Here is a 115343-nt window from a genome sequence, read left to right on the forward strand (position 1 = left end):
ACGTACCCAGTCGACGAGCATCGCGATCTCTCCGGTCTTCACCTTGTCGACCGTTTCCTGCGGAACGCCGTTATAGGGTTTCTCGATCCCGTTGGTCTTGAACGGATAGGCGCCGCCCATGGCGAAATTGAGGATCAGGTACTTCGGATTGTCGAAGCGCCACTTGCCGTAGTGTTCGACCATCGGGCGGGTCACTCGGTAGATCGTGCGCCCGTCGACCTGGAACAGCAGCTCGTCCGTCTTCCACTCCACTGCGTAGACGTGCCAGCCGGTCACGTCCTCGCCTTCGGGGAAGAAGAACTTGTTCACCAGCGGCGTTTCGCCCGAATAGCCGGGGCCGTGGAGCGCGACACCGATCCAGTCCTTCTCGCCGACATATTCCATGATGTCGATTTCGCCCGTGTCGGGCCAGCGACCATTGCCGAGCAGCCAGAAGGCGGGCCACACGCCTTTCACGTCGGGCATCCGGATGCGGGCTTCGGCGCGGCCGTAGGTGAAGTCGAACTTGTCCCTGCTCTCGATCCGGCCCGAGAGGAAATCGGCCTTGCGGTCGGGGTGCGGGTCGACGCCGGGCTTGAACACGGGGCGCAGCAGCAGCGCGCCGCCATCGGCGCCCGAAAGTCCCTCGACGATCGACAGCACGGCAGGCGCATCGACATAGGCCTGCTGTTCATTGTTGACCCAGAAATCGGTCCCGATGACGCCCCATTTGTCCCGATCGAGCTCGGGCATATTGAATTCGTCGGCCCAGACGAGCGTGCGGGCGGATGGCTCCTCGGCTGCCAGCGGCGTCGCCAGCAGGCCGAATACACCGACGCAAAGCGAGATTGTGCTGCGGATCATGATGCGCTCCCCAAGACTGTGAACGTTCTCATTACAGGTATTCTCTCGCTTTTCCAGCCCCCGTGAGTAGCAATTGCCGCGCAGGGCTGGCGCTGATCCGCAGGATCGGCAATAGCGCGGCAGCGTTGATAAGAATCCAGCGTGCGGGCTCCAGGCCCGCCGCGAAAGACCTTCGGAGAGTTGCCCATGCGCCGCCTTGCCGTCCCGCTCGCCCTTCTGCTCGCCAGCACTGCCTGCACGACGATGGAGAGTGCCGCGCCCGTCGCTGCTGCGCCCGCGCGGATGGTTTCGCCCATCCTCACTACGCCCGACGCCGTCGACAGCGCAACCTATGCGCAGCCGCAGGTTGCGCGGGTGACGCATGTCGCGCTCGACCTCGATCTCGATTTCGATGCCAGGCGTGTCGGCGGTGTCGCCGATCTCGACGTTCTCGCCGCACCGGGTGCCAAAGCCATCGTACTCGACACCAGGGGGTTGGAGATCGCCAGCGTGACCGATGGGGCGGGCCGTGCACTGGCGTATGAAATCGGTGAAACGGTCGAGGAAGGCGGCAAGGGGGCACCGCTGACGATCACGCTCGACGGCGCGACCAAGTTGCGCATCGCCTATCGCGCACCGGCCAATGCCGAGGCACTGCAGTGGCTCAGCCCCGAACAGACCAAGGGCGGGGTGCACCCGTTCCTCTTCAGCCAGGGCCAGGCGATCCTCAACCGCAGCTGGATACCGACGCAGGACAGCCCCGGCATTCGCCAGACCTGGGAAGCGCGCATTACGGCGCCCAAGCCGCTCGACGTGGTGATGAGCGGCGTGCGCCAGGGGGAGCCCGAAGACCTCGGCAATGGCCGCCGCGCCTTCCGTTTCGTAATGGACAAGCCCGTCCCGCCCTATCTCATCGCGCTGGCGGCGGGTGACATCGATTTCGCCGAGCTCGGGCCGCGCACCGGCGTCTGGGCCGAACCCGCCACGCTGCCGCGCGCGGCCCGCGAAGTCGGCGACACCGAACAGCTCGTGTCGGCAGCCGAGAAGCTCTACGGCGAATACCGCTGGGGCCGCTACGACATGATCGTGCTGCCCCCCGCATTTCCCTACGGGGGGATGGAAAACCCGGTGATGACCTTCCTTACCCCGACCTTCATCGCGGGTGACCGCTCGAACAACGGCCTCGTCGCGCACGAGCTGGCCCACAGCTGGTCGGGCAACCTCGTCACCAATGCGGTGTGGGAGGACAGCTGGCTCAACGAGGGCGTGACCTCCTATTTCGAGAACCGCATCGTCGAGGCGGTCTATGGCAGGAAACGCGCCGAACAGGAGGCCGCGCTGGCCTTCGCCGGGATCGAGGAAACACTGGCCGAAGTCGGCATGGATGCGCCGGGCACCGCGCTGCACCACGAACCGGGCGCGAACGAACTCGGCAGCGCGATCACCTATGACAAGGGTCATTTCTTCCTGCGAACAGTCGAGCGTCTCGTCGGGCGCGAGCGCTTCGACGCCTGGCTGCGGCAATGGTTCGACAACCACGCCTTCCAGCCCGCGACGAGCCGGATGTTCTATGAGGACATGATGGCCAACCTCGTGCGGGACGAGACCGAGGCCAAGGCGCTCATGCTGCACGACTGGATTTTCGCGCCGGGCCTGCCCGCCAATGTTGCCAAGCCCGATCCCGCTGCTTTCACCGAAGTCGACAGGGCGGTCGATGCCTATGCCGAGGAGGGCACGATTCCCGCCGCCTATGCAGGCTGGACCGCCGCCGAGCAGATGCGCTTCCTCGACAACATCCCAAAGGAGCGCAGCGCCGCGCAGCTGGCCGCGCTCGACAGCGCACTTGGCCTGTCGGGGACGGGCAATAACGAGATCCTGTTCCTGTGGCTCGAACTTGCGCTGGCCAATCGCTACGAACCGGCCGTGCCGCAGGCCGAGGAATTTCTCGCCGAGGTCGGCCGCGCCAAATTCGTTCGCCCACTGTTCAAGGTGCTGTGGGACCAGGGTGACTGGGGCCGGGCGCATGCCGAACGCATCTATGCGAAAACACGGGCAGGATATCACGCAGTGACGCGTGCGGGCGTGGACCGGATCGTCAACTAGTCCCGATCCACAGCCGAAGGATGTAGGCGATCACTCCGAGCACGGCGACGCTGGCGGCCCAGATCGCCGCCAGCCACGCCAGCCGCTGCCACAGCGGCGCCTCTTCGGGCGCTTCGCTCAATGATAGCCCTCGTGGCCGGTCTTGCCGCGGAAGACCCAATAGGCCCAGCCGGTATAGGCGAGGATCAGCGGCATGGTGATCGCCACGCCGATGAGCATGAAGACCTGGCTGCGCTCGGGCGCGGCGGCGTCCCAGATGGTCAGCGAGGGCGGCACGACATTGGGCCAGATCGTCACCCCGAGCCCGGCCATGCCGAGCAGGAACAGGCCGAGCGCAAGCCAGAAGGGCCGGCTCTCGCCGCCCCGGGTGAGCGAGCGATAGAGCGCCAGCGCCAGCACGGCGGTGAGCAGCGGGACCGGCGCGGCGTAATAGAGCTCGGGCGCGCTCAGCCAGCGCTCGGCATATTCGGGGCGTAGGCCGAGATTGTAGAGGCTGACCAGAGCCATCAGCGCGCCCGTCGCCCAGAAGGCCCGCAAGGCGAGTTTGCGGGCATGGGCCTGCGCCTCGCCGTCGAGCTTCCACACCAGCCAGGTCGCGCCGAGCAGCGCATAGCCCGCCACCGTGCCGAGGCCGGTCAGCAGCGTGTAGGGCGTCAGCCAGTCCCACCAACTGCCGGCATAGGCGCGGTCGACAACGGTGATACCCTGCAGCAGCGCACCGAGTGTCATCCCCTGCGCCAGCGCGGCGACCAGCGATCCGCCGCTGAAGGCGAGATCCCAGAACTGTCTGTGCGCCGGATCGCGCCAGCGATATTCGAAGGCCACGCCGCGGAACACCAGCCCCAGCAGCATGGCGATGATCAGCGGATAGGTCGCGGGGAGAACGACCGCATAGGCCAACGGGAAAGCGGCGAACAAGCCGCCGCCGCCGAGCACCAGCCAGGTCTCGTTGCCGTCCCATACCGGGGCGATCGAATTCATCGCGCGGTCGCGTTCGGGGCCGACCTCGAAGGTCGGGAACAACACGCCAATGCCGAGGTCGAAGCCGTCCATCACGACATAGGCGAAGACCGCAAAGGCGATGACGAAGGCCCAGATCACGGTGAGGTCGATCATGGCGCGTCCTCCGGCTCGGTCTTGCTTCCCGACAGGTCGCGGCGGCTCTGGTCGGAGGGATCCTGCGTCGGGCCGGGGGTTATGCCGGCGGCGCGGATCGGTCCCTTGTCGCCGCGCTTGACTCCGTATTCGCCCGTATGCGGCGGCTTGCTCATCAGCCGCAATATGTACCACACGCCAACCGAGAAGACCGCGCTATAGACCAGCACGAAGGCGAGCAGCGATGCGGCCACCGCGGGCGCGTCGAGCGGGCTCGCTGCATCGGCAGTGCGCAGCAGGCCGTAGACGGTGAAGGGCTGGCGCCCGACTTCGGTGGTTACCCACCCGGCTATCACTGCGACGAAACCCGCCGGGCCCATCGCCACCGCGCCGCGGTGGAGCCAGCGCCAGTCGTAGAGTTTGCCGCGCATCCGCGCGAGCAGGCTCCACAGGCCGATGGCGAGCATGGCGAACCCGATCCCGACCATGATGCGGAAGGCCCAGAAGACGATCCCCACCGGCGGGCGGTCCTCCTCGGGCACGGTGTCGAGCCCGGCGAGCGGGGCATCGGGATCGTGCTTGAGGATCAGGCTCGAGGCCTTGGGTATCTCGAGAGCGTATTTCACGCGGCCTTCCTTGCTGTCGGGAATGCCGAACAGGATCAGCGGCGCGCCGTCGGGATGGCTGGTGTAATGGCCCTCCATCGCCATGACCTTCGCGGGCTGGTGCTCGAGCGTATTGAGCCCGTGCATGTCGCCGGCGAAAATCTGCACCGGCGCGACCAGCGCGGCCATCCACATCGCCATCGAGAACATGGTGCGGGCATGTTCGCTCGTCCGGTCGCGCAGCAGGTGCCAGGCGCCGACCCCGCCGACGACGAAGGCGGTGGTGAGATAAGCGGCGATCACCGTGTGGGCGAGACGATAGGGGAAGCTGGGGTTGAAGATGATCGCCAGCCAGCTGTCGCCGGGCAGGAACTGTCCGTTGGCGCCGATCTCGTAGCCTGTCGGCGTCTGCATCCAGCTGTTGACCGAGAGGATCCAGAAGGCGGACACGAAGGTGCCCAGCGCGACCATCAGCGTGGCGGCGAAATGCAGCTTGCGCCCGACCTTCTCCATCCCGAACAGCATCACCCCGAGGAAACCCGCCTCGAGAAAGAAGGCGGTCAGTACTTCATAGGCCATCAGCGGACCGATCACCGGCCCCGCCCTGTCGCTGAACACCGCCCAGTTGGTGCCGAACTGGTATGACATGACGATCCCGCTCACCACGCCCATGGCGAAGGCGATGGCGAAGATCTTGAGCCAGTATTTGAACAGGTCGAGATAGCGCTGCCGGCCCGTCTTCAGCCACAGCCCTTCGAGCACCGCGAGATAGCTCGCGAGCCCGATCGAAAAGGCGGGAAAGATGAAATGGAAGCTCACCGTGAAGGCGAACTGGATGCGGGCGAGCAGCAGGGCGTCGAAATCGGGCATGACCGAATAGGCGCTATGGCAAGCACGGCGGCATGGCTCAAGCCATCGCCTGCGCAAGTGCTGTTGCAGAAAAATGCATGGCCGGATGGTATCTGCGCAGTTTCCCCTTGCCCTGCGCGGGGCAATCCTCACATCGTGAATTGCGATGCTGCGCCAGTACGAACTCGTAGAGCGGGTCAAGGAATACGACCCCGACGCCGACGAGGCGATGCTCAACCGTGCCTATGTCTACACGGTGCAGAAGCACGGCACGCAGACACGCGCGAGCGGGGATCCCTATTTCAGCCATCCGGTCGAGGTCGCCGGGCTGATGACCGATCTGAAGCTCGACCAGGAAACGATCGCCACCGCGCTGCTGCACGATACGGTCGAGGACACGCTGGCGACCATCGACGATATCGAGGCCAATTTCGGCACCGATGTCGCGCGGCTGGTCGATGGCGTCACCAAGCTCTCCAAGATCGAGCAGATGCCCGAGAACGAGCGGGCGGCGGAAAACCTGCGCAAGTTCCTCCTCGCCATGAGCGAGGACATCCGCGTGCTGCTGGTCAAGCTGGGCGACCGGCTGCACAACATGCGCACGCTGCACTTCATCAAGAATCCCGACAAGCGCCAGCGCATCGCGCGCGAGACGATGGATATCTACGCCCCGCTGGCCGAGCGGATCGGCATGTACGAATACATGCGCGAGATGCAGATGCTCGCCTTCGAGCAACTGGAGCCCGAGGCCTTCGAAACCATCACCCAGCGGCTCGACCAGATCCGTAGCGAGGATGGCGGCCAGGTCGATGCGATCGCGCTCGACATGAAGCACGCCCTGGCCGAGGCGGGGATCGTCACCGAGGTTTCGGGGCGCGAGAAGCATCCCTATTCGATCTGGCGCAAGATGGCCGAGCGGCACGTGTCCTTCGAACAGGTCACCGACATCATGGCCTTCCGTATCATCTGCGAGGACGTGGGCGACTGCTACCGCGCTCTGGGCGTGCTGCACACGACGTGGCAGTTCCTGCCGGGCAAGTTCAAGGACTACATCTCGACGCCCAAGAACAACGGCTATCGCTCGCTCCACACCTCGCTGATCTACGGCAAGTCGATGCGGGTCGAGGTTCAGATCCGCACGCGCGAGATGCATCGCCGCAACGAGTTCGGCCTCGCCGCGCATTGGGCCTACAAGCAGGGCGACCGGCCCGACGGGCAGGTCGGCTGGCTACGCGACCTGATCGAGATCGTCGATGCCAGCCACGATCCCGACGAACTGCTCGAACACACGCGGCTGGCGATCTATCAGGATCGCATCTTCGCCTTCACCCCGAAGGGCGCGCTGTTCCAGCTGCCCAAGGGCGCAACGCCGGTCGATTTCGCTTTCGCGGTGCATACCGATCTCGGTGCGCAGACCGTGGGTGCGAAGATCAACGGGCGGCACATGCCGCTGCGCACCCAGCTCAACAACGGCGACGTGGTCGAGATCATCAAGAGCGACCATGCCGATCCGCAGCTGAGCTGGCTGGGTTTCGTCGTCACCGGCAAGGCGCGCGCCTCGATCCGCCGCGCAGTGCGACTGAAGGAACGCGCCGAAGTGGCCGAGATCGGGCAGAAGCTGTTCGACGAGATCGCGCTGCGGGTCCCCGCCAAGATCGGCAAGAAGGCGCTCCGGGAAGCGCTCAAGCGGCTCGAGATGGAGGAAGAGGAAGACCTCTATTACGCCATCGGCTCGGCCAAGATCGAGGACCGCGTTGTGATGGAGGCGCTGGTGCCGGGCTGCACCGCCGAGCTCGAGAACGAGCCTGACTGGGCCAAGAGCGGCAAGGCGCTGTCGATCCGCGGGCTGACACCGGGCGTCGGCTTCCAGCTTGCGCAGTGCTGCCACCCCGTCCCGGGCGACCGCATCGTCGGGCTGCGCAAGCCGGGCGAGGGGGTCGAAGTGCACACGATCGATTGCACCCACCTCGCCAGCGGGATCGACAGCGACTGGCTCGACCTGTCGTGGGGCAAGCGGTCGCGCGGCGCGGTCGGGCGCCTCAGGGTGACACTCTACGACCGGCCCGGCACGCTCGCCGAGATGGCCGGCATCTTCGCGCAGAATCACGTCAATGTGACCAGCCTCGAGCAGACCCAGCTCGACCATCCCTTCACCACCTACGAAATCGATCTCGAGGTGCAGGACGTGCCCCACCTCACCCGCATATTGAGTGCACTGAGGGCGAGCGATTCGGTCGCGCAGGCGGAACGCGTGTGATTACCGGCATCGACCACGTCCAGCTGGCCATGCCGCATGGTGGCGAGCCCCATGCGCGGCGCTTCTGGGTCGACCTGATGGGACTCGAGGAAGTCGCCAAACCCGCGCATCTCGCGGTCAATGGCGGCTGCTGGTTCGAAGGCGGCGGTATCGCGATCCATTGCGGGGTCGAAGAAGCCTTCCTCCCGGCGCGCCGTGCGCACCCTGCGCTGCTGGTGAGCGATCTCGCGGCCCTGGTGGCGCGGCTCGGCAAGGCGAATATCCGCTTCAAGCCGGGCAAGGATCTGGAGGGTTATGTTCGCGGCGACATCGCCGATCCATTCGGCAACCGTATCGAGCTGATGCAGAGGGTCTAGAGCAGCTCGAGCGTCACCGCGGCCTCATCGCCCGCGACGAGATCTTCAGCCTTCAACACCTTCTTGCCCACGAGCAGCCACCACTCGCCGCTCTTCGACGGAAAGACCGAGGTCTTCCAGCGCGATCCGCCGATGGTCGCCATGACCTTGACCGACCCGAAACCGCGCCTGCCGCCATATTCGAGCCGCCGCAGCCGCTCGTGCATGGTGATCTCCTCAGCCACCGCGTCGGTGATCGTCAGCACGTGATAGACCGCCTTCTCGCCGTGCCAGCGGGTTATCGGCCCGCGAAAGGCAAGCGTTTCGTTCAATCGGCAACCCGGCGCACGGGCACGGGGATGTTGCAAATGTCGGCGCCGCCTGCCGGCACGATGAAGAAGGGATCGCGGCGATTGGCGCGGGCGTCCGCGTAGCTCGCGAAGGTATCGCCTTCGGTCGAAAGGTATTCGAAGGCGGGCTGCTCGCTCTCCGGCAGATCGCTCGCAACGCGCACCGAGAGGATCGGCGTGCGCTTGCCTGCCTCCTCGGCGGTGTAGAAGCCCAGCGCGCCCGAACCGCGCGGCAGCGAAGACAGGTGCTCCATCCCCTCCACGATGCGCCCGACCAGCGCGATATTGCGGTCGAGATGGCGCGGCGCATGACCGATCACGGTGTAGAGCTCTGCGCCCGATCCAGTGTCGGGCGACATCCCGCGGCCTACACCGACCATGCCGTAGCAATGGACCGGCCAGGCGCCATTGGTGTCGCCGCCGACCGCCCAACCCTGGTGGAAGAATGTCGAATCGGCGTAGGGGTCCTCGTCGATCTCGACATCTTCCATGGCCAGAACCTGCCCGATTTCGTCGGAGATATAGTCGATCTCACTCATTTCCCGGAGCCCCTCGGGCAACGGTTTCGCTACTCCTTGGGCCTCGGGATTGGCGTAATTTGGATCACCCCACTGGACGACGTAATTGTCCTGCACGCGGTTGACCGTGACGCCGTCGTACCACTCGGCGCGCGCGAGCGTGCGGATGTTGGCCACCCACCCCTGGCTGAAGGGTGCGGGCATCAGCTGAATCACCACCTTGCGCGCGCTGCCATCGGCGGCCGGGGCGAGCGTCATCACCAGCAGGTCCTCGGATGGGATGGTGATCCATTCCTCGGCGGGCGCCTGCGCCACGATCTCGCCGGGCGAGGGCGCGGCGGCTTCTTCCTGCGCGATGGCGGGGGCGGCAAGCGCGAGCAGCGCGGCGAGCGAAATCAGCAGCTTCGTCATGGGCACGGCGTGCCACCGCGCGCGGCAAAACAAAAGCCCCCTCTCGCGCATTGTAGGGGCGAGAGGGGGCTTCGTGACGGTGTTCGCAGGGTATGCCTGATCCGCGCAGCACCGTCGCGGGGAGAGTTGTACACCTAAAAACGCCGACGGCAATCATCCGGTTCCCGCTCCGGCTTGCGGAATCGTCGCCTCGCCGCTAGACGCGCGCGTTCTTGGTTGGCCTACTGCGCTTTGCGCTACTTGAGGCCGGGCTCGTGAAAGCGAGTTCCGCGCTCAAGCAGCGAAGCGATAGCGCAAATCAGAACGCGGAGCAGTGGCCGAGTGGTCGAAGGCGCACGCCTGGAAAGTGTGTATACGGTAACCCCGTATCGAGGGTTCGAATCCCTCCTGCTCCGCCACCGACCCCTGGTACCTCGTCTTCGCTCCTCTCTTGCCGCGCAGGTGCGTAGACGGCTGTCACGCGCCTGCGTGCCCGTGCGGGGGTAGGGGGCCGCATTCGCGGCGGGCCGTCTCGCGGGCGGATTCTTTTTCGGCGACCGCCGGGATCGCCAGATCTATGCGGGTAGGCATGTCTTCGACTGCTTGGTTCTCCAGGATGTCGGGCGCGGTGCTTTTGGACGAAAGCCGTGTGCGATGGGATTGACGCGGCTGGACCGGCGCATGGAGTGGACCTAAGGCGAGGGACGCTTTCCAACCGCAGACAATGTCGGGGACATCGCCGCCAGTCATGATCGCCCGCCTGCCAAAGCACGCTGGAAACCAGTCGACTAGGTTCCTCCTGCTTTATGCCTTGGCGGCGGCGGGTGGCTCGGCGTCCTACGCGCCGTTCCTGACGCTCATCCTGCCCCTGCGCGCCACCGAACTCGCGGGCGCTGATGCCGTTCAACTGCTTTCCACCGTGGCCTTTGTCGGGGCGATTGCCGCCAGTCTCGCCAATATCGCCTTCGGCTGGGCGAGCGACAGAACCGGGAACCGACGGGGCTGGATCGTCGCCGGGCTCTTCGCTTCCAGCCTTCTGCTGTTGCTCATGGGTCAGGTCCGGTCGATCCCTCACCTGCTTGTCCTGATCGTAGCGTGGCAGGTTGCGCTCAACATGATGCTTAACCCGCTGACCGCGCTTGCCGGAGACTGTGTTCCCGATCATCAGAAGGGCACGCTCGGCGGGCTGCTTTCGTTCGCGCCCGGGCTAGGCGCGCTCGTCGGTGCCATCGTCACGATACCCGGGTTGGCCGACGGTCAGGCGCGTCTCGCGTTGATTGCGCTGATCGTGATGGCCATGGTCCTTCCAGTCGTCCTTCTCGGTTCGCCGAGACCGATGCCCCATCTGATGCAGACCGCAGCCACCCCAGCGGCACAACCTACAACAGGCGAGCCCCCCGAACCCGGCCATCGCTCCCACGAAGTCTGGCGCATGTGGCTCGCACGCCTTTTGGTGCAGGTGGCCGAATCCGCTCTGTTCGCCTTCCTGCTTCTGTGGTTGCTCGGCCTTGATGCGCGATCGAGCGACAACACTGTCGCTACGCTCTTCACCGCAGTCCTCATTCTCGCCTCGCCGCTGGCCATTGTGGTCGGCCGCTGGTCCGATCGCGCCGGGCGACCGATGCGACCGCTCGTCGTCACCGCCTTTTGCGGCATGGTCGGCCTGCTGGTCATGGCGTGGTCGGAAGACGTCCTGGGCGGCATTGCGGGCTATGTTGTTTTCGGCATCGCGGCGGGGGTGTTTCTCGCCCTCCACAGCAGCCAGACGCTGCGCGTGCTGCCGCGACCCGAAAACCGCGGACGCGATCTGGGCTTCTTCAACCTGACCAATACCGTCCCCTCGCTGATCATGCCCAGCATTGCGCTGGCGATGATCCCGCTGTTCGGTTTCCGGGCCCTGTTCCTCCTGCTCGCGGCGCTGGTGGGGATCGCTGGACTCCTCCTGGCCCTGGGGCGGGCGCGGTGAAGCGTTCGGTCGCTAGCACGGCGGCCACGGTTGGCGATCAGCCGCGGTTCGGCTACGGCACGAAGGTGGTTGGAAAATGGTAACGATCAGGGACGTTGCGAAGGCCGCCGGGGTCTCGGTTGCGACCGCTTCGCGCGCGCTCAACGGCCTGTCCAACGTGACGCGCGAAACCCGCGAAAAGATCGAGGGCGTCGCCGCCCGGCTCAACTACATTCCCCACAGCGGCGCCCGCAGCCTGACGCGGCGGACCACCGATACGATCGGCGTGATCCTGCCCGACCTGTTCGGTGAGTTCTTCTCCGAAATCATCCGCGGCATCGACCTGGTGGTGCACGGCGCGGGCAAGAACCTGCTGCTGGGCAATATGCATGGCAGCGCCGACGAGACCGGGCAGGCGATCCGCTCGATGCGCGGGAGGGTCGACGGGCTGCTGGTCATGCCGCCAAATTCGAGCGCCGATTCGATCGGCGATGCGCTGACGCAGGACATTCCCACCGTGCTTCTCAATGCGCGCGCGGTCGACGAGGCGACGCCCTTCGTCACGGTCGACAATTACGCCGGGGCACGGCTCGTCACCGAACATCTGATCGATCGCGGTGCGCGCAAGATCGTCCATATCGCCGGTCCGGCGAGCAATCGCGACGCGAGCGAACGCCTGCGCGGCTATCGCGACGTGTTGAGCGAGCGTCTCGGCGACGACAATCCGATCATCCTACCCGGGAATTTTCGCGAGGACGACGGGCGTGCGGCGGCGCGCCTGTTGTTGACCGGAGAGCAGGCTTTCGATGCGATTTTCGCGGGCAACGACCTGATGGCAGTCGATGTCATGTCCGAAATGCGCGAAGCGGGGGTCGACATCGGTCGGGAGGTTCTAGTGGCAGGGTTCGATGACATTCCGCTGGCCCGCTACGTCACTCCGCAACTGACCACGGTACATTCGGACATTACCCGGCTCGGATCGGCCGCGGCGCTCATGCTGCTGCGCATGCTCAAGGGCGAGACCATAGGAGCGGCGCACGGGCTGACGATTCCGCCGACGCTCGCCATTCGTGGCTCCACGGCCGGACAGGGCTGATCGCGCAGCATGCGATTTTTCTTTCTCGCGTGATCGTGCCAAACGGAATGCAACCGTTTGCGTCGGCGGTTGGCAGGCGAGGGGATCAGCGGTGTACAAGTACTTTTTCCGATGGTTGGCGATGGTCTTCGCGGCACTGGCGCTGCCCGCCTGCGCCTATGGCCAGGGGCTCGATGGCCCTGCGCCTATCCAGGCCGGACAGCATCCTCAAACGGCTCTCGATGCCCAGGGCTATCGCTATCAGCTGTTCCTGCCGCAAGGCGCTTGGGACGAGACGCAAGCCTGGCCGCTGATCATCTTCCTGCACGGCTCGGGCGAGCGTGGCACGGATATCGACAAGGTAAAGGTGCACGGTCCGTCCAAGCACGCCGATGCCGACCCCCACTTTCCCTTCATCGTAATTTCCCCGCTGCTCCCGGCGGAGGAGGATTGGGATCTCGCCAAGCTGAGCCGCATCCTCGACCATGCCATCGCCACATTGCCGGTCGACCCCGCCCGGATCTACCTGACCGGTCTCAGCCGCGGTGGCCATGCGACATGGCGATGGGCCGCCGCCGAACCGGATCGCTTCGCCGCCGTCGCGCCGGTCGCGGGGCGGGGCGATCCCTTCACGGCCTGCGCGCTCAAGGAGATTCCGATCTGGGCCTTCCATGGCGATCGCGACGATGTGGTACCGCCCGAGGGCAGCTTTGCCATGACGCGCGCGATCCGTGCCTGCGGGGGACGGATGAGCCGGCTGACGATCTATCCCGATCTGGGCCACAATGCCTGGGACCCGGCCTATGCGGATCCGGCCCTGTACCTCTGGCTCTTGTCGCACCGCCGGGCAGCGGGGGGCGAGTAACCGGGGGCGCCGAATTGCCGCCTTGTCGGGCCTTGCATTGGCCGTGTTTCTCGCCGGATGCGCGACCGCGTGGTTGACATCGCCGCGTTCGACGGTCGCGAGCACCTGCGCAACGAGGTCGAATGGGCCCTCGTCGCGCAGGTAGGACCCTACTCGGACGCCTCGCTTTCGAGCCAGCCTCCGGTAAATCCGAGCCGCTCGAGCCCGCGGCGGATATGCGGGTTCTTGCGCATCGTTTCCCAGACGATGCCGCTGCGATGGTTTTCCATCATCGCGAGGATCGGACCCTGGTCGATGCCGAGATGGTCCCTGGCCACCCAGCCGCGTTCGGGATCGGTGTCACCGGTGCGCGAATTCGCGTCGACGAAGGTGAAGCTGGGATTGATCGCGTCCTTGAAGCCATATTGCCCGTATATGCGCCCGCCATAGCGTTCTTTCATAGCCATCAGGGCGGCCGTGGTTGCCTGGGGCGCAAAGGGGATCGATCCGCCGGCGGCGGTCGGGACGATGGTGCCATCGTCGCGCACCCGGATCGCGCTGACGCCGCGCGCCATATAGGTGAAGAAGGTCCGCGGCTTGCCGTTTACCGTATATTCGTTCTTCGAGTATTTCGGTCCGTCGGAGGCCGTCCAGCCCCAGATGTCGGCGCTGTAGTCCTTCCAGTCGTTCGGATTGTCCGCGCCATAGGCACGCTGGCTCAGCGTCGCGCGACGGCTGTTCTCGAAATAGTCTATCCCCTTCTCGCGCATGAAGTCGTCCTGGATGCCGCGAAAGTCGATCCAGACATGGCTGTACTGGTGACCGAACAACGGTTCGAACTGGAGATGTTCGTAGCCGTAGAAGGTGCCCCAGTCGTTCTCGAGCTGGGCGGCCCAGCCCTTGTCCCAGGCGTCCTTGCCCACCGGGTGCGTGGGCGATGCGGTAGCAAGGACATAGACCAGCATGCCTTCGTTGTAGCCGATCCAGTCGGACTGCTCCCAGCCATCCTCGGGCTTCCAGCCCATCGTGATACCGTGCGAATTGTCGAGGTTGATGGCCTGCGTGCCGGTGGTGTTGCGCTGGGCCCAATCCCATTCGACACGCCGGTAGATCTTTTCCGCCAGATCGCGGATCTCCGCCTCGACCGGATCCGCGCGATCGAAATAGCTCTGCGCGAACAGCGCCCCGCCGAGGAACAGCGTGGTATCGACGGTAGAAAGTTCTACCGTCTTGAAACGGGTTCCATCCTCATATTTCAGGAAGTGGTAGAAGAAGCCCTTGTACCCCGTCACGCCGCTTTCGGCGGGGCCTTGCGGGGCGTGCCAGTAGAAGGCCAGGCAATCGCGGGTCCGTTCGGCCGCCTCTTCACGCGAGACATAGCCGCGTTCGGCACCGATCCCGTAAGCCGTCAGGGCAAACCCCGTCGCCGCGATCGAGGAGAAGGTTCGCGACGGCCAGCGATCGGGTGCCAGGCACCGTTCGGTATCGGTCGTGTCCCAGAAATAGCGAAAGGTGCGCCGCGTCAGATCTTCGGAAAACGCTTCCTGCGCCGAAGAATTTGCGACATTGAATGGAGGTTCCGCTCCATTTTCGAGAGCATTCGGCATGCAGCCCGAGATCGCCAGCCCGAGACCCAACGGCGCGAGGATGTTCGAGATCTTCATCGGATATCGGCTCTTCACATTCTAGTTTGTTGCTCGGCAGGGCGTCCCCTGCCGAGCGCGGCCCAAAGGGCAAGGATGCCCGAGGATATCAGAACCGCACTGCCGCGCGGAACTGAATACGGCGAGGAAGCGTCAGAATGCTGTTTCCTTCGATGGCCGGATCCAGAGGATCCGTGGCGTTGAAGAACCCGTCGAAACCCGAATAGTTGGTGTTGTCGAAGGCATTGAGCAGATCGACGGCAAGTTCGATCTCTCGATCTTCACCGAAATTGATGAACTTGGCGAGAGTGAGGTTCACTTCGCAGAACTGGAAGATGCCATCGACACAGGTCTTTTCGGGATAGGCGGAGGTGATCCGCAATTGCCCGTTATCGAAGCCATTGGTCGCATCGGTAACCTGGTAGGCCCGGCCGCTGCCGAAGGTGCTCAGCGTCGAGAAACGGAAACCCCACGGCAGGTCGACCAAACCTGAAAGTACCACGCGGTGACGCTCGTCGCCCGGGCGAGGACGCCAGCCGTAGGAATCGGGAACGGTGCCATCGAGGCTGAAGAGATCGTTTCCGTTCTGCTCGCCTTTCGAAAGCGTGTAGGCGATATTCAGACCCCAGCCGGATCGCACAGTGTAGTTCTTGTCGAGCGTGAAATAGAGCGCCTTGTAGCGCGTATCGAGCCCGTCGTAACCGATCAGCACGTTGGCATAGCCGAAAGGCACCACGGGGGAGGTATCGCAACAGTTCCCGAGGCCGTCGTCCCGGCGGGTGGCGAAGAGATGGGTATAGCCGTTGCGTCCACGCTGATAGGAAGCGGTCACCGAAGCTTCCCAATCGCCGAAACGATGGCGGACGCCGAGGCTAAACTGGTCGTTCACCGGCGGCTTGGCATTTTCCGGCACGGCAAAGAGTTCGGGAAGGCCGGATGTCGAGGTCTCACGCAGCGTGATGAGGCCTTCGCGCGTCAGGTAGCTCGGGTCCCAGGCGACCGTCGGCAGGCCATTGCGAGGGGAGCCGTCTTCCGAGAAGCGGAAAACGCCGACCGGATTACGCTGACGGGCAATCTCGTCCACCGTGTTGCTGAAGGTGTTGCGGTCGTAATAGCGCCCCGCACCACCGAAGATCACCCACGTCCGATCGCCAGTGAGATCGTAGGAAAAGCCGATGCGCGGAGCTATAGCGCCCGTAAATGGGTCACGCTCGGTTCCATCGGTGATGTAGTCCTCCGGGTCGAAGTAGAACGTTGATGGGAGTGCGCGCAAGGCCGCCGCCGCCGAGGCCGGCGTGACGTAGTCGTTGTTGAACCCGTTGGTCTCGTAGTCCCACCGAACCCCGAGATTGAGTTCGAGCCGGTCGGTGACTTGCCAGTCGTCCTGAATATACACGCCAAACGACGTATTGGACGCGGTAATCAGCGAGTTCCCGAGGCCCAGACGCGCTTCTCCCGGGAAGCTGAAGTCAAGGTTGTTCGTTTCGTCGACGAAGAAAGTATAGCGCGGCTGGACGAAGGCGCGATTGTCGAATTCGATATCGAGCACTTCGACGCGCGCGCCGATCTTGATCGTATGATCGTCCAACGCGGAATAGGTGAAGTCGTCCCGGATCGTATAGCTTTGCTGTTGCTCGCGCCGGGTCGAATCCTTGCCGCCGAAGGTCATCACGCCGATGTACTGAAACTGGGGAAGATCGGGGTTGATCGACGTCGGATTGAACACGTAGTCGATCATGCTGGTGCTGAATTCGTTGACGAAATCATCGCCGTTATAGGTCCACTTGAACAAGGCGGAATCGACGCGATTCTTCTTGTTTTCGGCAGATTCGAACGATGTTTGGCCGCCAAAGTTCTGGATATCGGTCTCCTCGCGGCGACTGAACGACAGATCGAACACCTGTCGATCGTCTGGCGTCAGCGTCAGCTTGCCAAAATAGAAGTCTCCCCGGAACGGGCTGACGAAAGCCCCTTCGAATTCGTCGATGGAGCGGCCCGAACTCGCTTCGAACTGGGACCGAAGCTCGGGGGAACCGCCCGCGATGACGTTGAAGGCGCGATCCTGATCATTGCCCTCATAGGCAGCGAAGAAGAACAGCCTGTCCTTGACGATCGGGCCACCGAGCGATGCGCCATACTGCTTGCGCTTGAATGGCGGCTCCGGAAGATCGTTCCGTTCGTTGATGGCGTCGATCTCGGTGAGGCTGCGGTCGGTATACTGACCGAACGCCTCGCCGTGGAATTCATTGGTGCCCGACTTGGTCACCGCGGTGACGATGGCGGACCCAGCCTCCTCGTATTCGGCCTTGTAGTTTTGCGTCAGGACGCGGAATTCCTGCACGGCCAGCTGCCCGAACGGGTTCCCGCGACTGTTCTGCTGGCCGGCGATGCCACCTTCGCGCAGCTTGTTCTTCAGGCTCACGCCATCAACGAAAACATTGACCTGGCTGCGGGTGGCAGCACCCGACTGAATGCCCTTGTCGGTCTCGCTGTCGAGATAGACCACGCCGGGCGAAAGGGCTGCGAAAGAAAGGAAATTGCGATCTGTCTGGGGAAGCGACTTGATTTGCTCCTGTGAAACGCTGGCGCTTACCTCCCCGCCCTGCGCGGATCGGATACGGCCGCCGGTCACGATGATCACGTTTTCGCCAACTGCCGCGGTGTCAGCGTCGGCCTGGCCCTCGGCCAGGTCGAAATCGAACACGGCATCCTGAGCGACGCGCACGTCGAACCGGTCAGTCCGACGTGTGCCGTCGACCGTCGTCACTTCAAGCCGGTAGGTCCCGGGCCGCAACGATGCGAAAAAGTAGCTGCCGCCCGGACCAACCGGTACGGTGCGGCTCGTTCCGGTGCCGACCTCAACAGCTGTTACGGTACTGGATTCGTCCGCCCCGGTGATCGTCCCGCGAAGCGACCCACTCGTATCCTGCGCGTGGGCGGGCGCCGCCAGGCCGACGGCCAGCGCGCCCGTTGCACAGCCAAGCACCAGCGCCGAGGCCATCCGGCCTGCAACGGACATACGATTCTTACGCGAAAAGAACATTTCCACTCCTCCCCAACAGACCCGATTCTTGGGCGTTTCCCGGGCCCGCACCCTCTTGACGGGACCGGACCATCTTTATTTTCGAAGCCTCTTGTAACCGGTTTCATTCGGCCTGTATAGCCTTCTTGCACGATCCCGGCTCGGACAGCCTAAGCGCGACAAGCAGCGGATCGATCGATAACTACGCGATGGGGAGGCATGCATGCGCAAGGGTCGAGCAATTCTGACGGTGGCAATTCCGGTTCTGGTCGGGGCCTGTGCCGCGACGACGCCACCGTTGGCCCAGGCACCGGTTCCGGTGACCGATGTCACGGCAGTCGCGGAGCGTCCCGCCAAGCCGGAATGGGCCCGCTCCGACGCCGCGATGGACGCCTTCGTCGACGACCTGATGGCGCGCATGACGCTCGACGAGAAGATCGGCCAGCTCACCTTGCTTACCAGCGATTGGGAATCGACCGGTCCCACCATGCGCGATTCCTACAAGGAGGACATCCGCGCGGGCAGGGTTGGCGCAATCTTCAATGCCTATACCGCGCAATATACCACCGAGTTGCAGCGCCTGGCGGTTGAAGAAACGCGGCTCAAGATTCCCCTGTTGTTCGGATACGACGTTATCCACGGCCATCGGACGATCTTCCCCATCTCGCTTGGCGAAGCCGCCAGCTGGGACATGCAGGCGATCGAGAAATCTGCCCGGGTTTCGGCCCAGGAGGCCGCCGCCGAGGGTATCCACTGGACCTTTTCTCCCATGGTCGACATCGCGCGCGATCCGCGATGGGGCCGCATTTCCGAAGGCGCCGGCGAGGATGTCTATCTCGGCAGCAAGATCGCCGCTGCGCGCGTTCATGGCTATCAGGGCGACGATCTGCGCGCGACCGATACCGTCCTCGCCACGGCCAAGCATTTCGCCGCCTATGGCGCTGCGCAGGCGGGACGCGACTATCACACGGTCGATATTTCGGAACGCACGCTGCGCGACGTCTATCTGCCGCCGTTCGAAGCGGCGGTGGAAGCCGGCGTGGCCAGCTTCATGACCAGCTTCAACGAATATGACGGGGTTCCGGCAAGCGGCAGCAAGTACCTATTGACCGATGTGTTGCGTGATCGCTGGGGCTTCGACGGTTTCGTGGTAACCGATTATACGTCGATCAATGAAATGGTGCCGCACGGCTATGCCAAGGACCTCGCCCAGGCTGGCGAGCAGGCGATCAACGCCGGCGTGGACATGGACATGCAAGGTGCGGTCTATATGGAAAACCTTGCCAAGTCCGTGGCCGAGGGCCGGGTCGATACGGCGGCAGTCGATCGTTCGGTGCGCCGTATCCTCGAGGCAAAATACCGCCTCGGCCTGTTCGAAGACCCTTACCGCTATGCCGATGCGGAGCGCGAAAAGGCGACGCTCTACAAGCCCGAATTTCTCGCGGCGGCACGCGATGTGGCTCGCCGTTCGATGGTCCTGCTGCGCAACGAAGGCGATGTGCTCCCGTTGGCCGCGGGCGCAGAGAAGATCGCCGTCATCGGTCCGCTTGGCGACAGCAAGCCCGACATGATCGGAAGCTGGGCGGCGGGGGGCGACCGCCAGACCCGCCCGGTCACGATCCTCGAGGGTCTGCGCGCGCGCGCAGCGCCCGGGGCCCAGGTCTCCTTTGCCAAGGGCGCCTCGTACGATTTCTCTGCCGCAGGGAGCACCGAGGGCTTTGCCGAAGCGCTCGATCTAGCGCGCAGATCGGACATCATCATCGCCGCAATGGGTGAGAAATGGGACATGACCGGCGAGGCGGCGAGCCGTACCTCGCTTGATCTCCCGGGTAACCAGGAGGCCCTGCTCGAACGTCTCGTCGCGACCGGCAAGCCCGTGATCCTCGTGATCCTCAGCGGGCGTCCCAACTCGATAGATTGGGCATCGAAGAACGTCCCGGCCATCCTCCATGCCTGGTATCCAGGTACGCAGGGCGGCCATGCCATCGCGGACGTCCTCTATGGCGACTACAATCCCTCCGGCAAGCTACCGGTCACCTTCCCGCGAACGGTCGGACAGGTCCCGATCCACTACGACATGAAGCACACCGGGCGACCGATCGAGTTGGCCGCACCGGGCGCTAAATATGTCTCGCGCTATCTCAATACACCCAACGATCCGCTCTACCGTTTCGGTTACGGCCTCAGCTACACCGACTTCGCCTATTCGCCGGTCACGCTTAGTAGCGCGAGCATGGGGCCGCGCGGATCGATTAGCGCCAGCGCCACCGTCACCAACACGGGCAAGCGGGCCGGGGAAGAGGTCGTGCAGCTCTATGTGCAGGATCTGGTCGGTTCGGTGACCCGCCCGGTGCAGCAGCTCAAGGGGTTCGAGAAGATCCGGCTCGAGCCGGGCGAAAGCCGCATTGTGACCTTCGAATTGCAACCGAGAGACCTTGCCTTTACGCGCGCCGACATGACGCATGGATGGGAGCCGGGCGAATTCCGGTTATGGATCGCACCCAGCTCGGGCGCGCAGGCGAGCACACCGGTCAGCTTTACCGTGACGGAGTAGAGGCCCTGATCCGCATCACGGCCACGATCGTCGCAGCGCTGTCGCTGTCGGGGTGCGCGACGTCATCGCTCGGGCAGAGTGCAGCCGCGCCCGCGCCCCCGCGGGCCCAGCGACCGAATATCATCTTCATCATGTCCGACGATCACGCGCAGACCGCGATCTCGGCTTATGGGACCGAGATCGGCAAGCTCGCGCCGACGCCCAATATCGACCGGATCGCCCGCAACGGCGCGCTGTTCGAGAACAGCTACGTCGGTAACTCGCTGTGCGGCCCGAGCCGGGCAACGATGCTGACCGGCCAGTTCAGCCACATGCATGGTTTTACCAAGAACGGGCAAAAGTTCGATAACGCCCGCTGGAACTGGGTGCGCGAGCTTGGGCAATCCGGTTACCAGACAGCCATGTTCGGGAAGTGGCACCTCAATTACTCGCCCGAAGGTGCCGGAATCGACGACTGGAAGGTGCTCGATGATCAGGGAGATTACTACAATCCCGATATCATCACGCCCGAAGGGAAGACGCGGGTCGAAGGCTACGCCACCGACCTCGTCACCGACTACAGCCTCGACTGGCTGAAGAACCGCGATCCGACGAAACCCTTCGCGATCCTCATCCACCACAAGGCGCCGCATCGCAATTTCATGCCGGCGATCCGCCATATCCAGCGCTACCTCGGCACCGAGTTTCCCGTGCCGACCAACTATTTCGACCATTACGACGGTCGCCCCGCCGCTGCCGCGCAGGAAATGAACATCTACCGCGACATGTACGAAGGGCACGATCTCAAGATGACAACGCGGGTCGGGACGACCGAGCTGCGCTACAATCGCTGGCCCGGCGCCTTCGACCGCATGACGCCCGAACAGCGGGCGAAGTGGGACGCGCTCCATCAGGCGGACAACGACGCGATGAACGCCGCCGATCTCGAAGGGCGCGAGATGGCGCTGTGGAAATACCAGCGCTATATGGACGAATACCTCGGTACGGTCGCCGCAGTCGACGAGAGCGTCGGGCGCGTGCTCGACTGGCTAGAGGAGTCGGGTGAGGCGGACAACACGATCGTCGTCTACACATCGGACCAGGGTTTCTATCTCGGCGAACACGGCTGGTTCGACAAGCGCTTCATGTACGAGGAATCGCTGCGCACGCCGCTGCTGATGCAGTATCCCGGACACATCGCGCCGGGCAGCCACGTGCGCGTGCCGGTCGAGAATGTCGATTATGCTCCGACTTTCCTCGATTTCGCCGGCCTTGCCCCACGCGGCACAATCCAGGGGAGGTCCTTGCGCGAGGTGGTCGAAGGCCGCCCGCCGGCGGATTGGCGCGAGGACGTATACTATCACTATTACGAGTATCCCGGATTCCACGCGGTGCGCGCGCATTACGGTGTGAAGTCGGGCCGCTACAAGCTGATGCGTTTCTATGGCGATATCAGTCAGTGGGAATTCTACGACCTCGAAAGCGATCCGACCGAGATGCACAACCGCATCGAAGACCCTGCTGTCCAGCCGATCGTGGCAGACCTCAAGCGCAAGCTGATCCGCCTCCGCGAGCAGTATCGCGACAGCGACGGACCGGCGGTCGGCGATCCTTTGACGGAGGTGGCAAAGGGCCGAGACGATGCCGAAGCGGCAGCGGGGCTAGGGCATCACGTTCATTGATGCTGAGCGCTGGTCTCGCCGGCTAGCGCTCTCCCGCACCTGGCTTTCGCGGGGGAGCCGGAGGCAGTCAGCGTCGAGCAGCGGAAGCTTCAGCGCATAGGGCGCAGCGACATCGCAAATCCGCCGCCCGCCTCCATGACGATCGTCAGCGCCTCGCCACCAGCTACGATGCGCCGTTCCCGCACCAAGGCGAAGCGATCGCCCGCGATACCGCCGCCGGACCCGTCACGCCACGTCTCGGCGATATAGCGCTTGCCCGGGGGCAAGAAGGATAGGTCGAGCATCACCTCGCGCCGTTCGCCATCGGTGACGCCACCGAGCCACCAGTCGTTACCGCCGCGACGCTGGCGCGCGACAACCGCATACTCGCCGATTTCGCCCGCGAGTACCCGGGTCTGTTCCCAATCGACGGGGACCTGTTCGATGAAGGCGAGCGCGTCGAGAGCCTGGCGATAGTTCTCGGGCAGGTCGGCTGCCATCTGGAGCGGCGAATAGAGTACCACGTAAAGAGCAAGCTGGCGCGCGAGCGTATTGGGGAGCAACCGCCCGTTGCGCCCGGCAAGACTGACGATTCCCGGCGTATAGTCGAGTGGCCCCGAGAGCATCCGTGTGAACATCAGCGTAGGCTCGTGGCTCGGCGGGTTGGGGGGATCGCCCCAGGCCATGTACTCGGTACCTCTTGCGCCCTCGCGCGTCATCAGGTTGGGATAGGTGCGCCGCATCCCCGTGTCCTTGATCGGTTCGTGAGCATTGACCGTAATGCGGTGTTCTGCCGCGCGCTGAGCGACGAGTACATGGTGGCGCGCCATGTATTGGCCGTCGTGCCATTCCCACTGTTCGGTTCCATCGGGATCCTCGCGCAGCACGCCACCTGCATCGGCGACGTAGCCGGTCTTGACCGAATGAATGCCATGCTTCCCGTAATAGGCCATCGCAGCCTCGAGATTGCGTTCATAGAGGCCGGCATTCCCCGCGGTTTCGTGATGGCCCATGATCTCGACGCCCCTCTTGCGGGCATAAGTTGTCACGCGATCGATATCGAAATCGGGATAAGGCGTGGCGAACTTGAAATTGCGACCGCTCTCGCTCCACCAGCCTTCGTTCCAGCCTTCCACCAGTACCGAGCCGAAGCCGTGCTTGGCGGCGAAATCGATGTAATCGAACGTATGCTTGGTCGTCGCACCATGCCGCGGCCCCGCATTCCAGCTCCATTTGTCGAGATGCATCGCCCACCAGATGCCGACATATTTGTGCGGCCTGATCCAGCTTGCATCGCCAAGCCGATTGGGTTCGTTGAGGTTGAGGATGATGTCGGCGGCGGCATAAAGGCCTGGCGCGTCATCGGCGATCAGGACTGTGCGCCACGGCGTATGAAATGGGGCGGCGCGCTGCACTTTCCACGGCTGGGAGGACGGCGCGAGCCGCGTGCGGAACCGTTGGCCCTCGATCCGTTGCAGCCAGTAGCCCGCATAATCCTCGAGCGCGGCTTCGTGCAGCGCGATATGCAGCCCGTCCGCGCGCCGGAAGGTGATCGGCGTGTGCGCGGTTCCGACCCTGTCTGCTGAAGTGCGGCGATAGAGATACTCATAGCGGTTCCACTCGCCTCCGGGGATCCACCAAGCTTCCGCATCCCCGGCGATCACGAACTCGGTGAGTTCCTCGTCGATCATCACGTCGGCGAGCTGGTCCTGCTGCGGAAACTCGAACCGGAAGCCCACGCCATCGTCGAATACGCGGGCGATCAGGTCGATGCGACGGCGGGTCTTGCCCTGTTCGAGGATAGGGACGCGGATCTCATTGTAGCGATCCTCTACCAGCCTGCTTTCGCCCCAGGGCTGCTGCCAGGTTTCGGCGTGGCTGCGTCGGGTCGCGGTTCCGAACTGCAGCCCGTGTTGCCACTTGCCGGCGCCGCGTAGCATGAAGCCGAGGCGAGACGGCGCGATGACATCGGCACCGTTGCGCTCGATACGATAGGTGGCATCCCCCTCGACGGTCTCAAGCACGAAACAGAGGCGTGCGTCCGGCGAGCACAGGCGCCGCTCATCGCTCGCTTGCGCTGCGAGAGTGAAGGAACTGAGTAGCGCAAGGAGTACCAGCGTCGTCCGACATGTGGCGCGCGCCAATGCTCTGGCCAAACCCCCGGATAGCCAATTCCTCATCGCACTCTCCTCACCCGTAGCGTGAGGTAGCTATGCGTGACGCCCCAGTTTCATGCAACCGGTTACATGACCTAAGGGAATGGCGTGCCGCAGGCGATCTGCCGGTTAGGAGCTTGAGATTGAGCGCAGAATCCTGCGCACCGGGGCGTGGAGCGGACGTGCGGTTCTACCTACTTCCGCAAGATGCTCGGTTTGCGCAGCTTCGGGAACCGATTTGCCAGAAGCACGAAGCCCGAACTGGCAATCAGGGTGCCTCCGACCCCGAACAGAAGAAGCCACCAGCTGTTGATCCGATCGCGCTGGGTCCAGTCCATAATGTGGAGTCCCCAGATAAAGTCGAAGATAACGCCAGGTGTCGCTGCGGGCCGCCAACACCGCTCCGGTCGACGCATCGATATAGAGACGCGTTCCGTCCGGATCCGCGAACTGGACCTGCCATGCGGGGAAGGGCCCGTGGTATTCGGTCCCGACGGGTTGTGCGACGGGCACGGCAGACTGGATCGCCGTAGGGGAGCCTGGCCAGGCAGCCATGGCGATCGCTTTGGCGTCGGAACGCGGAAGCGGCGACAAATTCCTGCCTGTAAGCGGATCATGCAGGCTGGCCGTACCATTGCTGCGGCTCATCTCGACAACCGGCCTGTCGTTCACCGTCTTGGTGGTGACAGCAACCAGATCCCCCGAGTAGGTTGCCCAAGCGGGAAGCGGCGCGTCGGGGCCGAGTGGTGGCAGTTCGCGCGAAATTACATGCTCCGACCGAACGCGCTCGATCTTGAGGAAGGACATTAGAGTGCCCGTGGCCATCCACAGGAGCGCCTGCACGCCGATGAAGACGGCCAGCCATTTGTGCATCTTGCTGCCGAAGATGTGCAGCCGAAGCTTGCGCGAACGCGGTGAGGTCATGTCTCGGAAAACCGAACTGTCAGCTGGGGCGGGGCGCACGCGAGGAAGAATGGTATTGCGCGATCTTCCATTCGCCCTCTTCCAGGATCAGCACCGAAGTCGCGACGCCGTCACGTTCGATCACGCGGCCATCGTCGAGTGCAATGCGATAGCTGTAGGTCTCGTACCCGAAGGCCACGGGGCTGACGACACGCACCTGGATGGCCGGATCGCTGAAGGTGAATGCGACGATGGCATCGAGTTCCGGGCCGAGGTGGTGTGCGAGATATTGCGCGAAGCTGCCTTCGGCTTTGCCGTTCTCGAAAACCCTCGAATCGTCGCGGAACAGCGCCTCCATCGCTGCCGCGTCGCCACCGACAAGGGCGTCGCGGTAGGCGGCAAGAACCGCCGCAACCCGCTCGGTCTCCGGATCGGTCGGGACCTCGGCGTGCGCGGCGGGCGCCACGGGAGCGGAATGATCGTGCTGCTGTGCCGCCACTGCCGATGGCGCGGCCAAGGGTACGATTGCGCCGCAGGCCAGCAAGACTACTCTATTCAAGATGATTTCCCCTCAAAACCAGAACCGGACTCCGATGACGTAGTTGGTGACGCTTGGGTCTTCGCCCGCAAGCCGGGCGAAGTCCGCGCTCTGGCCCAGTTTCCATTCCTGCTCGACCCCAATGTAGGGCGCGAATTCGCGGGCGATCTCGTAGCGGAGCCGCAGCCCCAGTTCGATCGAGTCGAACCCGGCGCCGATGCCCAGTTCGGGAATGTCCTGCGCGGCAAGGTTGAGCTCGGTGCGTGGCTGCAGGATCAGGCGTTGGGTGACGCGCTGATCGAGCTCGGCCTCGACACGGGCGGTGAGATCACCCTTGGTCGAAAGGAACGCTGCGGCATCGATCTCGAACAGGTAAGGCGCGAGCCCCTGTACGCCTACGACCGCATAGGTGCGTTCAGGGCCGGTCAGGTCCTGCCGGATGCCCGCCTGAAGGTCCCACCACGGACCGATCGCATGGCTCCACAAGCCCTGTATCTCGGCTCCCTCCGGCTGTTCACCGAAGCTGCCTTCGCCTTCGCTCTTGAACCAGAACTTGTCGATGTCCCCGCCGTAGTAGCCCTGGAGGTCCCACAGGTATCCGTCCTTGCCCTCGCGCGCACGATATTCGGCGCGGTCGGCCTGAAACCAGAAGCGGCTCATCAAGCCGCCGGCCTCCACCCGCAACGCATCGCGCGAGGCGCGCATGGCCCCGGCGCCCCAAATGGCATCGGCGGCATGCGCCGGGCCCGAGCTGGCAGCAGCCGGAGGAGGCCCCTGGGGAATCGGGGACATGTCCATCTGGGCATCGCGGGGCGACGCGTGGTTCATCGCCGAATGGTCCGTACCCCCCATTTCGCCGTGGCTCATGGAGGCGTGATCCGTGTGCGAGCGATCGGTCGCCTCAACCTGGCCATGATCCATTGCCGCGTGGCCCATTGCCGCGTGGTCCATCGTGGCATGGTCGTCGGCAGCCGGAGGCTCGGCGGGCGCTTCGCCAGTGGGCGCACACGACCCGTCCGACACGGAGTGGCCCATTGCGCGGTGACGGTCGGCCTCCTGCTGGCAGGAGTTTTCCGTTGCGGAGGCAGGGGGCATGGCATGCCCGGAATGATCCTGCGCAATTGCGGGCGTGGCGGTGCTCGCAAGGAGCATGACGGCAAACAGGCGCATCAGTCTTCCCCCACCCTCTTTACATCGGGCGCCGTTGGCGGTCTTCGCACCGTCACCACCTGAAACATGCCCGAGTGCATGTGGTAGAGAAGGTGGCAGTGGAAGGCCCAGTCTCCCTCTTCGTCGGCGGTGAGATCGAAGGTGGCGCTGCCGCCGGGTTGGACGATAACCGTGTGCTTTTGCGGCTGGCGGTCGGCGGGGGCGCCGTTCACCAGCTCGAAGAAATGGCCATGCAGGTGGATCGGGTGGGCCATCATCGTATCGTTGACCAGCTTCACCCGCACCCGCTCATTGTACGCGAAGCGGATCGGATCGTCCGAAACGGCCGCGAATTTCTTCCCGTCGAACGACCACATGTAGCGTTCCATATTGCCGGTCAGATGGATTTCCAGCTGTCGGCTCGGGCGGCGCAGGTCGTCATTGGGCTGGAGCGCGACGAGATCCTTGTAGGTCAGCACCCTGTGCCCGACGTCGTCGAGGCCGAGGCCGGGGTCGCTCATCCGGTCGACGGGGTTCATCGATACCATGTCGATGCCCGGACCGACCTTCACGTCGTCGGGCAACATCGAGGTGTCACGCATATTCATGCCGCCCATTTCCATCGCCGTGGATTCGGATTGGCCCTTGGCCGCAGGCTGCGAATGACCCATCGCCGAGTGGTCCATGCCGGCCATGTCGCCGCCACCGTGATCCATTCCGCTCATACCCATATCGGCCATGGTCAGGAGCGGCGGGTCGCGGAGCGCGGGAACGGCAGCGCGCGCGCCGGGCTTCGCTGCCAGCGTTGCCATTGCCATGCCGGAACGGTCCATGCTTTCGGCGATGATCGAATGTGCCTCGCCGGTCGGCTCGACGACGATATCGTAGGTTTCGGCCGTGCCGATCTGGAATTCCTCGACCTCGACCGGTCGAACGTTCTGCCCATCGGCGGCCACGACATGGAACTTCAGGCCGGGAATACGGATGTTGAAGAAGGTCATGGCGCTGCCGTTTATGACGCGCAGCCTTACGCGCTCGCCGGGCCTGAAGAGGTATTCCATTCCTTCCTCGGGCCCCCGGCCGTTCGCGAGGTAGGTATAGGTCGATCCGGTCACGTCCAGGATGTCGGTCGCCATCATCCGCATCTTGGCCCATGCCCGGCGATCCTTGCCCGAGAGCGGATAATCGTCGGTCCAGGTGTTCTGCTGATAATTGAAATACCCCTCGCCCTTCTTGAGCTTGTCCATGATCGTATGCGGATGGAGCGGGGTGAATTCGCTGAGCAGAAGTACATAGTCGCGATCGGCCCGAACCGGGTCGCCGCCCGCCGGGTCGATGACGATAGGACCGTAATGACCCGACTGCTCCTGCAAGCCGGAATGGCTGTGCCACCAATAGGTGCCATGCTGCCGAATCGGGGGCATGTCGTAGACGAAGGTTTCGCCGGGCTTGATACCCGGAAAGCTCACGCCGGGAACTCCGTCGAACTGGAAGGGAACCAGCAGGCCGTGCCAGTGAATCGAGCTGTCTTCTCCAAGGTTGTTGGTAACCGCCAGGCGAACGGCTTCGCCCTCGCGCAGACGCACAAGCGGCCCCGGTATGCTGCCGTTGACCGCGACCGCGTGGCCCCGGCGACCCTGCACAACGCGCGATCCCTCGCCGATGGTAAGCGCGATTTCGCGGCCAGAAACCTCGTCGAAGCCGGGCCGGATCACGCCGCCGTGAAGGTCGGCCCCGCGTGCCCATGCCGGCAAGGCGTGGCCCAGCCCGAGAAGGCCGGCGGCTGCTCCGCTTCGGGTGAGGAATTTACGGCGATCGATCGCGAGACTGTCGCTCGGGGCTGATTTGTTCATACCCCCCCTTACGCGTGGATCGCGATTACCCCTCAAACAAGATCGAGTTTTTGGCGCAGGCGCTGGCGTGCGCGATAGACGCGCGTCTCGATCGCCTTCTCGGTTACGCCGAGAAGCCGGGCAACCTCGCCCTGGCTCCGCCCTTCGATGGCGACAAGGATCAGCGCTTCGCGGAGCCGGACCGGGAGTCCGCCGATCGCCCGCGTGAGGTTCGCCAGCGCCTGCCGGTCGGCGATTTCGTTTTCGAAGTCGGGCTGGTGGGCGGCGATTGGCATGTCCGGGTCGAGCGAGACCAGCCCCAGAAAACTGGAAACCTTGCGCCGCCTCAGCCTGTCACGGCATTTATTGAGGGTTATCGTGGTCAGGTAGGCCACCACCGGTCTTCGCGGATCGAGCTTGGCACGCGCGATCCACGCCGATGCCAGCGCGTTTTGCAGGGCATCCTCTGCCTCATCCCCCGACCCGAGCATTCGCCGGGCCAGGCCCAGCAAGCGCGGAAGATGCGGCTCTACCAGCTTGCCGAATGCCGCCCTGTTTCCCGCCCTGGCCCGTTCCACCAGGTCGGAATCAACGGTGTCGACGCCCCCCTGCACCGTCGGTCATTCGCCGGTTTCGCCGGTGAGCGATGAGGCAACCTGACGGTCGAAGCGCGCCTGCTGCCCGGGATCGAGGAGCGCACGCATGGCGAAGACATGTTCGACCGTGGCCTTCTGCAGATCACCCATGCGGCCATGCACGTCGTCGATTGCCTCGGCGACTTTGGGACCATATTCGTGTTCTTCGTCCATGGCGGCGGCGAGCCGGGCATTGGCCGCCCGAAGCGAAAGGTCGAGTTCCTTTCTCTCTACCGCAAAGCGAGCCTCGAGCCGGTCGAGCTGAGCGGCCTGCCGAGCATCGAGATCGAGCTCTTCATGCACAAAGTCGTGAAGCGTCTGCCGCTGTGCCGTTTCGCGCCACTCGCTGGCGGCGAACGCCCCGATGCAGCCGGCGGCAACCGCCAGCAAAACAGCCAGGACGATCTGGATTGCGCCGATCTTCACGGTTCGACGTGCAGCAGGGATGCGGGCGACATGTCGGCGCCCTCGACGAGTTGGAAGCCTGCGGGCTCGGGCTGGGCAGGGGTCTGTGCTGTACCGAACCCTGCGCCAAGTCCGATGACGGCCATTCCGGCGAACAACAGGGACCGCGTGCGCCTGGAGGTCCTTTCCTCGAGCTGGCCGGCGCGCATCCAGACGCCATCCATGAAGCCATCGGGCAGCGCAGGATCGGGCGTGGCCGCCAATTTCTCCAGAGCAAGGTTTACGTGGTCGTCTTCGTGCATTCGGTCCGGGTCCTGTCCCTTCACTTCCTATACGCTGATTGCCGCCCCTGCCCCTCAAAACTTTTTTCGAGGGGGACGCAGTCCTGCTGCGTAAGGTTGGGCATGAGCTTCTCTCGCTTGCCCCGCTCGCCTCTGGCCGCCCTGGTGGCGGTAGCCCTCGTTCTGCCGGTCATGGCCAGTGCCCATGAAGGCCACAAGAACAATATGAGCGATGCCGAGATGGCACAGATGGAGATGCGCGATGCTCATCCGGTTGCGGATGTGGCAGCAGCGACAGCGGATGGTCCTCCCATTGCCGAAGGAGAGCGGGCCGTGGAAGCTGTCAGCCAGCCTCCGACGGCAGAGCAGGCGCTCGACGCGAAAATCGCGGAGAACCGTGTGACGTTGGTGGGGGATTTCCTGGGGCGCCTGCACCCGCTCGCCGCCCATTTCCCGGTGGCGCTGCTGCTGATGGCGGCGCTAGCGGAAATCCTGTTGCTGATGCGGCCCGCCCTTGGGTTGGAGACCACCGTGCGATTTCTGGTCGCCGGTGGCGCGGTCGGTGCAGGGATCGCTGCGCTGCTGGGCTGGTTTGCCGGAGGATGGCGCCTTGATGATCGATCCGAGACGCTTGGCCTCCACCGCTGGAACGGCACGGCCATCGCGGCTGTCGCGGGCATCGCCGCCTGGCTGGCATTCCGCTCTGCCGGGCGAACGCGGCTGCGGATCGCGCTGGCGCTTCTGGCGGCCGGTATTCTTTTCCAGGGCTACCTCGGGGGCGAAATGGTGTTCGGCCCCAATCATCTGGGTTTGGAGTGAAGCAATATGCGAAAATATTGGCAGAAGCATGGGGCGCTGGCCGGCATCTTGCCGCTGGCCGTGGTCTCGCTCGCAGCCTGCGGGGATGCCGCCGACTCTGCGTCCCGGCAGGCCTCCGCAAGCGAAGCAGCAATCGACACCCCTGCTGAAATTCCAGCCCCGCGAAACGATGCGGGACATGCGGCGACGGTGATCGACGATCCTCTCGCGACCGTGGCGCCTGAGCCGGCAGCTGGCCGGACAGCCGCGGCTCCGTCGACAAAACCGCAAGGCAGCAAAATGCCGGGCGCCCCGGCCCAGATGGCGCCGTCGCCGACGCCGTCAGCCCCCGCTTCCACCAACCCGCATGCCGGTCACGACATGACGACCATGTCGGATGAGGACATGAAAGCCATGGGACACAATTGATGATCTTTACCGCAATTCGTGAGGGCCGGAACCTGCTGCCCCTAATCGGTGCAATGCTGCTCGCGGCGTGCACGGGTGCGGCCCAGGCTGCGAGCTATACCATGTACCGCGACCCTCAGTGCGGCTGCTGTGAGACCTGGGCCGAGCATGTGCGCGAGGGGCTGTCCACCGAGGTTGCCGTGCAGGAGAGCGCCGACATGGCGGCCGTCAAGGATGGGCACGCCGTGCCCGATGATCTCCGGTCGTGCCACACGATGGTAGTCGATGGATACGTCATCGAGGGGCACGTCCCGGCGGCAGACATCGCACGCCTGCTGCGCGAGCGACCGGACGGCGTGCAAGGCCTGGCGGTCGCCGGCATGCCCCTCGGATCGCCCGGCATGGAGATGAACGGGCAAACCCAGCCCTACCAGGTGATCGCCTTCGGCAGGGCCGGGCGCACGGTGTTCAGCACCTACAACTGACACGAGGAGGAGTGACATGAAGAAGCTTTCCATTTTCGTAGCAGGCATGATGCTCGCCAGCCCGGCCTGGGCGCAGTCGAGCGCGGCCCCCGCCGATGAAGCTGCGAAGCACGCGGACAAGCCCGAGATGTGCGAAATGATGCACAATGGCATGAAAATGCAGGGCACGATGATGAAGGGCAAGGACGGCAAGATGGCTTGCTGCATGATGGATCATGCAAAGATGGACCATGGTATGATGGACCATGGTATGATGGACCATTCGGGCATGGATCACGGGGCCAAGGACGGCCACAAGCCCAACGGCCCCAAGCCCAGTGGCGAGACTTCGCCTGGCGGCGATCACGCGAAGCACGATGGGCATGGTCAGGGCTAGGCGCGCCCGACGCGCTGGCCACGACGGCCCTTCCGGCCGATGGTTCAGCGCGCCTGCTTTTCCAGCAGGGCGATAAGTTCCGCGACCTTGGCTCTCTGGTCGCCTTTCGAGCCAAGGTCGATCGCCTCTTCGAGGCAATGGCTCGCATGAATCTTGAGCACCTCCATGCGGGTCGCGCGCAAGGCTGCCTCCATCGCCGCAAACTGCTGGAGGATATCGATGCAATATCTATCCTCTTCCATCATCTTGGCGATGCCGCGCGCCTGGCCCTCGATCCTGCGCATGCGCGCGATTTCTTTTCCGAACTTGGTTGTCATGCTGCTGTCCATGCCAGCTTTGGGCGCGTGCGCCAATCGGGCCCGAAATTCCCCGCTCCTTGCAAGTGAGCGCGAAAAGTACTATACCCCCCTATAGTATAGGCAAGAGAGAGTCGAGATGTCGACGAGGCTGCCGACGCACTGCGCTTCCGGATCGATCACGAACTGGGCTGGGACGTTCGCGTACCCGAGCATCTCGAGCGGATTTCGATGGGCAATCCGCAATGAGCTGCGATGTCCATTCTATCCCGCTCGTCCCGGCGCAATACGCCTTGGTAGTTCATGCCAAGTCCGATTGCAGGAAGCTGTCGCACCAATTGGGAGCGGGCGCCAACCCGATCTCACCGCCGAGCCTCCCGAAATGATTGAAACATAGGGCGAACTGCGATGCACGAGAGCGAACACGCAGACCATCACAATCATCCCGACATGTCGCACGGGGCATGCCATCATGGTCACGATGCACGAGCACCCCTGGCGGCCGACGATGCACGCTACGACACTGTTCCGGATGGTTATTCGGGAGCCGTTTACACCTGTCCGATGCATCCCCAGGTCCGCCAGCCCGAGCCGGGCTCGTGTCCTATTTGCGGCATGGGGCTGGAGCTGGAATCGGCGACAATGGTCGGGCAGGGGCCGAATCCCGAACTGGTCGATTTCACCCGCCGGTTCTGGACCGGGGCGGCATTGACCATCCCGCTCCTGGTTCTCACGATGGGGCCCTTTCTCGGACTTGCTGGGTTCCGCGAGATACTCGGCGAGCGCGCTGCGCTGTGGCTCGAGCTGGTTCTCGGTACTCCCGTAGTCCTATGGTGCGGTTGGCCGTTTCTCATCCGGGGATGGAACTCTTTCCGGACGCTCAATCTCAACATGTTTTCGCTCATCGGAATGGGTGTGAGTGCGGCGTGGCTGTTCAGCGTGGCGGCGGTAATCGCACCCGGGATATTCCCCGACGGCTTCCGCAGCGCCGAAGGCCATGTCGGCGTCTATTTCGAGGCTGCCGCGGTCATTGTGACACTCGTCCTCCTCGGGCAGGTGATGGAACTGCGTGCCCGGGAAGGCACCGGCAAGGCGATCCTGGCGCTCCTCGACCTCGCTCCAAAGACGGCGCGCGTTATCCGTGCCGATGGCAGCGAAGAGGAAATCCCGCTGGAAGACGTGGCGGTCGGCGACCGGTTGCGGGTGCGGCCTGGCGACAAGGTGCCCGTCGACGGTATCGTCACCGACGGCAGATCTTCCGTCGACGAGAGCATGATCACCGGTGAGCCGGTCCCGGTCGAGAAGGTTGCCGGGGACCCGGTGACCGGCGCCACGATCAACGGCACCGGCAGTCTGGTTGTCGAAGCCACACGGGTTGGGGCCGACACGATGTTGTCCCAGATCGTCGAAATGGTGGCAAGCGCGCAGCGCTCGCGGGCGCCGATCCAGAAGTATGCCGACAAGGTTTCGGGCTGGTTCGTACCGATTGTCATCGGCGTTGCGATACTGGCATTCATCGGTTGGGCAATCTGGGGCCCTATGCCACCCCTTTCCTACGCATTGATCGCGGCCGTCTCGGTGCTGATCATCGCCTGTCCCTGCGCCCTGGGCCTCGCCACACCCATGTCGATCATGACGGCAACGGGTCGCGGTGCGCAAGCCGGAGTACTGATCAAGAACGCCGAGGCGCTCGAGCGGTTCGAAAAGATCGACACGCTGATCCTCGACAAGACGGGCACGCTGACCGAAGGGAAACCGCGCCTCGTGGCCGTGCTGCCCGAACCCGGCGTTGACGAAGCCGAGGTCTTGCGCCTTGCCGCGACGTTGGAGAAGGGGTCCGAACATCCGCTTGCCGACGCCATCGTGTCCGGGGCGGAGGAGCGCGGGCTCGCGCTCGGCGAGGCCAGCGATTTCGAGGCCGTCACCGGCATGGGGGTGAAAGGCGTGGTCGATGGCAAAAGCGTGGTTCTCGGCAATCTCAAGCTCGTCGAGCAGCTCGGCCTCAAGGCGGCCCAACTGAGAGTGACAGCCAATTCCCGGCGAAACCTGGGCGAAACGGTCATGTTCGTCGTGCTCGATGGCGCCCTTGCCGGGCTCGTGAGCGTGGCAGATCCGGTCAAGGAATCGACGCCCGAGGCGCTGAAGGCGCTGCACGCCTTGGGCCTGCGCATCATCATGGCGACAGGCGACAACGAGCGGACGGCGCTCGCCGTAGCCTCGCCGCTCGGGATCGACGAGATCCGTGCCGACGTCCTCCCCCAGGACAAGGCCAGGATCATCCGCGAATTGCAGGAGCAGGGCGCAAGGGTGGCCATGGCCGGTGACGGGGTGAACGACGCACCGGCACTGGCGCAGGCCGATGTCGGCATTGCCATGGGAACGGGCGCCGACGTGGCCATAGAGAGCGCCGGGATCACGCTTGTCCGGGGCAATCTCGACGGGATCGTGCGCGCGCGGCGGCTGGCGCGGGCCACGATGCGTAACATCCGCCAGAACCTGTTCTTCGCCCTGGTCTACAACGCCGCCGGTGTACCGGTTGCCGCCGGCGTGCTCTATCCCTTCGTCGGGATGCTCATCAGTCCGATGTTCGCTGCGTTCGCCATGAGCGCATCCTCGATTTCGGTGGTGCTGAATTCGCTGCGCCTGCGGACGGTGCGCCTGTGAGCAAGAGCGGCAGCGAACATTCCGCTACGCGCCACGACCATGGCGGAGACGAGCAGAAAGGCAGCATTTCGCTGAGCGGGGCGGTTGCCATGGGGACCGGCGTAATGATCGGCGCGGGTATCTTTGCCCTGACCGGCCAGATCGCCGAACTCGCCGGCCCCCTCTTTCCGCTCTCGTTCATTGCCGGCGCGCTGGTCACGGCACTTGTCGCCTACAGCTACATCAAGATGTCGAATGCATGGCCATCCTCGGGCGGCATCGCGATGATCCTGCAAAAGGCCTATGGCCCGGGAACCGTTGCCGCCTCGGCCTCGGTGCTCATGGCGCTGTCGATGGTCATCAACGAAAGCCTGGTGGCGCGCACCTTCGCGACCTACGCGCTGCGACCGTTCGGCGAGGAAACCAATGGGCTGCTGCTCTCGGCGCTGGCGCTGGGCGTGATAGTCTTTGCCTATCTCGTGAATGCAGCGGGTAACCGGTCGGTCAGCACGGCGTCGCTGATCATGTCCGCCATCAAGATCGGCGGCATCGCCATCTTCGCGGTCGCGGCGATATGGGCAAGCGGTTTCAGTGGCGGAGCTTTTGCCGAACCCGCAACAGGGTTCCAGGGTATGGGATTTGTCGCCTCGGTCGCCTTTTCGATCCTTGCCTTCAAGGGCTTCACCACCATCACCAACAGCGGAGGGGAGATCGTCGATCCGCATCGCAATGTCGGGCGAACGATCATGATCGCCATCGGCATTTGCGTCGTGACCTATTTGCTCGTCGCGGTCGCGGTCGGGTCGAGCCTCAGCATCGAACGGATTATCGAGGCGCGCGATTACTCACTGGCTGCCGCCGCCGAGCCTGCGCTCGGCCCGGCAGGCTTCTGGTTCACAGTAGTGATCGCGGTCACGGCGACGGCATCGGGCGTCGTGGCCAGCGTATTCGCGGTCTCGCGCATGCTGACGATGCTGACCGAGATGAAGCTTATTCCACACCGCCATTTCGGCATGAAGGGTAGCCTACGCAGCCATCTGCTCGTTTACACCGTTGTCATGGCCGGGGCGCTGGCAGTTCTCTTCGACCTGACCCGCATCGCGGCACTCGGCGTCTTCTTCTACCTCGTGATGGACATGCTGGTGCACTGGGGCGTGTTCCGCCACCTGCGCCGCGAAGTGGGGGCGCGGGCGACAGTTCTGCTCGCAGCCATGATGGCGGATGCCGTGGTTCTGGCGGCGTTCTCATGGGTGAAGCTGAAGAACGATCCGATGGTGGTGCTCTACGCTGCGATTGGTATCATCCTGGTGTTTGCCGGCGAACATGCTTTCCTGCGCGGGAGGGAACGGCAGGACCGCGCGGAGAGTTAGGAGCAGGACCCTACGGGTAGGAGATCGGACTATATCGCTTGCAATCGTCATAGGTATCGCACTGTTTCTCGCAGCCCTTTGGTTGCACCTCGGGATGCTCAGGCTGGCAAGGCGCGCGGCCGCGCCCGCGCCGGTCGGCTCGCTGCGACTGAGTCTCGCCTATCTCGTGGTTCTCGCCAGCCATTTGCTCGTCACGGGCCTGTTTGCGCTCGGTTTTGCGGGTGCCGCCGAAATCGGGCTCGGGGGCTTCGACAAGGAACCCGCGATGGGGGCGATGGACCTGTTCTATTTCTCGCTCATCAACATCATCACGCTCGGGCTGGGCGATATCTATCCGACCGGGCATCTGCGCGCGCTGGCGGGGATCGAATCCCTGACCGGTTTCCTGCTCATCAGCTGCACCGCGCAATTCGCTTTCTCGACCATGAAGAAGCAGGAACACTGATCGCAGCCGGAAAGCCGATGCCGAAAGTCTTTGCGGCAGTTGGCTTGGCGATCACCATTCCGGCCCCGACCGCCCGGAATAGGAGGGCAGGGTCGTTCGCTGCCTGTCGGGATGCAGGGGGTTCGTCCTCACGAAGGGCGGAAGCGGCGTTGCGAGTCCCCTCACGAATGGGCGCATGCCGATCTTCCGCCACACTTTCGCCGCGGTGAGCGAGTGTGCGCTTTCGCGCCATCTCGGTACCATCGTGACGAGCGCCAGCCACAGGCATCCCAGCATTCCCGCTTCCGCCACTGGATGCGCGGTGTGCAAGCCGGCGTACCAGTCGATCGATTTGATCAGGCCAATGAGAAAGCATAGGCCGACGAACAGGCCCAATGCGCTGTTCGAACGCAGCGGGGGGCGACCGAGCGTGATGGCCAGCGCTGCCGCTAAGGGGAGCAACAGGACCCATAGCAACCGCGCACACGCGATTCTCAGCGGCGCCGGATTACTCGAAGCAATCAAGGAACCGATCGGCTCGGTCCGCCAGACCGTATCGGTCTCCGTCGGTCCGTGATCGGCCCTGGCGATGCGCGGCAGCCGCACGTCGATCGCCTCGAAGCTCAACACTCTCCCCGCGGGCTCGATCAGCTGGCCGTGGCGCAGCTGGAGATTTGGCTCGCGCTCGCTCGACAGCGACAGGGAGCCCGAACCCGCCTGAAACACGCCATCAGCGGTTCTGACGAAGATCCCCGTCAATCGCCCGTTCTCCGGGTCGATACCGTCGAACTTCAGAACGATATTGTCGCCCATGGAGTGGAATTCGTGAGCCGAGAGATTGAAGCCGAAATCTCCCGCCGTCATCCGGCGACCGATATCTTCGATTCTTTGTTCGCCGGCGGGCATCAACCAGCCCTGGTTGACCAGGACGAAACCCGCAGCGAGCAAAGTGAGCGCAATCGGCACGCGCAGCCAGCGCCGGGGCGCGATGCCCATGGCCTCGATCACGTCGAGCTCGCCGCGCAGCGCCAGCTTCCTCACGGTCAGCGCGATCGCAAGGTACAGGCCGAAGACGGTTCCGATCCTTGCATATTCCGGTAGCAGCCCGAGGACGGTCTGACCGACGATATAGCCGCGGTGGCCCGACAGGCTGGTGATGTCGATCAGCCGCGGCAGGTGTTCCAGCACCATCAGCGACATGATGATGGCGACGACCGATCCCAAGGTCCCGCAGGACAGGCGCAGCAAATAAATGTCGAGCGTGCGGAGGAACTTCATCGTGCGCCGGTCAGGCCGCGACGGCCAGCCGCCGGGCGGCCAGGTGGCGATAATGCGCGAAGAGTTCCTCGAAATGCGCATCCATCCCCCTTGCCCCGGCGGCGCGGCCGCGGCGGGAGGGCGCACTCGAGAGCGCCAGGATCGCCCGTGCCGCATCCGCCGCGTCCGCCGGACGAAAGGACAACGCCGGGTTCTGCAGCGCAAAGTCGGCCACGCCGCCGGCTGAGGGCGCGATGATCGGCAGGCCGCTGGCGTGCGCTTCCGCTGCGACCATGCCGAAGGTTTCCGCCTCGCAACCATGCAGCAGCGCATCAGCGCTGGCGAGGATGGTAGCGAACTGGACGCGGTCCCTGACTGGTTCGAACAGCCGGATATGGGGATTTCCCGCAATCGCCCGCAGGATCTGGTCGCGACAACGTCCTTCGCCGAAGATCGCGAGGCCGAGCGGACGCGAGCGGCCGGCACACGTCGCTGCCTCGACCAGCAGGGGTATCCGCTTTTCGGTGGAAAGCCGTCCGGCGGCAATCAGGAGGGTTGCCTTGGGCCCCATGCCGCAGGCGGCCAGCAGCCTTTCGCGCACCGCCCGGTCGCGGCGAGCGGGTGAGAACAGGTCCTTTTCGATCCCCATGGGCACAGTCACCACGTTGTGCACGCCGCCGGCGACAAGGCGGGCGGCGAGATTGCCGTTCGCCGCCACGATGGCATCGAACCGCGTGCCGAAGCCCCGCAGGCGCCGCCAGAACCAGTCGAAGGCGCGGTCCACCGCCGGCGGCTCTGCCACACGCTCGAACCAGCGGTAGACATGCGCCGAGAGCGGATCCGAGTGCATGATCAGCGATCGCGGTAGGTCGCCCGGGAAGCTGGCAACGTAGTCCGCGCTGCGCCACGGGGACGAAGCTTCGATGAGATCGGGACGGAGCCGGTCGAGCATGGCGTGAACCGCTACCTCGTCGACGAAGGCGAAATACTTCCGGTCCAAGGGGAAACGGGGTGAGGCCAGAAAGGCGATCCGTGCTGCCGCAGAGATGGTGATCGTCTCGTCGCGGACGCCCGGAGCGAGGATCGTGATATCGACCCCCAGTTGCTCCGCGATGCGCAATTTCTGGTCGATGTAGGTACGGACGCCGCCGCCGAGCGGGGTATAGAAACCGCAGACATCGACGATCTTCATCGGCTCAGTCTTCCTTGGCGATCGGGCGCATCGAGAGGCCCCTGCGATAGTTCATGACGATGGTGATGCGGGTCGGTGCGGCCCCGGCGCGTGCGGAGGCGTTCGCCGCCTTGGGCTTGCTCCAGCCGAGCCGCGGATTCCCGGCAAAGCCGATTCCGTCGACCCGCCAACCGAACTTGTGGTTGCCATCGCGGTCGTGAAGCAGCGAGACGCCGTAGGTACCCGGGCCCGGCAGTCGGATGCAAAGCGAAGCGGGGCCCGATTTGGGAACCGGTACCTCGACCCGGCGAAAGGTCTTGCCGGCCGCAATCAAGATGTTGTCATCTTCGAGGAAGTCCTCGTCGGTGGCGGGATAGACCTCGAGCTTGAGATTGCCCGCCCGGTCTTTGAGCCCCTGCACCTCGACGAGGAAGGCCGGCCCGGTTTCCTGCGTCCGGCAACGCCCCTCGGCCTTTCCCAGGTTGGGCGTCGACGGAAGCGTCGCACCGGCCAACAGGGGCAAGGCGACGAGGCTAGCCGCGGCGCGCATGGGCGTCTCCGACGGCGAGGTCGCTCACCGCGAAACCGATGCCGGCGACGATATGCGTGGCGAGGATCAGCGTGGCCATCAATGCCATGAGCGAAGCGATCTCGACCTCCTGGCCGAGCGCGAGCACCGCGACGCCGGCGAAGACCAGGTCCTTGTTGGGCACGAAGGGCAGGCGGGAGATCAGCAGTCTGAGCGTCGCCAGCAACAGCCACCAAATCAAGGGCGTGGAAGGTAGGACGAGGTGCCACAGCGTGGCAGACAGCGCGGTCGTTGCAAGGATGCGGCCGGTGTGGACCGCGGCAACGAAGACCAGTTCGTGGCGGTCGAGCGAAAAGATCCGCTTGCGCCACAACATCGCCGCGAGCGATGTCCCGATGACGAAGGCGAGCGACCAGGGGATCGTCTGGCTGTGCTCGCCCAGCGGCAGCATGCGGAGCAAGGGGGCGGCAGCGGCGAGGAATGCGAGGGTCGTCACATTCCCCACCACGGCCGAAAGGACCGCGACATCCTTGACCGCACCGAAAGGGGAGGCGGTGAGAGAAAGATGGCGTCGGGCCCAAGTGTAGAAATAGACTTCGCCGAGGTAACCGACGAGCAACTCGTTGTAGATCAGCTTGCGGACCAGGGCGCCGACGGCGAGCGGTCCGACATGCCACAGGCGCCGAAAGATGATCCATTCGCTCAGCGGTCCGGCGAAATAGCTGAGCGCGAAGAGCGACCAGAAAAGCGGTGACGAGGGCAAGAGCTCGATCACTTCGGCGAAGCTGAGCCTGTGGAGTTGGTAGAGAGAGGCTCCCAGTACGCAGAGCGAAAGCACTGCCCCCGCTGCCCTCGCGGGAGACATGGCCAGGTTGCGGTCCTGCGGTTCGAGGACGATGTCGTCTGCGCATTGCAACGCGACTGCGGGCTCGGTCATGGTCAGCCTTGTCTTGCCTTTGCGGTCTAGACGCCGCGCTCGCGCCATTCCCGCACCCGGTAGCGCAGACCGGCGATGCGCTGCCGGCGTGCACGGCACGCCAGACGGGCGAGGGCATCGAGATAGGTTCGGCTCGAGCGTTCGAGAGTGAATTGTTCGGCAAAGCGTTTCATCGCCGCGCGGTCTGGTGTGAGCCGGCGTGCATCTCCGATCGCTCCGCCCAAGGCACGGGCGTCGCGTCGTGCCACGACAATGCCGAATTTGCCCTGGCCGGTGAGCCAACCCATGCTGGTACAGCAGTCGGTCGAGACTATCGGCAGCCCACCCGCGATCGCCTCGATGACCACAGCAGGCACGCCCTCGTAATCGGACGAGACAACGAGGACATCGGCTTGCTTGAGTGCGGCGCCGGGATCGTCGACATGCCCGGCAAGCTGCACCCGCGCGGCAAGGCCGAGCTCGCCGATCAGGCGCGCCAACCGGGTTCGTTCCGGTCCCTCTCCGGCGATCACCAGACTGTCTTCCGGCTGGCCACCCGCGGCGAAAGATCGCAGCAACAAAGCCTGGTTCTTCTGAGCAACCAGGCGACCCATGTTGAGGAACCGGCATCCCGCACGCGGCTTGTCCCTGCGCTCGCGCGGGCGGGAGAATCGGTCCAGTTCGGCGCGCGTGATGGCTGGGTCGGGAATGATTTCGACTCGCGCGGGATCGACCGCGAGCCGGTGTTCGATCTCGGTCCGCATCGGATCGGCAAGGCCCACGAAAAGATCGAGATAATACCCCTGAATGCGAAGCCACAGGTGATAGATCGCGCGAAAGGGCAGGTGCATGTCGCGCCGTTCGAGGTCGTTGCTGATCTTCACCAGCATCGGCGGACAGCGGCGGCCGAGTAGCAGCTTCATGGCGACGCAGACGATGGTGTAGGTATTGCCCGGGCAGAAAACCACATCGACTCGTTCGCGCAGCAGGAAGCGCAGCATCGACCAGATCATCCAGGGTGTTTCCCAGTGATCGGTCGGAAAGGGTTCGGGCCGCGTGCGATAGTCGAGCGACGGCGCAGATAGGCTGCCTCGGCCGCGGCGGCGGCCGAGCACGATCAGGACGTCATGCCCGGCGGCCTGCCATTCCTCGGCAAGTCGCAGGCCGACGCGTTCGACCCCGCCAGGTACAAAGCTGTGGATCGGTATGGCGATGCGCATACCGTAGAGACGTCATGCCATTCCCAATCCCGCACTTGCTCATGCAGGCTTCAGCAGGTCGTGATAACGGCTCACTGTCCGGCGCGTCGCGAATGTTTCGAGCGTGGCCTCGATGCTGGCGATGAGCGAGGGTTTGGATACGTCGCCCGGGTGAACGGCGACCCGCAGGTCGCGCAGCGGATGAAATGTCATCCGGGCGAGCCGTGCGACTGCAAGCGAGGAGGCGGTGCGGGCGGGCGCCCGGCTTGCCCAAGTGACGACCGGCCCGCGCGACACGGTCCTGCCGGTGGCCGGCACCCACACGCGCAGGTGGTCTTCGGCGAGCGCGAAGCCGCTGTCGCGCAGGGCCGCCATCGCGCCTTTCCCATAGAGCCAGGCAGGCGCTATGAATCCGGCCGCCTCGCGCCCGATGATGTCCTCGACCAGGGCCTTGCCGTCGCGCATTCGGCTGGCCGCCTCGCTTTGCGACAGGCCGAGGAACTCGCCTTCGGCGGCGGTCATATGGCGCGCCTTGAAAGCGGCCATGCCGGCGTGTTCCGCATGGTCTTTGTGGAACCAGCCATGGACGAACATCTCGACACCCGCATCTGCCCAGCCCCGCAGCTTGCGGGCGAAAGCGAAATTGCCCGCCAGCGGATGTGCCCCCCAATGGTCGGGGACCACCAGCATGGCAAAGTTGGCTCCATCGAGGTGCTGTTCGAATATGGCGACCAGCCGATCGACGGCCGCTTCGGACCCGGGGCCGACATCGTGAATCGAGGCGAGGAGGCGTTTGCGCTCAGAACGCCGCATCGATGCCGAGCCGAATAGTGCGCGGACGTAGCGGCGTGCGCTGGTCCTCGTCGAACAGGGTGAACGGATTACCGAACGCAAAGCGGTTCGCGCGGCTGTCGAAGAGGTTGTCGACGTCGAGGGCGATACCCCAGCTTCCAAAGTCGATCCTTCCGCCGAGGCCAGTGTCGAAGTATTTGCCCTGCTCGCGCTCGAAGGCCTGACCGATCCCCAGGAACGAAACCCCGATATAGCCGACAGTCCCGTCGAGCCGCAGTTTGGCCCCGCCGATGTCGGCACCGTAGCTGGCGGAAATCCGCCCGCCGCTGTCGGCGATGTTGGGCAGGTCGCCTTCTTCCAGATCGGCGAAGGCGGGGGCGGGCCGATTGAGCAGGCTGGTCGTGAGAAATCCGCTTGCTTCGAGCGTCAATCCGGGCAGGGGGCGTCCGCCGATCCGGGCCGAAGCGTAGCGCACGAAGCCCGAACCGAGGTTGGCGAGATAGGGAAAGCCCTCTTCCGACACGAGGTCTGCCTGTATGTCCTCCCACCGCGAGTAAGCGAACGACAGCCCGCCGTAGAACTGCGAGTGCGGAGACGTTCCGAAGCGCACGCCCACCTCCTGTGTGCGCAATTCGTCGGGTTTGAACTGTTTTGTTTCAAGGGTTTCACCCTGACCGACAACCCGCTGCGACCCCGGACGGTACCCCTCATGGTAGCGGGCAAAAGCCAGCCATCCGTCGGCGGGGTGCCACGACAGTGCCGCTGTGGGCAACAGCCGCCAGGCAATGCGCCTTGGCTCCAGATCGACCGCCGCGCCGAGGCTTTCTGCTTCCTCCACCAGCCGGTTGAACGACACGCGCGCTCCGCCCGTCAGTGTGATGCGCTGGGTCAGGTCGATGGAAGCCTCGCCGAACAGGGCAGCCTCGAAGGTCGTCGAGCGGGCTTCGGATATGATCGGCGGGTCGTCAGGGGCGCCGAGGGCGCGGGTGATGCGGTTGACATTGTTGACCACGCTCGCGCCCATAACCCAGCTCGACAGCAGCGGTCCCGAACCTGACAGGCGGCTCTCGTGCGTGATCAGCGAAACCTTGGTGTCATCCTGGAACAGCCGAGGCGACGCATCGCCCGGACGTGTCGCGTCAAAGTTCGAATCGATGGCGTGATCGACATATGAAGTGTTTGAGACGACATCCGCGTCGCCCAGCGTGGTTCGGGCAGTGAGGAAGATCATCCGGTAATCGTTGTCGAAAGGTTGTGAAATGGCCGAACTGCGAACTAGGTTGCCGAGTCCCGAATTGGTATATTGCCCGTCGCGGCTGCCGATGTTCTGCACCAGCAATCCGGCCTCGATGGAAAACCCGTCGCGCGGCTCGGCCCGCACTGTCGCCCGCAATCCCCAGACCGATGTCCGGTTGGTGTTCGGGATGCCGCGTCCCGGATCGTCAATGTAACCGGGCTGCATGATGCGATATCCAACCGCGCGCACGGCGGAGCTGTCGCCCAGTGGCAGATTGCCGACCAGAGCCGTGTCGTAGCCTATTTCGCTTCCGGTAAAGCTGATGCCCGCAGTGCCCGCGATCTCTTTCGCGTGCGTATCGGGCGGACGCGGGAGGAGGCGGATGACCCCGCCCAATGAGCCGGCACCGTAGAGCGTACCCTGAGGCCCTTCGATCACCTCGATCCGCTCGATGTCGTAGAGCGCGAGGTCGGGGTCGGGCGCGCTGTAGATCAGCCGACTTTCGCCGTAATACTGGCTGATTGTCGCCTGATTTTGGCCGTTGAAGCTGCTGTCGGCGATGCCCCGGATAAAGATCTTGTTGCGCCCCGAGCCGAGATCGGTCGAGGTGAGGTCGGGCAGTTCGCGCAAGAGCGTCTCGCTCCCGCGCGCACCGATTCTCAGGCTCTCGGCAAATTCGAGCGTCGCAACATGCGCGGACCCGGGGTACTCCGCCAGCAGCGAATCGCGCTTGCTCGCGGTGACCACGATCGGTTCGGGCGGGGGCACAGGCTCTGGCATGGGCGCTGGCGCGGGAAAGGGATCGAGCTTCTTGCCGCCGCGCCGTTGCGGCAGCGTTGCGGGCGCACGGAGGATCGTCACCGTTTCACCCGACAAGCGAAAGGTGAAGCCGGTCCCCCGCAAGAGGATCGCCAAGGCATTTTCGACCGAATGGTGGCCCTTCAGCCCGCGGGTGCGTGCCGCGGCGACGCCCGGGACGCTGGTGTTGACCGAGACGCGGGCCTGCCGTGCGAAGGTGACCAGCGCCCGGTCCAGCCTGCCGGCAGATATGTCGAATTCGGCCTCCTCGGCCCCCAGCACAGGCGCGCTTGCGACCACCAGGGGCAGCGCAAGAAGGGTCGGGGCATGCAGTCGCATCGTCAGGGTTCGAGCGTCCAGCCGTCCTGCGTCTTGGCGATGGACACTTCCAGCAGGACAGCGGCGCGTGCCGCAATAGCGCTTGCGTCGCCTGTGGTCTGGATAACACCGCTAAAGCTCCGGGCACGCAGGTCTGCCGACACCGCGATCGGCACGCCGGTTGCCCGCGAGAGGTCGGCCGCCACTTCGGCGAGCGGCGCGCCTTCGTAAACCAGTGCGCCGTCGGTCCAGCTGCCGATACTCGCGACCGAACGATTGGTCACACGTGCTCCACTGGTATCGACGACCAGCACATCGCCCGGTTTCAGGAGTACCCCGTCCCGTCCGCCCTCGAAGCGGACCGCTCCCTCGCTCACGCCGACCCGGAGCCAGGCCTTCTCGCTGGTTACATTGAAGACCGTGCCGACATCGACCAGCCGGTCCTCGCCGACGGTCAATACGAAAGGATCGGAGGCATCGTGGACGATTGTGAAAAGCGCCTCGCCCGCTACCAGCTCGGCCGCGCGCGGATCGTCACGGTCGAGCAGCAACCGGGTCGATCCGTTGAGCGCGATCTTTCCGCCATCCTCGAGAGCGATGGTGCGCGTTTCGCCCGCAGGGGTCTCGATCGCATAACTGGAATCGCGCGGCACCAGCTGGAAGGCCAGCGCCGCCGCCGCGACTATGCTTGCCGCCAACGCGCCCCACTTCCAGCGTCCCGAACGCAGGTTCGCAGTCGCAGCCTCTTCGCTCTGCGCTTCCTCCATCGGTTCGGGAAAGCGTGCGGCGGTCAGGACGACGGCCATGTCGTCCTCCTCGGCGAGGACCTGCTCATAGGCAAGATTATGCGCCGGATCGGCCTCAAGCCAGTCGGTAAAGGCCAGCCAGTCCTCTTCCGTGGCGGTCTCCAGGCGCAGGTGCCAGGCCATCGCCGTTTCGCGCAGCTCGTCGAAATTGCGCTCAGACACGGTTGTCCTCCCGAGTTGGGGTGGCGGCGTCATCGCCCAGCGTAGCCTGCACCGCGCGAAGGGCGCGGTAAGCGCGCTGGAGATGCTTTTCGACCGCGCTGAGGCTCAGCCCGAGGCGCGTGGCGATCACTTTCTGTCCGATGCCTTCCACCCGATAAAGGCGCAGGATTTCCGCCGTGCGCGGCGGCATTTCCGCCAATGACCGTTCGACTCTTTCCAGCAGATCGCGATCGAGCACACTCTTCTCGGGCGTCGGTTGGGGATCGCTCGTCAAATCCTGTCCATAGTGGCTCCGCGCCCAGCCGTCGTCACGCCCCTGCTGGCGCCGACTGCCACGCCTGAGGTCGCGAATGAGGTTGTTCGTCACCTGGAACAGATAGGCCCGGGCATTGTCGACAGGGCCGCCGCGCCTCTCGATCAGTTTGAGATAGAGTTCCTGGTAGACGTCTTCGACCTCGCCCTGGCTGCAACCGCGCGAGGCAATGAAGCGCAGCAATTGGGGGCGCATTTCGGTGACGAGCTGTCGCAGCCCGCTGTTCTTCACCTCGGGTCGCATACCCTCCATCGGGCAAGCATAGAAACCCCGGTGCGGCTCTGGCAATCGCTTTGGCGGGCAAGAGCGTGTTGCAATCGCGAGCATATCAATAATGCGCCGCCCAGGAGATCAGGGCGCGACTGTCCCAAGCGGGGTTCCCCGTGGCGGAGTGTTCGAACCTCAGGCGGAGCCCGCGCTCGCCCGTCCCCTTGCGCCGAAGCTCGAGCGCCATGCCATGCCGGGCCATGCTTTCGCCATTGGCCATGCGGTTGGCCAGTTCACCGATAGGCGCCCGTTCCCATCCTCCAAGGCGGAAGTGCGATACCGACAGCTCGACGGACGGCGACGACAGTGTGAGGCCCAGTTCGTGCGAGAGCGTTGTGGTCCGCCTTGTCAGGAGTGGGCCGATTGCGGATCCGGTTCTTGCGAAGGCGACCTTTCCTCCGAGCGAGACGGACATATCCGGCGAAAGCTCATATTCGTACCGCCCCTTCAGGTCATTCCTCCGTATCCACGGCCCGTCCGCGGCGAGCCGCTGATCGTTGGCCTTGCTGCCGACGCGACGATGATCGAGTGACAGGTACAACGCACTGCCGTCCCATTCGGCAGCGAGTCCGTGCCGCCGAACCGCGTGATTAGGCAGTGGCATGCGATAGGGCATTGCCGCCTGTCCCATCGGAGGAGGCACGGAGAAACCGTCCCTTCGTGCGGTCGCGGGAACTGCGCAACAGATCGCCGCGCCGGCGATGGGGCCTGCAAGGCATATCACTGTCAGCCGCATGGACGATGTCTCCCCGTTTCGGACGCCTTGCAGGCAAGACGGTCTCGCTGGCCCAATCCCGCATTGCGCTGCAGGGCATGCGGAATCGAGACGGTGACGGCGTCTAGCCAATGCAGGCAGCCGAGGGAGTTGGAATGTCGGTCTGGCGAGTGCTCGGATGGGTGGGTTTGGCGCTGGCCTCCATGGCCCCCCAGTTCCCCATAATCCCCGGGGCTGCTCCTACCCCGCTGCGCGGGGCAAACCAGACTGGTGACCTCTCGGTCCTGACCTACAATATCAAGGCCCAGCCATGGCCGCTCGCGATGGGTCGCGCGAGCGCGGCGGCGGCTATTGCCGACCGGCTGGCTGCGATGCGCGCCGCCGGCCGACAGCCGCATGTGGTGATGCTGCAGGAGGCATTTACCGACCAGGCCCGCAGGATCGCGCGTCAGGCCGGATATCGTTACGTCGCCCGCGGCCCGGCCCATGTATCGCCCGGGCCGCGGGCGCCGCTGGGCGGTGCCTATGCGCGCGCTCGCCGATGGGACCGTGGCGAACGGAGTGCCGCAGTGTTCGACAGCGGCCTTCTGATCCTGTCGGACTATCCGATCCTGCGGACAAGCCGGTTCGGTTTTCCTGCAGGTGCCTGTGCGGGGTTCGACTGCCTCGCATCCAAGGGCGTACTGATCGCCTGGGTAGGTGTCCCAGGTCGGGACCAGCCCCTGGCTTTCGTCGATACGCATCTCAATTCGCGCCACTCGACCCACGTGGCACCCGGCCGCGCCGATGCAGCGCAGGCATGGCAGGTCGCACAGCTGCGTAAGGCTATTGCGCAAGCCATCGATCCGCGGATGCCCGCCATCTTCGCCGGAGACACCAACGTCGGGCTCGTACCGGTCAGGATGGCCGCCTTCGCCAAGCATCCGCCGCTCGGCGATGGGTCGCGAGACACCCTGGCAGAGGCACTCGCAACATTGCATGTCGACAGGGGATCGCTGGCGGAAGCGGATGCGATCATGACCCGGCACAAGGACATGATCCTCGCCCGCGACGGGCAGACGCTGCGCTTCGATACGCTCGGAGCGACGGTACCGTTTGCAGTCGATGGGCGAGGGGCGCTATCCGATCACGCCGGTTTCCTGGTAACCCTGCGCTTGGTCGATCGTACCAGCACCTGACGTTTATTGCGGGGCACGCTCCACTGCAAGGCCAAGACCGATCTCGTCGCGGCCATCGGGGGCGATCGATGCTGCCGCGACGATCGTGGTGACAGCCTTGCCTACTCCCCGGAGGACAGGAGCAGATACCCCCAGGCGGGGAGCTCGACTGCGCTTCCCTCCACAATGGTGACCCGGTCGTCACTGGCGAAGTCGGTGTAGCTGCCGTCGGCCAGCGCGCTGGTCGGCGTCACGCTGACCGGCTGGTCCGAGAAGTTGAACAGGCCCACGACCTTGTCGTTCTCCTTCGCGCGCACCCAGGCGAGGACCTGCTGAGGCTTGTCGGTTTCGAGCTTCTGCATCACCGCGCCCCATTGCCCGTTGGCGAGCGCCGGATTGGCCTTGCGGAAGGCTATGAGCCGCTTGAGCAGCGTGCCATAGGCGCAAGTTTCACCCTGGCTCCAGTCGATCGAGTCCTTTTCGAAGAAGGCGAGCCGCCTGGCGTTGCAGGCTTCCATCCCGTTGTGGACCAGCGGCAGTCCCTCGCCGGTGAAGGAGAGCGCGGTCATCGCCTCCAGTGCGGGGCCGTAATTCTCCTCCATCGTGCCTTCCCAGGCGTTGGAATCGTGGTTCTCGATATAGGTCAGCCGCATGGCCTTGCGCGGCCACAGGCTCTCGTTTTCGGCGTAATAGCCGTAGAAGCTGGTGGCATCGCCTTCGCCATGCGCGACGCGCTTCGAGGTGTTGTGCCAGTCCCAGCCATAGGTCGCGTCGAAGGCGGCGAAATGATAGGCAGTCTGCTGCACTTCACCGAGCATGAAAACCGGCCGGATCTTCTCAAGCCTCGCGCGCGCGGTTTCCCAGAAATCTAATGGGACATAGCCGGCAACATCAGCACGGTAGCCGTCGATGCCGAACTCGCGCACCCAATATTCCATCGCTCCGCCGACATGGGCGCGCACGCCGGGCTGAGACCAGTCGAGATCGATGATGTCCGACCAGTCCCACCACGGGGTGGGGCGGAAATCGCCCTTCCAGTCCTTTTCGTACCAATCGGGATGCTGCTTCGCGAGGTCGTTGTCCCATGCGGTGTGGTTGGCGACGAGGTCGAGGATGACGTGGAACCCCTGCGCATGCGCGGCATCGACGAAGGCCCGCAGGTCCTCCTTAGTGCCGAATTCGGGGTTTACCGCGTAATAATCCTGCACAGAATAGGGGCTGCCGAGGCTGCCCTTGCGGTTTTCCCGGCCGATCGGGTGAATTGGCATCAGCCACAGGATATCGACCCCAAGCGCCTTCAGCCGAGGAAGCTGGGCCTGGGCGGCCTTGAAGGTCCCTTCGGGCGTGAACTGGCGGGTGTTGATTTGGTAGAGTACCGCGTCGCGCGACCAGTCGGGATGCTCGATCGTCACCATATCGCGCGCTTCCCAGCCTGCCGTGGCCGGTTCCCCGGCGAGGAGCGGCCGGGACTGGGTGCCTGCGACGAACAGGGTGGTGCAAGCGAGGGCGGCAAGTATCTTACGCATTGGCGGTTTCTCCCGGTACCTTCACTCGTAGCATGGCAAGCCCCGCCAGCGCCCAGCTCGCCGCTGCGAACAGCATCGTCCAGATCGGATCGGCCGGGAAGAGGGCATTCATCACGCTGCCCATGACCGTTGCCACCAGCAGCTGCGGAACCACGATGAAGATATTGAACAGGCCCATGTAGATGCCAAGCTTCGCCTGCGGCAGGCTGCTGGCGAGGATGGCGTAGGGCATGGCGAGGATGCTTGCCCAGGCGATCCCCTTGAGGACCTCGCAAAGGATCAGCAGCTTGGGATCGCGCAGCACGAAGTAGCCGAGGAAGCCGAGCGCGCCGAGCAGGAGGCACACCATATGCGTGCGCGCTTTCCCGATCCTGCGCGACAAGGCGGGCAGCAGCACCAGAGCCGCCACCGCCGCGACCCCGTTCTGGATCGTGTAGATGAGGTTCCACCAGTTGGCGCCGGCATTGTAGGCAGGCGTGGTCGGATCGGCACTGCCGTAGAAATATTGCGACACGATCGGGCCTGAATAGATCCACATGATGAACAGCGAAGACCAGCTGAAGAACTGAACAACCGCCAGCCGCTTCATCGTATCGGGCATGCCGCTGAAATCGCCGACGATGCTCGACAGCATGTTGGCGTGGCGTCCCTGCTTGGCCATCGCGATCGCAATCGCACTGAGGAGACCGTAGGCGAGGAGCAGCCCGCCGAGCAGCAGGATTTCCTTCTCCAGGCCGAGCGGTTCGACGCTGAGGATCACCGCGATTCCGAGCACCATCCAGATGCCGGCGGAAAGATAGGTCTTGGCCGCCAGCGCGCGGACGCTCTGCCCCTCTTCGGTCTCGCGCTCGGCCTCGAAGGCAGCCATTTCCTCGGGGCTGTATTCCTTCGTAGAGACTACGGTCCAGCCGATCGCGACGAACAGCGCGGCCGCGCCGGCCCAGAAGCTCCACCGGACAGTATCGGGAATCTCGCCCGCCGGGGCAACATTGCTCACCCCGGACTGTTCGAGCAGCCAGGGGAAGATCGCCGCGACTACCGCGCCCGCTCCGATGAAGGCGGTCTGCACCGCGTACCCGGATGCGTGCTGCGATTTGTCGAGCATGTCGCCGACGAAGGCGCGGAAGGGCTCCATCGAGATATTGAGGCTCGCATCGAGTACCCACAAGAGCGCCGCGGCGAACAGCAGCGGGGCCCCGAAGGAGGGGGCGAGCGGCATCAGCAGCAGCGCGATCGCGGCGAGTAGTGCACCGGTCATGAAATAGGGTCGACGGCGACCGAAGCGGTTCCAGGTGCGGTCGGAAAGGTGGCCGATGATCGGCTGGACGATCAGGCCGGTCAGCGGCGCCGCGACCCACAGTGCGGGCAGGTCGTCGAGCGATGCGCCGACCGTCTGGAAGATCCGGCTCATGTTCGAGTTCTGCAGCACGAAGCCGATCTGGATGCCGAAGAAGCCGAAGCTGATATTGGCCAGCCCGGCGAAATTCTGGCGTGGTTTCTGCCGCAGCGCCTCGTTCATGCGAAGTCCCTCATCCCTGTCCGCGCAGGTCTTTACGCCCGCTGCGGAATTTCAAGGCGCGAACGCTCGCACGGTCGGGCGCTGCCGCCAAGTGCGTATACGAATACGGGAATCTAGCGCACCGGTCCGGTCGAGCCGCGCACAACCAGGCGGCCGGGGAGTTTGCGCGGCGGAACCTCGCGGCCCTCGATCTGCGCCAGCAGCGATTCAACCAGTGCCTGCCCGGCCTGGCGGATGTCCTGCATCACCGTGGTTAGCGGCGGAGTGGTCAGATTGGCGGCGGGAATATCGTCGAAGCCCACAACAGCCACATCCTGCGGCACGGCTTGGCCCGCTTCGGCGAGCGCCCGCATGGCGCCGATGGCGATGAGGTCGCTGGCGGCGAAGATGGCATCGAATTCGCGCCCGCTATCGATCAGTGCGCGAGCCGCCGCGTGGCCTTCTTCCTCCGTGGTAAGGGCATCGAACTGCTGCACGCAGTCGATCCCGGCATCGTGCAAGGCTTCGGTCAGGCCGCGATAGCGCCCGGCGAACTCGGGATAATGATCGTCGGCGTGGCCGAGGAAGGCGATCCGCCGACGGCCGCGTTCGATCAGATGTTCGCCCGCAAGCCGGCCCGCCGCCACATTGTCGGTACCCACCGTCACGCCGCTGGCATCGCTCGAGACCGATCCCCAGCGAGTAAAATGCGTACCCTGCCGGGCGAGCTGCTCCATCCGCTCGCGATATTTGGTGTAGTCGCCATAGCCGAGCAGGATCAGTCCGTCGGCGCGGTGACTGTCCTGGTACTGGACGTGCCAGTCGTCTTCCATCCGCTGGAACGAGATCAGCAGGTCGAGTCCCCGGTCGGCGCAGGCCCGCGTGATCGAGCCGAGCATGGCGAGAAAGAAGGGATTGATCATGCTCTCGTCGGGGGTCGGGTCCTCGAAGAACAGCAGGGCGATGGTGTTCGAGCGCTGGCTGCGCAGCGAGGAGGCATTCTTGTCGACCGTGTAATTGAGGTCGCGGGCGATTTCCTCGATCCGCGCGCGGGTCTTGGCGCTGACCGACTTGTCGCCACGGAGCGCGCGGCTCACCGTCGGTTGCGAAACCCCGGCCGCATAGGCGATATCGAAACTGGTCGGCCGACCCGTCGGCTTTCGACCCATCACTCTCTCCCGCTCGGGCAGGCCCGTGCCGTCTCGCCCCGTTCATAGGAAGATGCAGGCATTTAGGCAACGCCATCCCCCGGGAGTACGAGGATTTCCGCGCCTTTCGGGGAACTATGGCAAAATTGCCGCGCCCGGCGTAGCTCCGCAATCACATACGTATGCTCTCTTCCGCGACTTCCCGATCGGGACCTATGCAGCGTGCCATACAGGCGCATCGACGCGTTCGCCGCCTGTGGGATTTGGACTGCGGCCCAGACGACCAGCGAAGGAGTCGGGCCTCTCGGGGAGTGAACTGAAATGGCAATTCGCAACACGCTTTCTGCTTCCGTCAGCCTGTCGGCTTTCGCTGTGGCACTTGGTGGCATGGCCACGCCGGCATTCGCGCAGGACGCGAACGATGCAGATCCGGCGACCGATGCTTCGAGCGACCAGAATGTGATCATCGTCTCGGGCCTGCGCGGCTCGATCGACACCTCGGTTGCGGCGAAGCGGGAAAACACCGCAATCGTCGAAGTGGTTACTGCCGAAGACCTCGGCAAGCTGCCCGACCAGTCGATCGCAGAAACGCTGTCGCGCCTGCCGGGTCTGGCGACGCAACGGCTTGATGGCCGTGCCAACGTCGTTTCGATCCGCGGCCTCGCGCCCGACTTCACGACCACGCTGCTCAACGGCCGCGAACAGGTTTCGGCAAACAACAACCGCGGGGTAGAGCTCGACCAGTATCCGTCCGAACTGCTCAACGGCGCGGTTGTCTACAAGACCCCCGACGCCATGCTGATCGGCCAGGCGCTGGGTGGCACGATCGACATGAAGACGATCCGGCCGCTCGCCTATGGTCGCCGCCAGATCTCGGTCGGCGTACGTGGCGAACTGAACGATCTCGGCTCGCTCAATCCGGACATTTCGGACAAGGGCTACCGCGCCAACATCTCCTATGTCGACCAGAACGAAGATGGCACGCTCGGCTGGGCCTTCGGTTATGCCCGTATGCAGTCGCCGACGCAGGAAGAACGCTGGAATGCCTGGGGTTACCCCAACATCGATGCCGACACGCAGGTCATCGGCGGTGCCAAGCCCTATGTGAAGTCGAACAAGCTCAAGCGTGACGGCCTGATGGGCGTGCTCGAATGGCAGCCGAGCGAGCGCGTGCACATGACGCTCGACGGGTACTGGTCGAAGTTCAACGATGAACAGCGCCTGCGCGGTATCGAGCTGCCGCTGCAATGGTCGGCCGCCCAGCTCCAGCCCGGCTACACCGAAGAAAATGGCCTGGTCACCTCGGGCCGGTTCAACGGTGTCGAAGCCGTCATGCGCAACGACGTCGTCAACCGCGACGCCGAAATCTTCGCCGGCGGCTTCAACGCCTCCTTCGCGGCGACCGACCGTCTGACCATCGAGCTCGACGTCAGCGGTTCGAAGCTGAAGAAGACCGAAGAGAACCTCGAAATCTACCTCGGTACGGCTCGCGGCGGCGGCGTCGGGGCTACCGACAGCCTCGGCTTCACCATGCCGGCGGGCGGCGGTGTGATCACCTTCGATCCGACGATCGACTATGCCGATCCTAACCTGTTCGTCATCACCGACCCGCAGGGCTGGAACAGCTGCGGCGGGACGGTGCCGAACTGCCAGGACGGCTTCGTCAATCGTCCGCGGATCAAGGACCGGCTCAAGGCTATCCGCCTGCAGGCAATCCAGGCGTTCGACGGAGATCTCGAAAACATCACCGTCGGGGCGAACTATTCGGATCGCCGCAAGCAGCTGATCGACGAAGGCTTCGTCCTCACGCACAAGAACTATCCGGCGGATACCGCGGTGCCCTCGGAATACCTCTACAACCCTGTGTCGCTCGATTTCATCGGCATCCCGGGCATGGTCGCGTTCGATTCGAACCGCTATTACAACGAGGGCAACTATAACCTGACCGATGCCTCGGCCTTCGATCCCAGCCGTCTCACCAACAGCTACATCGTCCGGGAGAAGGTCCTCACCGGTTACGTTCAGGCGAACGTCAACACTGGCATCCTGCGCGGCAACGTGGGCGTGCAGGTCGTTCACACCGACCAGTCTGCGGACGGCTTTGCCGCCTTCAACCCCGGAACGGGAACGGTTTCGACCCCCGTTACCGATGGCGACAAATACACCTATGTCCTTCCGAGCCTGAATTCCTCGCTCGAAGTTCTCCCGGATACATTCATCAGGTTCGGTGCGGCGCGCATGCTCGCCCGCGCCCGCATGGACCAGCTCAATTCGGGTGTGAGCTACAGCTTCAGCGAGGCCAACAATATCAACGGCGTGCCGCCTTGGTCGGGTACCATCGGAAATGCGAAGCTTCGCCCGCTGCTTGCGATGACTCTCGATCTGGCTGTCGAGACCTATTTCGGCCGCGGTGGCTATGTGTCGGTCGGTGTGTTCAACAAGGATCTCGAGAACTGGATCTACCGCCAGGATAATGTCTTCGATTTCAGCGGCTTCCCCTATACCGGCTCGACGCCGCCCAATTCGAATTTCGGTATCGTGTCGCAGTGGCAGAATGCCAGCGGCGGCCGTGTTTACGGCGCGGAAGCATCGGCATCGCTGCCGTTCGATACTTTCAGTTCGGCGCTCGACGGTTTCGGCGTGCTCGCCAGCGCGTCTTATACCAAGAGCAAGGTACGCGAGGGCGGACCGGACCCGATCTCGATGCCCGGTCTATCCGAATGGGTGGTCAACGGCACGGTGTATTTCGAAAAGGATGGTTTCGAAGCGCGCGCATCGGCCCGCTACCGTTCCAGCTTCCTTGCCGAAGTGTCGACCATCAGCCTCCAGCGCGATCTGGTCATGGCCCGGGGCGAAACGGTGATCGATGCCCAGATCGGTTATACTTTCCAGGATGGCATGCTCGAGGGGCTCGGCTTCCTTCTGCAGGGCAGCAACCTGACCAACGAACCCTTCGTCACCTATTACAATGACGACATTCGCCAAGTGCGCGACTACCAGAACTATGGCCGTAATTTCATGGCCGGCATCACCTACAAGTTCTAGGTGACGGAAAGGCGGGGCCGGCAGGACCGGTCCCGCCATTTCTTTTGACAAGCGGCGGGGCCGCGCGCCCGCGCCGTGCAGAACGGAGCAGGGATGTGAGCGATAGTCGCATACGCGACGTCGTCGTTGTGGGTGGAGGCACTGCCGGCTGGATGGCCGCAGCGGCACTGTCGGCGACGATGGGCGATAAGTTGCGGATCCGGCTCGTGGAAAGCGAGCAGATCGGCACCGTCGGCGTGGGTGAGGCCACGATCCCGGCAATCCGCCTGTTCAACGGCTTGTGCGGTATCGACGAGAATGCGTTCGTCCGCGAAACGCAGGGCACTTTCAAGCTCGGCATCGACTTCGTAAACTGGGGCCGCGTAGGCGAAAGCTACATGCATGTCTTCGGCCAAATCGGCCAGAGTCTCGACCTGATCGAGTTCTGGCAATACTGGCTACGCGGCCGCGAGGAAGGCGTTGCGGAGGATCTGGGGCGCTATTCCTTCAACGAGGAAGCTGCGCGCCTGCAACGTTTCGGCCGCGTGCCGCGCATTCCCAATACCCAGCTCGACGGCATCGCCTATGCCTTTCATTTCGACGCCTCGCTTTATGCCAAGTTCCTCCGCCGCGCAGCGGAGGCGAGCGGTGCCAAGCGGATCGAGGGCAAGATCGCCAGCGTTCGGCGTAACGGCGAGAATGGCCACGTCACGGCGGTCGTGCTCGAGAATGGCGAGGCGATCGAGGGAGAACTGTTCATCGACTGCTCGGGTTTTCGCGGCCTGCTGATCGAGCAGGAGCTCGAGACGGGTTACGAGGACTGGACGCATTGGCTGCCCTGCGACCGGGCGGTAGCGGTGCAGACACGCAATGTCGCGCCGCCGCGCCCCTATACGCAGTCGATCGCGCATCCGGCGGGCTGGCAATGGCGCATTCCCCTCCAGCACAGGACCGGTAACGGCCATGTCTTCTCGACCGCGCATATGAGCGAGGACGAGGCGACGCAGGTCCTGCTCGACAATCTCGAGGGCGAACCGATAACCGATCCGCGCGTCATCCCCTTCACCACCGGGATGCGCAAGAAAGCCTGGAACGCCAATGTCATCGCGCTGGGTCTGTCCTCGGGCTTCATCGAACCGCTCGAATCGACCAGCATCCATTTGATCCAGAACGGGATCGCGAGGCTGATTTCGCATTTTCCGGACCGCAATTTCGCGCCCGCCAATGTCGAAACCTACAACCGCCGGATCGCCTATGATTACGAGCGGATTCGCGATTTCATCATCCTCCACTACTGGGCCAATCAGCGCGACGAGCCGTTCTGGACCTATCTGCGGGAGATGGAACTGCCCGAGGTGCTGCGGCGCAAGATCGACCTGTTCAAGGACACGGGTCGTATCTTCCGCGAACAGGAAGAGCTGTTCGTCGAAGTGGGCTGGTTCCAGGTCCTGATCGGCCAGAACATCCTGCCCGACACCTACCACCCGCTGGCCGATGCGCTGACGAAGGACGAACTCGCCGGGTTCCTGCGCGACATCCGCACCATCGTCGCCGCGAATGCGCAGAAGCTGCCCAGCCACGAAGAATTCATTACCCGAACCTGCGCTGCAGCGCCGCCGCAGGGCACAGGAGTGACCGCATGATCCGTTTCGCCCTCCCTCTACTCGCGCTTGGCCTCGCTTCCTGTGCCAGCGCACAGGCCGCACCCGCGCCCGCTTCCGCGCAAGCCACCTTCCGCGACCGCGCACCTTCGGAGGAGATCGTCTATTTCGTCCTCCCCGACCGGTTCGAGAATGGCGACCGTACGAACGACAAGGGCGGCTTCGAGGGCGACCGACTGGTGACGGGCTACGACCCCGCGGCGAAGGGCTTCTTCCATGGCGGCGACCTCAAGGGGCTGACCGACCGTCTCGATTACCTCGAGCGGCTCGGCATTACCGCGATCTGGTTCGCGCCGATCTTCCAGAACAAGCCTGTCCAGGGACCGAAGGGTGAAGAAAGCGCGGGTTATCACGGATATTGGGTGACCGATTTCACCCGGCCCGACAGCCATTTCGGCACCCGGGCGGAGTTCAAGGCCTTCGTCGATGCCGCCCATGCGCGCGGGATGAAAGTCTATATGGACATCATCACCAATCACACAGCAGACGTGATAACCTATGCCGATGGCGATGCGACCAATTACGAGTATCGCAGCAAGGGCGACTATCCCTATTCAACCCGCGGCGGCCCCGATGGCGCGCCGATCAATCCTGGCTTCATGGGCGACGAGGATAGCTCGGATGAGAATTTCGCCAAGCTGGTCGACCCGAACTACGCCTACCGCCCGGTCGTTCCGGCGGCTGAGAAGAACGTGAAGGTCCCCGCCTGGCTCAACGATCCGATCTATTACCACAACCGCGGCAACAGCAGCTTTACCGGCGAGGACAGCCGGTTCGGCGACTTCTCCGGGCTCGATGACCTCTTCACCGAACATCCGCGCGTGCGCGAAGGCATGATCGAAATCTTTTCCGGCTGGGTCCGCGATTTCGGAGTCGATGGCTTCCGGATCGATACCGCGCGCCATGTCGATCCGGGCTTCTGGCAGGAATTCGTGCCTGCGCTCGAGCAGGTCGCCCGTGAGAACGGCATCCCCAATTTCCACATGTTCGGCGAGGTCTACAAGGACGTGCCGCAGAACGGTTACATCGCTGAGTATACCCGCCGCGACAAACTGCCTGCGGTGCTCGATTTCGCCTTCCAGGCGGCGATGCGCGAGCTGTTGGGTCGCAACCAGGGCACAGTGGTGCTCGCGCACATGTTCGACGGCGACGTACTCTACGAAGGCGGTGAAGACACCGCTCTGGGCCTGCCGACCTTCCTCGGCAATCACGACATGGGGCGCTTTTCGACGCTGATCAAAGCCGACCAGCCCGATATTTCGCAGGACGAACTCCTCCAGCGCGTCATGCTCGGCCATGCCATGATGCTGAGCCTGCGCGGATCGCCGGTGATATACTATGGTGACGAGCAGGGCTTCGTGGGCGATGGCAACGACCAGCTGGCGCGCGAGGACATGTTCCCCTCGAGAACGGCGGTTTACAACGACAACGTGCTGATCGGCACCGATGCGACCACCGCGGCGAGCAATTTCGATGAAACCCACCCGCTGTTCCGGCTGATCGCCGAGTTCAGCGCGATCCGCCGCGCGCATCCGGCACTGACCCGGGGCAAGCAGGTGGTGCGCCATTACGAGCAGCAGGCGGGCATTTTCGCCATCAGCCGGTTCGATCCCGAAAGCGGCGCCGAATACCTCGCTGTATTCAACACTGCGGGCGAAGACCGGGCGGCGAATGTCACGCTTGGCTACGATGCCCGCAGCTTCGAAACGCTTGCCGGCGCCTGCCCGGCTGCAGTGAACGCACCCGGCAGCGCGGCTTTTGCGGTGCCCGCTTTCGGCTGGGCGCTGTGTCGCGTGTCGGAGACCGCCGAATGAACCGCGCCGATCCCCAGGCGGAGCGCGCGGCCACCGGGGCCGCCAGACCCTGGTGGAAAGGCGCGGCGATCTACCAGATCTATCCGCGCAGCTTTCAGGATTCGAACGGCGACGGCATCGGCGATTTGCCGGGTATTACCCAGCGCTTGCCGCATGTCGCCAGTCTCGGCGTCGACGCGATCTGGATTTCGCCCTTCTTCACCTCGCCGATGAAGGATTTCGGCTACGACGTTTCGGACTATTGCGACGTCGACCCGATTTTCGGGACACTCGCCGATTTCGATGCGCTGGTCGCCCGCGCGCACGAACTTGGCCTCAGGGTTCTCATCGACCAGGTCTATTCGCACACCTCGGACGAACATCCCTGGTTTGCCGAAAGCCGCTCGGACAGAATCAATCCGAAGAAAGATTGGTATGTCTGGGCCGACGCCAAGCCCGACGGGTCGCCACCGTCGAACTGGCAGTCCGTGTTCGGGGGTCCCGCGTGGACGTGGGACGCCCGACGCGGACAGTACTACTTGCACAATTTCCTCAATTCGCAGCCGCAGCTCAACATGCACAATCGCGACGTACAGGATGCGGTGCTGGGCGTGATGCGCTTCTGGCTTGACCGCGGCGTCGATGGCTTCCGCATCGATGCGCTCAACTTCGCGATGCACGATCCCGAATTGCGCGACAATCCGCCTGCTCCGGCGACCGACAAGCCGCGCACACGGCCGTTCGATTTCCAGCTCAAGAAATACAATATGTCGCATCCCGACATCCCGCCTTTCATCGAGCGGATCCGGTCACTTACCGATGCGTACGACGGTATTTTCACCGTTGCCGAAGTCGGCGGCGACGAGGCCGAGAGCGAAATGAAGGCCTTCACCGCGGGCGAGAGCCATCTCAACTCGGCCTATGGATTCAACTTCCTCTATGCGGAGAAGCTCACCCCTGGCGCGATTTGCGCTGCGCTGGCCGAATGGCCCGATGAGGACGGGATCGGCTGGCCGAGCTGGGCCTTCGAGAACCACGACGCCCCGCGCGCGGTGAGCCGATGGTGGGTGCCCGAAGATCGCGAACGCGCCGCGCGGTTGAAGATGACCTTGCTCGTTTGCCTGCGCGGCAACATCATCCTCTATTACGGTGAGGAACTGGGCCTGACGCAGGTCGATATTCCCTACGAACAACTGCATGACCCGGAAGCGATCGCGAACTGGCCGCTCACGCTGAGCCGCGATGGCGCGCGCACCCCGATGCCGTGGCAAGCGGATGCTGCGCACGGCGGGTTCACCGCGGGCGAACCGTGGCTCCCGCTCGGCGAGGAGAATGCGGCGCGCTCGGTCGAGGCGCAGGAGGCGGACGAGGGGTCCCTTCTCAACCACACACGCGCCCTGCTGGCGCTGCGTCGCGCCACTCCGGCCCTGCACCATGGAGCGGTCTCGCGCTGCGAGTGCGTAGGCGAACTTTTCGTGATTGAACGACGGGACGAGGGGCAGCACGTCCGGTGCCTGTTCAACCTCGGTTCCTTCGACGTGGCTCCGCCTGCCGACCTCGCGAAAGGCACGGTGCTCACAGCGACCAACGCCGCCACCCCCGCAAACCTGCCCCCCTTCAGCGCCCTGGTGACCGAATTATGAAGCCTGCCTACATCCTTGCCGCCCTTGCGCTCTTCTCCGCCACACCGGCGCTTGCCGAGGAAGTCGTCAGATCGCCCGATGGCGCAATTTCAGTCACGGTAGACGTGAACGGCGAGGGGCGCCCCTTCTACCGTGTCGAAAAGCGCGGCGAAGCCGTCATCACCGAAAGTCGCCTCGGCTTTCTGCTGACCAACCAGGACAAGCTCGAACGGCGCCTCAAGGTCACCGGCGCGACGCGTGCAAGCCATGACGAAACCTGGGAGCAGCCCTGGGGCGAGCAGCGTTATGTGCGCGACCATCATAACGAGCTGACCGTCCGCTTCGAGGAAGACAGCGAGACGCATCGCCGCTTCGGCGTCACCTTTCGCGTCTTCGACGATGCGGTTGCGTTCCGCTATGTGTTCGATGACAAGAGCATGGGCGAAACACTGCGCGTCGCCGACGAACTGACTGAGTTCAATCTCGCCCAGAACGGCATTGCCTGGTGGATCCCGGGCGGCGAATGGAACCGCTACGAATATCTCTACGAAGAGACCCCGATCGACGGCGTGTCGCTGGCGCATACTCCGCTGACCTTCCGCCTGGAAAATGGCACGCATGTCGCGATCCACGAAGCGGCGCTGGTCGATTTCGCCGGCATGTGGGTCAAGCGGACGACCGGTACCCATTTCCGCGCTACACTCGCGCCCACCGGCTCGAGTGCCGCGCGCGCCACGCGCGAAGTGCCCTTTGCAACGCCATGGCGCACGATCCGCGTGTCGGACGATGCGGCGGGCCTCGCCGAGAGCCTCGTCGAGCTCAACCTCAACGAACCCAACAAGCTCGGCGATGTCAGCTGGTTCAAACCGCACAAATATGTCGGCGTCTGGTGGTCGCTGCACCTCGACGAGGAGAGCTGGGGTGCTGGGCCCAAGCATGGCGCCAACACCGCCAATGTAAAACGCTATATCGATTTCGCGGCAGAGAATGGCTTCGAAGGCGTTTTGGTAGAAGGGTGGAACATCGGCTGGGACGGCAACTGGTTCTTCAACGGCAGCGAGTTTAGCTTCACCGAGGCCTATCCCGATTACGATTTCGCTGAACTGGCACGCTACGCCGCCGAGAAGGGCGTGCCGATCGTCGGCCATCACGAGACCAGCGGCGATGTCGGCAATTACGAAGCCCAGCTCGAAGCAGGGCTCGACCTGATGGCCGCGCGCGGTGTGAAGACGATCAAAAGCGGCTATGTCACCGACGCCTGCAATCTGCGCTACGTTCACGAGGACGGTAGCGAGACCCGCGAATGCACCGAAAGCCAGATCATGCAGCGGCACCACCTCAAGGTCGTCAGCGAGGCAGCCAAGCGACACATCGCGATCAACCCGCACGAGCCGGTCAAGGATACGGGGCTGCGCCGCACCTATCCCAACTGGGTCGCCCGCGAGGGCGCACGTGGCATGGAGTTCAATGCCTGGGGTTCGCCGCCCAACGGGCCGAGCCATGTGCCAACGATGGTATTTACCCGCCTGCTGTCGGGCCCGATGGATTATACGCCGGGCATCCTCAGCCTCGAGGGGCGCGGCCAGCCGCTGCAAATGACGATGGCGCGCGCGCTCGCCGAATATGTGCTCGTCTATTCGCCGATCCAGATGGCCGCCGATCTGCCGGAACATTACGCCGAGCATGCCGACGCCTTCCAGTTCATCAAGGACGTTCCAACCGACTGGGCGGAAAGCCGTGTCCTGGCCGCCGAGGTGGGCGACTATGTCGTCACCGCGCGCAAGGACCGCAACAGCGATGAATGGTATGTCGGCGGCGGCACCGATACCGAGCCGCGCGAGATGCCGGTCGCGCTCGATTTCCTCGATCCGGGCAAGCGCTACCGCGCCGAAATCTACCGCGACGCCGCGACATCGAACTTCGAGGGGCCGACGCGCTTCGACATCGAGATCGAGCAGCGCGAAGTCACGGCGGGCGAAACGCTCGACCTGCGGATGGCACCGGGCGGCGGCTTCGCGGTGCGTTTCGTCCCGCTCTAGACCCCGGGTGCACTCGTCGTCGGGGTGAGCGTGGGCCTTCCGTCGAAGGGGCGGGAGGCGGGCGCCTCGTCCAGTGACGGGGCACGGGGATGCGAGCCGATAACCGCCCGTGGGGGCGCGTTAGCGCAATGTCCAGAGCGTGCGGTGGCGGCTATCCGGTGCGGCGCATCTTGCCGAACAGCGCCGGGAGCGGGCCCGATGAAAGGCTGCGGCCCATTGCCTCGGCGACCGCGCGAGGGAGGGCGAGCCGCATGGAGTGAGCCCGGGCTTCGCTCAGGCCGACCGAGAGCTCATAGACACCCGAGTCGATGGTAAAGCGCCCGTCGCGCTCGAACCGTCCCATCTCGCTGCCGCCGATCTCGAACACCAGGCGGCGGCTTTCGCCCGCGGCGAGCGTGACGCGCTGAAATTCGGCTAGTTCCGAGGCTCCCTGGCCCCGACCTTTCGGTCGGCGCAGATAGATCTGGACAGTCTCGGTGCACTCGCGGCTGCCGACATTGTGCAGCACTGCGCTGACGACAACCCGATCATGGCTCAGCTCGACAGCGGTCTCGGCAAGGCCGACGTCCGAATAGCCAAGCCCATGACCCAGCGACTGGCCGATGCCGGCCTCATCCAACAGGGCCATAGGCAGACGCCCCTGTGGAGAAAATACCCCGGTAAGCACATCCGCAATGGCCTGGCCCGACATGCTGCCGAGTCCACCCGCGTGCAGGACGCAGGGGAGCTTCGTATTGCGGATTACCGGATCGATCGGGCGCGTGCCGAGTGTAACCAGAACGATATTGGGATTGGCGGCCTGCAGCGCCTCGATCAACGTTCGTTCTGCCTTGCACCGTTTCCCCACCTCGCCAAGTGCAACGATGACCGTGCCGGCGCGGCGGGCAGCCTCGCTCGCCATGCCAATCGCCATATGGTCAGCATCGAGGAGCCGATCGCCAGTCGACTGCGTCTGGTCGCGGCGCAGGGCGAGGCCGGCAACGTAGCGGTATGGGACAGCGAGACTATCGAGACCGTCCAGCAGGCTGGTCGCCTCGGTCCCCGGTCCGGCAATTGGCAGGTTGCGGTCGGCCGCGGCCTGCCCGACGATCAGGATTTCGCCCGCTGCCGCGTCCATCGGCAGCAGCGCTTGATCGTTGCGCAGCAAGACGATCGAGTGGCGCGCAGCCTCGAGCGCGACGGCCTGCGCATCCTCCACAGACCTGCCCGAGGGAGGCGAGAGGTCGGGGGCATCGGTGCGGAACAGCCCCAGATCGTATTTGGCCCCGATGATCCGGCGTACGACATCGTCGAGGTGCCGCGGGGCAATCCTTCCATCGGCGAGTGCTTCGAGCACGGGCTCCACCGCCAAACCGTCATAGGGCACTCCGTCGGGGTCCTCGCCCGCAGCGCGGGCAAGGGCCGCCCATTCGGCCAGGTCGATTCCCTCGAAGCCCCCCGACCAGCCGATCGAAAATTCCGCGCTCTTACCGGGGTTGCCATTTTCGGGTGTTGTAGTGGGCAGTGGGCCGAGCGCGACGCTGGCGGGAGCGGCCTCGCGCAGGACCCTCGCAACGAGTCGCAGCTTCTGTACGAAGCGGTGGTCGACACGGCGCCTGGTCCAGGATGCGTGATCGACCCGCAGGCAAGCGAGTGCGCCGGTCTCGTCCGGCTCGTGGTGCTGCAGGCCCCGGACCATGGCGGCTGCGAGATTGCCGGCCAGCACTGCCGATGCGCTCCAGGTGGATTCCACACCTTCCTCGTTCCACTCCGTGCTCAGCGCGACCTCGGGTCCGAGGAGCCAGTTCAGCCCCCGGTCGTGTGCCTCGCCGGCAAGCTGGCGTGCCACCCGCTCCACGACATCGGGCGCCCAGCTGGCCGCCAGCGCGATGGGACTGGGCATGACGACGGCGCTCCCGCGCTCTGGCTTGCCCGATACCAGCAAGGGAATGCCCAGTCGGGACTCCTCTATCGCGACGCGCTGCAGTGTCGTCAGTTCATCCGGGGGACAGGCACCGACGAGGCCGCCAACCCTGCCGCGGCGCACGCGCTCACGCAGGGCAGTGACGTCACATGCGGCATCGCATTCGGGGCTGGGTGCGAGCACGATTTGGCCGACCTTCTCCTCCGCCGTCATGATGGCGAGCAGGTCTTCGGTAAAACGCTCGCGCTCGGCGGCGTGATCGGGCGGACGGCGGACCATGAAGTCCCGACTTTGGCGCAGATTGGTAAATATACGGTGTGGAGTCCGCTTACTAGCGCGCGATCAAGCCGTGTGAGCTCGCTCCGGTATGGATTTACAGATATAAAAATATCTTTATATGCTTCTGGCGAAATGCGCACCGACACCATCTTCCGTTCGCTCGCCGATCCGACGCGCTTGAGGATCATGCGCCTGCTCGGCTCGATGGAGCTGGCCGTCGGGGAAGTGGCGCAGGTGCTCGGGCAGAGCCAGCCGCGGGTGTCGCGCCATATCGGCATCTTGTGCGACGCGGGGCTTGCCGAACGCCGGCGGGAGGGCAGCTGGGTCTTCCTGCGCGCGCGCGCCAATTCAAGCGAGGCGCCGCCGCTCTGTGGCGCGCTCGCCACCTTGCTGGTCGAGGCCGAAGCCGCCGATCCGGAATTTGCCGAGGAATGTGAACAGGATCGCCGCAAGCTCGCCGAAATTCGCCAACACCGCGAAAGCGAGGCGCAGGCCTATTTTGCCGAGCATGCCCATGACTGGGACGAGCTGCGCCGACTGCACTCCTCCGATGAGGCAGTGGAAGCGGCGCTGGCGCGCGCGCTGGGGCGCGAGCCGCTCGGTCGGCTGCTCGATATCGGCACCGGAACCGGGCGCATGGCCGAGCTCTTTGCCGAGCGTGCCGAGCGTATCGTCGCGCTCGACAAGAGCCTCGCCATGCTCCGCGTCGCCCGGGCCAAGCTCCAGCACCTCCCGACCGAAAGGGTCGAGCTGGTACAGGGCGATTTCGCTTCGCTGCCCTTCGCGGCGGGGAGTTTCGACACGGTGCTGTTCCACCAGGTGCTGCATTTCGCGCAAAACCCGGGCTCGGCGCTCGCCGAGGCGGCCCGGGTGACGCGGCCCGTCGGGCGGATTGCGATCGTCGATTTCGCCGCCCACCGGTACGAGGAATTGCGCGATCGCCACGCGCATGCCCGGCTCGGTTTCGGCGACCGGCAAATGACCGAACTGCTGGCCGATGTCGGTTTTGCGGGCGACGAACCGGTTGCTCTCGAAGACGGCGAACTCGTCGTGAAGATCTGGATCGCGCAGCGGAGCAGCGCAGAAAAGAGGGAGGCCTCGTGAGCCCCACGCTTGACCAGATGCGCGAAGCGCACCGCGCACTCGAGGCGCCGCTGTTCTCGGGCCTGCCAGGCGACATAGAAGTGAGCTTCGAATTCTTCCCGCCGAAGAACGAGAAAATGAACGAGACGCTGTGGCACAGCGTCGAAACGCTCGCTCCGCTCGGCCCGCGCTTTGCCAGCGTCACCTATGGCGCGGGTGGGACGACCCGCGAACGCACGCACCAGCAGGTCGTCCGGATCCAGAACGAAGCGCGTATTCCAGCCGCCGCACATCTGACCTGCGTCGAGGCGACGCGCGACGAAGTCGACGAGATTGCGCGCCACTATTGGGAGGAGGGCATTCGCCACATCGTTGCGCTGCGCGGCGACCCGCCCGATGGCCATTCGGAATACACGCCGCATCCGGGCGGATATGCCAATGCCGTCGAACTGATCGCGGGCCTCAAGCAGATCGCCGATTTCGAGATTTCAGTCGCCGCCTATCCCGAAGTGCACCCGGATTCGCCGGACCGCCAAGCCGACCTCGATAACCTCAAGGCCAAGTTCGATGCGGGTGCAACCCGCGCCATCACCCAGTTCTTCTTCGATCCGCAGTGCTTTTTCGACTTCCGGGATAAGGCCGCCGCGGCAGGGATCGCGGGGGAGATCGTGCCCGGGGTGATGCCTGTGCTGAGCTTTGCCCCCGTCCAGCGGATGAGCACGCTGTGCGGCACGGCGATTCCGCATTGGATGGAAGGGCTGTTCGACGGGCTCGATGAAAAGCCCGAAGCGCGCCAGCTGGTCAGTGCGACGATCGCCGCAGAACTGTGCCGCCGTCTCTATGCGGGCGGGGTGCGCCAGTTCCACTTCTACACTCTCAATCGTGCCGAGCTGAGCTATGCGATCTGCCATATGCTCGGCCTGCGGCCCAAGGCCTGACCCATGTCGAAACGCGAAGAATTCGAAGCCGCCGCCCGCGAGCGAATCCTGATCAAGGACGGGCCCTACGGTACCGAGATCCAGCGCGCTAAGCTCTCGGCCGAGGACTATGCCGGGGACACGGGGCTGCCGCAGGATCAGATGGGCAACAACGACCTCGTCAACCTGACCCAGCCGCAAGTTATCCGCGCGATCTGCGACAGTTACATCGATGCCGGCGCGCATGTCCTCGCCACCAACACCTTCAACGCCAACCGCATCAGCCAGGCCGATTATGGCGCCGAAGGGCTGGTGCACGAGATCAATGTCGCCGCCGCGCGGATCATTCGCGAGGCGGTCGATGCGCGCGAGGACGGTGTGCCACGCTTCGTCGCCGGGGCGGTAGGCCCGACCAACAAGACGCTCTCGCTGTCGCCCGATGTCGAGGACCCGGGCTTTCGCGAGGTCACCTTCGACGAGATCGTCGATGTCTATGTCGAGCAGACGCGCGCGCTGGTCGAGGGCGGGGTGGATTTCATCCTCATCGAAACCGTGTTCGACACGCTCAATTGCAAGGCCGCGATCATGGCGGTCAAGCAGCTCGAACGCGAATTCGGGCACGAAATCCCGCTGATGATCTCGCTGACGCTCACCGATCTGTCGGGCCGCAATCTATCGGGCCATACGGTCGAGGCATTCTGGTATACGGTGCGGCATGCCAGACCGCTGACGATAGGGCTCAATTGCAGCTTCGGTGCCGAGCAGCTGCGCCCGCATGTGCAAACCTTGTCGGACATCGCCGACACCTGGCTCATGGCCTATCCCAACGCGGGCCTGCCCAACGATCTCGGCGAATATGACGAGTTGCCCGAAACCACCGCCGCCCTGACCCGGGTTTGGGCCGAAAACGGCCGCGTCAACGCGCTGGGTGGATGCTGCGGCTCGACGCCCGATCACATCGCCGCGGTCGCCAAGGCGGTTCGAGGCGTGACCCCGCGCAAGCTCCCCCGGATTGCCCCGGTGATGCACCTCGCCGGGCTCGACCCATTCACGATCGCCGCCTGATGTCCGAGCTGACCACCGCCCGCTTCGTCAATATCGGCGAACGCGCCAACGTCACCGGTTCGGCGGCGTTCAAAAGGCTTATCCTCGCCGGCGATTACGAGAAGGCGGTCGAAGTCGCGCGCCAGCAGGTCGAGAACGGGGCGCAGGTGATCGACGTCAACATGGACGAGGGGCTGCTCGACGCGGAACTCGCCATGACTACCTTCCTCAAGCTGATCGCCGCCGAACCCGACATCGCGCGCGTGCCGGTGATGATCGACAGTTCGAAATTCGAGATCATCGAGGCAGGATTGAAATGCGTTTCGGGCAAGCCGATCGTCAATTCGATCAGCATGAAGGAAGGCGAGCAGTCCTTTCTCGAACAGGCGCGCAAATGCATGGACTACGGCGCGGCGGTGGTCGTGATGGCATTCGACGAGACGGGCCAGGCCGACACGAAGGACCGCAAGGTCGAAATCTGTGCACGCGCCTATGACCTGCTGACCGGTATCGGCTTCTCTCCTGAAGACATCATTTTCGACCCGAACATCTTCGCCGTGGCGACAGGGATCGAGGAACACGACCGCTACGGGCTCGACTTCATCGAGGCGGTGGCGGAGATCAAGCAGCGCTGCCCCTATGCCAAGACCAGCGGCGGGCTCTCCAATCTGTCGTTCAGCTTCCGCGGCAACGAAACCGTGCGCCGCGCGATGCATTCGGTGTTCCTCTACCATGCGATCCCTGCCGGGCTCGACATGGCGATCGTCAACGCCGGCCAGCTCGACGTCTACGACCAGATCGATCCGCAGCTGCGCGAGGCGTGCGAGGATGTGATCCTGATGCGCAGGGCCGATGCTACCGAGCGCCTGATCGAACTCGCCGAAAGCTACCGCGGCAAGAGCGCGGCGGACGAAAAAGCCGCGGAGGAATGGCGTAGCTGGGACGTCAAGCGCCGGCTCGAACACGCGCTGGTCAAGGGGATTGACGCGCATGTGGTCACCGATACCGAGGAAGCGCGCGAGCTGGTTGCAGCTGCGGGCGGGCGCCCGATCGAGGTCATCGAAGGCCCGCTGATGGACGGAATGAATGTGGTCGGCGACCTGTTCGGTTCGGGCAAGATGTTCCTACCGCAGGTCGTCAAATCGGCGCGCGTCATGAAAAAGGCGGTCGCGCATCTCATCCCCTTCATCGAGGCGGAGAAGGAAGCGAGTGGCCTCGCCGACCGGTCCAAGGGCAAGATCGTCATGGCGACCGTGAAGGGCGATGTTCACGATATCGGCAAGAACATCGTCGGCGTGGTGCTGCAGTGCAACGGCTACGAAGTCGTCGACCTCGGCGTTATGGTGCCCTGGGCGAAGATTCTCGATACCGCGCGCGAGACGAAAGCAGACATGATCGGCCTCTCGGGCCTGATTACCCCTTCGCTCGACGAGATGGTCACCGTGGCCCAGGAAATGCAGGCGGCGGGCCTCAGCATGCCGCTGCTGATCGGCGGCGCGACCACCAGCAAGGTCCACACCGCGCTTCGCATCGATCCGGCGTATGATGGCCCGGTGATCCATGTGCTCGACGCGAGCCGGGCGGTCGGGGTCGCCAGTCGTCTGCTGTCGGACAAGCAGCGCGACGAGTTCGTCGAAACCACCGCCAGCGAATATGTGAAGGTACGCGAAGCGCGCGAGGGCAAGTCGCAGAGCGTACTCCTCAGCCTTGAAGAGGCGCGGGCGAATTTTTTCGATGCCTATCTCAGCGACAAGGCAGCCCCGCCGCTGAAGCCGGGCGTGCATGTGTTCGATGACTGGTCGCTCGCAGATTTGCGCGACTACATCGATTGGACGCCTTTCTTCCGCGCCTGGGAGTTGCACGGCACCTATCCGCGCATCCTCGACGACGAGGTGGTCGGGGAAACTGCACGCCAGCTGAAGGCCGATGCTGATGCGATGCTCGACCGCATCATTGGCGAGAAATGGCTGACGGCCAAGGGCGTTGCAGGCTTCTGGCCCTGCGCGCGCGATGTCGACGACGTGACGATCCACGACGCGGAGGGCGAAACGCACACCGTGCTGCCCTTCCTGCGCCAACAAGTGAAGAAGTCGCGCGATCGGGCGAATATGTGCCTCGCCGATTTTATCGATCCGGCAGGCGACTGGATCGGTGGCTTCGCGGTGGGCATCCACGGGATCGACGAGCATGCGAAGGCATTCCTCGCCGACAAGGACGATTATTCCGACATTCTGCTGAAGGCGCTGGCAGACCGTTTCGCAGAAGCGTTTGCCGAACGGCTTCACCAGCATGTCCGTACCGATCTATGGGGGTATGCGCCGCAGGAACAGCTCACCAACGAGGCGCTGATCAAGGAAGAGTATCGCGGCATTCGCCCGGCGCCGGGCTATCCCGCGTGTCCCGACCACAGTCTCAAGCCGATCCTGTTCGACCTGCTCGATGCCGAAGCGAATACGGGCATAACGCTGACCGAGAATTTCGCCATGTATCCGACGGCGGCGGTGAGCGGCTTCTACTTCGGTCACCCTGAGGCGCAATATTTCGGCGTGGCCCGGATCGGGCGCGACCAGTTGGAAGACTATGCGCAGCGCCGCGGGGTCGATATGGCGACCGCCGAGAGATGGCTGCGCCCCAATCTAGACTGAACCGTGTCCAGCCAACGCTGGCGCACAGCTCGCGCCTCGCCCTGATCGGCGGGGCGCTGCTGGTGCTGGCCTATGCCGCGCTCTGGTGGCTGGTCCCTTACGAAAGCACGCTGCTCGAAACGCTGTGGTTCCTCCCCGGCGTGGGTGTTGTCGGGGCCATCATCGCCAATGCCAGCGGCACCGGTGGAGGAGTGGTATTCGTCCCCGTCTTCAATGCCATGCGCGAACTCGGAACCATGGCTCTCAACCCGCTGCAGGTGGTCGCGGTATCGATGGGCATCCAGGCGTTCGGGATGAGCCTTGGCGGGCTGCGCTGGACCGATCGTCTCTTTCATCAGCACGAACCGTCCGGTCTGGAGGCGCGGACGCATGCGCGCGATTACTGGTTGGTCACGATTGGCGTCCTCGCGCTCTCGCTTCCCGCCTTGCTCGCAACCCAGAGGCTGGTGGCATTCGACGCGCAGGCAGTGTTGCTCGGTTACAAGGCCTTCTCCATCCTGCTCGGTCTCGCGGTGATCGCCGCCACCTGGACGGTCAACCGCTCTGCTCCAGAACGTAGCGAACTCGCCCGAGTCGACCTCGTCACCCTGCTGCTTGTTGCCATTCCCGGCGGGGCGATCACCGCGCTGTTCTCGGTCGGCATCGGCGAGCTGGTCGCCTTCTACCTGTTCCTGCGCCACTACCCCATGGTGCTCTGCGTCGGCACCGCCTGCGTGATTTCGGCCGTCAGCTGCATCGCCGGCCTCGTCTGGCATGTCGAGGCGGGCATCGTGCAGTGGGAGGTCGTGCTGCTCGCGGCCCCCGGCGCGATGCTTGGTGCATTCCTTGCCAGGCCGATTGCGCTGTGGCTGGGCGCACGTCGGTTGAAAACCGCCGGCGGGGTATGGATCGTCTCGTCGGCGATCTATTTGCTGGTTTTGAACTCCATCTGACGATTGACCATCCTGCGGTAATCGCGCAGGGCATTCCGCGTCGGCCGCGGAAGCGATTCTGCGGCAGGCGCGCACGGGAGAGTTCGGATGGCGGCGTCCATCCGGCGCCGAAGGAGCAACCGCCCCGGAAACTCTCAGGCTAAACGGACCGTGCGGGCTATCGACACTCTGGAAAGCGCCCCCGGCATCCCGGCGGCCACCGAAGGGGTAAGCGTGCCCATCCGCACGCCAGTCTCTCAGGTTTCCCGACAGAGGGGGCATGGGTTGGATCCGCGCACCGCAAGGGGCGCTCCCATGCTTGCGAAGGACGGGACTTGAGCGAAGAACACGATACCGACGGCCACATCGAGGAAACCGGCGCTTTGCCGCTCGATGCTTGGCATCGCCGCAAGGGCGCGCGCATGGTGCCCTTCGCGGGCTACCACATGCCGATCCAGTACGAAGGCATCGTCGCCGAGCACAATTGGACCCGGACCCAGGCAGGCCTGTTCGACGTCAGCCATATGGGCCAGCTCATGGTCACCGGCGACAAGGCTGCCGAGGAGCTCGAGAAGCTGCTTCCCGGGGCGATCGCTTCGCTCAAACCCGGCAAGGTCCGCTATTCGCTGCTGGTCGACGAGCAAGGCGGCATCCTCGACGATCTGATGGTCACCAATGCGACGCCATGGATCGAGGGCGACGAGGAAGCGGGCACCGAAGGGCACTGGGGCGAGGCGGCCTATTACCTGGTGGTCAACGGTGCGACCAAATGGGACGATATCGCGCATCTGCGCGAACATCTCGACGACGATGTGACACTCACGCATATGGACGAACACGCGCTGGTGGCGCTGCAGGGGCCGAACGCGGCGACTGCGCTCAATCGCGTGATGCGCAATGTCATCGACGACATGGTCTTCATGGAAAGCGTCACTCACGATTTCGGCGAATGGCCGCTGCGGATCACACGCTCGGGCTACACTGGCGAGGACGGGTTCGAAATTTCGGTTCCGGCGGAATTCGCCGAAAGCCTCGCCGACCGCCTCTGCGCCGAAATCGAAGTGCGCCCGATCGGGCTCGGCGCGCGCGACAGTCTGCGTCTCGAAGCGGGCCTGCCGCTCTACGGCCACGACATCACCACCGAAACCGATCCGGTTTCCGCCGACCTCCTCTTCGCGCTGACCAAGCGGCGCCGCGAGGAAGGCGGCTGGATGGGTCACGACAAGGTGGTGAAGGTGCTCGAAGACGGCCCTGTGCAGAAACGCGTCGGCCTCGCCATCGAAGGGCGCATGCCCGCCCGCGAAGGCGCACTCATCTTCTCCGGCGACAAGCAGGTCGGCCGTGTCACCTCGGGCGGATTTTCACCCACGCTCGAGCGGCCCATCGCCATGGGCTACGTCGAAACCGCGCTCGCCACCGAGGGAACCGATCTCGAGGTCGAGGTTCGCAACAAGAGACTGCCGGCGAAGGTCGCATCGCTGCCCTTCGTCCCCCACCGATATCACAGAGGGAAATGATCGAAATGGCCCGTTACTTCACCGACGAACACGAATGGATCGACGTCGAGGGCGACACCGCCACCGTCGGCATTACCGATTACGCGCAGGGCCAGCTGGGCGACATCGTCTTCGTCGAACTGCCCGATGTCGGCAGCGTGATCGACAAGGGCAAGGATGCTGCCGTGGTCGAAAGCGTCAAGGCGGCAAGCGACGTTTACGCTCCGATCAGCGGCGAGATCATGGAGACCAATGGCGCGCTCGAAGACGATCCCGCGCTGGTCAATACCTCGCCCGAAGAAGACGGCTGGTTCTTCAAGATGACCATCGGCGACAAATCGCAGTTCGAGGGCCTGATGGACGAGGCCGCCTACAAGAGTTTTTGCGACGGGCTCTAGGCACCGAGCCCCAGCGCAGGCTGGGGCCTCCTTCGGCCATGCGCCAAACTGCATGAGGTCCCAGCCTTCGCTGGGACACACAAGGGACTGACATGCGCTACCTACCCCTGACCGATACCGATCGTTCGGACATGCTCGCCAAGATCGGCGCGCCCGATATCGATGCGCTGTTCGCCGACGTTCCCGAAAAGGCGCGGCTCTCCGGCCCGATCGAGGGCCTGCCCATGCACGCGTCCGAAATGGCGGTCGAGAAACACATGCGGCGGTTGTCGAAGAAGAACCTCGCGGCGGCGGACGCGGCGTTCTTCCTCGGGGCAGGCGCCTATCGCCACCATGTCCCGGCAAGCGTCGACCACATCATCCAGCGCGGCGAGTTCCTCACCGCCTACACGCCCTACCAGCCCGAGATCGCCCAGGGCACGCTGCAGATGCTGTTCGAGTTCCAGACGCAGGTCGCGCGCCTCTACGGCTGTGCTGTGGCCAATGCCTCGATGTACGATGGCTCGACCGCATGCTGGGAAGCGGTCGCGATGGCGGGGCGCGTGGCGCGTGGCAAGAAGCGCAAGGTCGTGCTCTCGGGCGCGCTCCATCCGCACTATGCCGAGGTCGTCAGGACCATGGCCAAATTCACCGAGGACGAGATTGCCGGTGCCCCGCCCAGCCTCACGGCCAAGCCCGACGACGATGGTCTGATCGCCCGCATCGACGAGAACACAAGCTGCGTCGTGGTGCAGTACCCCGACATCCTCGGTCGTCTGCCCGACCTCAAGCGCATCGCCGATGCCGCACATGAGAAGGGTGCGCTGCTGATCGCGGTCAATACCGAACCCGTGGCCTTGGGTGCGATCAAGTCGCCCGGCGAGCTCGGCGCCGATATCGTCGTCGGCGAAGGCCAGGCGCTCGGCGTGGGCCTGCAGTTCGGCGGTCCCTATCTCGGCCTCTTCGCAGTGCGCGACGAGAAGCACGTCCGCATGATGCCCGGTCGCCTGTGCGGCGAGACGGTGGATGCCGAGGGCAAGCGCGGTTTCGTGCTGACACTCTCCACCCGCGAGCAGCATATCCGCCGCGAGAAGGCGACCTCGAACATCTGCACCAACTCGGGCCTCTGCGCGCTCGCCTTCAGCGTCCACATGACGTTGCTGGGCGAAAAGGGCCTACGCCGGCTTGCCATGGAGAACCACCGGCTCGCCTGCCAGGCAGCCGACCGGCTAGCCAAAGTGCCTGGCGTCACGGTGCTCAACGATAGCTTCTTCAACGAATTCACCCTCCTGCTCGAGGGCGATGCCCGCCGCATCGTGCGCGACCTGACCAAGCGCGACATCCTTGCGGGTGTATCGCTTGGGCGGCTCTTCCCGGGCAATGAGAGCCTCGCCAACGGCCTGCTCGTCGCAGTCACCGAAACGACCACCGAGGAGGATGTGGAGACACTTGCCTCCGCACTCGAGGAGGTGCTGGCATGAACGCGCCCAACGCATCGGGCTGGAAGCCAGGAACTCCGGTCGAAGGCCACAACGCGATGAGCGGTCCTGACACCGCCACTGGCAACCGCGCGCTGATGCTCGAAGAACCGCTGCTGTTCGAGATCGGCCATGCCGAGACAACCGGTGTGGACCTTCCCGAACCGCAGGGCGGGGCGAACCGTCTCGGCGGCTTCGACCGGAAGGCTGCAATCGGCCTGCCGGGCCTCTCCGAGCCCGAAACGGTGCGCCACTACACGCGCCTGTCGCGCCAGAATTACGCGATTGACCTCGGTCTCTTCCCGCTCGGCTCGTGCACGATGAAGCACAATCCGCGATTGAACGAGAAGATCGCGCGCATGCCCGGTTTCGCCGATGTCCACCCGCTGCAACCGGTCGACACGGTGCGCGGTGCGCTCGAAGTCATCAACGAACTGGCCTTCTGGCTGATCGACCTCACCGGCATGTACGGTGTCGCGATGAGCCCGAAGGCGGGCGCGCATGGCGAACTTTGCGGTATCCTCTGCATTCGTGCAGCCCTCGAAGCGCGCGGCGATGCCCGCGAAGTTATCCTCGTGCCCGAAAGCGCACACGGCACCAATCCCGCCACCGCCGCCTTCGCCGGCTACAAGGTCGAGGACATTCCCGCGACGCCCGAGGGCCGCGTCGATCTCGAAGCGCTGAAGGCGCGGCTCGGCTCCGATGTCGCCGGCGTGATGATCACCAATCCGAATACTTGCGGGCTGTTCGAGCGTGACATGAAGGCGATCTCCGACGCGGTCCATGAAGCGGGCGGTTTCGTCTATTGCGACGGCGCCAATTTCAACGCCATCGTCGGCAAGGTACGTCCCGGCGATCTCGGCGTCGATGCGATGCACATCAACCTGCACAAGACCTTTTCCACCCCGCATGGTGGCGGCGGCCCGGGTTCGGGCCCGGTGGTGCTGTCCGAAGCGCTCGCGCCCTATGGCCCGCTGCCTTTCACCGCGCGTGACCGTGACGGCGTCGTCCACCTCGTCGAAGAGGAGAATGCGGCCGAGTTCGAGCACACCAAGGCCTTCGGCCGGATGACCGCCTTCCACGGCCAGATGGGCATGTTCACCCGCGCGCTGGCCTATATCCTCAGCCACGGTGCCGACGGGCTGAAGCAGGTGGCCGAGGACGCGGTGCTCAATGCCAACTATGTGCTGCGTAGTCTCGATGATGTGCTCGACGCGCCCTTCGGGCCGAGCGGTCCGTGCATGCACGAGGCGCTGTTCAGCGACAAAGGCTTTGCCGACGGGCTGACGACGCTCGATCTCGCCAAGGCGCTGATCGACGAAGGCTATCATCCGATGACCATGTACTTTCCGCTGGTGGTACATGGCGCGATGCTGGTCGAACCGACCGAGACCGAGAGCAAGGCCGCACTGGATCAGTTCATCATGGCGCTGCGCAGCGTCGCCGAACGGGCCAAGGCGGGTGACGCGAGCCTCAGGACCGCACCGCATTACGCGCCGCGTCGCCGGCTCGACGAGACACAGGCGGCGAGGAAGCCGGTGCTTGCCTGGAACGATCCCGACATGACGTGACGCGAACAGGGGTTGCGGCGATGCGCGACTGCTCTAGAAACACCGGATAACACAAGAAAAACGGGTCGTTCGACGCACCGCGGGGAGGCGGGGATTGGACGAGGGCAAGAGCGACAACCTGTTGATCCGCGGCTGGCGCAATGTGCGCGAGGCCGGTCCGCGCCGGCTTGCCCTCACTGCTGCGCTGGTGGTCATCGCGCTGTTTGTCGCGCGCTACAGTTGGGATATTCCCTGGCAGGCAATCCCCGCATCGATGCGGACCGAGGGCGCCGAACGCACCGACATGAAGACGCCCGGCACGGGCGATGCCGAGCGCGCGCTCTACGACCTGCGCAGTTCCCTGCTGGCCGACAAGATCGAACAGGACGATCGCATCACCATGGTCGTCTATGACGACCAGACGCTGATCAATGCACGCAAGCGCTCGCCGCTCGATCGCGGCATGCTCGCACGGGCGCTGCGTGTGATCGACGACATGAACCCCAAGGCGATCGGGCTCGATATCCTGTTCGACCAGCCGCAGGACGAGGATGCCGAACTGCTCGCCACACTGCGCGCGATGAAGACGCCGACGCTGGTCGGCTATGCCAATTTCGCTACCAATGAAAACGACATCGTCTACGACCAGCAGGTCTATCTCGAGCAGTTCCTCGCCCAGCTCGAAGGCAGCAATGCGAGGGCCGCCAGCATCCGGCTAGACAATACCCACGGGGTGACGCGCAAATGGCCCAGCATCGAGCCGGGCCTCCCTCCGTTGCTCGGCCGGGCGATGCTGCGCGCCGCGGGCGAGGACGACAAGAGCTTTCCCGGCTACGAAGGTTCGCTGCGCTATCGCCATCCCGCGTTCGAAAACGAACCGATGTACGGGCGCTTGCAGATCGACAATTTCCTCGATCCCGTGCTGATGGAGATTCCCGAGGTCCGCGCCATGCTGCGCGAGCAGATCGAGGGGCGCTATGTCCTCGTCGGCGGCGACATCATCGATTACGACCGCGTCCAGACCACGCTGTCGAGCGTGATCGGAGAGAACCCACCCGGGCTTCGCGTCCACGCCGACATGATCGCGCAGATGCTCGATGGCGACCGGCGCCCGCAGGTTTCGGATCTTACCCTGTGGCTGATGGCCGTGCTGGTGGTGACCACCGCGGTGCTGACCGGGCTGCTCGAATGGGGCAGCTGGCGCATCTACCTGCTGCTGACGGGGCAATTCGCCACCTTCATCGGCGTGCCCTTCGTGCTCGAGTGGCGCGGGATCGATACGCTCGGCGTGCCCGCAGCGGGGTGGCTGCTGGGCTGGATCATCGCCTTTTCGGCAGTGGTGTCGGCCGCGCGGGCGAGCGGCGCGGTTCAGCGCAATTTCGCCCAGGGCGCGCTGGGCAAGTACCTGCCGCGCGAAATGGCGCAGGAAATCCTCGAGAAGCCGCAGCTCTTGTCGCTCCATGGCGAGAAGAAGGAGCTGTTCGTGCTGTTCTCCGACCTCGAGGGCTTTACCAAGATGAGCCATGCGATCGAGCCGGAAATGGTCGCCAAGCTGCTCAACCGCTATCTCGACATGCTGTCGGATGTGGTGCTCAAACATGGCGGAGTGATCGACAAATTTGTTGGCGATGCGGTGGTCGCCTTCTGGGGGGCGCCGATCGCCCGACCCGACGACGGCGAACGCGCGGCGCGCGCGGGCTATGCGCTGTGGCAGGCGGGCGAGGCCTTCCGCGAGGAAGTCGCGGCGATGGATGCGGGATTACCAAAGATCGGCAAGACCCGTGTCGGGCTGCATTGGGGCGAGGCGGTTGTCGGCAATTTCGGCGGCGACAACCGTATCCAGTACACCGCGCTGGGCGACAGCATGAACACCGCCGCGCGCCTCGAGGCGGCGAACAAGGCGCTCGGCTCGAGCATCATGGCGAGCCGCGAGTTCGCCGATCGCTCGGGTCTCGACTGGTGGCGACCGATGGGGCGCGTAGTCCTGCGCGGGCGTGCGAAGCCGGTCGAACTGATGGAACCCGCGCCCGATTTTCCCGTCGACGACAGTGCGTTGCTGGCGCATGCATACAAGCTGTTGCGCGAAGGCGATGCTAGTTTTGTCGAAATCATCCGCGGGGTGGTCGCCCGCCATCCGGATGATGAGGCACTTCAAAACCTGCTATTTCGAATGCAGAATCTGGATGAGGGAGGGGTATATGTCCTCGGTTAAGACCATTATCGCAAGGGGTGCAGTCGCGATTGCGGCAGTCGGCTTTCTCGGCACGGCGGCGGCGCAGGCTGGTGTAGTGGTCAAGTCGAGTGGCCCTTCGGCCGCCAGCTATCCGGTCGGCAAAAAGCTCGACGATGCGGCCAGCGTCACGCTCAGGAACGGCGACAGCATCACCGTGCTGACCGATAGCGGTACGCGAGTCATAACGGGGCCGGGCACGCACCGCGTGGGTGCACGGGGGGCGAGCAAGCGGACGACTTTCGCAATGCTGACCCGCCAGCGGTCGGGCGCGCGGGTGCGGACCGGGGCCGTGCGCGGCGGCCCGTCAGGCGCCTCCACCAATCCCAATCTGTGGAATGTCGACACCAGCAAGCCGGGTAAGGTCTGCCTGCCCGCGGGCGATGCCATCACCTTCTGGCGTCCGACCGCCGAAGGCGAGGAGACTTGGGTGCTTGGCTCGGCGGTTTCCGATTTCCACGTGCATGTTAAATTCGACGACGGGGACGCCACCGCCTCTCTGAACGCCGAGGAATTGCCGCTGTCGCAGAACCGCATTTACGATCTTTCGGGGCCGGCAGGCGGAGCCAAGCAGCGGGTGGAATTCGTCGCGCTGGCCAACACACCGGACAATGCCGAGGACCTGGCCGTGGCGCTGGCGGGACTTGGCTGCACCGCACAGCTCGATCTGTTGAGCGACAAATTGTCCAACTAGCCGGGCACCGGTGGCCCCGCGGTCACGGGGCAGGGGGCAGCCGCGGGGGCGGCAGCGCTGAACAGGGGGAGGGGCGATGGAACGCCGGGCAGCAGGCTGGCACCGAGGGCGGGGGCAAGGACTTCGGTTGCTTGCTCTCGCACCGTTCCTGCTGCTGGGCGTACTCGGTATCGCTGCGTCCGGTTCAAGCTCCGCAGAAGCCGGCTCATCGAGCGCGCGTTACGAGGGCGTGGCGAGCTGCGCCGGCTCGACCTGCCACGGGCGATCGGAAGGCAATGGCGCGGCGGTCCGACAGGACGAGATTGCCAGTTGGCAGGAACCCTCCTCGGCCAGCGGCGCGCATAGTCGCGCCTACTCGGTTCTCGCCAGCCGCCGGGGGCGGCAAATCGCTGAGACGCTGGGGCTGGGTGCGGCGACGTCCGCGCCCGCCTGCCTCGGCTGTCACGCGACCTTCGTCCCGCCGGCCCAGCGAGGTGCGCGGTTTCACACCAGCGACGGGGTCGGTTGCGAAAGCTGCCATGGCCCGGCCGAAGGCTGGTTGCAGGTTCATTACGAAAAGGCCGCGAGCCACGCATCGAATCTCCGCGCGGGGCTGGTGCCGCTCGAGAACCCGCAGGTCCGCGCGAAGGTCTGCCTCGATTGTCATTTCGGCAGCTCCGGCAACGGCCAGTTCGTCACCCATTCGATGATGGCGGCGGGGCACCCGCGCATATCCTTCGAACTCGACCTGTTCTCCTCGCTTCAGCAGCATCACGATGAAGATGCCGACTATGTCCGGCGCAAGCCGCGTACCGACAGCGTGAGGCTGTGGGCGGTTGGGCAGGCAGAAGCCGTGGCGCGCGCGACCGACCTCTTCGCCCGGCCGGATTTCGGCATGCGCGGCATGTTTCCCGAGTTCTATTTCTACGACTGCCATTCCTGCCATCGCCAGATCACCGATGGTCCTGCGCGGCGGCTGACCTTCGAGACCAATCCGGGGCGACCGATTCCCTTCGGCAATCCTCCGTTCAACGATGAAAACATCATCATGCTGTCGACCGTCGCCAAAACGCTCGCACCCGACGCGGGCGCGCGCTTTGCCGCCGCGAGCCTCGATTTCCACCGCGCGATGGGGCGCGAGAGGGCAAGCGCGCAGCAGGCCTCGGTGGCGCTGCGCGAACGTGCGCAGGCACTGTCGAATGCCCTAGCCGCGCGCTCCTATGGAGGCGACGACGCCTATCGGGTGATCGCAGCCATTGCCTCGAAGGCGACGGCGCCGCGATTCACCGATTACGCCGGGTCGGTCCAGGCGGTGATGGCGGTCGACACGCTGCTCAATGCGCTGGTGCGCGAGCGGCGCGTGACGGTGGGCGCGGCTGCGGGTATCCGCGCCAATGTCAACCGCGCCTATGCCGCGGTGGCAGCGCCCGAAACCTATCGGCCCGCCGAATTCCGCAGCGCGCTCGCCAGCGCGGCGGGTGCCATCGGGAGCCTGCAATGATGCGGCGCAGGGCGTTCGCCTGCCTCCCGGGGGTGCTCGCGCTTGCCCTGGCAGCCTGTGGTGGTGGCGGTGGGTCCGGCGGCGGCGGAGGCGGTGGCGGCGGGTCACCAACGCCGACGCCAGCACCCCCGCCGTCGGGCCGGCTTTATGCCGATCCCGTGCAGCGGGCGCTCTCGGCCGGCGATGTCCAGAAAGTCGTCGCCCAGGCTGTGGGCGAAGCGCAGGCACGAGGCCTGCCGGCGACCATTGCCGTGGTCGACCGCGTGGGCAATGTGCTGGCGGTCTTCGCGATGGATGGGGCCCCCACCCGCACGCGCGTATCGCGGCGGACGCTGGGGGGCAGCGCGAACGCGATGACGCAAGTGGGCCTGCAGGGCGTCGAAGTGCCGACCACGGCAGCAGCGATCGCCAAGGCGATTACCGGGGCCTATCTCTCGAGCGGGGGCAATGCATTCTCGACCCGCACCGCGAGCCAGATAGTGCAGGAGCATTTCCCGCCCGCGCCGAGCACCGCGGGGCTCGAGAGCGGGCCGCTGTTCGGGGTGCAGTTCAGCCAGCTGCCCTGTTCCGACCTGTCGACCCGCGCCGTGCAGGGCATGATCGGCCCGCAGCGCTCTCCGCTCGGGCTCGCTGCCGACGCCGGGGGATTTCCGCTCTACAAGGACGGGGTCGTGGTCGGCGGGATCGGGGTCGAGGGTGATGGAATCTACGATTTCGATCCGAACATCCTCGATCGCGACAATGATGCGGAAGAGGTCGCGGCGCGCGCGGGAACGCAGGGCTACCTTGCTCCGCGCGAAATCCAGGCAGACCGGATCCCGGTCGATGGCACCACGCTGCGCTATTCGGACAGCGAATCCGCCACGCTCGGCCCGTTGCAGACGAATTTCGGCGCGATCAACGGACCCGCCGGGACACTTGTCCCGGTCGCGGGCTATTTCGACGGCACGCTGCGCGGCGGCACAGCCTATGGCAGCGAGGCTTCGGGCATCCGCCCCAGCAGCGCGGGCGAATTCGCCAATCGCGATGCCTATGTGTTGACCGATGGCACAGGCGGGGGACGCTATCCGATCCGCGCGGGCACCGATGCGGCGAGCAATGCCGCGCCGCTGACGGCAGCCGAAGTGCGCGCAATCCTCGAGGAAGCCTTCGCGGTGATGAGCCGCGCGCGCGCGCAGATCCGCCGCCCGCTCGACAGCCGCATGCAGGCTTCGATCAGTTTGGTCGATACGCATGGCGCGGTGCTCGGAATCGTGCGTTCGCCCGACGGCCCGATTTTCGGCACCGACGTCTCGCTCCAGAAGGCGCGCACGGCGGCGTTCTTCTCCAATGCGGTGGCCGGTGAGCAACTGTCCGCCGGGGCGCCGATCATCGCGCGCTACGTGCCGCGCCTGCGCAGCTTTCTCGGCGATCCGACCGCGCTCACCGGCTCTTTCGCCTTCTCCGATCGCTCGGGCGGCAACCTCTCACGCCCCTATTTCCCCGATGGCGAGGTGGGGAGCATTTCCGGGCCGCTGTCAGTCGAGCGGCCCGAGCAGTTCAGTCCCTTCGCCACCGGGCTGCAAACCGACCTCGTTGCCCCCGCTATCGGGGCGCAGGTTGGCTTCATTTTTTCGGGCGGGGCGGCCCCCGACGTCCCCCGCGGCTGCACCGAGCTGCCGCCCGCACCCGGCGGACAGAAACGCCTCGCCAACGGGATGCAGATATTCCCCGGCTCGGTGCCGATCTATCGCGGCGACCAGCTAGTCGGCGGAATTGGCGTCTCTGGTGACGGGATCGACCAGGACGACATGGTCAGCTTCCTCGGCCTGCACAGCGGCGGCCAGCGGGCGGGCGGGATCGGCAATGCCCGGGTCGAGATCCGGGCCGACCGGATCGTGGTCGCGGTCAATGGGCGCACCGTGCGGTTGCGGTTCGTCAACTGCCCCTTCGCGCCCTTCCTCGACGATCCGAAGCAGAACGTCTGCGAGGGGCTCTAGTGGCGGTCCTTGCCTTCGCCCCTCTGGCCCTCGTCCTCGCCGCGCAGGCGGAACTGCCGCCCGTGGCTGCTCCCGAGGCGCCGGTGGTTCAGGCGGAACCGGCCGAACCGCCCCCGGTCGACAACGAGATCATCGAAGGGCGTCGACGCCCCGACTATACCGAGCCGCTGCCCGAGGAAGTCACCCAGACCAACGAAGGTGGCGTACGCGCCCCACCGCCCGAGGCCTTCCCCGTCGACCAGGTGCCCGTGCCCGACCGCTGGCGCCTGATCGAGAGCCTCGGTGTGGTGAAGGAACGCTGGTGGGATCCCTACAACCAGAACACCTACAAGGGCGATCGGCCGATCAATCCCGAGAAGGTGAAATGGCTGCCGATTACCGGCGACGACTGGTTTTTCGTGCTCAACGGGGTGAGCGACACGGTGTTCGAGCCGCGTACCTTCCCGATCCCAGTGGGTGTGCAGACGACCGAACGCCCGCACAGCCTCGACGTTTTCGGCAAGGACGCGAGCTATGTCCTCTCGCAGACCTTCATCGTCGGCGCGGCGCTGCTGAAGGGAAGCACCGCCTACAAGCCGCCCGATGTCGAATACCGTGTCACGCTGGCTGCCAACCTCAACTATGTGGACGTGCCCGAACGCCGCGTGCTGTTCGTCGAACCGTCGAAGCCGTCGCATCGCCTCGATCATTTCGTGGGCGTGCAGGAAGCCTTCTTCGACTTCCATTTCCGCAACGTTTCCGACCGCTACGATTTCGACAGCGTGCGCGTGGGCATCCAGCCGTTCCAGGCCGATTTTCGCGGTTTCCTGTTCAACGACAACCAGCTGGGCGTGCGCTTCTTCGGCACGCGCGACAACAACCGCTTCCAATACAATTTCGGCGGCTTCTGGCGGCTCGAAAAAGACACCAACAGCGGCCTCAACGCGGTGCTACAGACCCCGCGCGACGATTTCGTCTTCTACGTCAACGCCTATCGGCAGGACTTCCTGATTCCCGCCCTGACCAGCCAGCTGACCTTCGTGTGGAATGCCAATCGCGAAGCCGACAACATCCAGATCGACGATAACGGCTTCCCGGTCCGGCCCGCATTGCTCGGCAGCCTGCGCGGGCGCGACTATGATGCCTTTTACATCGGCTACAATGCCGATGGCCGCATCGGGCGCATCAACCTGACCGGCAGCGCCTATTACGTCTTCGGCGAGGACCGCAATTCCCTCTTCACCGACCGTCCGGCTGACATCAGTGCCTGGTTCGGTGCGATCGAGGCGAGCTACGACCGCGACTGGATGCGCTTCCGGGTCTCGGGCGCCTATGCCAGCGGCGACGGCGATCCCTATGACGACACCGAAAGCGGGTATGACGCGATTTTCGAGAACCCGGTCTTCGCAGGCGCCGACACGAGTTACTGGATCCGCCAGACGATCCCCTTCGCAGGTGGTGGCCGGGCCATCAGCGTCAATGGGCGCAATGGCATCCTCAATTCGCTGCGCAGTTCGAAGGAACAGGGGCAGTCGAACTTCAACAATCCGGGCCTGATGCTGCTTGGCGTGGGTGCGGATTTCGACATCACGCCCGAGTTCCGCCTCTCGGCCAACGCCAACCACCTGTGGTTCGAGAATACGGCGACGCTGCAGGCGCTGCGCAACGAAGGCTCGATCCCCAAGGAAATCGGCTGGGACCTTTCCGCAGCGGCGATCTGGCGGCCCAAGGCGACGCAGAACATCGTCTTCCGCCTTTCGGCCGCGGCGCTCATCTCGGGTGACGGCTTCGACGATTTGTTCACCTCCCTCGGCAATCCGGGCGCCTATTATTCGGTGCTCGCCAATGCGATCCTGACCTACTGATGCGCGAGCTTTCCCGCCTCCTCGCCGCGATCGCGCTGATGCTGCTTGCAGGAGCCATGGGCCTGCGCGCGGCGGAAAAGGAAAAACCGGTCAAGCGCGATTACAGCCTCGTAATGGCCGCGCCCGCACCGCGCATCCAGACAGAAGAGCAGATGGCGGCGAAATCGGCCGGGTGTTTCTCTTGCCACATCCGCACCGACCAGCCGACCATGCACGAAACGCCCGCAGTCCGGCTCGGCTGCGTCGACTGTCATGGCGGCAATCCCAATGTGATGGGCAATAGCGAACTCGCGCATGACGATCCCGCCTATGTCGCAGCACGCGATGCAGCGCATGTGCTGCCGACTTATCCCGAAAGCTGGCACTGGCCCTCCTCGGCCAATCCCAAGCGCTCCTATGCGCTGCTCAACAAGGAAGACCCGGTTTTCGTCCGCTTCGTCAATCCGAGCGACTACCGCGTCGTGCGCGAAGCCTGCGGGGCCTGCCATATCGAGACGATCGAGGCAGCCGAACGCTCGATCATGGCTTCGGGCGCGATGCTGTGGGGCGGGGCGGCCTACAACAACGGCATTCTGCCCTTCAAACGCTACATCCTGGGCGAAGCCTATACGCGCGACGGCAAGCCCGCGAAAATCGAGAGCCCTGGCGTTCCGGCCGGAACCGTTACCGAAAACCAGGAGGCGCGCGGCGCGCTAGCGGCGCTCTATCCGATGCCCACCTGGCACGTGATCCCGCCCGCCGACGTCTTCCGCGTGTTCGAGCGCGGCGGGCGCAACATTGCCAGCCAGTTTCCCGAGATTGGCTTGCCCAACCCCACGGGGAGCATCCAGCGGCTGGAGGAGCCGGGCCGCCCGGACCTCAAGCAGTCGAACCGCGGTCCGGCCACGGGCCTGCGCGTCGCGATCCCCGTGCTCAACATACACAAGACGCGGCTGAACGACCCTTTCATGTGGTTCATGGGCACCAATGACCAGCCGGGCGATTATCGCCATTCGGGCTGCGCGGGGTGCCACGTGGTCTATGCCAACGACCGCGAACCACGCCATTCGCTGACCTATGCCAAATACGGCCGCGACGGGCAGAGCGCGAGCATCGATCCGACTATCGCTGCGCTCTACGAGGGTGGCCACGATGACGGGCACGGTGGCGGCCACGGTGCGGTGAAGGCGCCGGGGCACTCTGACGAGGAACCCGCGCTCAAGCAGCGAAGCGGCAGCGCGAAGGAAAGCGGCCATCCCATCCGCCACAGCTTCACCCGCTCGATCCCCACCGCGCAGTGCATGAATTGCCACATGCACCAGCCCAACATCTTCCTGAATTCCTATCTCGGCTACACCATGTGGGATTACGAGAGCGATGCCCCGCACATGTGGCCAAAGGAGCAAAAGTACCCGACGGCAGCCGAGGTGCGCGAAGTGCTCGACCGCAATCCCGAAGGCGCTGCGCCCAAGGGCAAATGGGCCGATCTCGATTTTCTCCGCAACGTCTACGACCTCAATCCCGATCTCAAGGATACACAATTCGCCGATTATCACGGCCACGGCTGGAATTTCCGCGCGATCCTGAAACGCGACCGCGACGGAAACCTGCTCGACAAGGACGGGCAGATCGTCGCGCCCGACGATCCCGAGAAGTGGCGCAAGAAGGGCGAGGGCAAGTTCGTCGAACCCGGGATCAATCCCGGCAAGACGGTCCACCTGATGGACATCCATGCCGAGAAGGGCCTGCAATGCGCCGACTGCCACTTTGGGCAGGACAGCCACGGCAATGGCCTCATTTACGGCGAAGTCGCCAATGCGGTGGAGATCGGCTGCAAGGACTGCCACGGCACGCCCGACGCCTATCCCAGCCTGCTGACCAGCGGCCCCGCCGCACCGCCCAAGGGGACCGACCTGTCGCTGCTCCGCAACCCCGATGGCCAGCGTCGTTTCGAGTGGACCTATGGCGAGGACGGGCGCCGCGTGCTCGTCCAGCGTTCGATAGTCGATCCGAGGCTCGAATGGGAGGTGGCCCTCGTCAAGGATAGCGTCGATCCGAACTCGAGCCACTTCAATGCCAAGGCGGCGCGCGCCAAGCTGATGAGCAGGCAGGGGGCGGAAACCGGGCTGTTCGAATTCGGTACCGGGATTGCGCCCGAAGACCGTGCGCATGGCACCGAGGAAATGGCCTGCTTCACCTGCCATCTTTCCTGGACCACCAGCTGCGGTGGATGCCACCTGCCGATCGAGGCCAACTGGAAGACCAAGTCCCATCGCTATGGCGGTGAGGAGACGCGTAATTTCGCAACCTACAACCCGCAGGTCGCGCGCGACCAGATGTTCCAGCTCGGGCGCCACCAGACGACCAAGGGCAACCAGGTCGCCCCAATCCGTTCGACCAGCGCTCTGGTGCTGTCCTCGACCAATATCAACCGCGAGCGGATTTACGTCCAGCAGCCGCCGGTCGCCGCATCGGGCTATTCAAGCCAGGCCTTCGCGCCGCACTTTCCGCATACCGTCCGGCTGACCGAGACCAAGACTTGCAGCGATTGCCACCTGTCGGTCGAGGACGACAATAATGCGATCATGAGCCAGCTGCTCCTGCTGGGAACCAACTTCGTCAATTTCGTGGGGCTCAACGCCTGGGTCGGTCTCGACACGGGTTTCGAGGCGGTGCGCGTTACCGAATGGGACGAGCCGCAAGCGGTGCTCGGCAGCTATCTCCACCGTTATGCCTATCCCGATTACTGGCGCATGCATGTCGAGGACAATGGCCGCGAGCTCAAAGATTGGGTGCGCGGCAAGACCTTCGATGGCGATCTCGGCGGTGAGACCAAGGCATTCGAGCAATTCGCCAATGTCCACGAGGGCACCCGCGACGCTGTCGGCTGCCTGCAATTGCGCGGCGAATACATGTTCGTCGCCGAAGGCAAGGGGGGGTTCCGCGTCTACGACGTCGCCTCGATCGCCAACAAGGGCGTGTCCGAGCGGATCCTTACCGCGCCCTTCAGCGCGATGGGACACGACAGCCACGTAAAGACGAAAAATGCCACCTGCATGGCGCTTGCCACCAACCAGCCCGTGCGGCCCGACCGCAACAAGGCGATGGCCGCGACCCCGGTGAACGATGCCGACGGCAAACCGGTGCTAAACGATGATGGCACGCCGATGACCCTGCTCCAGGTGAACCAGGAGCAGCCGATGAGGCCGATTTACGACTTTGCGGTGATCACCGACGCCGTCGAAGGGCTGGTGCTGGTCAATGTGGAAACCATGGCCGATGGCGAGTTCCGCAACAACAAGCTTGAGCGCGCCACGCTCGCCGACGGGCGGAAGGCCTGGAACCCCGATGGCGTCCTCACTGGCGCCCGGCACATCACGCTCGCCGGTGACATCGCCTATGTCACCTCGGCTGCCGGCCTGGTGACGATCGATCTGTCCGAGCCGACAAATCCGCAGCTGATGGCGGTACGCGAACTCACCGATGCGCGCGCCTCGACCATCCAGTTCCGCTATCTCTGGGTGACCGATGCCGAAGGCGTGAAGCTGTTCGACGTCACCGACATGCGCAATCCCGTAGCCTTGCCGCAAGCCACTGTCCCGCTGGCCGATGCGCGGCGGATCTATGTCGCGCGGACCTATGCCTATGTCGCGGCCAAGAAGGACGGACTCGTCATCCTCGACGTCAAGCGGCCGCTGGCGCCGAAAATCTATCAGCGCGTCACGCTGGACGGCACTCTCGACGATGCAGAGGACGTCATCGTTGGTTCGACCAATGCGACGCTGTTCGCTTATGTCGCCGACGGGAAGAACGGGCTCAAGGTGCTCCAGCTCACGAGCCCCGACAGCCAGCCCAATTTCTACGGCTTCAGCCCCGCGCCCAAGCCCGAATTGATCGCTTGGGCGCGGACCAAGGGTGCGGCCCTTTCGCTGAGCAAGGGGCTCGATCGCGATCGCGGGGTCGACGAGACCGGCGGGCAGATGGCGGTCTTCGGCCGGCTCGGTTCACGTCCCTTCAATCGCGAGGAGATGGAGCGGCTCTTCCTCACTCGCGCGGGCGTGCCGTGGAAAGTGAGCGACGAGCCCGACCCGCGTGCCTGGGTCGGCGGGCGCGGGCCATGGCTCGACCGCGCAGCCGCGGCGCTCGACGACTAGCGCCGCTCGGCCTTCATTTCGCGCACCATCGGCTTCAGGTGCTCGCCGAAATGGGCGAGAACCTCCCATTCGCCGCAGCTCTCGTAATGCGTGACGAGGTCAAGCCCATCCCAGTAATGCAGCGCGTAGCTCGGCGGTTCGGTGGTAATCAGCGAGCGGTTGTCGGCCCGGTTTTCGTCGATCGGGCGCAGGTCGAGCGCGACCAGCGGTGCGACCGAGGGGGTGATGCCCAGCGGGATGCCCCGGAAACGCGCGGCGACGCGGCGATGCAGGTGGCCGCAATGGATCGCGCGGATGGCGTGCTGGTGACCTTCGACAGCATCGGCGAAATGCGCGATCCACTGTTCATCGGGGGCCGGGTCCATCCAGTCGATCCCGCTGACGATCGGCGGATGGTGCATGAAGATCACGCAGGGCGTGTCGCCTCCCGCCGCCAGCTGGGCCTTCAGCCAGTCACGCCTGCGGATGCAGAAGGCGCCGCCGTGGCGACCTTCCTCGAAAGTATCGAGGCAGATGATCCTGAGCCCGTCGCGCTCGACGACATATTGGAGGAACTCGTCCTCGCAAGGCGTATCGGGGAAGGCGCGGCGCAGTTCCTCGCGATCGTCGTGATTGCCGACCAGCGGCAGCAACGGGCACGGCATCTCGCCCAGGACCGCCGCGATCTTGGCAAAACTGTCGCGGTCGCCATGATCGGTGAGGTCGCCCGACAGGACCAGGAAGTCGAGCTTGTGGGGCGCCCGTTCGAGCCGCTCCAATACCGCGCGAAAGCGGATACGGTTGAGCTCTTCGGGCCGCGCGTCGGGATCGAATCCGATATGCACATCGGTCAGTTGCGCGATCAGCAATGGGCCTCTCCTCGTGTCTCGCGACCGGGCTTCATTCTCTTCCTCGGGCAGGCGCCGGCAGGCCGGCGATCCGGCCGGGCTTCGGGCTTAGCGGTCCATCCTTCCGGCGACGGAAGTCCGGCGGGTGATAGCTGTGGCACATCGCGCAAGTAGAGGGCACTTCCGCCGCCGCTGCCGCCGCGCCCATGTGACATTCGCGGCAGGTCGCCAGCGTCGGCAGCAGCAGGTCGGTGGCCTTGCTAGAGGTGTCGGCAGCATGGCAGCTGGTGCAGTCTTCCTGTTCGTGCGCCTCGTGGTCGAAACGAGCATTGAGGAAGTAGTGATCGCGCTGGAAAACCGGCATCACCGTGGCCTCGCCACCCGAAGTCGTGGGGATGTGGCATTCGCCGCAGACGCCGTCCTCCGAGAGCGCCTGAGCGATCCCGATGTAATTGCGCGCCGGCCTGCCGAAGTCCTGGAAATAGCGCCCCCCGCGCTTGAATTCGCCCGGGCGTCGGAGGCCGCGCGTAACCGGCGCGCGCGGGGCGCGGTCCATGGCGATCAGGTCGGCGCGCATTTGCGCGACATCGCCGTGGCGGAGCGTGCGGAAAGTCGACCCGACCTTGTCGTAGACGAGGCTGTGACAATCCTCGCAGGCGCTTTCCATCTCGACCGGAAGAAATCCGTTGCGATCGGCGGTGCGGCGATGGCAGTCCGAACAAACCAGCGCCTCGCCATAGGCGGGAAGGTTACCCGCCATGCGCGCCACGCCGTTCGTTTCCGACAGATGCATGGCGTGGGGAAAGCGCAGGCCGCTGGCCTCCTGCGCCTGGCCGTCGAGCGTCACGCGGCGCGTCTTGTCGCTGCCGATCTTGGCGAAGACCACCGCCTGCAATTCGGGATGCGCGGTGCCGAAATCATGCGCATTGCCGAGCGCGGTGTCGCTCAGCCGCGTATCCATAGTTGCGTGGCAATTCGAACAGAATTGCTGCGCGGCGGGTTCCATCCGCCCCGCCCCCTCATGTTCGGTGTGGCAGGTCGTGCAGGCTTCGGGGCCCTCCTTGCCGAAGATCTCGGCGACCTGCCACAGCAGCGCCTCGCCCGTGCCCATCGGTCCGCGCGCACGGACCAGATCGTTCCGGTCCGCATGATCGCCGATATCACGGTGGCACGCGAGGCAGGTCTCGTCGCGCACCGAAACGAAAGGTTCGACGTGGCAGGCCTCGCAATTGTTCTCGAGCGAATGGTGCGCGAGGCTCAATTGGCCCGTGCTCCAGCTCGAATCCCAGGCGACCTGGTCGGGGCCGTCTGCGCCGGGCTGCTTGTCGCTGCGCGCCAGGCCGCTCCAGATCGGCACCGCCAGGAAGGCGCCGAGGATAAGGAGCAGGCCGATCCATGCCGCAGCACGCTTGCCGGGTATGGCGCTTGCCAGATCGAAGCCGCGCACTGCATCGCGATTGCCGAATTCGCGCTCGTCCTGCGTCACCGTGACCAGCGTGCGCCCATCGGCTTCGCGTCCGAAGGTCAGCGTGTAGAGGCCGAGCGTCAGCGCGCCGCCCTTGGCCGGATCAATGGTGACCGCCCTGTGGCGATGCCCGTCGAAAGCGAAATCGCGGTCGCCCGCCGCCTCGAGCGAGAGCATGCCGCGCTCGCCCAGCGCCGCGACGACATGGTGCTGCTCGATCGAGAGGTCGGCCACCACCACGTCGTTGGTGGTCGCGCGGCCGATGGCGAGCCGGTCACCCTCGACCTCGCGCTCGCGCACGATCTCGCGGCCGGTGGCGGTTTGGTCGATCGTGCGGATGAGGAATGTCACGATCCGCCCCTCACCAGTAATAGAATACGCTGACGACGTGCGCGGTCAGTGCCGCCAGCAGCGCGATGGTGAGGGGTACGTGGACATAGAGCCAGATCTCCAGCAGCGCCTTGATCTGCATCTGGCGGCGGATCTGGTCGATCTGCGCGGCGCGCTTGCCGAGCAGGGCGCGCACCTTCTGCTGTGCCAGGTCGTCGGCACCGTCGTCATAGGCGCGATCGGTGGAGATATGCTGCAACGCCCGTCGGGTGGCATCGCGGCTCCCGGGGCCACGAAACCGCGCCAAGATGCCCGCAGCGAACACATCCTGTTCGAGCGCCGCGATGACCCTGTCGGCATCCTCGCGCGCCAGCGGCTGCGCGGCGGTCTCGAGCTGGCGGTCGATCATGGCGAGGCTCTCGATCATCTGCTCGCGTGTCATTTCACGGCGATTTTCCGACAGCGCCTGCGGCAGCGTGGCGTAGACGGTAATGCCGTAGGCACCCGACAGGATAACAAGCATCATCAGCACCCAAGCCAGCGTGTGGACGTTCCAGCCAAGCTGGAAGCCGGTGTGCATGGTGCCGATCACCACCAGCGACAGGCCGAGATAGACATGCGCGCTGGTCCAGCCCTTGAGGCTCCAGCTGCCCGGCGTCGGGCGACGCTTGCGGATGCCGAGCCAGGCGAGCCAGACGATCAGCCCGGCGCCGAGTGTGCCGAGCGTATAGCCGTACCAGCTACCGCCATTATGGCGCGGTTCGACATCGACGAGAACATAGGTCAGAACCACGAACAGGCTCATAAAGCCGGCTACGCGCGCCCAGAAAAAGGCCCGGTGGGCTAGGAAGCTCTCGTGACTGGCGGACCGCCGCTTATCGATGTCGGCATGGGCAGCACCGTCACGGCGCGAGAATAGCGAGGCCATCAGTCGACCTTCTCTTCCAGCCGCGCGACGGTGAGGAAGCGCTCGGGGCTGACGCGGATGGCGGCGCCGGTAGGGCAGGCGCGAACGCAGGCAGGGCCGCCTTCGATCCCGCTGCACATGTCGCACTTGATCGCCAGCTTGGCGTTTTCGCCCGCTTCGGCGGCCTTTCGCTTGCGCCAGGCATAGCTCGCTTCGCCGGGGCCGGGGCCGGCGCCGAACAGCAGCCAGCGCAGCAATCCAGGCTTGGGCGGCGGCTTGGCGTCCATGCGGATCACCCCATAGGGACAGTTGCGCTGGCAATTGCCGCAGCCGATGCAGGTCTCGTCGATCACTACCTCGCCATCTGGCCCGCGGCGGATCGCATTCGGCGGGCAATCGGCCATGCAATGCGGATGCTCGCAATGGCGGCACGAGGTCGGCACGTGGAGATGCGCATAGGTCCGCCCCGCCTCGCGGTCGAGCCTGCTGAGCCCGTCGTGGCTGTCGGCGCAGGCCTTTTCGCAATTGTCGCAGCCGACGCACAGCTGCTCGTCGATCAGCAGCACGTCGGTCGCTTCGCCCAATCCGTTGTCGACGAGGAACTGGGCGGTCTGCGAATACATGTCGACCGCGCCGCCAAAGCTCGCCTTGCGGCTTTCGATGAAGTCGTTGATCTCGCGCCGCGCCGCCATGTCGGCCAGCGCGCGAGTGCGGATTTCGGGCTTGGCGTCGAGAAGGGCGTTAAAGGCCTCGCCGGGGAAGCGGATCACCTCGCTCTTGATCGCGGCGCGGACGCTGGCGGTGCGTTTCGATCCGTCGATCACCGCCATCTCGCCGAAATAGGACCCGGCCGGGAGGTAGGATAGGAACACCGGCTTGCCGCCCAGATCCTTTTCGACCACCATCGAGCCGACGCGCACGATATAGATGTCCTTGTCCTCGGCGCCTTCCGCGATCACCACTTCGCCTGCGGGAACCGAAACCACTTCGGCCGCCTCGACGAGGCCGGCGATGTCCGCCGGGGTCAGGCCCGAACCGAAGATCTGCAGAACCTGCCGCTCGATCGAAATGCGGTTGACCGCGCGGCTGGCCGAAGGCGCGGTGGCCAGCAGCTTGAGCGCGGCAAGGCGCGAGAATTCGACGACCACGGTCGGCTCGGCAGCGCGGATGGTGGAGCCGCGTTTGCGCCCCGAAATCAGCCCGACCTCGCCGAAGATCGAGCCGGTTTCGATCGGCACGGTGATCGAAGGGTCCTCGGGATTCACTTCGACCAGTACCGAGCCCTCGGCGATGGCGAACATCGAGGAACCGGGTTCGTTGCGAGTGAAGATTACCTCGCCGCGATCATAGGCGTGAACCGTGCTGTCGAGCATCAGCTCGCGCATCTGCAGGGGGCTGAGCTCCTGCAGGATGACGACCTTGCTGCGGAAGGTTTCAAGCCACTCGTCGACCGACCGGCGACCGGGCAGCCCAGCGAATTTCTCGGCCAGGATCGGCTCGTCGGCGGGCTTTAGACCGGTATTCCCGTCGAGGAATTCGATGACATCGTATCCCTGGTTCATGCAATGCTTGATCAGCGGATAGCCCGCGAGCGCACCGATCACATGAATGCCCGGTTGGGTGGTCTCGAAACTGGGCGAGAGCCGGGGAAAGGCAGCGCGATCTTCGCTGGTGAATTCCACGCCGCAGCTTTCGATGAAGGCCCGCGGCGGCTGCGAACCGGTGCGCGCGATGATCCGGTCGCACCTGATCACTTCCTGCCCGTCGCGGGTTTCGAGCACGATTTCGCGCTCGCGCACCTCGACCGGGCTGGTTTCGCGTCGGACCCATAGGCGTCCGTCGGCTTCGGCTTCCTCGAGCAGCTTTACATTGGCGCCTTTCGCGCGGGCGAAATCCGCGCGGCGGTTGAGGATGGTTACGACATTGCCCTGCGCCGCATCGGCGGCCAGGCCCAGCGCATTTTCTATCCCCGCGTCGCCCGAGCCGATCACGGTGATGTGCTCGTCGACATATTCGGTAGGGTCGTCGAGCTGGTACTGGACGTGCGGCAGGTCCGCGCCGGGCAACTTCAGCAGGTTCGGATTGCCCTGCGTGCCAATGGCCAGCACCACTGCCTCGGCCTCGATGGTCGACCCGTCCTTGAGCGTCAATGTGAAGGCGCCGCTTTTTCCGGCGATGCCGGTGACCTCGGCATTGGTGCGTACGGTTACCTTGCCCTCGGCAACCTGCCGGTCCCAGGTGTCGAGAATTGTCTCGCGCTTGCCGGCCTCGAAATCGAGGTCGCTGCGCAGCACCAGATTGCTGGGCGTCGCCATCACGTGCTTGCCCTTCTGGTATTTGTAGATCGTATCGGACAGATGGTCGGTCTTTTCGAGCAGCACGTGGCTCATACCCCGCGCGGCCGCATGCGCAGCCGCGCTCAGGCCGGCCGGGCCTGACCCCACAATCGCAACGCGAACCTTGTCGCCCAAACCGCAATCCCCCCCGGAGGCTTGCGAGCCCTCTGTTATATTTTATGCGGGGCATCATAAGCGAAACACGGACAGAGGCAATTGCCCGTGATGTGGCGAGACGATAGCAAGCGATGGAAGGAGAGGGGATGGGCGAGAAGATGACGGGCAATCGCGTGCGGGGCGGCGTTTTGCTGCTCGGGCTGGCGCTGGCCAGCGTCGTGGTCGCGCTCGGCTATCGTTCGCTCGACGACGGCGAAAGCGGCGCGGAATCCGAAGCGACGACGCCGATCGCGGCGCTCGAAGCGCGCGTGGCTGACGATCCGCGCGATGCGGCAGCCTGGCAGGAGCTTGGCTTCGCCCGCTTCGACGAAGGCGATTTCGGGGCCGCGGCCGAGGCCTATCGCCGTGCGAGCGAGCTCGAACCGGAGCGAGCCGTATTATGGTCGGCGCTGGGCGAGGCGCTGGTAATGGACAGCCCGCGCGAACCGCTGCCCGCGCCCGCGCTGGCAGCCTTCCGCCGGGCGGTAGAACTGGACCCCGCGGATCCGCGAGCGCGCTATTTTCTCGCGGTGACGCGCGATCTCGACGGCGACCACGCGGGCGCGGTCACCGACTGGCTGGCGCTGCTTGCGGATACGCCACCGGGTGCGCCGTGGGAAACCGACCTCGCACGGACGATCGAACAGGTCGCCGCGATCAACAAGCTGGACGTGTCGGAGCGACTGCGAAAGGCACAGGATGCGCGACCGGAGGCGCGCGGCGCGGCGCGGGGCATGGTCGCCACCGCGGCGATCCCCGGCCCCGATGCCGCGCAGATCGCTGCGGCGACGTCCATTCCGCCCGGCGAGCAACGGCAGATGGCCGAGGGCATGGTCGCCCGTCTCGAAGGAAAACTGGACGCCGACCCGTCCAATCTCGACGGCTGGGTGATGCTGATGCGCTCCCGCATGACGCTCGGCCAGCCCGACCGGGCGCGCAAGGCGCTGGCCGATGCGGTGGCTGCCAATCCCTCCTCTGCCGCGCGCCTGCGGGCAGAGGCCGAAATCCTGGGTGTGCGCTAGTCCGGCTGGCCTTCGCCCGCCTTGGGCGTGACGGTGATCGCGATCTGGCTGAGCGAGATCACCGCCACCCAGAAGCCGATGACCGACAAGGCGCTTGCGCCGAGCACGGTGAAGGCGGCGCCCTTGAGGCCGTTCCAGTCCATCGCGACCTGCAGCAGCGCCAGGCCGAGCAAAGTCGGTACCGCGCGCATGGCAAAGGCGGTCCCGGCCCGTCCCGCGCTGACGAGCAGCGATTCGAGGCTCGCACCCACCAGCTCGATCGCCCCGGCAATCGCCAGGATCACCATGGCCCAATAGACGACGCTGAATTCCGGCCCGGCGATGAGCACGAGCCCCGGACGTCCGAAGAACAGCGCGACGAGAATGGCGATGCCGCCGCCGATCAGCGCGATATTGGCCATTCGGCGCGCCATGTCGTGGGCCGCATCCTGCGCGTGGACAAGCTCGGGATAGATGGCCTTGGACACGGTCTGCGCGAGGCTGACGAGCGCCTGGCCGAGCTGGCTGGCGACGCGAAAGCCGCCGGCGAAGGCCTCACCACCGATCGCGCCGACGAGCAGGATCAGGACCTGTTTCGAGCCGACATTGAGGCTGCCAGTCAGATTGGTCGACCAGACGAACTTCCACGCACCGGGATGATCGCGCGGGATGCGCCAGAAACTTATTTGCGAAAGGTCGATCCGGTCGCTCCTTCCCGCGACGATCCAGAGCGTCGTTGCGACTGCGATCTCGGCGGCAGCCCAGGCGAGGATGAAGCCGAGCACGGTGGGCAGCAGGATCGCGGCGAGCACCGCGCCCAGAGCCCGGACGATGGGCTGGACGGCTTCCGCCGCGGTCGCCTTGCCATATTCGAAGCGCAGGCGCAGCAGCCCCGTGGGGGTGGTGCGGATCGCCAGCAACGATACCATGCAGTAACCGAAGGCGACCCACAGCAGGTCGGCGGGCAGCGGCAGCCAGAACTGGGCCGACCAGCACAGGACCGCGGCCAGCACCGTGCCGAGCGCGATCGAGAGCAGGTCGAGCGCGATGGCGAAGCCGGTCGCCTCGCCCGGGCCATCGGGGCTCGCACCCCAGCGGACGACGAACTGCCAGGTCTGGAAATTGGCGATTCCGACCACGGTCTGACCCATGGCGACGATCAGCGCGAAATAGCCGAAGCCGTCGAGCCCCAGCGTCCGCGTCGCCAGCGCCAGGTAGAGCAGGCTGAGGACGGCGTTGACGCCGCGACCGGTCAGCAGCCAGCCGATATTGCGGATCAGGCGTCCCATCGCGGAGCGAGCGTCGTCAGGCCGTGGCGAGCCGCTTGGTCAGCAGCTTTTCGGTCACCTGGAAGGTGCGTTCATTGTCGACGTCGATGGCGCAATAGCCATGGTCCATTTCCAGCGGGACCAGCTTGAAGCCGAAGCGGCGCGAAACCTGGGCGAAGAGCTTCTCCTTGGTCCCCCAGCCAAGGAAGAAGCGGATCAGATTGACCACGCCGAAGGCCTTGGCGATGCGGCTCGGGAATTTCACGAACTGCCCGCCGCCGCGCATGATCTCGGCTGCCGAGAGCGCCTCGGCGTTCCCGATCCAGTATGCGTTGCAGTTCGAATAGCCGCCGTCGGAGAATTCGTAGAACTTCTTCTGACCTTCGGGATCGGCGGCGATGACGTCTTCCTTGCGCGCCAATGCCGCGGCGGCCCCGGCTTGGCTGGCGATCGCCTTGTCGGCGAATTCGGTGAAATCCTCGGGCAGCCACAGGCAGTTGTCCGCAGTGGTGATGAGGATGGGATAGCCGGCACCCTCGGCCCCGGCGAAGACGCTGTCGACGAGGTTGAAGGCACCGGGCCTGAACACCAGCCGCCCTTGCTCGACCAGCCTGGCGATCGAGGGGATCGCGGCAATCTCGTCGGGCTCGTGCGCGACCACGCGGATTTCACCGATGCGCGGGCTTGCGGCGACATTCATCACCACGCGCTCGATCATCGGCATGCCGCCGACCGGAACCACGCATTTCTGGGCCACGCCTGCGCGCTCGGCGAGCGGGTCGAGCACACCCGAACGCTTGCCCGCCATGATGAGCGCGGTGACCTTGCCATCGTTTTCGGTAGTCATGGCCGCGCAAATAGAGACGAATGCGGCGGTTGTCACTCTCCCGCCGCTCGGGCACGGCAAGCAGCCATGCGGATTATCTTTTCTCGCAAGGGGTTCGACAGCTCTTCGGGGGGCGGTCCCTCGCCGATCGTCGCGGGGCGTCCGGTCAGCCTGCCGATCCCGGCCGGTGCGGCCTCGCGCACGACCTATGGCGATCTCGGGCTGGGCGAACACGCGTGCAAGGCCAGCCGGGGACGGTTCGGCGCGCGCGACCTGTGCCATCACGACCCGATGTTCCTTGCCGACGGAACCTGCCTGTTCGGCCAATGCGGCGCGGCACAGACGCATCTCGCCAACCGCGGGGTCGGGCTGGGGGACGTGTTTCTCTTCTTCGGCCTGTTCCGCGCGGATGGCGGCGATCCGCACCACCGCATCTTCGGCTATCTCGAGGTCGAGGAGCGTATCGACCTGACCCGCGCCGTACCGAGGCATCTGGTCGAGCGCGGCCACCCGCATGCGCTCGCGCTCCATGCCGGCAACGATGTGGTCTATGCCGGGCGCGGGAGGCAGGCCGCGAGCGCAAGCGACGCGCTGCGGCTGAGTGTGCCGGGCGGGCCGCCCTCGCTATGGAAGCGGCCCGCATGGCTCGCGCAGGGAGGGCTCAGCTATCACGACCGGCCCGAACGCTGGCTGCGCGGCGGCAGGCTGAAGAGCGTCGCGCGCGGTCAGGAATTCGTCGCCGATATCGGCCGCCGGAAAGCCCCGCGCGAATGGCTTGCGCGCGTTTTGGACGAGATCAGAGCGTCTTGATGATCGCGCTGAAGTCGAGGCCCGCATTGTCCTCGGCGAACTGTTCGTAAAGCTCCTTGGCGTGGCGACCGAGCGGGGTGGAGGCATCCGCCGTTTCCGCCGCTTCCATCGCGAGCCGGAGGTCCTTGAGCATCAGCCCCGTGGCGAAGCCGCCCTGGTAGTCCTTGTCCGCCGGACTCTCGACGCCGACGCCGGGCATCGGCGTGTAGGCGTTCAAGGACCAGCAATAGCCCGAGGACTGGCTGGAAATTTCGTAGAACTTCTGAGGGTCGAGGCCGAGCTTTTCGGCCATCTTCATCGCTTCGGCGGTGCCGATCATCGAAATGGCGAGCAGCATGTTGTTGCAGATCTTGGCGGTCTGGCCCGCGCCCGCATCGCCCGCGTGGATCACCGCCTTGCCCATCGCCTGCAGCACTTGCTCGGCGCGCTTGAACGCTTTCTCGGTCCCGCCAACCATGAAGGTCAGCGTGCCGCCATTGGCCGCCGCGATTCCGCCCGAAACGGGAGCGTCGACCATGTCGTATCCGGCAGCTTCGGCCTTGGCGATCACTTCCTTCGCGGTGGCCACGTCGATGGTCGAGCAGTCGAGCAGGACTGCGCCTTCGGGTGCCTTGCCGATCACGCTGCCTTCGTAGACCGCTTTCACGATCCCGCCATTGGGGAGCATCGTCACGACACCATCTACGCCCTGCACGGCTTCGGCTGCATCGGTGAAGGTCGCGCAGCCGTTGTCCTTGGCAGTCGCAAGCGCTTCTTCCGAAAGGTCGAAGGCGTTCACCTCGTGCCCCGCCTTAACGAGGTTCGCGGCCATCCCGCCGCCCATATTGCCGAGGCCGATGAAGGCGAGTTTCATAAAGCACCTATTTCGCTGAGAAATCCGTAGCCGCCGAGGAATAGCATCGACGGGCCAAAAAGTGTGATCATGATTAGCTGGAACGTTTGCAGCCAGCGGTCAAATCTTGTGAGCGGCAGCGGCTCGTCGCCAGTCGCCTTCAGGATGCCAGCTTCGAGTAGGCTGATACTCTCCGCATGCCGGTTTCGCCAACCAACAAAGGCCAGCCAACAAAACAGGAGGCCGACAAGAAATAGGCCCAGGGCGAAAATCACCGCCCCTTCCACTTACCCTCGCGCTTCTCGACGAAGGCGGCCATGCCTTCCTGCTTGTCCTCGCTCGCGGCGAGGATCTGGAAGATGCGGCGTTCGATCACCAGGCCCTGATCGAGGCTGGTCTCGAATGCGGCGTTGACCATTTCCTTGTTCGCAATCGCGGCCATCGGCGGCATGGAGGCGATCTGCGCAGCGGTCTTCATCGCTTCGTCGAGCAGGTCGTCATGCGGCACGACGCGCGCGACGAGGTTGCTGCGCTCGGCTTCCTCGGCACCCATCATGCGGCCCGTCAGGCACATTTCCATCGCCTTCGACTTGCCCACTGCCTTGGTCAGCCGCTGCGAGCCGCCCATGCCCGGGGCAACGCCGAGCTTGATCTCGGGCTGGCCGAACTTGGCGTTTTCGCTGGCGATAATGAAATCGGCCATCATCGCGAGTTCGCACCCGCCGCCGAGCGCGAAGCCGTTGACCGCGGCGATCCACGGCTTGCGGGTCTTCTTGACGATCTCGCTGGTCCAGGGGCTGAAGAAATCGTCCAGATAGAAGTCCGCCGCTTCCTTCTCGCTCATTTCCTTGATGTCGGCGCCGGCGGCGAAGGCTTTGTCGCCCGAACCGGTCAGCACCGCGCAGAGCTGGCTGGCATCGGCCTGGTAGGCGGCGAAGGCCTCGATCAGTTCCTCGAGCACCTTGCTGTTGAGCGCGTTCAGCGCCTTGGGGCGATTGAGGGTGATCAGCGTGACCGCATCGCGCTGTTCGACGGTGATGGTTTCGAAGCTCATAGGGGTTTCCATTCCTCGTCTGCGGGAAGCGGGGCGAAGATGCTGTCGAGCAGTTCCTCGCTCACGCCCTCTGGCGTTGCCGGATCCCATTTGGGGTCGTTGGTCTTGTCGACGATCACCGCGCGCACGCCCTCGGCAAAGTCGGGCCGGGTCAGGACGCGTGATGCGATGCGGTATTCCATGACCATGTTGTCGGCGAAACTGTCGAGCTTCTCGCTCTCGGCCAGCTGGCGCAACGCGACCTTGCAGGTCTGCGGGCTCTTGCTGCGCAGCGTAGCCAGTTCCTTCGCCGCCCATTCGCCGTCCTCGACCTCGAGGCTGGCGAGGATATCCTCGTAGCGATCGGAGGCGAAATGCTTCTTGATACGCTCGGCATTGGCCTCGATCCGCGCGGGCGGAGGGGTGGTCGACAGTTCGGACAGGATGCCCGCGATCCGCTCGGGATGCTCGACAATCCGCGCCTTGGCTTCCGCCAGCTTGTCGCTCGGCAGGTAATGCGTGGCGATGCCCGCCCACAGGCATTCCGCCCCGTCGAGCCGTGCGCCGGTCAATGCGAGAAACTGCCCGAGCCGGCCGCCGAGCCGCGAAAGGTGCCAGCCGCCGCCCACATCGGGAAACAGGCCGATCCCCGTTTCGGGCATGGCGAAGCGCGTGTTCTCGGTCGCGACGCGGTATTTGCATGGCAGCGCAATGCCCACGCCGCCGCCCATGGTGATGCCGTCCATGAAGGCCACGATGGGCTTGCCGTATTCGAACATCTGGTGGTTGAGCTGGTATTCGTCGTGGAAGAAGGCGCGGCCCGACGCGCCGCCATCGTTGAGCGCGGAGTGGCGCAGCAGGTTGATGTCTCCGCCGGCGCAGAAGCCGCGACCCTCTGCGTGGTCGAGGATCACCGCCTTCACGCCATCGTCGCCCGCCCAATCGGTCAGCGCCGCGCTCATCGCGTGGCACATGTCGAGCGTCAGCGCGTGCAGCGCCTTGGGGCGGTTGAGCGAGATATGGCCCGCGCAGCCGTGGGAGTGGATATGGACATTATCGGTCATCGTGGGAACTCTCGTCGGGTGACGGGGCGCTTTTGTCGAGGCGTTTCAGAATCTTGTGGCCGTAGTACCAGCACAGGACAACGAGGATCAGCAGAAGGACGACGATCACCGAGACGCCGTCCAGAATATCGCTGAGTCTTTCCGCGATCACTGGCGCAGCATCTCCCGCCCGACGATCATCCGCATGACCTGGTTGGTGCCTTCGAGGATCGAATGCACGCGCAGGTCGCGCCAGAAACGCTCGATCGGATATTCCTTGAGATAGCCGTAGCCGCCGAACAGTTGCAGCGCGTCGTTCACGATCTTGCTGCCGCTGTCTGTCGCCAGCCGCTTGGCCATGGCCGAGAATTTGCTCTTGTCGGGCGCGTTATCGGTGACCTTGGCTGCGGCGAGATAGAGCAGCGCGCGCGCCGCCTCGAGATCGGTCGCCATGTCGGCCAGCATGAACTGGGTGTTCTGGAAGTCGGCGATCGGCGTGCCGAACTGCTGGCGTTCCTTGGTGTATTTGACCGCCTCGTCGAGGCATCGCTGGGCGCCGCCCAACGAGCAGGCACCGATATTGAGGCGCCCGCCGTCGAGACCCATCATGGCGAAGCGGAAGCCTTCGCCCTCGTCGCCAACGCGGTTGGCCACGGGTACACGGGCATCCTCGAAGATCACCTGCGCGGTCGGGCTGGCGTTCCAGCCGAGCTTCTTTTCGGGTTTGCCGAAGGACACGCCCGGCGTGTCCTTGTCGATCACCAGGCAGGTAATGCCCTTGGTCTTGTGGTCCGAAGTGCGAACCATGGTGACGTAGACGTCGTTGAAGCCGCCGCCCGAGATGAACTGCTTCGTGCCGTTGAGCACATAGTGATCGCCATCCAGCCGGGCGCTGGTCTTGAGACCCGCCGCGTCCGAGCCGCTGCCTGGTTCGGTCAGCGCATAGCTGGCGATCTTTTCCATCGTTACGAGGTCGGGCAGGTACTTGTCCTTGACCTCCTGCCCGCCGAAGCGGTCGATCATCCAGGCGGCCATGTTGTGGATCGAGATATAGGCGCTGGTCGCGGGGCAGCCATAGGCCATCGCTTCAATGATCAGCGCCGCCTCGAGCCGGCCGAGCCCGATGCCGCCCGATTCCTCGCTGACGTAGATCGCCCCGAAGCCGAGTTCCGCGCTCTGCTTGATCACATCGCGCGGGAAGTGGCTCTTCTCGTCCCACTCGGCGGCGAAGGGGGTGATGGTGTCGGCGGTGAAGCGCTGCGCCATGTCCTGGATCTGCAGCTGTTCTTCGGTGAGCTGGAATTGTCCTGCATTCGTAGTCATGGCGCGCGCTCTAGCGTTGCCGGTAACGCTAGGGAAGGGGCGAGGCGGTCATTCGGGGACAATCGCCTCGGCCTCGATCTCGACCTTCCATTCCTCGCGGCACAGCCAGGCGACCCCGGCCATGGTCGCAGCGGGCCGGGCCTCGCCCATAAAACGGGCGTGGACGGCGCCCACCGCGTCCTGGTCCGCCGGATCGGTCAGCAGCATGCGCGTGCGCACCACGTCGCGCGCGTTGCCGCCGAGCTGCTCGATCGCGCGCAGAATGAGGACGAAGCAGCGCTCCGCCTGTGCAGCGGCATCGCCAGGAGTGGAGGACCCGTCGTCCTCGACCGGGCCGGTTCCGGCAACGGTAATGCGATTACCCTCGCGCACTGCGCGGGCGAAACCGAACTGCGCTTCGTAGGGCGAGCCGGTAAAGGCGTGGCGGCGGCTCACCCGCAGGTGATCTCGGTGATCTTGCTGTTTTCGTCGTATTTCACATTCACGCGATCGGCACGGTATTCCATCGTCCAGACCGAGTTCGGAGGCCCCCAGCGCAGGGTGGTGGCTCCGCTGTCCTTGAGGATCGCGGCGCCCATCTGCGCCGTGGCGTCATGGCCGATATGGTATTGGGCGGGGGCCGCGTCGCAGCCGCCGTCAGCGGGAGGCGCAGGCGGCGCTTCGCCGTCGGCATTCGCCGTGGTGCAGGCGGCAAGGGGAAGGGCGGTCAGGAGTGCAAGCAGGGGGCGCATGGCATTTTCCTCAACTATCGCATCGTTTAAGCGGAATCGGCTCGAACTGCTCCTCGTCGACCGATCGCGGCGTGAGTATGGTGCCGTTTTCGCTGAGCGTAAACTGGCGCACCATCTGCCAGCGTTCGCCCTCGCCTTCCATCGCGAGCGAAACGACGATGCGGGCCGGATCGTCGATTTCGACTCGGGTCACTTCGCCTCGCGCTTCGTAGAAACCGATAGACTTGGGAGCGACTTCGAGACGCAGGTCGGACTGGGGATCGCAGGTGCCCCGGACGCTGTCCCACGTGCCATGGAAGGCTTCGGGAATTTCCTCGGCGAGCGTTGGTTGGGGTAGAGGTTTCGCCCCGTCGCCGATCCCGCCGTCGGGCTCGACCGGGATGGCCGTTTCCCCGTCCCGCGAGGATTGGGCGTCCTCAGCCGGGCCCGAGCAGGCGGCCAGCAGCAGGATCGCGGCGGAGGGGAAGAGGAGGCGCATCGATATCTCCTTGAAAACGCCTCCTTCCAACGCCCCGCGACCGATTGTTATCCCATCGTCGGAATAACGAAGGCGTTTGACCCGTCGCCGCCGCCATCGGGCCAGCGCTGGGTGACCTTCTTGGCCTTGGTCCAGAACTTGAGGCCTTCCATGCCATACTGGTCGATGTCGCCGAAGCCCGAGCGTTTCCACCCGCCGAAGCTGTGATAGCTCACCGGGACGGGGATCGGTACGTTGATGCCGACCATGCCGACATTGACGCGATGCGCGAATTCGCGCGCGGCATGACCGTTGCGGGTGAAGATGGCGACGCCATTGCCATACTGGTGCTCGCTCGGCAGGCGCACGGCGTCCTCGAAATCCTTCGCGCGCACGATCTGGAGGACGGGGCCGAAGATTTCTTCCTTGTAGCTTTCCATGTCGGTGGTGACGCGGTCGAGCAGTGTCGGGCCGACGAAAAAGCCGTTCTCATGCCCCTGCAGGCTGAAACCGCGGCCGTCGATCACGACTTCGGCGCCTTCCTTCTCGGCAGTGTCGATCCAGCTTTCGACGCGCGCCTTGTGCTCGGGCGTGACGACCGGGCCGTAATGCGCATCGGGATCGTTCGAGACACCGACGCGCAGGGCGTTGATCGCGGGGATCAGCTTTTCGCGCAATTTGTCGGCAGTATCCTCGCCCACGGGGACCACGACCGGCAGCGCCATGCAGCGCTCGCCCGCCGAACCGAAGGCCGCACCGGCAAGATCGTTCACCACCTGGTCGAGATCGGCGTCGGGCATGACGATGCCGTGGTTCTTCGCACCGCCGAAAGCCTGCACGCGCTTGGCATTCGCGGTTCCGCGCGAATAGATGTATTGCGCGATGTCCGACGAGCCGACGAAACTGACCGCCGGGATGTCGGGATGATCGAGGATCGCGTCGACCATCTCCTTGTCGCCGTGGACGACCTGGAGAAGTCCTTCGGGGGCGCCTGCCTCGACGAACAGCTCGGCGAGGCGGACCGGAACGCTGGGATCGCGTTCGGAGGGCTTGAGGATGAAGGCGTTACCCGCCGCGATCGCCATGCCGAACATCCACATCGGGATCATCGCGGGGAAGTTGAACGGGGTGATGCCCGCACCGATGCCGAGCGGCTGGCGCATCGAATAGACGTCGATGCCGGGGCCTGCGCCTTGCGTGTATTCGCCCTTCAGCGCCTGCGGGATGCCGCAGGCGAACTCGATCACCTCGAGCCCGCGCTGCACATCGCCATGCGCATCCTCGACCACCTTGCCGTGCTCGCTCGACAGCAGCTCGGCGAGTTCCTGCTTGTGCGTCTCGACCAGCTCCTTGAACTTGAACATGACGCGCGCACGCCGCTGCGGATTGGTCGCCGCCCACTCGGGCTGGACCTTCTTCGCCGCATCGACCGCCCGCTGCAGCAGCGCAGCATCGCCGAGAGCGACCTCGGCCTGCACTTCGCCCGTCGACGGGTTCCAGATCTTGTGGGTGCGATTGGCGGAACCGCCCGTTCCGCCGACGATGAAATGGTCAACCTGACGCATCGGAAAAATCCTCTCTTTCGTTGGCAACGGCCCATACGCGCGCAAGGTCCGAAATCAACCGCTAAGGGGACGAATTGCCGTTCCGCAGATGGGGGAAGGGCGTTCCGGCAAAGTGAATTCCGGTTCGGGCGAGAATTCGGGATTGTTCTCACCCGGCGAAGCTTTCGACTGAAAATACAAGCGATTCGCGGATCGATTATCCCGATAGCGCGTTGGGCCGAGGCAATGGGACAGGTTTCGCGGCGGCCGCAGGCGGCCGGGCGACTTCATTCCCGCCGCGCCCAGTTTCCAGTTAAAGCCTCGAGGTGATCGGTGTTTACACAGCTCAATCCACCGCTTCCGGTGCTGGTGACCGACAGGGGCAAGGGACTTGCCTTTGCCGTGATCGATTATGGGGTGGAGCATAATTTGATCTGGGTGACCGCGCTCGACCGGTCGGGCGAAATCTGGTGCGCGCCCAATCCGAAGGTCCGCCTGCAGGCGAACTGGACGATGGGGCGGGACAGGGATCCGGCCCACGATCCCGACAAGAGAGAGGAAATTGCGCAATGAAAGCGGGCGTTCTGGCGGTCGAGGACGATCTGGCCGAGGAAATCGAGGCGCAGTTCCGTGCGCATATCGCCGATGCGGCCTTCCCCTGCGTGGGCGCGAAATCGGCGCAGGCGCGCGACATGCTCGAAGTGCTCGTCGCCTTCGACATGCGGAGCGCGTGGGACGATCTGCGCATCCACGATAAGCTGCTCGAATGGGCCGAACGCTATCGCAGCGACCCCGAAGGGCTGCGCAGCATGGCGGTGGTCTTCCAGCAGCCCGGTGAAATCGACGAAACGGAATTCGAAAGCCTGTTGTGGGAGCGGCTGCAATCCTTCGCCGAAAAGGACAATTGGCTGGGCCAGCCCTATGATCCCAAGGTCAGCTCCGACCCCGATCATCCGCATTTCTCGCTGAGCTTCGGCGGGCAGGCCTATTTCGTCGTCGGACTGGGCCCGCAAGCCTCGCGGCCCGCACGGCGGTTTTCCTATCCGGTGATGGTCTTCAACCTCCACGACCAGTTCGAGACGCTGCGTGCCGACGGACGCTACGAGCGCATGCGCGAGGCGATCCTCGAACGCGATCGCAAGCTGGCAGGCGACATCAATCCGATGCTGGCGCGGCACGGTGAGAGCAGCGAGGCGCGGCAATACAGCGGCAGGGCCGTGGGCGCGGAATGGACCTGCCCCTTCCGCGATCCGCGAGCGAGCGCATCGTGAAGCGTATCGAACCGCGTAGCGGGGTGGCCTTCGAACTGCCCAAGGGAGCCCTGCTCTCCGTCGTCGATCCGCAGGGGCGCCAGGTCTCGGATATGGTGGCTTATAATGCGCAGGATGTGCGCGAGGTGATCTCCAACGGCCGCACGTTCGATTACGAGGAAACGATCCATCTGAGCACGGGCAGCCGCCTATGGTCGAACCGCTCGGAGCCGATGCTGACGATCCTGGAGGACAGCGTTGGACGGCACGACTTCCTTTTGACGCCCTGTTCGAGCGATACCTTCCGCCATTTCTATCCTGACAAACCCGTCCATCGCGGATGTTTCGGTAATCTCGCCGAGGCACTCGCCCCCTATGGTATCGAACCCGACCAGATCCCCACGGCCTTCAATATCTTCATGAATGTGCCGGTCGCAGGTGACAGCGGCCGGATCACGGTCGAACCGCCGCGCAGCCGCGCGGGCGACCGCATCGTGCTGCGCGCGGAAATGGACCTGATTATCGGGCTGACTGCCTGTTCGGCCTACGATTCGAACGGCGGGACATTCAAGCCGATCGATTACGAGGTGAATGCAGGTGGCTGATGCGTTCAACCTGTGGTCCGACTGGCCCCGGTCGGTGGAAATCGCTGCGAATGCGGTGCTTTTCTACATTCTGATCGTCGTCATGGTCCGCATCGTCGGGAAACGGACGACGAGCCAGCTCAACAATTTCGACTGGATCATCAATGTCGCGGTGGGCAGTCTCGCGGCGAGCGGCATCCTGCTACGCAACGTCGCCAGTCTCGACGCGGTGATTGCCATCGCGGTTCTCGCCGCTTGTCAGTATCTCACGACCCATCTGGTCCAGCGCCATCCTGCGATAGCCAAGGTGGTCAAGGCAGAACCCACTCTGTTGACGCACAAGGGCCGCTTCCTGCGCGATGCGATGCGGCGTACGCGGATTTCCGAGCAGGAAATCAAGATGGCGCTGCGCCGCAACGGCATCACCGAACCGGCGGGTGCAAACTGGGTGGTGCTCGAAACCAATGGCGAATTGACGGTCATTCCGCGGCAGGACGTCGATTGGGACGGGGCGGAAGCCTTGTCCGATGTACGGGCGCCTGCAGACATCGCGGACTGACTTCCGGCCGGTGCAGCGGCCCGGCCTAAAGATCGGGCAGGCGCTGCTGGGCGAAACCCCATCCGTGGAGCGATTTCGAGCCCGCACGGTCGATCAGACGTTTCGCATCGTCGATCGTGAAGGGGTGGGCGTGCTCCATCTCCTTCAGCTCGTTCCACGTGATCGGAACTGCCACCGGCGCGCCGGGTCGGGCGCGGGCGGAATAAGGCAGAACCGCAGTCGAACCGCGCTGGTTGCGCAGCCAGTCGATGAAAATCTTCCCCTTGCGCTTGGCCTTGCTCATCGTCGCGGTAAAGCGGTCGGGCTCGGCGAGGCTCAGCGCCTCGGCGAAGCGGCGCGCGAAATCCTTGTGTGCGTCCCATGAATGCCCGCGCTCGAGCGGGACGACGACATGCACCCCCTTGCCGCCCGAGAGCATGGCGAAGCTGACGAGGCCGAGATCGGACAGGCGCGAGCGAATATCGCGCGCGGCCTGCTTGACCTCGTCGAAACCGAGCCCCTCGTCGGGATCGAGGTCGAAGATCATCCGGTCGGGCAGTTCGACTTCGTCGCTGCGCGATGCCCAGCCATGGAATTCGATCGTCCCCATCTGCACGCATTGGAGGATGCCGCGCGCGTCTTCGATGAAGAGATAATCCTCCATTCCGCCGTCCTTTTCGCGGATCGGAACATGGTGCACCGCATCGCCCAGGCTTCCGCTGTCGTGCTTCTGGAAGAAGCATTTCTTCGCGCGGCCCTGCGGACACCGGACCAGGCTGATCGGGCGCCGCGCGGCATGGGGCAGCATGATCGGCGCGACGGCGGCGTAATAGTCGGCAAGCTCGCCCTTGGTCTGGCCGCTGTCGGGGAAGACCACGCGCTCGCGGCTGGAGATTTCGACCTCCTCCTCGGCCTTTGGGGTGGATGCGGACGCCTCGGGCGTCACTGCCTGCGCCGGTTTGTCGCCGCGCAGGCCGAGATAGCTCGCATGGCGCACATTCCCCTCGGCGGTGAATTCGGCAAAGGCCACCTCGGCGACCAGCTTGGGGGTCAGCCAGGTGACGCCGCGCGCGCTCGCCTTGTCGGTTTCGACCGGAGGGGTCTTGCGTTCGAGCCGCTTCATCTTTGCCGCAAGCTCGTCCATCTCGTCGGCGGTGAAGCCGGTGCCGACATTGCCCTTGTAGACCAGTGCCTCTCCATCGTGCTGGGCCAGCAGCAGCGAAGCGAAGGGGCGCCCCTTCGCCGAACTCTTCTTCCACCCGACCACGACAAATTCCTGGCGCCGCGTGCACTTCACCTTCACCCAGGCGCGGCTGCGCGCATGGCGATAGGGGGCGTCGATCTTCTTGGCGATGATCCCTTCCTGCCCTGCCTTGCACATCGCCTCGTAAAGCTGCTCGCCCGCGCCGAGCACGTGGTCGGCGACATGTACCGGTGGCTCCGCCCCAGCGAGCAGGGCCTCGAGCCGTTCCTTGCGCTCGATATTGGCGAGCGGCGCCAGATCTTCGCCATCGAGCTCGAGCAGGTCGAAAGCGTGGAAGGCGAGCCGGTCGCTGCCTGTCTGGCTGCCGCGCCCGCGCTTCAGCACCTTTTGCAGCGTCGAGAAATCGGGGTTGCCCTTGCCGTCATAGGCGACGATCTCGCCATCGATCAGGCACGCGGGCAGGTCGTGCGCGGCGAGCGCTTTGGCCAGCGGCGCGAACTTGTCGGTCCAGTCCTGACCGCTGCGGGTATAGATGCGGATCTCATTCCCCCTGGCGGCGACCATCGCGCGATAGCCGTCGAATTTGATCTCGTGCATCCAGCCGTTGCCGGCGGGCACATCGTCGACCAACGTTGCCAGTTGCGGCTTGCGGAATTTGGGCAGCGGGGCGGCCTTCCGGCGCTTGGGCCGGGCCTGGTTGGCATTGCGCGAGGATGCCTTGCGCATCTGCGCCATGAAGGCGTCGTCCTTCTTGCCCGCCAGCGGATATTCGCCCTGCTTGTCGGCCGCAATCTCGGCCATCGAGCGTCCGGTGAGCACACTCGTCAGCGCGCGTTCCACCAAGGCATCGCCTGTCTGTGCGTGATCGTCCTGCAATTTGCGCAGCAGCCAGTTCTCGCGCTTTTCGCCGGGCTTCTTCTTCAGCCGGACAAGCAGCCATTCACCCTTCATCCGCTCGCCTTCGAGCGTAAAATGGAGATGGCCTTCGTCGAGATCCTTCGCGCTCTTGCCCGCAATCGGCGCCCAGGTGCCGTGATCCCACAGCATCACCGTGCCGCCGCCATATTCACCCTTGGGGATGGTGCCTTCGAATTCGGCATAGGACAGGGGATGGTCTTCGGTCCGCACGGCGAGGCGCTTGATGTCGGGATCGGGCGAGGGACCCTTGGTCACCGCCCAGCTCTTGAGCACCCCGTCGACTTCCAGCCGCAGATCCCAGTGCAGTCGCGTGGCATCGTGCTTCTGGACGATGAAGAGGTTGCCCCCGGCGCTGCTTTGCGCCTGGCCCGCCGGCTCTGGCGTTTTGGCGAAATCGCGCTTGGCATTGTAGGTCGCCAGCGGATCGGCGGCTTTGCGCTGGGCCGCCATCAAGCGGATTTCTTGCGTTTGGACGAGGGTTTCGCGCCGGCGGACTTCTTGCCCTTTTCTTCCACCGACTGCTTGAGCGCGGCCATCAGATCGATGACGTTGGAGCCGCTCGCGTCGCCCGGCTCGTCGACATCCTCGATCACCGCCTTCTTGCTCTTCGATTTGGCCTTCTTGTCGATCAGTTTCTTGAGCGCGGCGCCATAGCGATCCTCGAATTCGCTGGCATCGAAGGGCGCACTCTTGTCCTCGATCAGCTTGGTGGCGAGATCGAGCAGCTCCTTCTTCGGCTTGGCCTCGTCGATGTCATGGAAGAACGCCTGCCCCTGGCGGACCTCGTCGGCATAGCGCAAAGTCTCGAGCAGCAGCCCCTTGCCGCAGGGCTTGATCGCTACCAGCTTCTCGCTCCCGCGCACCGAGAGCTGCCCCAGCGCGACTTTCTTCGCCTTGCGCAACGCCTCGCGCAGCACGATGAAGGCTTCCTCGGCGAGATCGTCCTTGGGCGCGACGTAATAGGGTTTCTCGAAATAGAGCGGATCGATCTCGCAGGCGTCGACGAACTGGACCAGCTCGAGCGTACGCTTGCTCTCGATCCGGACTGCCTCGATCTCGTCCTCGTCGAGCAGGACATAGTTGCCCTTGGAGATTTCATAGCCCTTGATGATTTCCTCGCGGTCGACCGGACCGATGCCGGGCACCACCTTTTCGTAGGAAATCCGCTTCCCACTGGGTTCGTGAATCTGGTTGAAGCGAATCTTGGCTCCCGATTTGGTAGCCGAGAAAATTTCCACCGGGATCGAGACGAGGGCCAGCCTGATTTGTCCCTGCCAGTAAGCGCGTGCTGCCATGAACCTTCCCTTCACGCGGATCAGCGCACGGGCAGCGCAAGCGTTCCTGAGCGCGCGCGGGACAATGCCATATTGACCGCTGCCGCAAGCTGGGGCAAGCGCGCCTGCGCTCCGCGGGTGTAGCTCAATGGTAGAGCAGCAGCTTCCCAAGCTGACGACGAGGGTTCGATTCCCTTCACCCGCTCCAGCGCTGCAAACGGCCGCTTCGGGTCAGCCCGCGGCGAAGGTGCCGGTGTCGAAGAAATGGGCGATCTTCTTGCGTTCGCAGGCAATGTCGAGACCCTTGGCCGCCAGCCAGCCATCGTCGAAGATCGTGTCGGCATAGCGCGCGCCGTCATCGCACAGGATCGAGACGATCGAGCCCGCGAGGCCGCGCTCGGCCATGTCGGCGGCGATCATGGCGCAGGCCCAGACATTGGTCCCGGTCGATCCTCCGCAGCGCCGCCCCAGTCGCTCGCTCACCTCGTGCGCGGCGGCAATCGAACAGGCGTCGGGGATCGCTTCCATCCGGTCGACCACGTCGGGCAGGAAGCTCGGCTCGACGCGCTGCCGGCCGATCCCCTCGATACAGCCCGACGGATGGTCGACGCGTTCGACCGAGCGATCGGTCCAGTGGCGGTGGAAGACCGACCCTTCGGGGTCGGCCACGCAGACGCGCGTATTGAATCGATTGTAGCGTGCGAAGCGGCCGATTGTGGCCGAGGTGCCGCCCGTTCCCGCCCCGCAGACGATCCATTGCGGCACCGGATGCGGCTCGCGCGCCATCTGGGCGAAGATCGATTCGGCGATGTTGTTGTTGGCCCGCCAGTCGGTCGCGCGTTCGGCATAGGTGAACTGGTCGATGTAATGCCCCCCCAGGTCGTCGGCGAGCGATTGCGCGGCCTCGTAGACTTCGGCCGGGCTGTCGACGAAATGGCATTCACCGCCGTAGAAGGCGATCGCGTCGATCTTCGCCTGCGCGGTGGACCTGGGGACGACCGCGATGAAGCGCAGGCCCAGCATACGCGCGAAATAGGCCTCCGAGACGGCGGTCGATCCGCTCGAAGCCTCGACCACCGGCGTGCCTTCGCAGATCCAGCCATTGCACAGGCCGTAGAGGAATAACGAGCGCGCCAGCCGGTGCTTGAGGCTGCCGGTGGGGTGGCTCGACTCGTCCTTCAGATAGATGGCGATATCGGGCAGGGCAGGGACCGGTAACGGCAGCAGGTGCGTGTCGGCGGACCGGTTGAAGTCCGCCTCGATCCGCCCGATCGCCCAGCTCACCCATTCGCGCTTCGTCGTCATGCGGCCCTTCTATCGTGCCTGCGGGAGAGGGAAAGGCCCATGGGCCGAGCTATCCTGCGATGCACCTATTTCGGCGGCATCCGGATCGCTCCGTCGAGGCGGAACTGGTGGCCGTTGAGATAGCTGTTGCGCGCGATCTCGAGGATAAGCGAGGCGAACTCCTCGGGGTGGCCGAGCCGCTTGGGGAAGGGGACCGAGGCGTTGAGCTGGTCCCACATCTGCGGATTGCGATCCTTCATGCCGAGCATCAGCGGCGTGGCGAAGATCCCGGGCATGACCGAATTTACGCGGATGCCGATATCCATCAGGTCGCGCGCCATCGGCAGCACCAGCCCGTTCACCCCGGCCTTGCAGCTGCCGTAGATGACCTGGCCGATCTGCCCGTCCTGCGCCGCGACGCTGGCGGTGAGCGTGATGCAGCCGCGCTCGCCGTCTTCGTTGAGCGGATCGGAGTTGGCCATGCCGAGGGCAGAGTGGCTGGCGATGCGGTAGGAGGCGACGAGGATGCCCTGTGCCCCGAAGGAATAGTCCTCGGTCGAAAGCCGCTTGTAGCCCCCGCTCTCCTTGTCCCAGCCGAGCGTCTTGCCGCGGCGGCTGGTCATCGCGCAATGCACCGTTACGCGCTCCTGACCATGCGCCGCGCGCGCGGCCTCGAAGCCGTCGACGACGGATTGTTCGTCGGTGATGTCGACCCGTGCGAAAGTGCCGCCGATGGCCTTGGCATGCGCTTCGCCGGCTTCTTCGTTGACGTCGAAGATGGTGACCTTGAGCCCGGCTTCCGCCAGCGCCTGCGCGCTCGCCTTGCCGAGCCCCGACGCACCGCCGGTGACGACCGCGGCCATACCTGGTTGAAGCTTCATTTCCGTCTCCCCTGTTCGATTCTCTCACGCCCGTGCTATCGCAGGGCGGTCGACGCACCAAACGTGATCGGAGGGAAAAGCGTGACGTCACTGCTGTTCGCAATGGTCGCCAGCTTTCTCACCGCTCAGGGCGCGCGTGACCAGCTGCTCGTTGCGCGCCTGGCGGAACGGCTCGGCGCTTCGGCCAGCCTGCTGGTGCTGGGTCTCGTGACTTCGGCCGCATCGGCCTTTTGCGCAGCCTGGTTCGGTGCGCGCCTCGCCCAGACCATGTCGGAAAGCGCCGCGACGATGTTCGTGGCCATCGCGCTGCTGCTCGCGGCTTTCGAATGCGCCTGGCCCAACCGCGAAAAAGCCCCGCAGGAACCGACCCGTTCGCTGGGCGCGATCGCCATCGTTCTCTTCGCCAGGCAGCTGACCGATGCCTCGCGCTTTCTCGTTGCCGCCTTCGCGGTGGTGTTCGCCGGCTGGCCATTGGCGGGGCTGGGAGGCGCACTCGGCGGCGGGGCCGCGGTTGCTCTCGGGTGGACGATGGCGGGTGCGCTCGAGCGCAAGCTACCTCTACGCGGCCTGCGCCTGGTGCTTGCGGCAATCCTCTTCTTGCTGGCGGTGCTTACCGGACTGAGCGCGCGCGGCATCATCGGTTAATTCGATAACAGAAAGTCTCGATAATCGAGAAACCGATAGTTGGAGTTTTCGTTGGTCTGGTGAAAGCCAGCTAACGAAAGGGAATATCATGGCCACTGTCGGCGACAATTCGAAAACAGCCCTCGTGGGATCGCTCAACGGGGCGCTGGCGGATACGGTCGCGCTCTATTTCAAGACCAAGAACTTCCACTGGCACGTCGCGGGCCCGCGCTTTCGCGACCTGCACCTGCTGTTCGACGAACAGGCGGCGCAGCTGATCGGCACCGTCGATGCGATCGGCGAGCGCGTCCGCAAGAACGACGAGTTCACGCTGACCTCGATCGGCAGCGTGGGCAAGCAGACGCGCATCGCGGACCAGGACGACGTCACGCTGACCGCCGATGCGATGGTAGCGGAACTGCGCGACGACAACCGCAAGCTGCACGAGCGGCTGGGCGAAGTGAAGGAGGCTGCGGAAGAGGTTGGCGACAATGCGACCAGCGGGGTCGTCGACGACTGGATCGACCAGTGCGAGGAACGCATCTGGTTCCTCAACCAGGCTAGCAAGTGAACGCATAGCTATGCGCACTCAGCGCTCGGGCCGCCTTTCCCCTTGGGGTTGGGCGGCCCTGGTGTATCAGGGGGCATGGATAACCTTACGATCTTAGAGAACTGCAGTGACGCCGCGATTGCCGACTGGCTGGCGGCACGGCTGAGCGACGCGATGGCGCAGGATGGGGGGCCGGTGACGATCACCGTTCCAGGCGGATCGACTCCATTTCCGATCATCGAGGCGTTGCTCGAGCACGACATCGACTGGACCCGGTTGGTCGTGTGGCCCGGCGACGACCGCGTGGTTCCCGAGGATCATCCCGCCTCCAATACCGGGAAGCTGCGCGACCTGTTCGAGCCGGTGGGGGCGGAGGTCGTTACCCTCAGTGAAATGGAAGCTATTCCGCACTTCGCGCTGGCCTGGCTGGGCATGGGCGCCGACGGGCATATCGCTTCGCTGTTCCCCAACACCGATCCGCAGATCGACGACCCGCAACAGATCGTACGCCTGACGCCCGATCCCTTGCCGCCCGAAGCGCCGTTCGACCGGATCAGCTTGACCATTCCCGCACTGCTCTCGAGCGATGCGCTCGTTTTCGTCATCCGCG

Annotated in this window: 95 protein-coding genes, 2 tRNA genes and 1 riboswitch (2 of these 98 running past the window's edge); of the genes, 47 read left to right on the top strand and 50 right to left on the bottom strand. The window is 64.6% G+C overall.

Features of this window, described 5'->3' with window-relative positions; translation table 11 throughout:
- Nucleotides 1-843, bottom strand: the 5' portion of a protein-coding gene (locus ACEQZ0_RS12545; protein ID WP_370191180.1) for a family 16 glycosylhydrolase. Its footprint begins 21 nt before the window's first position; 843 of the gene's 864 nt are visible here — the first part of the coding sequence; the start codon lies at nt 841-843; its stop codon lies beyond the left edge, outside the window.
- 186 nt (nt 844-1029) lie between these two features.
- Here ACEQZ0_RS12545 and ACEQZ0_RS12550 point away from each other — a divergent pair, with 186 nt between their 5' ends.
- Nucleotides 1030-2925 (top strand): M1 family metallopeptidase, encoded by a 1896-nt coding sequence (locus ACEQZ0_RS12550; protein ID WP_370191182.1) that lies wholly within the window; start codon nt 1030-1032, stop codon nt 2923-2925.
- Here ACEQZ0_RS12550 and ACEQZ0_RS12555 read toward each other — a convergent pair.
- The 3 genes from ACEQZ0_RS12555 to ACEQZ0_RS12565 are packed head-to-tail and all read right to left on the bottom strand — an operon-like array spanning nt 2918 to nt 5495.
- Nucleotides 2918-3046, bottom strand: a complete 129-nt coding sequence (locus ACEQZ0_RS12555; RefSeq protein WP_370191185.1) for a DUF2474 family protein — start codon at nt 3044-3046, stop codon at nt 2918-2920. The two genes, ACEQZ0_RS12550 and ACEQZ0_RS12555, sit on opposite strands and share 8 nt — an antisense overlap.
- Nucleotides 3043-4041 (bottom strand): cytochrome d ubiquinol oxidase subunit II, encoded by a 999-nt coding sequence (cydB, locus tag ACEQZ0_RS12560; RefSeq protein WP_370191188.1) that lies wholly within the window; start codon nt 4039-4041, stop codon nt 3043-3045. The genes ACEQZ0_RS12555 and cydB overlap by 4 nt, the downstream gene beginning before the upstream one ends.
- Nucleotides 4038-5495, bottom strand: coding sequence for a cytochrome ubiquinol oxidase subunit I (locus ACEQZ0_RS12565; protein WP_370191191.1), 1458 nt, complete (start codon nt 5493-5495; stop codon nt 4038-4040). The genes cydB and ACEQZ0_RS12565 overlap by 4 nt, the downstream gene beginning before the upstream one ends.
- 145 nt (nt 5496-5640) lie before the next feature.
- Between ACEQZ0_RS12565 and ACEQZ0_RS12570 the strand changes: the two genes are divergently transcribed.
- Together ACEQZ0_RS12570 and ACEQZ0_RS12575 are read left to right on the top strand one after the other, a co-directional pair.
- Nucleotides 5641-7731 carry a bifunctional (p)ppGpp synthetase/guanosine-3',5'-bis(diphosphate) 3'-pyrophosphohydrolase gene (locus tag ACEQZ0_RS12570; protein ID WP_370191194.1) on the top strand — a complete coding sequence of 697 codons (2091 nt, stop codon included), beginning with the start codon at nt 5641-5643 and terminating at the stop codon, nt 7729-7731.
- On the top strand, nt 7728-8087 hold the full coding sequence (locus tag ACEQZ0_RS12575) for a VOC family protein (protein ID WP_370191197.1): 360 nt from the start codon (nt 7728-7730) through the stop codon (nt 8085-8087). The genes ACEQZ0_RS12570 and ACEQZ0_RS12575 overlap by 4 nt, the downstream gene beginning before the upstream one ends.
- Here ACEQZ0_RS12575 and ACEQZ0_RS12580 read toward each other — a convergent pair.
- Both ACEQZ0_RS12580 and ACEQZ0_RS12585 read right to left on the bottom strand, forming a co-directional pair.
- Nucleotides 8084-8398, bottom strand: coding sequence for a DUF1905 domain-containing protein (locus tag ACEQZ0_RS12580; protein WP_370191199.1), 315 nt, complete (start codon nt 8396-8398; stop codon nt 8084-8086). The two genes, ACEQZ0_RS12575 and ACEQZ0_RS12580, sit on opposite strands and share 4 nt — an antisense overlap.
- Nucleotides 8395-9345 (bottom strand): peptidylprolyl isomerase, encoded by a 951-nt coding sequence (locus ACEQZ0_RS12585; protein ID WP_370191201.1) that lies wholly within the window; start codon nt 9343-9345, stop codon nt 8395-8397. The genes ACEQZ0_RS12580 and ACEQZ0_RS12585 overlap by 4 nt, the downstream gene beginning before the upstream one ends.
- Nucleotides 9346-9652: 307 nt before the next feature.
- On the opposite strand from ACEQZ0_RS12585, the gene ACEQZ0_RS12590 reads away from it, so the two are divergent.
- From ACEQZ0_RS12590 to ACEQZ0_RS12605, 4 genes are all read left to right on the top strand, one after another.
- Nucleotides 9653-9743, top strand: a tRNA-Ser gene (locus ACEQZ0_RS12590).
- Between the two features lie 329 nt (nt 9744-10072).
- Nucleotides 10073-11290, top strand: a complete 1218-nt coding sequence (locus tag ACEQZ0_RS12595; protein ID WP_370191203.1) for an MFS transporter — start codon at nt 10073-10075, stop codon at nt 11288-11290.
- A gap of 76 nt (nt 11291-11366) precedes the next feature.
- Nucleotides 11367-12365 carry a LacI family DNA-binding transcriptional regulator gene (locus tag ACEQZ0_RS12600; protein WP_370191206.1) on the top strand — a complete coding sequence of 333 codons (999 nt, stop codon included), beginning with the start codon at nt 11367-11369 and terminating at the stop codon, nt 12363-12365.
- Between the two features lie 91 nt (nt 12366-12456).
- Nucleotides 12457-13209, top strand: a complete 753-nt coding sequence (locus tag ACEQZ0_RS12605) for a dienelactone hydrolase family protein (protein WP_370191208.1) — start codon at nt 12457-12459, stop codon at nt 13207-13209.
- Between the two features lie 149 nt (nt 13210-13358).
- Here the strand turns inward: ACEQZ0_RS12605 and ACEQZ0_RS12610 are convergent, their stop codons facing one another.
- Nucleotides 13359-14852 carry a glucoamylase family protein gene (locus tag ACEQZ0_RS12610; protein ID WP_370191210.1) on the bottom strand — a complete coding sequence of 498 codons (1494 nt, stop codon included), beginning with the start codon at nt 14850-14852 and terminating at the stop codon, nt 13359-13361.
- 88 nt (nt 14853-14940) lie between these two features.
- On the bottom strand, nt 14941-17874 hold the full coding sequence (locus tag ACEQZ0_RS12615) for a TonB-dependent receptor domain-containing protein (protein WP_370191213.1): 2934 nt from the start codon (nt 17872-17874) through the stop codon (nt 14941-14943).
- Nucleotides 17875-18076: 202 nt separating this feature from the next.
- Between ACEQZ0_RS12615 and bglX the strand changes: the two genes are divergently transcribed.
- Entirely contained in the window at nt 18077-20407 is a 2331-nt protein-coding gene (bglX, locus tag ACEQZ0_RS12620) for a beta-glucosidase BglX (protein ID WP_370191215.1), read from the top strand.
- Nucleotides 20344-22068: a sulfatase gene (locus ACEQZ0_RS12625; RefSeq protein ID WP_370191217.1), complete on the top strand. Its 1725-nt coding sequence runs from the start codon at nt 20344-20346 to the stop codon at nt 22066-22068. Before bglX ends, ACEQZ0_RS12625 begins: the two co-directional genes overlap by 64 nt.
- Nucleotides 22069-22157: 89 nt before the next feature.
- Here the strand turns inward: ACEQZ0_RS12625 and ACEQZ0_RS12630 are convergent, their stop codons facing one another.
- The 8 genes from ACEQZ0_RS12630 to ACEQZ0_RS12665 form a co-directional block, all read right to left on the bottom strand.
- On the bottom strand, nt 22158-24227 hold the full coding sequence (locus ACEQZ0_RS12630; RefSeq protein ID WP_370191219.1) for a glycoside hydrolase family 97 protein: 2070 nt from the start codon (nt 24225-24227) through the stop codon (nt 22158-22160).
- A 105-nt stretch (nt 24228-24332) separates the two neighbouring features.
- The gene (locus ACEQZ0_RS12635; RefSeq protein WP_370191222.1) at nt 24333-25127 is read right to left on the bottom strand and encodes a PepSY domain-containing protein; all 795 of its coding nucleotides are present in this window, start codon (nt 25125-25127) and stop codon (nt 24333-24335) included.
- 19 nt (nt 25128-25146) lie between these two features.
- Nucleotides 25147-25665, bottom strand: coding sequence for a nuclear transport factor 2 family protein (locus ACEQZ0_RS12640; protein ID WP_370191224.1), 519 nt, complete (start codon nt 25663-25665; stop codon nt 25147-25149).
- Nucleotides 25666-25677: 12 nt separating this feature from the next.
- On the bottom strand, nt 25678-26814 hold the full coding sequence (locus ACEQZ0_RS12645; RefSeq protein ID WP_370191226.1) for a copper resistance protein B: 1137 nt from the start codon (nt 26812-26814) through the stop codon (nt 25678-25680).
- Nucleotides 26814-28646, bottom strand: coding sequence for a copper resistance system multicopper oxidase (locus ACEQZ0_RS12650; protein ID WP_370191230.1), 1833 nt, complete (start codon nt 28644-28646; stop codon nt 26814-26816). Before ACEQZ0_RS12650 ends, ACEQZ0_RS12645 begins: the two co-directional genes overlap by 1 nt.
- Before the next feature lie 32 nt (nt 28647-28678).
- On the bottom strand, nt 28679-29239 hold the full coding sequence (locus tag ACEQZ0_RS12655) for an RNA polymerase sigma factor (RefSeq protein WP_370191233.1): 561 nt from the start codon (nt 29237-29239) through the stop codon (nt 28679-28681).
- A 6-nt stretch (nt 29240-29245) separates the two neighbouring features.
- Entirely contained in the window at nt 29246-29686 is a 441-nt protein-coding gene (locus ACEQZ0_RS12660; protein WP_370191236.1) for a periplasmic heavy metal sensor, read from the bottom strand.
- A complete protein-coding gene (locus tag ACEQZ0_RS12665; RefSeq protein ID WP_370191239.1) occupies nt 29683-29967 on the bottom strand; it encodes a hypothetical protein in 285 nt (94 codons plus the stop codon). The genes ACEQZ0_RS12660 and ACEQZ0_RS12665 overlap by 4 nt, the downstream gene beginning before the upstream one ends.
- A gap of 102 nt (nt 29968-30069) precedes the next feature.
- On the opposite strand from ACEQZ0_RS12665, the gene ACEQZ0_RS12670 reads away from it, so the two are divergent.
- Genes ACEQZ0_RS12670 through ACEQZ0_RS12685 form a run of 4 tightly spaced genes read left to right on the top strand, consistent with a single transcriptional unit; the run spans nt 30070 to nt 32013 of the window.
- A complete protein-coding gene (locus ACEQZ0_RS12670; RefSeq protein ID WP_370191242.1) occupies nt 30070-30765 on the top strand; it encodes a DUF2231 domain-containing protein in 696 nt (231 codons plus the stop codon).
- A 6-nt stretch (nt 30766-30771) separates the two neighbouring features.
- Nucleotides 30772-31173, top strand: a complete 402-nt coding sequence (locus tag ACEQZ0_RS12675; protein ID WP_370191245.1) for a hypothetical protein — start codon at nt 30772-30774, stop codon at nt 31171-31173.
- Nucleotides 31173-31637 carry a DUF411 domain-containing protein gene (locus ACEQZ0_RS12680; RefSeq protein ID WP_370191248.1) on the top strand — a complete coding sequence of 155 codons (465 nt, stop codon included), beginning with the start codon at nt 31173-31175 and terminating at the stop codon, nt 31635-31637. The genes ACEQZ0_RS12675 and ACEQZ0_RS12680 overlap by 1 nt, the downstream gene beginning before the upstream one ends.
- 16 nt (nt 31638-31653) lie before the next feature.
- Nucleotides 31654-32013 carry a hypothetical protein gene (locus tag ACEQZ0_RS12685; protein ID WP_370191250.1) on the top strand — a complete coding sequence of 120 codons (360 nt, stop codon included), beginning with the start codon at nt 31654-31656 and terminating at the stop codon, nt 32011-32013.
- Between the two features lie 44 nt (nt 32014-32057).
- Here the strand turns inward: ACEQZ0_RS12685 and ACEQZ0_RS12690 are convergent, their stop codons facing one another.
- Nucleotides 32058-32330 carry a metal-sensitive transcriptional regulator gene (locus ACEQZ0_RS12690; RefSeq protein ID WP_370191253.1) on the bottom strand — a complete coding sequence of 91 codons (273 nt, stop codon included), beginning with the start codon at nt 32328-32330 and terminating at the stop codon, nt 32058-32060.
- Nucleotides 32331-32717: 387 nt separating this feature from the next.
- Here ACEQZ0_RS12690 and ACEQZ0_RS12695 point away from each other — a divergent pair, with 387 nt between their 5' ends.
- The 3 genes from ACEQZ0_RS12695 to ACEQZ0_RS12705 all read left to right on the top strand — a co-directional run bounded on the left by ACEQZ0_RS12695 (nt 32718) and on the right by ACEQZ0_RS12705 (nt 36767).
- Nucleotides 32718-34973, top strand: a complete 2256-nt coding sequence (locus ACEQZ0_RS12695) for a copper-translocating P-type ATPase (RefSeq protein ID WP_370191256.1) — start codon at nt 32718-32720, stop codon at nt 34971-34973.
- A 65-nt stretch (nt 34974-35038) separates the two neighbouring features.
- Nucleotides 35039-36322, top strand: a complete 1284-nt coding sequence (locus ACEQZ0_RS12700) for an APC family permease (RefSeq protein ID WP_370191424.1) — start codon at nt 35039-35041, stop codon at nt 36320-36322.
- A gap of 94 nt (nt 36323-36416) precedes the next feature.
- Complete coding sequence (locus ACEQZ0_RS12705; RefSeq protein ID WP_370191259.1) at nt 36417-36767, top strand: ion channel; 351 nt, start codon at nt 36417-36419, stop codon at nt 36765-36767.
- Nucleotides 36768-36818: 51 nt separating this feature from the next.
- On the opposite strand, the gene ACEQZ0_RS12710 is transcribed toward ACEQZ0_RS12705, so the two are convergent.
- The 10 genes from ACEQZ0_RS12710 to ACEQZ0_RS12755 form a co-directional block, all read right to left on the bottom strand.
- On the bottom strand, nt 36819-38150 hold the full coding sequence (locus tag ACEQZ0_RS12710; RefSeq protein ID WP_370191261.1) for an LptF/LptG family permease: 1332 nt from the start codon (nt 38148-38150) through the stop codon (nt 36819-36821).
- Nucleotides 38035-39195, bottom strand: coding sequence for a glycosyltransferase (locus tag ACEQZ0_RS12715; protein WP_370191263.1), 1161 nt, complete (start codon nt 39193-39195; stop codon nt 38035-38037). The genes ACEQZ0_RS12710 and ACEQZ0_RS12715 overlap by 116 nt, the downstream gene beginning before the upstream one ends.
- Nucleotides 39196-39199: 4 nt before the next feature.
- Complete coding sequence (locus ACEQZ0_RS12720) at nt 39200-39724, bottom strand: DUF2141 domain-containing protein (protein ID WP_370191265.1); 525 nt, start codon at nt 39722-39724, stop codon at nt 39200-39202.
- Nucleotides 39708-40640 (bottom strand): hypothetical protein, encoded by a 933-nt coding sequence (locus ACEQZ0_RS12725; RefSeq protein ID WP_370191268.1) that lies wholly within the window; start codon nt 40638-40640, stop codon nt 39708-39710. Before ACEQZ0_RS12725 ends, ACEQZ0_RS12720 begins: the two co-directional genes overlap by 17 nt.
- A 26-nt stretch (nt 40641-40666) precedes the next feature.
- Nucleotides 40667-41839, bottom strand: a complete 1173-nt coding sequence (locus ACEQZ0_RS12730) for a glycosyltransferase (protein WP_370191270.1) — start codon at nt 41837-41839, stop codon at nt 40667-40669.
- A gap of 39 nt (nt 41840-41878) precedes the next feature.
- Entirely contained in the window at nt 41879-42631 is a 753-nt protein-coding gene (locus ACEQZ0_RS12735) for a DUF2334 domain-containing protein (protein ID WP_370191273.1), read from the bottom strand.
- Nucleotides 42618-44984: a TonB-dependent receptor domain-containing protein gene (locus ACEQZ0_RS12740; RefSeq protein ID WP_370191275.1), complete on the bottom strand. Its 2367-nt coding sequence runs from the start codon at nt 44982-44984 to the stop codon at nt 42618-42620. Before ACEQZ0_RS12740 ends, ACEQZ0_RS12735 begins: the two co-directional genes overlap by 14 nt.
- A gap of 2 nt (nt 44985-44986) precedes the next feature.
- Entirely contained in the window at nt 44987-45931 is a 945-nt protein-coding gene (locus ACEQZ0_RS12745; protein ID WP_370191277.1) for a FecR domain-containing protein, read from the bottom strand.
- Nucleotides 45924-46496: an RNA polymerase sigma factor gene (locus tag ACEQZ0_RS12750; protein ID WP_370191279.1), complete on the bottom strand. Its 573-nt coding sequence runs from the start codon at nt 46494-46496 to the stop codon at nt 45924-45926. The genes ACEQZ0_RS12745 and ACEQZ0_RS12750 overlap by 8 nt, the downstream gene beginning before the upstream one ends.
- A 76-nt stretch (nt 46497-46572) precedes the next feature.
- Nucleotides 46573-47127: a hypothetical protein gene (locus ACEQZ0_RS12755; protein WP_370191282.1), complete on the bottom strand. Its 555-nt coding sequence runs from the start codon at nt 47125-47127 to the stop codon at nt 46573-46575.
- A 302-nt stretch (nt 47128-47429) separates the two neighbouring features.
- On the opposite strand from ACEQZ0_RS12755, the gene ACEQZ0_RS12760 reads away from it, so the two are divergent.
- On the top strand, nt 47430-48404 hold the full coding sequence (locus ACEQZ0_RS12760; RefSeq protein ID WP_370191285.1) for an endonuclease/exonuclease/phosphatase family protein: 975 nt from the start codon (nt 47430-47432) through the stop codon (nt 48402-48404).
- A 101-nt stretch (nt 48405-48505) separates the two neighbouring features.
- Here ACEQZ0_RS12760 and ACEQZ0_RS12765 read toward each other — a convergent pair whose 3' ends face one another.
- From ACEQZ0_RS12765 to ACEQZ0_RS12775, 3 genes are all read right to left on the bottom strand, one after another.
- Nucleotides 48506-49909: an alpha-amylase family glycosyl hydrolase gene (locus ACEQZ0_RS12765; RefSeq protein WP_370191288.1), complete on the bottom strand. Its 1404-nt coding sequence runs from the start codon at nt 49907-49909 to the stop codon at nt 48506-48508.
- Nucleotides 49902-51428 carry an MFS transporter gene (locus ACEQZ0_RS12770; protein WP_370191291.1) on the bottom strand — a complete coding sequence of 509 codons (1527 nt, stop codon included), beginning with the start codon at nt 51426-51428 and terminating at the stop codon, nt 49902-49904. The genes ACEQZ0_RS12765 and ACEQZ0_RS12770 overlap by 8 nt, the downstream gene beginning before the upstream one ends.
- Nucleotides 51429-51541: 113 nt before the next feature.
- Nucleotides 51542-52576: a LacI family DNA-binding transcriptional regulator gene (locus tag ACEQZ0_RS12775; RefSeq protein ID WP_370191294.1), complete on the bottom strand. Its 1035-nt coding sequence runs from the start codon at nt 52574-52576 to the stop codon at nt 51542-51544.
- A 300-nt stretch (nt 52577-52876) separates the two neighbouring features.
- Between ACEQZ0_RS12775 and ACEQZ0_RS12780 the strand changes: the two genes are divergently transcribed.
- From ACEQZ0_RS12780 to ACEQZ0_RS12800, 5 genes are all read left to right on the top strand, one after another.
- Nucleotides 52877-55600: a TonB-dependent receptor gene (locus tag ACEQZ0_RS12780; protein ID WP_370191297.1), complete on the top strand. Its 2724-nt coding sequence runs from the start codon at nt 52877-52879 to the stop codon at nt 55598-55600.
- A 95-nt stretch (nt 55601-55695) separates the two neighbouring features.
- Nucleotides 55696-57222 (top strand): tryptophan halogenase family protein, encoded by a 1527-nt coding sequence (locus ACEQZ0_RS12785; RefSeq protein ID WP_370191300.1) that lies wholly within the window; start codon nt 55696-55698, stop codon nt 57220-57222.
- A complete protein-coding gene (locus tag ACEQZ0_RS12790; protein WP_370191303.1) occupies nt 57219-59054 on the top strand; it encodes an alpha-amylase family glycosyl hydrolase in 1836 nt (611 codons plus the stop codon). Before ACEQZ0_RS12785 ends, ACEQZ0_RS12790 begins: the two co-directional genes overlap by 4 nt.
- On the top strand, nt 59051-60676 hold the full coding sequence (locus ACEQZ0_RS12795) for an alpha-amylase family glycosyl hydrolase (RefSeq protein WP_370191305.1): 1626 nt from the start codon (nt 59051-59053) through the stop codon (nt 60674-60676). Before ACEQZ0_RS12790 ends, ACEQZ0_RS12795 begins: the two co-directional genes overlap by 4 nt.
- Nucleotides 60673-62694 carry a glycoside hydrolase family 97 protein gene (locus ACEQZ0_RS12800; RefSeq protein WP_370191307.1) on the top strand — a complete coding sequence of 674 codons (2022 nt, stop codon included), beginning with the start codon at nt 60673-60675 and terminating at the stop codon, nt 62692-62694. Before ACEQZ0_RS12795 ends, ACEQZ0_RS12800 begins: the two co-directional genes overlap by 4 nt.
- A 151-nt stretch (nt 62695-62845) precedes the next feature.
- Here ACEQZ0_RS12800 and ACEQZ0_RS12805 read toward each other — a convergent pair whose 3' ends face one another.
- The gene (locus ACEQZ0_RS12805; protein WP_370191309.1) at nt 62846-64876 is read right to left on the bottom strand and encodes a glycoside hydrolase family 3 C-terminal domain-containing protein; all 2031 of its coding nucleotides are present in this window, start codon (nt 64874-64876) and stop codon (nt 62846-62848) included.
- 132 nt (nt 64877-65008) lie between these two features.
- Here ACEQZ0_RS12805 and ACEQZ0_RS12810 point away from each other — a divergent pair, with 132 nt between their 5' ends.
- The 15 genes from ACEQZ0_RS12810 to ACEQZ0_RS12880 all read left to right on the top strand — a co-directional run bounded on the left by ACEQZ0_RS12810 (nt 65009) and on the right by ACEQZ0_RS12880 (nt 88737).
- Nucleotides 65009-65980 carry an ArsR/SmtB family transcription factor gene (locus tag ACEQZ0_RS12810; RefSeq protein ID WP_370191311.1) on the top strand — a complete coding sequence of 324 codons (972 nt, stop codon included), beginning with the start codon at nt 65009-65011 and terminating at the stop codon, nt 65978-65980.
- On the top strand, nt 65977-66897 hold the full coding sequence (metF, locus tag ACEQZ0_RS12815) for a methylenetetrahydrofolate reductase [NAD(P)H] (RefSeq protein WP_370191313.1): 921 nt from the start codon (nt 65977-65979) through the stop codon (nt 66895-66897). Before ACEQZ0_RS12810 ends, metF begins: the two co-directional genes overlap by 4 nt.
- A gap of 3 nt (nt 66898-66900) precedes the next feature.
- On the top strand, nt 66901-67941 hold the full coding sequence (locus tag ACEQZ0_RS12820; RefSeq protein WP_370191315.1) for a homocysteine S-methyltransferase family protein: 1041 nt from the start codon (nt 66901-66903) through the stop codon (nt 67939-67941).
- Entirely contained in the window at nt 67941-70565 is a 2625-nt protein-coding gene (gene metH, locus ACEQZ0_RS12825) for a methionine synthase (RefSeq protein ID WP_370191317.1), read from the top strand. The genes ACEQZ0_RS12820 and metH overlap by 1 nt, the downstream gene beginning before the upstream one ends.
- Nucleotides 70541-71497, top strand: coding sequence for a sulfite exporter TauE/SafE family protein (locus ACEQZ0_RS12830; protein WP_370191319.1), 957 nt, complete (start codon nt 70541-70543; stop codon nt 71495-71497). The genes metH and ACEQZ0_RS12830 overlap by 25 nt, the downstream gene beginning before the upstream one ends.
- Nucleotides 71498-71561: 64 nt before the next feature.
- Nucleotides 71562-71658: riboswitch (glycine riboswitch) on the top strand.
- A gap of 153 nt (nt 71659-71811) precedes the next feature.
- Nucleotides 71812-72993, top strand: coding sequence for a glycine cleavage system aminomethyltransferase GcvT (gene gcvT / locus ACEQZ0_RS12835; RefSeq protein WP_370191321.1), 1182 nt, complete (start codon nt 71812-71814; stop codon nt 72991-72993).
- Between the two features lie 5 nt (nt 72994-72998).
- The gene (gene gcvH / locus ACEQZ0_RS12840) at nt 72999-73370 is read left to right on the top strand and encodes a glycine cleavage system protein GcvH (RefSeq protein WP_370191323.1); all 372 of its coding nucleotides are present in this window, start codon (nt 72999-73001) and stop codon (nt 73368-73370) included.
- A gap of 92 nt (nt 73371-73462) precedes the next feature.
- The gene (gene gcvPA, locus ACEQZ0_RS12845) at nt 73463-74830 is read left to right on the top strand and encodes an aminomethyl-transferring glycine dehydrogenase subunit GcvPA (protein WP_370191325.1); all 1368 of its coding nucleotides are present in this window, start codon (nt 73463-73465) and stop codon (nt 74828-74830) included.
- Nucleotides 74827-76398: an aminomethyl-transferring glycine dehydrogenase subunit GcvPB gene (gene gcvPB / locus ACEQZ0_RS12850; protein WP_370191327.1), complete on the top strand. Its 1572-nt coding sequence runs from the start codon at nt 74827-74829 to the stop codon at nt 76396-76398. Before gcvPA ends, gcvPB begins: the two co-directional genes overlap by 4 nt.
- A gap of 94 nt (nt 76399-76492) precedes the next feature.
- Nucleotides 76493-78589 (top strand): CHASE2 domain-containing protein, encoded by a 2097-nt coding sequence (locus ACEQZ0_RS12855; protein ID WP_370191329.1) that lies wholly within the window; start codon nt 76493-76495, stop codon nt 78587-78589.
- A complete protein-coding gene (locus tag ACEQZ0_RS12860) occupies nt 78576-79301 on the top strand; it encodes a hypothetical protein (protein ID WP_370191331.1) in 726 nt (241 codons plus the stop codon). The genes ACEQZ0_RS12855 and ACEQZ0_RS12860 overlap by 14 nt, the downstream gene beginning before the upstream one ends.
- 127 nt (nt 79302-79428) lie before the next feature.
- On the top strand, nt 79429-80781 hold the full coding sequence (locus ACEQZ0_RS12865; RefSeq protein WP_370191334.1) for a multiheme c-type cytochrome: 1353 nt from the start codon (nt 79429-79431) through the stop codon (nt 80779-80781).
- Nucleotides 80778-82760 (top strand): heme-binding protein, encoded by a 1983-nt coding sequence (locus tag ACEQZ0_RS12870; RefSeq protein ID WP_370191336.1) that lies wholly within the window; start codon nt 80778-80780, stop codon nt 82758-82760. The genes ACEQZ0_RS12865 and ACEQZ0_RS12870 overlap by 4 nt, the downstream gene beginning before the upstream one ends.
- A 62-nt stretch (nt 82761-82822) precedes the next feature.
- A complete protein-coding gene (locus ACEQZ0_RS12875) occupies nt 82823-84604 on the top strand; it encodes a hypothetical protein (protein WP_370191426.1) in 1782 nt (593 codons plus the stop codon).
- Nucleotides 84604-88737: a hypothetical protein gene (locus ACEQZ0_RS12880; RefSeq protein WP_370191338.1), complete on the top strand. Its 4134-nt coding sequence runs from the start codon at nt 84604-84606 to the stop codon at nt 88735-88737. The genes ACEQZ0_RS12875 and ACEQZ0_RS12880 overlap by 1 nt, the downstream gene beginning before the upstream one ends.
- On the opposite strand, the gene ACEQZ0_RS12885 is transcribed toward ACEQZ0_RS12880, so the two are convergent.
- The 4 genes from ACEQZ0_RS12885 to ACEQZ0_RS12900 are packed head-to-tail and all read right to left on the bottom strand — an operon-like array spanning nt 88734 to nt 94737.
- Nucleotides 88734-89585, bottom strand: a complete 852-nt coding sequence (locus ACEQZ0_RS12885; protein ID WP_370191340.1) for a metallophosphoesterase — start codon at nt 89583-89585, stop codon at nt 88734-88736. The two genes, ACEQZ0_RS12880 and ACEQZ0_RS12885, sit on opposite strands and share 4 nt — an antisense overlap.
- Nucleotides 89586-89616: 31 nt before the next feature.
- Nucleotides 89617-91380, bottom strand: coding sequence for a cytochrome c3 family protein (locus ACEQZ0_RS12890; RefSeq protein WP_370191342.1), 1764 nt, complete (start codon nt 91378-91380; stop codon nt 89617-89619).
- A gap of 10 nt (nt 91381-91390) precedes the next feature.
- Nucleotides 91391-92287, bottom strand: coding sequence for a hypothetical protein (locus ACEQZ0_RS12895; protein WP_370191343.1), 897 nt, complete (start codon nt 92285-92287; stop codon nt 91391-91393).
- The gene (locus ACEQZ0_RS12900; RefSeq protein WP_370191345.1) at nt 92287-94737 is read right to left on the bottom strand and encodes an NAD(P)-binding domain-containing protein; all 2451 of its coding nucleotides are present in this window, start codon (nt 94735-94737) and stop codon (nt 92287-92289) included. Before ACEQZ0_RS12900 ends, ACEQZ0_RS12895 begins: the two co-directional genes overlap by 1 nt.
- 128 nt (nt 94738-94865) lie before the next feature.
- On the opposite strand from ACEQZ0_RS12900, the gene ACEQZ0_RS12905 reads away from it, so the two are divergent.
- Nucleotides 94866-95780: a tetratricopeptide repeat protein gene (locus ACEQZ0_RS12905; RefSeq protein ID WP_370191346.1), complete on the top strand. Its 915-nt coding sequence runs from the start codon at nt 94866-94868 to the stop codon at nt 95778-95780.
- Here ACEQZ0_RS12905 and ACEQZ0_RS12910 read toward each other — a convergent pair.
- Complete coding sequence (locus ACEQZ0_RS12910; protein WP_370191347.1) at nt 95777-97048, bottom strand: lipopolysaccharide biosynthesis protein; 1272 nt, start codon at nt 97046-97048, stop codon at nt 95777-95779. The genes ACEQZ0_RS12905 and ACEQZ0_RS12910 overlap by 4 nt on opposite strands.
- A gap of 16 nt (nt 97049-97064) precedes the next feature.
- Complete coding sequence (locus ACEQZ0_RS12915; protein ID WP_370191349.1) at nt 97065-97874, bottom strand: hypothetical protein; 810 nt, start codon at nt 97872-97874, stop codon at nt 97065-97067.
- 66 nt (nt 97875-97940) lie between these two features.
- Here ACEQZ0_RS12915 and ACEQZ0_RS12920 point away from each other — a divergent pair, with 66 nt between their 5' ends.
- Nucleotides 97941-98663, top strand: coding sequence for a hypothetical protein (locus tag ACEQZ0_RS12920; RefSeq protein ID WP_370191350.1), 723 nt, complete (start codon nt 97941-97943; stop codon nt 98661-98663).
- Here the strand turns inward: ACEQZ0_RS12920 and mmsB are convergent.
- From mmsB to ACEQZ0_RS12965, 9 genes are all read right to left on the bottom strand, one after another.
- A complete protein-coding gene (mmsB, locus tag ACEQZ0_RS12925; protein ID WP_370191351.1) occupies nt 98650-99516 on the bottom strand; it encodes a 3-hydroxyisobutyrate dehydrogenase in 867 nt (288 codons plus the stop codon). The two genes, ACEQZ0_RS12920 and mmsB, sit on opposite strands and share 14 nt — an antisense overlap.
- On the bottom strand, nt 99513-99770 hold the full coding sequence (locus ACEQZ0_RS12930) for a hypothetical protein (RefSeq protein ID WP_370191352.1): 258 nt from the start codon (nt 99768-99770) through the stop codon (nt 99513-99515). The genes mmsB and ACEQZ0_RS12930 overlap by 4 nt, the downstream gene beginning before the upstream one ends.
- Nucleotides 99767-100549 carry an enoyl-CoA hydratase-related protein gene (locus tag ACEQZ0_RS12935; RefSeq protein ID WP_370191353.1) on the bottom strand — a complete coding sequence of 261 codons (783 nt, stop codon included), beginning with the start codon at nt 100547-100549 and terminating at the stop codon, nt 99767-99769. The genes ACEQZ0_RS12930 and ACEQZ0_RS12935 overlap by 4 nt, the downstream gene beginning before the upstream one ends.
- A complete protein-coding gene (locus ACEQZ0_RS12940; RefSeq protein ID WP_370191355.1) occupies nt 100546-101592 on the bottom strand; it encodes an enoyl-CoA hydratase/isomerase family protein in 1047 nt (348 codons plus the stop codon). The genes ACEQZ0_RS12935 and ACEQZ0_RS12940 overlap by 4 nt, the downstream gene beginning before the upstream one ends.
- 147 nt (nt 101593-101739) lie before the next feature.
- The gene (locus ACEQZ0_RS12945; protein ID WP_370191356.1) at nt 101740-102894 is read right to left on the bottom strand and encodes an acyl-CoA dehydrogenase family protein; all 1155 of its coding nucleotides are present in this window, start codon (nt 102892-102894) and stop codon (nt 101740-101742) included.
- 48 nt (nt 102895-102942) lie between these two features.
- On the bottom strand, nt 102943-103329 hold the full coding sequence (locus ACEQZ0_RS12950; protein ID WP_370191358.1) for a RidA family protein: 387 nt from the start codon (nt 103327-103329) through the stop codon (nt 102943-102945).
- On the bottom strand, nt 103326-103625 hold the full coding sequence (locus ACEQZ0_RS12955; RefSeq protein WP_370191360.1) for an I78 family peptidase inhibitor: 300 nt from the start codon (nt 103623-103625) through the stop codon (nt 103326-103328). Before ACEQZ0_RS12955 ends, ACEQZ0_RS12950 begins: the two co-directional genes overlap by 4 nt.
- A 10-nt stretch (nt 103626-103635) precedes the next feature.
- Nucleotides 103636-104103, bottom strand: a complete 468-nt coding sequence (locus ACEQZ0_RS12960) for a hypothetical protein (protein ID WP_370191361.1) — start codon at nt 104101-104103, stop codon at nt 103636-103638.
- A gap of 47 nt (nt 104104-104150) precedes the next feature.
- Nucleotides 104151-105647 (bottom strand): CoA-acylating methylmalonate-semialdehyde dehydrogenase, encoded by a 1497-nt coding sequence (locus ACEQZ0_RS12965; RefSeq protein ID WP_370191363.1) that lies wholly within the window; start codon nt 105645-105647, stop codon nt 104151-104153.
- A gap of 312 nt (nt 105648-105959) precedes the next feature.
- Between ACEQZ0_RS12965 and ACEQZ0_RS12970 the strand changes: the two genes are divergently transcribed.
- The 4 genes from ACEQZ0_RS12970 to ACEQZ0_RS12985 are packed head-to-tail and all read left to right on the top strand — an operon-like array spanning nt 105960 to nt 108019.
- The gene (locus ACEQZ0_RS12970; protein WP_370191365.1) at nt 105960-106199 is read left to right on the top strand and encodes a hypothetical protein; all 240 of its coding nucleotides are present in this window, start codon (nt 105960-105962) and stop codon (nt 106197-106199) included.
- Nucleotides 106196-106897, top strand: a complete 702-nt coding sequence (gene gntA, locus ACEQZ0_RS12975) for a guanitoxin biosynthesis heme-dependent pre-guanitoxin N-hydroxylase GntA (protein ID WP_370191367.1) — start codon at nt 106196-106198, stop codon at nt 106895-106897. Before ACEQZ0_RS12970 ends, gntA begins: the two co-directional genes overlap by 4 nt.
- Nucleotides 106855-107481 (top strand): DUF1989 domain-containing protein, encoded by a 627-nt coding sequence (locus ACEQZ0_RS12980; protein WP_370191368.1) that lies wholly within the window; start codon nt 106855-106857, stop codon nt 107479-107481. Before gntA ends, ACEQZ0_RS12980 begins: the two co-directional genes overlap by 43 nt.
- Nucleotides 107474-108019, top strand: a complete 546-nt coding sequence (locus ACEQZ0_RS12985; RefSeq protein WP_370191370.1) for a DUF421 domain-containing protein — start codon at nt 107474-107476, stop codon at nt 108017-108019. The genes ACEQZ0_RS12980 and ACEQZ0_RS12985 overlap by 8 nt, the downstream gene beginning before the upstream one ends.
- Nucleotides 108020-108044: 25 nt before the next feature.
- On the opposite strand, the gene ligD is transcribed toward ACEQZ0_RS12985, so the two are convergent.
- Both ligD and ACEQZ0_RS12995 read right to left on the bottom strand, forming a co-directional pair.
- A complete protein-coding gene (gene ligD, locus ACEQZ0_RS12990; RefSeq protein ID WP_370191372.1) occupies nt 108045-110570 on the bottom strand; it encodes a DNA ligase D in 2526 nt (841 codons plus the stop codon).
- Nucleotides 110570-111415, bottom strand: coding sequence for a Ku protein (locus ACEQZ0_RS12995; protein WP_370191373.1), 846 nt, complete (start codon nt 111413-111415; stop codon nt 110570-110572). The genes ligD and ACEQZ0_RS12995 overlap by 1 nt, the downstream gene beginning before the upstream one ends.
- A gap of 113 nt (nt 111416-111528) precedes the next feature.
- Between ACEQZ0_RS12995 and ACEQZ0_RS13000 the strand changes: the two genes are divergently transcribed.
- Nucleotides 111529-111602, top strand: a tRNA-Gly gene (locus tag ACEQZ0_RS13000).
- Nucleotides 111603-111625: 23 nt separating this feature from the next.
- On the opposite strand, the gene ACEQZ0_RS13005 is transcribed toward ACEQZ0_RS13000, so the two are convergent.
- Both ACEQZ0_RS13005 and ACEQZ0_RS13010 read right to left on the bottom strand, forming a co-directional pair.
- Nucleotides 111626-112699, bottom strand: coding sequence for a PLP-dependent cysteine synthase family protein (locus ACEQZ0_RS13005; protein ID WP_370191374.1), 1074 nt, complete (start codon nt 112697-112699; stop codon nt 111626-111628).
- A 65-nt stretch (nt 112700-112764) separates the two neighbouring features.
- Nucleotides 112765-113559 (bottom strand): SDR family oxidoreductase, encoded by a 795-nt coding sequence (locus ACEQZ0_RS13010; RefSeq protein ID WP_370191376.1) that lies wholly within the window; start codon nt 113557-113559, stop codon nt 112765-112767.
- An 81-nt stretch (nt 113560-113640) separates the two neighbouring features.
- Between ACEQZ0_RS13010 and ACEQZ0_RS13015 the strand changes: the two genes are divergently transcribed.
- The 3 genes from ACEQZ0_RS13015 to ACEQZ0_RS13025 all read left to right on the top strand — a co-directional run.
- Entirely contained in the window at nt 113641-114204 is a 564-nt protein-coding gene (locus tag ACEQZ0_RS13015) for a hypothetical protein (protein WP_370191378.1), read from the top strand.
- Between the two features lie 88 nt (nt 114205-114292).
- Nucleotides 114293-114754 carry a Dps family protein gene (locus tag ACEQZ0_RS13020; protein ID WP_370191380.1) on the top strand — a complete coding sequence of 154 codons (462 nt, stop codon included), beginning with the start codon at nt 114293-114295 and terminating at the stop codon, nt 114752-114754.
- A 75-nt stretch (nt 114755-114829) separates the two neighbouring features.
- A protein-coding gene (locus ACEQZ0_RS13025; RefSeq protein ID WP_370191381.1) for a 6-phosphogluconolactonase crosses the window boundary here: on the top strand, nt 114830-115343 show its 5' portion. It continues 107 nt past the right edge of the window; the window shows 514 of its 621 coding nt (coding positions 1-514); its start codon is at nt 114830-114832; its stop codon lies off the right edge, out of view.

This window comes from Qipengyuania sp. (assembly GCF_964227205.1).
GTDB lineage: Bacteria > Pseudomonadota > Alphaproteobacteria > Sphingomonadales > Sphingomonadaceae > Qipengyuania.

What these genes read in the sequence shown, in the direction of transcription:
- ACEQZ0_RS12595 (WP_370191203.1), top strand. Translation starts at nt 10,073, where the DNA reads ATGATCGCCCGCCTGCCAAAGCACGCTGGAAACCAGTCGACTAGGTTC.
- ACEQZ0_RS12760 (WP_370191285.1), top strand. Translation starts at nt 47,430, where the DNA reads ATGGCCCCCCAGTTCCCCATAATCCCCGGGGCTGCTCCTACCCCGCTG.
- ACEQZ0_RS12965 (WP_370191363.1), bottom strand. Translation starts at nt 105,647, where the DNA reads ATGCGTCAGGTTGACCATTTCATCGTCGGCGGAACGGGCGGTTCCGCC.
- ACEQZ0_RS12570 (WP_370191194.1), top strand. Translation starts at nt 5,641, where the DNA reads ATGCTGCGCCAGTACGAACTCGTAGAGCGGGTCAAGGAATACGACCCC.
- ACEQZ0_RS12665 (WP_370191239.1), bottom strand. Translation starts at nt 29,967, where the DNA reads ATGCACGAAGACGACCACGTAAACCTTGCTCTGGAGAAATTGGCGGCC.
- ACEQZ0_RS12690 (WP_370191253.1), bottom strand. Translation starts at nt 32,330, where the DNA reads ATGACAACCAAGTTCGGAAAAGAAATCGCGCGCATGCGCAGGATCGAG.
- gcvPA (WP_370191325.1), top strand. Translation starts at nt 73,463, where the DNA reads ATGCGCTACCTACCCCTGACCGATACCGATCGTTCGGACATGCTCGCC.
- ACEQZ0_RS12905 (WP_370191346.1), top strand. Translation starts at nt 94,866, where the DNA reads ATGGGCGAGAAGATGACGGGCAATCGCGTGCGGGGCGGCGTTTTGCTG.
- ACEQZ0_RS12960 (WP_370191361.1), bottom strand. Translation starts at nt 104,103, where the DNA reads ATGCGCCTCCTCTTCCCCTCCGCCGCGATCCTGCTGCTGGCCGCCTGC.
- metH (WP_370191317.1), top strand. Translation starts at nt 67,941, where the DNA reads ATGTCCGAGCTGACCACCGCCCGCTTCGTCAATATCGGCGAACGCGCC.
- ACEQZ0_RS13020 (WP_370191380.1), top strand. Translation starts at nt 114,293, where the DNA reads ATGGCCACTGTCGGCGACAATTCGAAAACAGCCCTCGTGGGATCGCTC.
- ACEQZ0_RS12725 (WP_370191268.1), bottom strand. Translation starts at nt 40,640, where the DNA reads ATGACCGAGCCCGCAGTCGCGTTGCAATGCGCAGACGACATCGTCCTC.
- ACEQZ0_RS12860 (WP_370191331.1), top strand. Translation starts at nt 78,576, where the DNA reads ATGTCCTCGGTTAAGACCATTATCGCAAGGGGTGCAGTCGCGATTGCG.
- ACEQZ0_RS12830 (WP_370191319.1), top strand. Translation starts at nt 70,541, where the DNA reads ATGGCTGCGCCCCAATCTAGACTGAACCGTGTCCAGCCAACGCTGGCG.
- ACEQZ0_RS12740 (WP_370191275.1), bottom strand. Translation starts at nt 44,984, where the DNA reads ATGCGACTGCATGCCCCGACCCTTCTTGCGCTGCCCCTGGTGGTCGCA.
- ACEQZ0_RS12820 (WP_370191315.1), top strand. Translation starts at nt 66,901, where the DNA reads ATGTCGAAACGCGAAGAATTCGAAGCCGCCGCCCGCGAGCGAATCCTG.
- ACEQZ0_RS12715 (WP_370191263.1), bottom strand. Translation starts at nt 39,195, where the DNA reads ATGAAGATCGTCGATGTCTGCGGTTTCTATACCCCGCTCGGCGGCGGC.
- ACEQZ0_RS12880 (WP_370191338.1), top strand. Translation starts at nt 84,604, where the DNA reads ATGCGCGAGCTTTCCCGCCTCCTCGCCGCGATCGCGCTGATGCTGCTT.
- ACEQZ0_RS12670 (WP_370191242.1), top strand. Translation starts at nt 30,070, where the DNA reads ATGAGCTTCTCTCGCTTGCCCCGCTCGCCTCTGGCCGCCCTGGTGGCG.
- ACEQZ0_RS13010 (WP_370191376.1), bottom strand. Translation starts at nt 113,559, where the DNA reads ATGAAGCTTCAACCAGGTATGGCCGCGGTCGTCACCGGCGGTGCGTCG.
- ACEQZ0_RS12615 (WP_370191213.1), bottom strand. Translation starts at nt 17,874, where the DNA reads ATGTTCTTTTCGCGTAAGAATCGTATGTCCGTTGCAGGCCGGATGGCC.
- ACEQZ0_RS12770 (WP_370191291.1), bottom strand. Translation starts at nt 51,428, where the DNA reads ATGAACGAGGCGCTGCGGCAGAAACCACGCCAGAATTTCGCCGGGCTG.
- ACEQZ0_RS12735 (WP_370191273.1), bottom strand. Translation starts at nt 42,631, where the DNA reads ATGCGGCGTTCTGAGCGCAAACGCCTCCTCGCCTCGATTCACGATGTC.
- gcvPB (WP_370191327.1), top strand. Translation starts at nt 74,827, where the DNA reads ATGAACGCGCCCAACGCATCGGGCTGGAAGCCAGGAACTCCGGTCGAA.
- ACEQZ0_RS12585 (WP_370191201.1), bottom strand. Translation starts at nt 9,345, where the DNA reads ATGACGAAGCTGCTGATTTCGCTCGCCGCGCTGCTCGCGCTTGCCGCC.
- ACEQZ0_RS12955 (WP_370191360.1), bottom strand. Translation starts at nt 103,625, where the DNA reads ATGCGCCCCCTGCTTGCACTCCTGACCGCCCTTCCCCTTGCCGCCTGC.
- ACEQZ0_RS12765 (WP_370191288.1), bottom strand. Translation starts at nt 49,909, where the DNA reads ATGCGTAAGATACTTGCCGCCCTCGCTTGCACCACCCTGTTCGTCGCA.
- ACEQZ0_RS12695 (WP_370191256.1), top strand. Translation starts at nt 32,718, where the DNA reads ATGCACGAGAGCGAACACGCAGACCATCACAATCATCCCGACATGTCG.
- ACEQZ0_RS12730 (WP_370191270.1), bottom strand. Translation starts at nt 41,839, where the DNA reads ATGCGCATCGCCATACCGATCCACAGCTTTGTACCTGGCGGGGTCGAA.
- bglX (WP_370191215.1), top strand. Translation starts at nt 18,077, where the DNA reads ATGCGCAAGGGTCGAGCAATTCTGACGGTGGCAATTCCGGTTCTGGTC.
- ACEQZ0_RS12720 (WP_370191265.1), bottom strand. Translation starts at nt 39,724, where the DNA reads ATGCGCGCCGCGGCTAGCCTCGTCGCCTTGCCCCTGTTGGCCGGTGCG.
- ACEQZ0_RS12675 (WP_370191245.1), top strand. Translation starts at nt 30,772, where the DNA reads ATGCGAAAATATTGGCAGAAGCATGGGGCGCTGGCCGGCATCTTGCCG.
- ACEQZ0_RS12705 (WP_370191259.1), top strand. Translation starts at nt 36,417, where the DNA reads ATGCTCAGGCTGGCAAGGCGCGCGGCCGCGCCCGCGCCGGTCGGCTCG.
- ACEQZ0_RS12780 (WP_370191297.1), top strand. Translation starts at nt 52,877, where the DNA reads ATGGCAATTCGCAACACGCTTTCTGCTTCCGTCAGCCTGTCGGCTTTC.
- ACEQZ0_RS12645 (WP_370191226.1), bottom strand. Translation starts at nt 26,814, where the DNA reads ATGCGCCTGTTTGCCGTCATGCTCCTTGCGAGCACCGCCACGCCCGCA.
- ACEQZ0_RS12630 (WP_370191219.1), bottom strand. Translation starts at nt 24,227, where the DNA reads ATGAGGAATTGGCTATCCGGGGGTTTGGCCAGAGCATTGGCGCGCGCC.
- ACEQZ0_RS12790 (WP_370191303.1), top strand. Translation starts at nt 57,219, where the DNA reads ATGATCCGTTTCGCCCTCCCTCTACTCGCGCTTGGCCTCGCTTCCTGT.
- ACEQZ0_RS12945 (WP_370191356.1), bottom strand. Translation starts at nt 102,894, where the DNA reads ATGACTACGAATGCAGGACAATTCCAGCTCACCGAAGAACAGCTGCAG.
- ACEQZ0_RS12805 (WP_370191309.1), bottom strand. Translation starts at nt 64,876, where the DNA reads ATGGTCCGCCGTCCGCCCGATCACGCCGCCGAGCGCGAGCGTTTTACC.
- gntA (WP_370191367.1), top strand. Translation starts at nt 106,196, where the DNA reads ATGAAAGCGGGCGTTCTGGCGGTCGAGGACGATCTGGCCGAGGAAATC.
- ACEQZ0_RS12635 (WP_370191222.1), bottom strand. Translation starts at nt 25,127, where the DNA reads ATGACCTCACCGCGTTCGCGCAAGCTTCGGCTGCACATCTTCGGCAGC.
- ACEQZ0_RS12650 (WP_370191230.1), bottom strand. Translation starts at nt 28,646, where the DNA reads ATGAACAAATCAGCCCCGAGCGACAGTCTCGCGATCGATCGCCGTAAA.
- ACEQZ0_RS12600 (WP_370191206.1), top strand. Translation starts at nt 11,367, where the DNA reads ATGGTAACGATCAGGGACGTTGCGAAGGCCGCCGGGGTCTCGGTTGCG.
- ACEQZ0_RS12625 (WP_370191217.1), top strand. Translation starts at nt 20,344, where the DNA reads ATGGATCGCACCCAGCTCGGGCGCGCAGGCGAGCACACCGGTCAGCTT.
- ACEQZ0_RS12910 (WP_370191347.1), bottom strand. Translation starts at nt 97,048, where the DNA reads ATGGGACGCCTGATCCGCAATATCGGCTGGCTGCTGACCGGTCGCGGC.
- ACEQZ0_RS12800 (WP_370191307.1), top strand. Translation starts at nt 60,673, where the DNA reads ATGAAGCCTGCCTACATCCTTGCCGCCCTTGCGCTCTTCTCCGCCACA.
- ligD (WP_370191372.1), bottom strand. Translation starts at nt 110,570, where the DNA reads ATGGCGGCCCAGCGCAAAGCCGCCGATCCGCTGGCGACCTACAATGCC.
- ACEQZ0_RS12940 (WP_370191355.1), bottom strand. Translation starts at nt 101,592, where the DNA reads ATGACCGATAATGTCCATATCCACTCCCACGGCTGCGCGGGCCATATC.
- ACEQZ0_RS12685 (WP_370191250.1), top strand. Translation starts at nt 31,654, where the DNA reads ATGAAGAAGCTTTCCATTTTCGTAGCAGGCATGATGCTCGCCAGCCCG.
- ACEQZ0_RS12795 (WP_370191305.1), top strand. Translation starts at nt 59,051, where the DNA reads ATGAACCGCGCCGATCCCCAGGCGGAGCGCGCGGCCACCGGGGCCGCC.
- ACEQZ0_RS12550 (WP_370191182.1), top strand. Translation starts at nt 1,030, where the DNA reads ATGCGCCGCCTTGCCGTCCCGCTCGCCCTTCTGCTCGCCAGCACTGCC.
- ACEQZ0_RS12870 (WP_370191336.1), top strand. Translation starts at nt 80,778, where the DNA reads ATGATGCGGCGCAGGGCGTTCGCCTGCCTCCCGGGGGTGCTCGCGCTT.
- gcvH (WP_370191323.1), top strand. Translation starts at nt 72,999, where the DNA reads ATGGCCCGTTACTTCACCGACGAACACGAATGGATCGACGTCGAGGGC.
- ACEQZ0_RS12920 (WP_370191350.1), top strand. Translation starts at nt 97,941, where the DNA reads ATGCGGATTATCTTTTCTCGCAAGGGGTTCGACAGCTCTTCGGGGGGC.
- ACEQZ0_RS13005 (WP_370191374.1), bottom strand. Translation starts at nt 112,699, where the DNA reads ATGACGACGAAGCGCGAATGGGTGAGCTGGGCGATCGGGCGGATCGAG.
- ACEQZ0_RS12610 (WP_370191210.1), bottom strand. Translation starts at nt 14,852, where the DNA reads ATGAAGATCTCGAACATCCTCGCGCCGTTGGGTCTCGGGCTGGCGATC.
- ACEQZ0_RS12995 (WP_370191373.1), bottom strand. Translation starts at nt 111,415, where the DNA reads ATGGCAGCACGCGCTTACTGGCAGGGACAAATCAGGCTGGCCCTCGTC.
- ACEQZ0_RS12810 (WP_370191311.1), top strand. Translation starts at nt 65,009, where the DNA reads ATGCGCACCGACACCATCTTCCGTTCGCTCGCCGATCCGACGCGCTTG.
- cydB (WP_370191188.1), bottom strand. Translation starts at nt 4,041, where the DNA reads ATGATCGACCTCACCGTGATCTGGGCCTTCGTCATCGCCTTTGCGGTC.
- ACEQZ0_RS12895 (WP_370191343.1), bottom strand. Translation starts at nt 92,287, where the DNA reads ATGGCCTCGCTATTCTCGCGCCGTGACGGTGCTGCCCATGCCGACATC.
- ACEQZ0_RS12565 (WP_370191191.1), bottom strand. Translation starts at nt 5,495, where the DNA reads ATGCCCGATTTCGACGCCCTGCTGCTCGCCCGCATCCAGTTCGCCTTC.
- ACEQZ0_RS12935 (WP_370191353.1), bottom strand. Translation starts at nt 100,549, where the DNA reads ATGAGCTTCGAAACCATCACCGTCGAACAGCGCGATGCGGTCACGCTG.
- ACEQZ0_RS12915 (WP_370191349.1), bottom strand. Translation starts at nt 97,874, where the DNA reads ATGACTACCGAAAACGATGGCAAGGTCACCGCGCTCATCATGGCGGGC.
- ACEQZ0_RS12980 (WP_370191368.1), top strand. Translation starts at nt 106,855, where the DNA reads ATGGACCTGCCCCTTCCGCGATCCGCGAGCGAGCGCATCGTGAAGCGT.
- ACEQZ0_RS12775 (WP_370191294.1), bottom strand. Translation starts at nt 52,576, where the DNA reads ATGGGTCGAAAGCCGACGGGTCGGCCGACCAGTTTCGATATCGCCTAT.
- ACEQZ0_RS12755 (WP_370191282.1), bottom strand. Translation starts at nt 47,127, where the DNA reads ATGCCCTATCGCATGCCACTGCCTAATCACGCGGTTCGGCGGCACGGA.
- ACEQZ0_RS12680 (WP_370191248.1), top strand. Translation starts at nt 31,173, where the DNA reads ATGATCTTTACCGCAATTCGTGAGGGCCGGAACCTGCTGCCCCTAATC.
- mmsB (WP_370191351.1), bottom strand. Translation starts at nt 99,516, where the DNA reads ATGAAACTCGCCTTCATCGGCCTCGGCAATATGGGCGGCGGGATGGCC.
- ACEQZ0_RS12750 (WP_370191279.1), bottom strand. Translation starts at nt 46,496, where the DNA reads ATGGAGGGTATGCGACCCGAGGTGAAGAACAGCGGGCTGCGACAGCTC.